At 62.9% G+C, this 115343-nt stretch carries 100 protein-coding genes and 1 tRNA gene (2 of these 101 cut by a window edge); 57 read left to right on the top strand and 44 right to left on the bottom strand.

Features of this window, described 5'->3' with window-relative positions; translation table 11 throughout:
• From fabG to gmk, 6 genes are all read left to right on the top strand, one after another.
• On the top strand, positions 1–603 hold the 3' portion of the coding sequence (gene fabG / locus NHAM_RS11990) for a 3-oxoacyl-[acyl-carrier-protein] reductase (RefSeq protein ID WP_011510820.1). 135 nt of this gene lie to the left of the window's left edge; the window shows 603 of its 738 coding nt (coding positions 136–738); the start codon falls outside the window, past its left edge; its stop codon occupies positions 601–603.
• Positions 604–876: 273 nt separating this feature from the next.
• Positions 877–1116, top strand: coding sequence for an acyl carrier protein (locus NHAM_RS11985; RefSeq protein ID WP_006610957.1), 240 nt, complete (start codon positions 877–879; stop codon positions 1114–1116).
• A gap of 94 nt (positions 1117–1210) precedes the next feature.
• Positions 1211–2476 (top strand): beta-ketoacyl-ACP synthase II, encoded by a 1266-nt coding sequence (gene fabF, locus NHAM_RS11980; protein WP_011510819.1) that lies wholly within the window; start codon positions 1211–1213, stop codon positions 2474–2476.
• 128 nt (positions 2477–2604) lie between these two features.
• Complete coding sequence (gene mltG / locus NHAM_RS11975) at positions 2605–3855, top strand: endolytic transglycosylase MltG (protein ID WP_011510818.1); 1251 nt, start codon at positions 2605–2607, stop codon at positions 3853–3855.
• Positions 3856–4251: 396 nt separating this feature from the next.
• Positions 4252–5139: a YicC/YloC family endoribonuclease gene (locus NHAM_RS11970; protein ID WP_011510817.1), complete on the top strand. Its 888-nt coding sequence runs from the start codon at positions 4252–4254 to the stop codon at positions 5137–5139.
• A gap of 3 nt (positions 5140–5142) precedes the next feature.
• Positions 5143–5802 carry a guanylate kinase gene (gmk, locus tag NHAM_RS11965; protein ID WP_011510816.1) on the top strand — a complete coding sequence of 220 codons (660 nt, stop codon included), beginning with the start codon at positions 5143–5145 and terminating at the stop codon, positions 5800–5802.
• A gap of 8 nt (positions 5803–5810) precedes the next feature.
• On the opposite strand, the gene NHAM_RS11960 is transcribed toward gmk, so the two are convergent.
• The 8 genes from NHAM_RS11960 to lptF all read right to left on the bottom strand — a co-directional run bounded on the left by NHAM_RS11960 (position 5811) and on the right by lptF (position 15912).
• Positions 5811–6833 carry a hypothetical protein gene (locus NHAM_RS11960; protein ID WP_011510815.1) on the bottom strand — a complete coding sequence of 341 codons (1023 nt, stop codon included), beginning with the start codon at positions 6831–6833 and terminating at the stop codon, positions 5811–5813.
• A gap of 202 nt (positions 6834–7035) precedes the next feature.
• Positions 7036–8094, bottom strand: a complete 1059-nt coding sequence (locus tag NHAM_RS11955) for an alcohol dehydrogenase (protein WP_011510814.1) — start codon at positions 8092–8094, stop codon at positions 7036–7038.
• 13 nt (positions 8095–8107) lie between these two features.
• A complete protein-coding gene (gene rsmA, locus NHAM_RS11950; protein WP_011510813.1) occupies positions 8108–8971 on the bottom strand; it encodes a 16S rRNA (adenine(1518)-N(6)/adenine(1519)-N(6))-dimethyltransferase RsmA in 864 nt (287 codons plus the stop codon).
• Positions 8968–9975, bottom strand: coding sequence for a 4-hydroxythreonine-4-phosphate dehydrogenase PdxA (pdxA, locus tag NHAM_RS11945; RefSeq protein WP_011510812.1), 1008 nt, complete (start codon positions 9973–9975; stop codon positions 8968–8970). The genes rsmA and pdxA overlap by 4 nt, the downstream gene beginning before the upstream one ends.
• Before the next feature lie 115 nt (positions 9976–10090).
• Entirely contained in the window at positions 10091–11050 is a 960-nt protein-coding gene (locus tag NHAM_RS11940) for a SurA N-terminal domain-containing protein (protein WP_011510811.1), read from the bottom strand.
• A gap of 103 nt (positions 11051–11153) precedes the next feature.
• Positions 11154–13649, bottom strand: coding sequence for an LPS-assembly protein LptD (locus NHAM_RS11935; RefSeq protein WP_011510810.1), 2496 nt, complete (start codon positions 13647–13649; stop codon positions 11154–11156).
• Positions 13649–14746, bottom strand: coding sequence for an LPS export ABC transporter permease LptG (lptG, locus tag NHAM_RS11930; protein ID WP_011510809.1), 1098 nt, complete (start codon positions 14744–14746; stop codon positions 13649–13651). Before lptG ends, NHAM_RS11935 begins: the two co-directional genes overlap by 1 nt.
• Positions 14743–15912 (bottom strand): LPS export ABC transporter permease LptF, encoded by a 1170-nt coding sequence (gene lptF / locus NHAM_RS11925; RefSeq protein WP_011510808.1) that lies wholly within the window; start codon positions 15910–15912, stop codon positions 14743–14745. Before lptF ends, lptG begins: the two co-directional genes overlap by 4 nt.
• Before the next feature lie 371 nt (positions 15913–16283).
• Here lptF and NHAM_RS11920 point away from each other — a divergent pair, with 371 nt between their 5' ends.
• From NHAM_RS11920 to NHAM_RS11910, 3 genes are all read left to right on the top strand, one after another.
• Entirely contained in the window at positions 16284–17786 is a 1503-nt protein-coding gene (locus NHAM_RS11920; protein ID WP_011510807.1) for a leucyl aminopeptidase, read from the top strand.
• Positions 17783–18238 carry a DNA polymerase III subunit chi gene (locus NHAM_RS11915; RefSeq protein WP_011510806.1) on the top strand — a complete coding sequence of 152 codons (456 nt, stop codon included), beginning with the start codon at positions 17783–17785 and terminating at the stop codon, positions 18236–18238. The genes NHAM_RS11920 and NHAM_RS11915 overlap by 4 nt, the downstream gene beginning before the upstream one ends.
• 157 nt (positions 18239–18395) lie before the next feature.
• A complete protein-coding gene (locus tag NHAM_RS11910) occupies positions 18396–18944 on the top strand; it encodes a hypothetical protein (RefSeq protein ID WP_011510805.1) in 549 nt (182 codons plus the stop codon).
• 140 nt (positions 18945–19084) lie between these two features.
• On the opposite strand, the gene NHAM_RS11905 is transcribed toward NHAM_RS11910, so the two are convergent.
• The 4 genes from NHAM_RS11905 to NHAM_RS11890 all read right to left on the bottom strand — a co-directional run bounded on the left by NHAM_RS11905 (position 19085) and on the right by NHAM_RS11890 (position 23579).
• The gene (locus tag NHAM_RS11905; protein ID WP_011510804.1) at positions 19085–20962 is read right to left on the bottom strand and encodes an ABC-F family ATP-binding cassette domain-containing protein; all 1878 of its coding nucleotides are present in this window, start codon (positions 20960–20962) and stop codon (positions 19085–19087) included.
• A gap of 138 nt (positions 20963–21100) precedes the next feature.
• On the bottom strand, positions 21101–21274 hold the full coding sequence (locus NHAM_RS11900; protein ID WP_198136924.1) for a hypothetical protein: 174 nt from the start codon (positions 21272–21274) through the stop codon (positions 21101–21103).
• A gap of 202 nt (positions 21275–21476) precedes the next feature.
• Entirely contained in the window at positions 21477–22844 is a 1368-nt protein-coding gene (locus tag NHAM_RS11895; RefSeq protein ID WP_011510803.1) for a peptidoglycan DD-metalloendopeptidase family protein, read from the bottom strand.
• Between the two features lie 99 nt (positions 22845–22943).
• Complete coding sequence (locus tag NHAM_RS11890; RefSeq protein ID WP_011510802.1) at positions 22944–23579, bottom strand: peroxiredoxin; 636 nt, start codon at positions 23577–23579, stop codon at positions 22944–22946.
• A gap of 185 nt (positions 23580–23764) precedes the next feature.
• Here NHAM_RS11890 and NHAM_RS11885 point away from each other — a divergent pair, with 185 nt between their 5' ends.
• Complete coding sequence (locus NHAM_RS11885; RefSeq protein ID WP_430707684.1) at positions 23765–27520, top strand: DUF3971 domain-containing protein; 3756 nt, start codon at positions 23765–23767, stop codon at positions 27518–27520.
• A gap of 98 nt (positions 27521–27618) precedes the next feature.
• Here the strand turns inward: NHAM_RS11885 and tyrS are convergent, their stop codons facing one another.
• Positions 27619–28875, bottom strand: a complete 1257-nt coding sequence (gene tyrS, locus NHAM_RS11880; protein WP_011510800.1) for a tyrosine--tRNA ligase — start codon at positions 28873–28875, stop codon at positions 27619–27621.
• A 159-nt stretch (positions 28876–29034) separates the two neighbouring features.
• Here tyrS and NHAM_RS11875 point away from each other — a divergent pair, with 159 nt between their 5' ends.
• Positions 29035–30135, top strand: coding sequence for an anhydro-N-acetylmuramic acid kinase (locus NHAM_RS11875; RefSeq protein ID WP_011510799.1), 1101 nt, complete (start codon positions 29035–29037; stop codon positions 30133–30135).
• A 129-nt stretch (positions 30136–30264) separates the two neighbouring features.
• On the opposite strand, the gene NHAM_RS11870 is transcribed toward NHAM_RS11875, so the two are convergent.
• Positions 30265–30912: an alpha/beta hydrolase gene (locus NHAM_RS11870; protein WP_011510798.1), complete on the bottom strand. Its 648-nt coding sequence runs from the start codon at positions 30910–30912 to the stop codon at positions 30265–30267.
• A gap of 215 nt (positions 30913–31127) precedes the next feature.
• Here NHAM_RS11870 and NHAM_RS11865 point away from each other — a divergent pair, with 215 nt between their 5' ends.
• The 7 genes from NHAM_RS11865 to NHAM_RS11835 all read left to right on the top strand — a co-directional run bounded on the left by NHAM_RS11865 (position 31128) and on the right by NHAM_RS11835 (position 38371).
• Positions 31128–32285, top strand: a complete 1158-nt coding sequence (locus NHAM_RS11865; RefSeq protein ID WP_245269875.1) for a cysteine desulfurase family protein — start codon at positions 31128–31130, stop codon at positions 32283–32285.
• An 80-nt stretch (positions 32286–32365) separates the two neighbouring features.
• Entirely contained in the window at positions 32366–33847 is a 1482-nt protein-coding gene (gene sufB, locus NHAM_RS11860) for a Fe-S cluster assembly protein SufB (protein ID WP_011510796.1), read from the top strand.
• Between the two features lie 143 nt (positions 33848–33990).
• A complete protein-coding gene (gene sufC / locus NHAM_RS11855; protein ID WP_011510795.1) occupies positions 33991–34740 on the top strand; it encodes a Fe-S cluster assembly ATPase SufC in 750 nt (249 codons plus the stop codon).
• A gap of 68 nt (positions 34741–34808) precedes the next feature.
• Complete coding sequence (gene sufD, locus NHAM_RS11850) at positions 34809–36131, top strand: Fe-S cluster assembly protein SufD (protein WP_041358031.1); 1323 nt, start codon at positions 34809–34811, stop codon at positions 36129–36131.
• A gap of 155 nt (positions 36132–36286) precedes the next feature.
• Positions 36287–37531 carry a cysteine desulfurase gene (locus NHAM_RS11845; protein WP_011510793.1) on the top strand — a complete coding sequence of 415 codons (1245 nt, stop codon included), beginning with the start codon at positions 36287–36289 and terminating at the stop codon, positions 37529–37531.
• Positions 37528–37908, top strand: coding sequence for an SUF system Fe-S cluster assembly protein (locus NHAM_RS11840; protein WP_011510792.1), 381 nt, complete (start codon positions 37528–37530; stop codon positions 37906–37908). The genes NHAM_RS11845 and NHAM_RS11840 overlap by 4 nt, the downstream gene beginning before the upstream one ends.
• Positions 37909–37966: 58 nt before the next feature.
• Positions 37967–38371, top strand: coding sequence for a HesB/IscA family protein (locus NHAM_RS11835; protein WP_011510791.1), 405 nt, complete (start codon positions 37967–37969; stop codon positions 38369–38371).
• 251 nt (positions 38372–38622) lie between these two features.
• On the opposite strand, the gene NHAM_RS11830 is transcribed toward NHAM_RS11835, so the two are convergent.
• A complete protein-coding gene (locus NHAM_RS11830; protein ID WP_041358962.1) occupies positions 38623–39657 on the bottom strand; it encodes a GGDEF domain-containing protein in 1035 nt (344 codons plus the stop codon).
• Positions 39658–39916: 259 nt separating this feature from the next.
• Positions 39917–41380 carry a DEAD/DEAH box helicase gene (locus tag NHAM_RS11825; protein WP_011510789.1) on the bottom strand — a complete coding sequence of 488 codons (1464 nt, stop codon included), beginning with the start codon at positions 41378–41380 and terminating at the stop codon, positions 39917–39919.
• 344 nt (positions 41381–41724) lie between these two features.
• On the opposite strand from NHAM_RS11825, the gene NHAM_RS11820 reads away from it, so the two are divergent.
• Positions 41725–42990 (top strand): FAD-dependent oxidoreductase, encoded by a 1266-nt coding sequence (locus tag NHAM_RS11820; RefSeq protein WP_011510788.1) that lies wholly within the window; start codon positions 41725–41727, stop codon positions 42988–42990.
• A 140-nt stretch (positions 42991–43130) separates the two neighbouring features.
• Here NHAM_RS11820 and NHAM_RS11815 read toward each other — a convergent pair whose 3' ends face one another.
• From NHAM_RS11815 to NHAM_RS11800, 4 genes are all read right to left on the bottom strand, one after another.
• Positions 43131–43316: a hypothetical protein gene (locus NHAM_RS11815; RefSeq protein ID WP_011510787.1), complete on the bottom strand. Its 186-nt coding sequence runs from the start codon at positions 43314–43316 to the stop codon at positions 43131–43133.
• Between the two features lie 32 nt (positions 43317–43348).
• Positions 43349–45163 (bottom strand): DUF4153 domain-containing protein, encoded by a 1815-nt coding sequence (locus NHAM_RS11810; protein WP_011510786.1) that lies wholly within the window; start codon positions 45161–45163, stop codon positions 43349–43351.
• A gap of 19 nt (positions 45164–45182) precedes the next feature.
• Complete coding sequence (gene parE / locus NHAM_RS11805; protein WP_011510785.1) at positions 45183–47234, bottom strand: DNA topoisomerase IV subunit B; 2052 nt, start codon at positions 47232–47234, stop codon at positions 45183–45185.
• A 115-nt stretch (positions 47235–47349) separates the two neighbouring features.
• Positions 47350–47718 carry a hypothetical protein gene (locus NHAM_RS11800; RefSeq protein ID WP_011510784.1) on the bottom strand — a complete coding sequence of 123 codons (369 nt, stop codon included), beginning with the start codon at positions 47716–47718 and terminating at the stop codon, positions 47350–47352.
• 282 nt (positions 47719–48000) lie between these two features.
• Between NHAM_RS11800 and NHAM_RS11795 the strand changes: the two genes are divergently transcribed.
• Both NHAM_RS11795 and argC read left to right on the top strand, forming a co-directional pair.
• Positions 48001–48531, top strand: a complete 531-nt coding sequence (locus NHAM_RS11795) for a DedA family protein (RefSeq protein ID WP_011510783.1) — start codon at positions 48001–48003, stop codon at positions 48529–48531.
• A 114-nt stretch (positions 48532–48645) separates the two neighbouring features.
• A complete protein-coding gene (gene argC, locus NHAM_RS11790; RefSeq protein WP_011510782.1) occupies positions 48646–49644 on the top strand; it encodes an N-acetyl-gamma-glutamyl-phosphate reductase in 999 nt (332 codons plus the stop codon).
• Positions 49645–49727: 83 nt separating this feature from the next.
• Here argC and NHAM_RS11785 read toward each other — a convergent pair whose 3' ends face one another.
• Together NHAM_RS11785 and NHAM_RS11780 are read right to left on the bottom strand one after the other, a co-directional pair.
• Positions 49728–50126: an MAPEG family protein gene (locus NHAM_RS11785; RefSeq protein ID WP_011510781.1), complete on the bottom strand. Its 399-nt coding sequence runs from the start codon at positions 50124–50126 to the stop codon at positions 49728–49730.
• Positions 50127–50338: 212 nt separating this feature from the next.
• Positions 50339–52144 (bottom strand): PHA/PHB synthase family protein, encoded by a 1806-nt coding sequence (locus NHAM_RS11780; protein ID WP_011510780.1) that lies wholly within the window; start codon positions 52142–52144, stop codon positions 50339–50341.
• 273 nt (positions 52145–52417) lie between these two features.
• On the opposite strand from NHAM_RS11780, the gene NHAM_RS11775 reads away from it, so the two are divergent.
• The 7 genes from NHAM_RS11775 (at position 52418) to NHAM_RS11745 (ending at position 60458) form a co-directional block, all read left to right on the top strand.
• Positions 52418–52732 (top strand): hypothetical protein, encoded by a 315-nt coding sequence (locus NHAM_RS11775; protein ID WP_011510779.1) that lies wholly within the window; start codon positions 52418–52420, stop codon positions 52730–52732.
• Between the two features lie 255 nt (positions 52733–52987).
• Positions 52988–54205, top strand: coding sequence for an LL-diaminopimelate aminotransferase (locus NHAM_RS11770; RefSeq protein ID WP_011510778.1), 1218 nt, complete (start codon positions 52988–52990; stop codon positions 54203–54205).
• 81 nt (positions 54206–54286) lie between these two features.
• Entirely contained in the window at positions 54287–55609 is a 1323-nt protein-coding gene (locus NHAM_RS11765) for a homoserine dehydrogenase (RefSeq protein WP_011510777.1), read from the top strand.
• Positions 55610–55655: 46 nt separating this feature from the next.
• Positions 55656–56651 carry a class II fructose-bisphosphatase gene (gene glpX / locus NHAM_RS11760; RefSeq protein WP_011510776.1) on the top strand — a complete coding sequence of 332 codons (996 nt, stop codon included), beginning with the start codon at positions 55656–55658 and terminating at the stop codon, positions 56649–56651.
• Between the two features lie 67 nt (positions 56652–56718).
• On the top strand, positions 56719–58560 hold the full coding sequence (gene recJ, locus NHAM_RS11755; protein WP_011510775.1) for a single-stranded-DNA-specific exonuclease RecJ: 1842 nt from the start codon (positions 56719–56721) through the stop codon (positions 58558–58560).
• 98 nt (positions 58561–58658) lie between these two features.
• Positions 58659–59690, top strand: a complete 1032-nt coding sequence (locus NHAM_RS11750; protein WP_011508717.1) for an IS110 family transposase — start codon at positions 58659–58661, stop codon at positions 59688–59690.
• A gap of 345 nt (positions 59691–60035) precedes the next feature.
• Entirely contained in the window at positions 60036–60458 is a 423-nt protein-coding gene (locus NHAM_RS11745) for a RidA family protein (RefSeq protein WP_011510774.1), read from the top strand.
• A 166-nt stretch (positions 60459–60624) separates the two neighbouring features.
• Here NHAM_RS11745 and NHAM_RS11740 read toward each other — a convergent pair whose 3' ends face one another.
• From NHAM_RS11740 to efp, 3 genes are all read right to left on the bottom strand, one after another.
• Entirely contained in the window at positions 60625–61848 is a 1224-nt protein-coding gene (locus NHAM_RS11740) for a lytic murein transglycosylase (RefSeq protein WP_011510773.1), read from the bottom strand.
• Between the two features lie 69 nt (positions 61849–61917).
• Positions 61918–63615 (bottom strand): peptidoglycan DD-metalloendopeptidase family protein, encoded by a 1698-nt coding sequence (locus tag NHAM_RS11735; protein WP_011510772.1) that lies wholly within the window; start codon positions 63613–63615, stop codon positions 61918–61920.
• A gap of 134 nt (positions 63616–63749) precedes the next feature.
• A complete protein-coding gene (efp, locus tag NHAM_RS11730) occupies positions 63750–64316 on the bottom strand; it encodes an elongation factor P (RefSeq protein ID WP_011510771.1) in 567 nt (188 codons plus the stop codon).
• A gap of 143 nt (positions 64317–64459) precedes the next feature.
• On the opposite strand from efp, the gene epmA reads away from it, so the two are divergent.
• The 3 genes from epmA to NHAM_RS11715 all read left to right on the top strand — a co-directional run bounded on the left by epmA (position 64460) and on the right by NHAM_RS11715 (position 66960).
• Positions 64460–65497, top strand: a complete 1038-nt coding sequence (epmA, locus tag NHAM_RS11725; protein WP_011510770.1) for an EF-P lysine aminoacylase EpmA — start codon at positions 64460–64462, stop codon at positions 65495–65497.
• Positions 65494–66594, top strand: a complete 1101-nt coding sequence (locus NHAM_RS11720) for a lysine-2,3-aminomutase-like protein (protein ID WP_011510769.1) — start codon at positions 65494–65496, stop codon at positions 66592–66594. Before epmA ends, NHAM_RS11720 begins: the two co-directional genes overlap by 4 nt.
• 99 nt (positions 66595–66693) lie before the next feature.
• Positions 66694–66960, top strand: a complete 267-nt coding sequence (locus NHAM_RS11715; protein WP_011510768.1) for a hypothetical protein — start codon at positions 66694–66696, stop codon at positions 66958–66960.
• 128 nt (positions 66961–67088) lie between these two features.
• Here the strand turns inward: NHAM_RS11715 and NHAM_RS11710 are convergent, their stop codons facing one another.
• From NHAM_RS11710 to NHAM_RS11700, 3 genes are all read right to left on the bottom strand, one after another.
• Positions 67089–67670, bottom strand: a complete 582-nt coding sequence (locus NHAM_RS11710; protein WP_011510767.1) for an HdeD family acid-resistance protein — start codon at positions 67668–67670, stop codon at positions 67089–67091.
• Positions 67671–67748: 78 nt separating this feature from the next.
• Entirely contained in the window at positions 67749–68816 is a 1068-nt protein-coding gene (locus NHAM_RS11705; protein WP_011510766.1) for a PrsW family glutamic-type intramembrane protease, read from the bottom strand.
• A 286-nt stretch (positions 68817–69102) separates the two neighbouring features.
• Positions 69103–69405, bottom strand: coding sequence for a hypothetical protein (locus NHAM_RS11700; RefSeq protein ID WP_011510765.1), 303 nt, complete (start codon positions 69403–69405; stop codon positions 69103–69105).
• Between the two features lie 711 nt (positions 69406–70116).
• Between NHAM_RS11700 and NHAM_RS11695 the strand changes: the two genes are divergently transcribed.
• Positions 70117–70503 (top strand): hypothetical protein, encoded by a 387-nt coding sequence (locus tag NHAM_RS11695; RefSeq protein ID WP_245269874.1) that lies wholly within the window; start codon positions 70117–70119, stop codon positions 70501–70503.
• 242 nt (positions 70504–70745) lie between these two features.
• Entirely contained in the window at positions 70746–71234 is a 489-nt protein-coding gene (locus tag NHAM_RS11690) for a GNAT family N-acetyltransferase (RefSeq protein WP_041358955.1), read from the top strand.
• A 42-nt stretch (positions 71235–71276) separates the two neighbouring features.
• On the opposite strand, the gene purF is transcribed toward NHAM_RS11690, so the two are convergent.
• The 5 genes from purF to NHAM_RS11665 all read right to left on the bottom strand — a co-directional run bounded on the left by purF (position 71277) and on the right by NHAM_RS11665 (position 77925).
• Positions 71277–72791, bottom strand: a complete 1515-nt coding sequence (purF, locus tag NHAM_RS11685) for an amidophosphoribosyltransferase (protein ID WP_011510762.1) — start codon at positions 72789–72791, stop codon at positions 71277–71279.
• An 82-nt stretch (positions 72792–72873) separates the two neighbouring features.
• On the bottom strand, positions 72874–73509 hold the full coding sequence (locus NHAM_RS11680; protein WP_041358954.1) for a CvpA family protein: 636 nt from the start codon (positions 73507–73509) through the stop codon (positions 72874–72876).
• Between the two features lie 169 nt (positions 73510–73678).
• Positions 73679–75127: a DNA repair protein RadA gene (gene radA / locus NHAM_RS11675; protein ID WP_011510760.1), complete on the bottom strand. Its 1449-nt coding sequence runs from the start codon at positions 75125–75127 to the stop codon at positions 73679–73681.
• A 29-nt stretch (positions 75128–75156) separates the two neighbouring features.
• A complete protein-coding gene (gene alr, locus NHAM_RS11670) occupies positions 75157–76353 on the bottom strand; it encodes an alanine racemase (RefSeq protein ID WP_011510759.1) in 1197 nt (398 codons plus the stop codon).
• A gap of 81 nt (positions 76354–76434) precedes the next feature.
• A complete protein-coding gene (locus tag NHAM_RS11665) occupies positions 76435–77925 on the bottom strand; it encodes a replicative DNA helicase (protein ID WP_011510758.1) in 1491 nt (496 codons plus the stop codon).
• Positions 77926–78267: 342 nt separating this feature from the next.
• On the opposite strand from NHAM_RS11665, the gene NHAM_RS11660 reads away from it, so the two are divergent.
• Positions 78268–78522: a hypothetical protein gene (locus tag NHAM_RS11660; protein WP_041358028.1), complete on the top strand. Its 255-nt coding sequence runs from the start codon at positions 78268–78270 to the stop codon at positions 78520–78522.
• Positions 78523–78627: 105 nt separating this feature from the next.
• Here NHAM_RS11660 and NHAM_RS11655 read toward each other — a convergent pair whose 3' ends face one another.
• Positions 78628–79878, bottom strand: a complete 1251-nt coding sequence (locus tag NHAM_RS11655) for a class I SAM-dependent methyltransferase (protein WP_011510756.1) — start codon at positions 79876–79878, stop codon at positions 78628–78630.
• Positions 79879–80140: 262 nt separating this feature from the next.
• Between NHAM_RS11655 and NHAM_RS24010 the strand changes: the two genes are divergently transcribed.
• Positions 80141–81511: a hypothetical protein gene (locus tag NHAM_RS24010; RefSeq protein WP_011510755.1), complete on the top strand. Its 1371-nt coding sequence runs from the start codon at positions 80141–80143 to the stop codon at positions 81509–81511.
• 111 nt (positions 81512–81622) lie between these two features.
• Here NHAM_RS24010 and dprA read toward each other — a convergent pair whose 3' ends face one another.
• The 4 genes from dprA to NHAM_RS11625 form a co-directional block, all read right to left on the bottom strand.
• The gene (gene dprA / locus NHAM_RS11640; RefSeq protein ID WP_011510754.1) at positions 81623–82741 is read right to left on the bottom strand and encodes a DNA-processing protein DprA; all 1119 of its coding nucleotides are present in this window, start codon (positions 82739–82741) and stop codon (positions 81623–81625) included.
• Between the two features lie 158 nt (positions 82742–82899).
• The gene (gene plsY, locus NHAM_RS11635) at positions 82900–83496 is read right to left on the bottom strand and encodes a glycerol-3-phosphate 1-O-acyltransferase PlsY (protein WP_011510753.1); all 597 of its coding nucleotides are present in this window, start codon (positions 83494–83496) and stop codon (positions 82900–82902) included.
• Between the two features lie 166 nt (positions 83497–83662).
• A complete protein-coding gene (locus tag NHAM_RS11630; protein ID WP_011510752.1) occupies positions 83663–84964 on the bottom strand; it encodes a dihydroorotase in 1302 nt (433 codons plus the stop codon).
• 72 nt (positions 84965–85036) lie between these two features.
• Positions 85037–85990, bottom strand: coding sequence for an aspartate carbamoyltransferase catalytic subunit (locus NHAM_RS11625; protein WP_011510751.1), 954 nt, complete (start codon positions 85988–85990; stop codon positions 85037–85039).
• A gap of 207 nt (positions 85991–86197) precedes the next feature.
• Between NHAM_RS11625 and NHAM_RS11620 the strand changes: the two genes are divergently transcribed.
• Together NHAM_RS11620 and NHAM_RS11615 are read left to right on the top strand one after the other, a co-directional pair.
• Positions 86198–87841: an isovaleryl-CoA dehydrogenase gene (locus tag NHAM_RS11620; RefSeq protein WP_011510750.1), complete on the top strand. Its 1644-nt coding sequence runs from the start codon at positions 86198–86200 to the stop codon at positions 87839–87841.
• A 40-nt stretch (positions 87842–87881) separates the two neighbouring features.
• Entirely contained in the window at positions 87882–88661 is a 780-nt protein-coding gene (locus tag NHAM_RS11615) for a CPBP family intramembrane glutamic endopeptidase (protein ID WP_041358026.1), read from the top strand.
• Positions 88662–88695: 34 nt separating this feature from the next.
• Here NHAM_RS11615 and ruvX read toward each other — a convergent pair whose 3' ends face one another.
• Positions 88696–89187 carry a Holliday junction resolvase RuvX gene (gene ruvX, locus NHAM_RS11610; RefSeq protein WP_041358951.1) on the bottom strand — a complete coding sequence of 164 codons (492 nt, stop codon included), beginning with the start codon at positions 89185–89187 and terminating at the stop codon, positions 88696–88698.
• A 126-nt stretch (positions 89188–89313) separates the two neighbouring features.
• Here ruvX and NHAM_RS11605 point away from each other — a divergent pair, with 126 nt between their 5' ends.
• From NHAM_RS11605 to NHAM_RS11560, 10 genes are all read left to right on the top strand, one after another.
• Entirely contained in the window at positions 89314–90384 is a 1071-nt protein-coding gene (locus NHAM_RS11605; RefSeq protein WP_011510747.1) for an NAD(P)H-dependent flavin oxidoreductase, read from the top strand.
• 168 nt (positions 90385–90552) lie between these two features.
• On the top strand, positions 90553–90840 hold the full coding sequence (gatC, locus tag NHAM_RS11600; protein WP_011510746.1) for an Asp-tRNA(Asn)/Glu-tRNA(Gln) amidotransferase subunit GatC: 288 nt from the start codon (positions 90553–90555) through the stop codon (positions 90838–90840).
• A 14-nt stretch (positions 90841–90854) separates the two neighbouring features.
• Positions 90855–91061, top strand: a complete 207-nt coding sequence (locus tag NHAM_RS11595; protein WP_011510745.1) for a hypothetical protein — start codon at positions 90855–90857, stop codon at positions 91059–91061.
• Positions 91058–92533 (top strand): Asp-tRNA(Asn)/Glu-tRNA(Gln) amidotransferase subunit GatA, encoded by a 1476-nt coding sequence (gene gatA / locus NHAM_RS11590; protein ID WP_011510744.1) that lies wholly within the window; start codon positions 91058–91060, stop codon positions 92531–92533. The genes NHAM_RS11595 and gatA overlap by 4 nt, the downstream gene beginning before the upstream one ends.
• Entirely contained in the window at positions 92524–92823 is a 300-nt protein-coding gene (locus NHAM_RS11585) for a hypothetical protein (RefSeq protein ID WP_041358950.1), read from the top strand. The genes gatA and NHAM_RS11585 overlap by 10 nt, the downstream gene beginning before the upstream one ends.
• Complete coding sequence (locus tag NHAM_RS11580) at positions 92820–94235, top strand: patatin-like phospholipase family protein (RefSeq protein WP_011510742.1); 1416 nt, start codon at positions 92820–92822, stop codon at positions 94233–94235. Before NHAM_RS11585 ends, NHAM_RS11580 begins: the two co-directional genes overlap by 4 nt.
• 102 nt (positions 94236–94337) lie before the next feature.
• A complete protein-coding gene (locus tag NHAM_RS11575) occupies positions 94338–95453 on the top strand; it encodes an IS110 family transposase (protein WP_011510741.1) in 1116 nt (371 codons plus the stop codon).
• A gap of 355 nt (positions 95454–95808) precedes the next feature.
• Positions 95809–97293: an Asp-tRNA(Asn)/Glu-tRNA(Gln) amidotransferase subunit GatB gene (gene gatB, locus NHAM_RS11565; protein WP_011510740.1), complete on the top strand. Its 1485-nt coding sequence runs from the start codon at positions 95809–95811 to the stop codon at positions 97291–97293.
• 1011 nt (positions 97294–98304) lie between these two features.
• Positions 98305–98472, top strand: coding sequence for a hypothetical protein (locus NHAM_RS26710; RefSeq protein WP_157043608.1), 168 nt, complete (start codon positions 98305–98307; stop codon positions 98470–98472).
• 373 nt (positions 98473–98845) lie between these two features.
• Positions 98846–99112 (top strand): hypothetical protein, encoded by a 267-nt coding sequence (locus NHAM_RS11560; RefSeq protein ID WP_011510737.1) that lies wholly within the window; start codon positions 98846–98848, stop codon positions 99110–99112.
• A 54-nt stretch (positions 99113–99166) separates the two neighbouring features.
• Here the strand turns inward: NHAM_RS11560 and NHAM_RS11555 are convergent, their stop codons facing one another.
• Both NHAM_RS11555 and NHAM_RS11550 read right to left on the bottom strand, forming a co-directional pair.
• Positions 99167–100024: a hypothetical protein gene (locus tag NHAM_RS11555; RefSeq protein WP_011510736.1), complete on the bottom strand. Its 858-nt coding sequence runs from the start codon at positions 100022–100024 to the stop codon at positions 99167–99169.
• Between the two features lie 93 nt (positions 100025–100117).
• Positions 100118–100211 (bottom strand) — tRNA-Ser (locus NHAM_RS11550).
• A 649-nt stretch (positions 100212–100860) separates the two neighbouring features.
• On the opposite strand from NHAM_RS11550, the gene NHAM_RS11545 reads away from it, so the two are divergent.
• The 3 genes from NHAM_RS11545 to NHAM_RS11535 all read left to right on the top strand — a co-directional run bounded on the left by NHAM_RS11545 (position 100861) and on the right by NHAM_RS11535 (position 105013).
• Positions 100861–102369, top strand: a complete 1509-nt coding sequence (locus NHAM_RS11545) for a porin (RefSeq protein WP_011510735.1) — start codon at positions 100861–100863, stop codon at positions 102367–102369.
• 585 nt (positions 102370–102954) lie between these two features.
• Complete coding sequence (locus NHAM_RS11540) at positions 102955–104475, top strand: porin (RefSeq protein WP_011510734.1); 1521 nt, start codon at positions 102955–102957, stop codon at positions 104473–104475.
• A gap of 220 nt (positions 104476–104695) precedes the next feature.
• The gene (locus tag NHAM_RS11535) at positions 104696–105013 is read left to right on the top strand and encodes a DUF3551 domain-containing protein (RefSeq protein ID WP_245269873.1); all 318 of its coding nucleotides are present in this window, start codon (positions 104696–104698) and stop codon (positions 105011–105013) included.
• A gap of 120 nt (positions 105014–105133) precedes the next feature.
• Here NHAM_RS11535 and NHAM_RS11530 read toward each other — a convergent pair whose 3' ends face one another.
• Entirely contained in the window at positions 105134–107383 is a 2250-nt protein-coding gene (locus tag NHAM_RS11530; protein ID WP_011510732.1) for a lytic transglycosylase domain-containing protein, read from the bottom strand.
• 231 nt (positions 107384–107614) lie between these two features.
• Between NHAM_RS11530 and dapA the strand changes: the two genes are divergently transcribed.
• From dapA to NHAM_RS28210, 4 genes are all read left to right on the top strand, one after another.
• The gene (gene dapA / locus NHAM_RS11525) at positions 107615–108505 is read left to right on the top strand and encodes a 4-hydroxy-tetrahydrodipicolinate synthase (protein WP_011510731.1); all 891 of its coding nucleotides are present in this window, start codon (positions 107615–107617) and stop codon (positions 108503–108505) included.
• A gap of 71 nt (positions 108506–108576) precedes the next feature.
• Positions 108577–108996 carry a large conductance mechanosensitive channel protein MscL gene (gene mscL / locus NHAM_RS11520; protein ID WP_011510730.1) on the top strand — a complete coding sequence of 140 codons (420 nt, stop codon included), beginning with the start codon at positions 108577–108579 and terminating at the stop codon, positions 108994–108996.
• A 64-nt stretch (positions 108997–109060) separates the two neighbouring features.
• On the top strand, positions 109061–109534 hold the full coding sequence (smpB, locus tag NHAM_RS11515; RefSeq protein ID WP_011510729.1) for an SsrA-binding protein SmpB: 474 nt from the start codon (positions 109061–109063) through the stop codon (positions 109532–109534).
• A 269-nt stretch (positions 109535–109803) separates the two neighbouring features.
• Complete coding sequence (locus NHAM_RS28210; RefSeq protein ID WP_245269872.1) at positions 109804–109968, top strand: hypothetical protein; 165 nt, start codon at positions 109804–109806, stop codon at positions 109966–109968.
• A gap of 77 nt (positions 109969–110045) precedes the next feature.
• Here NHAM_RS28210 and NHAM_RS11505 read toward each other — a convergent pair whose 3' ends face one another.
• Both NHAM_RS11505 and NHAM_RS11500 read right to left on the bottom strand, forming a co-directional pair.
• Complete coding sequence (locus NHAM_RS11505) at positions 110046–110774, bottom strand: uracil-DNA glycosylase (RefSeq protein ID WP_011510727.1); 729 nt, start codon at positions 110772–110774, stop codon at positions 110046–110048.
• Entirely contained in the window at positions 110752–111372 is a 621-nt protein-coding gene (locus NHAM_RS11500) for an NYN domain-containing protein (RefSeq protein WP_011510726.1), read from the bottom strand. Before NHAM_RS11500 ends, NHAM_RS11505 begins: the two co-directional genes overlap by 23 nt.
• A 330-nt stretch (positions 111373–111702) precedes the next feature.
• Between NHAM_RS11500 and rpoZ the strand changes: the two genes are divergently transcribed.
• The 3 genes from rpoZ to NHAM_RS11485 all read left to right on the top strand — a co-directional run.
• Entirely contained in the window at positions 111703–112095 is a 393-nt protein-coding gene (rpoZ, locus tag NHAM_RS11495; RefSeq protein ID WP_011510725.1) for a DNA-directed RNA polymerase subunit omega, read from the top strand.
• A gap of 278 nt (positions 112096–112373) precedes the next feature.
• Positions 112374–114635, top strand: coding sequence for a RelA/SpoT family protein (locus NHAM_RS11490; RefSeq protein ID WP_041358018.1), 2262 nt, complete (start codon positions 112374–112376; stop codon positions 114633–114635).
• Between the two features lie 86 nt (positions 114636–114721).
• Positions 114722–115343 carry the 5' portion of a pyridoxine 5'-phosphate synthase gene (locus NHAM_RS11485; RefSeq protein ID WP_011510723.1) on the top strand. The gene runs 149 nt beyond the window's last position, so only the first 622 of its 771 coding nucleotides appear in the window; the start codon lies at positions 114722–114724; the stop codon falls past the right edge of the window.

Genomic DNA, 115343 nt, shown 5'->3' with positions numbered 1-115343 from the left:
CTGGCAAGCACGCTTGGCGAGCGCGTCCATGTGCTGCCCTGCAACCTGTCCGATGCGGTAGAGGTCGAGGCGTTGGTACCCGATGCCGAGAAGGCGATGGGGCAAGTCGATATCCTCGTCGCCAATGCCGGCGTCACCCGGGACAATCTGTTCGTGCAACTGCGCGATGAGGATTGGGACGATGTCATCCGGATCAACCTGACCGCGACGTTCCGCCTGGCGCGCGCCGCGACCAAATTGATGATGCGCAAGCGCTTCGGCCGAATCATCGCGATCACCTCGGTGGTCGGCGTGACCGGCAATCCGGGCCAGGGGAATTACACTGCATCGAAGGCGGGGCTGATCGGCATGATCAAGACGCTGGGCGCGGAATATGCGAAGCGCGGTGTGACGGCCAACTGCATTGCACCCGGATTTATCGCAACGCCGATGACCGACGCGCTGAACGACAAGCAGCGGGAGGCGATTTTGACGAAAGTCCCGGCGGCGCGCCTCGGGACGCCGGCGGATATCGCGGCGGCGGCGGTTTATCTGAGCTCGAACGAAGCGGCTTACGTGACAGGACAAACGATTCACGTCAATGGCGGAATGGCAATGATTTGAGGGGTTTTGGGCCCATCCGCCAGGCCTTGTAGTCAAGGCTTTCGATGTGTGATAACCGAACGAACAACGGGTGGGCGAAGAACGCCATTGCAGGAATTTGAAACCCTGTATATTGGCGGTGCGGAGGCTGCCGTCGTTTGCCGGTCCGCACCCGCTCAAAGCGGAACAGACCGATTCTACACGACTGCTATAGCGACAGGAACTTAGCGAGTTAGTGCTCCACGCTGGCTCGTTTTGCGGTCGGGTCCAATTGAACAAACGCGAGGTTTAATGATGAGCGAGATTGGCGAGCGGGTAAAGAAGATCGTGGTCGAGCACCTTGGCGTAGAGCCCGAGAAAGTTGTCGATAATGCCAGCTTCATCGACGATCTTGGCGCCGACAGTCTCGACACCGTCGAACTCGTGATGGCCTTCGAGGAAGAGTTCGGCTGCGAAATTCCCGACGACGCGGCGGAGACGATTCTGACCGTTGGCGATGCCACCAAGTTTCTCGAGAAGAACGCGAAAAGCTGACGCTCTCGCGCGATCTTGATGAAGCCGGACGGGCCGTGAGCGAACGGTCCACCGGCTTTTCCTTATGGCTCGCAAGGAGGCTGGAGTTTTTCATATGAGGCGCGTCGTCGTCACAGGTATCGGCATGGTGTCGCCGCTTGGCTGCGGCGTCGAGCCGACCTGGAAACGCATCCTCGCCGGCGAGAGCGGCGCGAAGCAGATCGAGACGTTCGACGTTGCCGATTTGCCGAGCCGAATCGCCTGCGTCGTTCCGCGCGGCGACGGGACCGACGGAACCTTCAATCCCGACCAGTGGATGGAGCCGAAGGACCAGCGCAAGGTCGACGATTTCATCATCTTCGCGATGTGCGCCGCCACGCAGGCGCTCGACGATGCGAACTGGCATCCGGCAACCGAGGAGGATCGTTGCGCGACCGGGACCATGATCGGTTCCGGCATCGGCGGCCTGTCGGGAATCGCAGACACCGCGGTTCTTATGAAGGAGCGGGGAGCGCGCAAGGTGTCGCCGTTCTTCATTCCGGGACGCCTGATTAATCTCGCTTCGGGTTACGTGTCGATCGAGCACGGATTGAAGGGGCCGAACCATGCCGTGGTCACGGCCTGTTCGACCGGTGCTCATGCCATCGGCGATGCCAGCCGCCTGATCGCGCTCGGCGACGCCGATGTGATGGTGGCGGGCGGCGCGGAGTCGCCGATCTGCCGTATCGGCATGGCGGGCTTCTGCGCGGCGCGCGCGCTGTCCACCGGATTCAACGACACGCCGCAGAAAGCCTCGCGTCCCTACGACAAGAGTCGCGACGGCTTCGTGATGGGAGAGGGCGCGGGTATCGTTGTGCTTGAGGAGTACGAGCATGCACGCCAGCGCGGCGCGAGAATCTACGCCGAGGTGACAGGCTATGGCCTGTCGGGGGATGCCTATCACATCACCTCGCCGTCGCCGGACGGCGATGGCGCATTTCGAAGCATGACCGCGGCGATGAAGCGCGCAGGCGTATCGCCGTCGGACCTCGACTATATCAACGCCCACGGCACATCCACTCAGGTCGGCGATGAAATCGAACTGGGCGCAGTCGAGCGCCTGCTTGGTAACGCCGCATCGAGGACGTCGATGTCGTCAACCAAATCGTCGATCGGCCATCTGCTGGGCGCCGCCGGCGCTGTCGAAGCGATTTTCAGTATCCTTGCGATTCGCGACAACATCGCGCCGCCGACGATCAACCTTGATGATCCCTCCGTGGAAACCGCGATCGATCTCGTCCCGCACAAGGCACGGAACCGGGAGATCAATGTGGTGCTGTCGAATTCGTTCGGTTTCGGCGGCACCAACGCGTCCGTTGTCATGCGGCGTGTGGCCGATTAACGCGTGACGGGAGCAAATCCACCGTTTCGCCGCATTCGATGATAAATCCTAGTAACGGGCGTAAGCTGGTGGCCGGGGCAAAGACATTCGCCGGCCGCGATTGAACCGACAGGATTCAGGTTACATCGATGACTGAGAGGCCGCCCATTTCTCCGCGCAGCCCGCGCGCTGCACTTGAACCCGAACAGGTGCCGCCGCCGCCGAAGCGCTCCGCGCGCGTCCGCAGCCCGCTGGTGATCGCCGGCAACGCGATCATCACCATCGTGCTGATCGGGATGCTTGGCGTTGGCGGAATCTATGTTTACGGCAAGCAGAAGATCGAGGCGCCTGGACCGCTGCGGGAAGACAAGATCGTCAACATTCCGGCCCGGGCCGGAATGGGCGATATCGCAGACATTCTCCAGCGCGAAGGCGTGATCGACAGCAATCGCCTGGCGTTTATCGGAAGCGTATTGGCGCTAAAGGCACGCGCCGGCCTCAAGCCGGGCGAATATGAATTCCAGAAGAATGCCAGTCTGCGCGATGTCATCGGCACCATTGTCGAGGGCAAGGTGGTGCAGCATTCCGTGACTATACCGGAGGGCTTGACCTCCGAGCAGATCGTAGCACGTCTTTCGGAGAACGAGATTTTCTCGGGGACCATTCGCGAGATTCCACGCGAGGGCTCGTTGCTGCCCGAGACATACAAATTCCCGCGCGGAACCAGTCGGCAGCAGGTGATCCAGCGCATGCAACAGGCGCAGAAGCGCCTGCTTGCGGAAATCTGGGAGCGTCGCACCCCCGATGTGCCCGTCAAGACGCCCGAGCAGCTCGTTACACTCGCATCGATCATTGAAAAGGAAACGGGCAAGGCGGATGAACGCAGCCGGGTCGCGGCGGTGTTCGTCAACCGCCTGAAGCAGAAAATGAAGCTGCAATCCGATCCGACCATCATCTACGGGCTGGTCGGCGGCAAGGGAACGCTGGGGCGGCCGATCAAACGCAGCGAAATCACGCAACCGTCCCCGTACAACACCTACGTGATTGAAGGGTTGCCGCCCGGACCGATCGCGAACCCCGGCCGGGCCTCGCTCGAAGCCGCGGCAAATCCGGCGCGGACGCGCGATTTGTTCTTCGTCGCCGACGGGACCGGGGGACACAGTTTCACCGAGACCTACGAGCAGCACCAGAAGAACGTCGCCCGGCTTCGGACCATGGAAAAGCAGATCCAGAACGATACGGTCGAACCGGAGGACGATCCGCCGCCGCCGGTTGCGGCGCCCGCCGCAACGGATACCGATGCGACAGGAGAAACACCTGCCGCGAAGCCTGCGCCGCGGAAGCGACCCCGGCCGGCCCGGCAGGGCGCGGCAGAGCCTTCGCGGCACGTTGTCCAGTAGTGGACGTCGTATTCCAGCGCGCCGTTGGATTCCGCCGTCGGAAGCGGATTTCACTCGTCCGCAAAACTCTCTAGCCTAGTGGTCCGATTCTAATATTTGCATCCCGGAGCGGCAGGAGTTCCTGCTAATGTTAGAATCAAAGAACCATTAGCAACTAGAGCGTTTTCAAGCGAAGTGGATACCGGTTCGCGTGAAGAAAACGCGTCAAATCAAAATCATAGAGCCCGCTTCTGATTCCATCAGAAGCGAAAAGGCTCTAATAGGTTTCTAGTGGAATTTTGAATTTGACATCCGCTTGCCGGGTCTGCTGCAAAGTGGGTAGCTAATGTCGAGTTTCCACTAGGAACATCCGTTCCCGCGAATCTCATATCTGGACGCTTCGGAGAAAACCACGCGATGGCGTTGTCGAGCATGACTGGCTTTGCACGAAGCCACGGCGCCAGTGGGCCCTATGCGTTCGAATGGGAGTTGAAATCAGTGAACGCCAAGGGATTCGACCTTCGGACGCGGCTGCCGCCCGGCTGGGACGATATCGAATCAACGGTGCGCAGGCGGTCGGCCCAGGTGTTGTCGCGCGGCACAGTCTACGCCAACCTGACCGTGAAGCGCAGCACCGCCGCTTCCGTCGCTCGCATCAACGAGGAGGTGCTGGCGTCTATCCTGAAGGCCGCCGGAGATTTGTCCGGCAGGATTGAAGCGGTCGCCCCGAGCATTGACGGCTTGCTATCGATCAAGGGTGTTCTCGAAGTCGTTGAAGCGGACATCGACGAAGCGGAGGAGCAGGAATCGAAGGCCGCCGCCACTGGTGCTTTCGAACAGGCATTGCGCAGCCTGATCGATATGCGCGAGCGTGAGGGCGCCGCGCTCGGTCAGATCCTGTTGCAGCGGATGGATGAGATCGAACGTCTCGCGAGCAGGGCCGAGGCCGCGCCCGGCCGCCGGCCGGACGCAGTGAAGGCGCGGCTCGCCGAGCAGATCGCAGCGCTTCTCGAGGCATCCGACCGCTTCGATCAGGATCGGCTCCATCAGGAAGCGATCCTGATCGCCGCGAAGGCCGATATCCGCGAGGAGCTGGACCGCATTGCCTCGCATATTTCGCAGGCGCGCGAATTGATCGGCGGGGGTGGTCCAATCGGACGGCGGCTCGATTTCCTTGCGCAGGAATTCAACAGGGAAGTCAACACCTGCTGTTCGAAGTCGAACGATCTCGAATTGACCAATATCGGCCTCGAGATGAAAAACGTCGTCGAGCAGTTTCGCGAACAGGTTCAGAATCTGGAGTGATCGATGGCTGCTCACGGCCAGGGTTTCGATGGAGTTGAACGGCGCGGCCTGATGTTCGTGCTGTCGTCGCCTTCGGGGGCTGGCAAGACCACGCTGTCGCGGCTGCTGATCGAGCGGGTCGAAGGCTTGAGCCTGTCGGTCTCCGCCACCACGCGGCCGATGCGGCCCGGCGAGGTCGATGGTCGCGACTACAGGTTCGTCGATAAAGCGACGTTCGCGGTCATGGTCAAATGCGACGAACTGCTGGAATGGGCCACGGTGTTCGACAACCGCTATGGTACGCCGCGCGCTCCGGTGGAGGCGGCGCTGTCATCCGGCCGCGACGTGTTGTTCGATATCGATTGGCAGGGCACGCAGCAATTGCGGGAGAAAGCGCGGGCAGACGTGGTCAGCGTCTTTATTCTGCCGCCGTCCGCAACCGACCTCGAGAGACGTCTGCACACCCGCGCCCAGGATTCCGACGAGGTCATCCGCGGACGAATGGACCGCGCTGCGCATGAACTGAGCCATTGGGCTGAGTACGACTACATCGTCATCAACCAGGATATCGATGAAGCCTTTGCCGAAGTGCAGTCGATCCTGAAGGCCGAGCGGCTCAAGCGCGAACGCCGAACGGGATTGACGGCGTTCGTGCGCGAACTGCAGCGGCAACTTGAGAATTAGTCCATCTCTTAAGTCGTTGCTCCACGTGACGCCCGAGACAGGATTTCCATGATGTCGCGCGATTGGGCCTCGATCTCCCGGCGAGCGCGGAGCGGGTCGTTGGCGGACGTCGGCGCGATGTCAGTATCCCGCCGCTGCCATGGCGGAGGGTGACCGTTATCGACCACATCCCAGATCGACTCCGGACGACGACGGATGTGCCCGAGGCTGCTCAGATTTCCGAAACTGCTCAGGTTTCCGAACTTGATAGCCGCAAATCCGAGAAGACCTGCGAATGCCAACGCGCCGGCAAGTCCGCCCAGCAGCATCATGATCGAGTAGGACGATGCCTCGGACTCAGGAGCGTCGGCGATGCGGACAGCGGGGCCGGGCTCGCTGCGTTCGCCAAGCAACTGCGGAGCAGGCACGACTGCTGCCGCGGGTGCCGGCCGGTCGTTCTGCAACTGCGGGCTGGACGTGACTGGTGCCGCAGGTGCCGGCTGTTGTGCCGTATTGATCACCGGAGCCGCATTGATGGCCGGATCGGGCCAGCGCGTGGTTACGGCTGACTGCGAGGTATCCGCGGTCTCTGCGGCATCGTTTGAGGAAACCGTGTCGGACGGCGGGGGGGCGGCGCTTGCCTGGTCGCGCGCGTCTGAGGAAGCCGTGTCGGATGCCGGGGGACTGGCGGTCGCCTGATCACGCGCACCCGTCGTGCTGTCGAATTCCGCGAGGGCGTTGGCGACGGACGGCTGCAAAGGCGTTGCCGCAGACGTCTCGGCGGGCTTATCCGGTGCGAGGGCAGGCGATGAGGGCTTTGCCGCAGGCTTCTGCGCGATCTTGCCGCGTTCTGCGCCGAGGTACCAGCAGTGACGTTTCGTTCCCGGCTCGACGCGATAGTACCAGTGGCTTCCGCGCGGCGTTGTCGCTTTCGGTCCCGACAGGCAGGTGTCGTCTGCGCGTGCCGGACTGTGCGCGGCGATCGCGAGCACGCTGCCGGCCAACGAAGCGATCAAAAATGTTGAGAGCAGTTTCCCCAAACGGTTTGACATGAGCATCCCCGGTGATGACGAGATGAACGCGATGACGTCTTCGCCAAATTGTCGGGAGAGACTTGGGTCGCATTGCGCCGCAAATCCGGAATGGCTGGGGCTTAATTGAGGCCGGGCGCGCGCATTAAACGCACGTTTAGCGAGCAGCGTGTCGTGCGCCCGGTTCCCTTGGTGAGGTCAGGGTGCTCCGGCGAGATCCTCGTCAGTTCTTGAAGATGACGCGGCCGACCACCTTGCCGGCCCGCAATTGCTCCATCCATTTCTGGGCATCGGCCATGGGCTCCTCCCTCATGGGTGTCGGCTTGATCTTGCCGGCACGCGCCAGTGCCATCAACTCCTGCGCCTCCGCGAGCGTGCCGACCATGAAGCCTTCAATGGTCATGCGCTTATAGATCCACTGCACCATCGGCAGGTTGAAATGACCGCCCATCAGGCCCGAGACCACGATCTTGCCGCCGCGGGCAACGGCTGCAACCGCAAAGCTCATCGACTTCTCGTTGCCGGCGAAATCAATGACGGCGTTGAAGCCGCCGTCATTCTCCTTGATGACGCGCTTGACGATATCGCCTTCCGACGGGTCGTAGGCCACCGCAGCGCCGTTCCTGAGTGCGGTTTCGCGCGCCGCGGGGCTCAAGTCCGCGACTGAGATTCTCTGCTTGAACATGGCTTGCGCGAACGCGAGTCCCATCATGCCGACGCCGCCGAGGCCGATCAGCAGCAGGTTGCGCTGGCGCGGCCGGTCGACGAGGCGCTTCAGCGCACCATAGGCGGTGATGCCGGAACACATCAGCGTCGCCGCCATGTTGACGGGCAGGGGATCGTAATCGAGCAGGTATTTTGTGTCGGGCACCAGCACATGGCTGGCGAATCCGCCGTCGACCGAAACGCCGAGAAAGCGGTTTTTGGCGCAGAAATTCTCATCGCCGGCCAGGCAATCCCGGCATTGGCCGCAGCCGATCCAGGGAAATACCACCTTCTTCTGCCCGACGATATGTTTCGGAGCATCCGGGCCGACCTCGACGACGACGCCGGCGATCTCGTGACCGAGCGTGAGCGGCAGCGTCATGCCGCGGGTGATGTCGAGCCGTTCGCCATTGCCGCGATCCATATACCCGTCCTGTATATGCAGGTCGGAATGGCACAGTCCGCAGCGTTCAATGCGCACCAGCGCCTCGCGGCCCTGCGGCTTCGGCGTATCGACAACGGTTTGACACAGCGGCGCATCGAATTTGACGAGAGATTGGCGTTTCATCAGGGCCATAACGTTTCTCTCCTCAGGCCCGGTTCGTTCTATTCCGTATGTCCGCCAATTCGCGAGCCATGGCGGCAAATCCGGATATCGGAACCGTCTCGGCTCGCTGCGTCGGTTCGATGCCGGCCGCCGCGGTCAGCCGAGCCGGATCGGCGGGCAGTGATTTCAGGCTTTGCCGCAGCATCTTGCGGCGCTGTCCGAAGGCGGCGGCGGCAACCTGTTCGAGCAACCGGCGCTCGCAAGTCTCGGGTTTGTCGCGAGGCACCAGCCGAACGACAGAGGACGTTATCTTGGGTTGTGGGACGAACGCTGCGGGCGAAATGTCGAACAGGATTTTGGTTTCGGCGCGCCAGTTCGACAGTACGGCGAGGCGGCCATAAGCCTCCTCGTTTTCGCGGGCGACGATGCGTTCGGCGACCTCGCGCTGGAACATCAGCACCATGGTGTCATACCAGGGTGGCCAGGGTTCTACGCTGAGCCAGTCGATCAACAGTGCGGTCGCGATGTTATAGGGCAGGTTGGCGACGATTTTGGCGCGCGTCGTGCCGAGCAGCGGGCGGGAATCGAATTGCGTCGCGTCCGCGTTGACGATCGTGAGGCGGCCGGGGTAGCGACCCGATATTTCTTCCAGCGCGCCGAGCGCACGCGCGTCACGCTCGATGGCGATGACGCGCTGCGCGCCCATGGCAAGCAGCGCGCGGGTCAACCCGCCGGGACCGGGGCCGATCTCGATGACGGTCGCATCCTCAAGCGGGCCGGCGGCGCGCGCGATCCGTGCGGTGAGGTTCAGATCGAGCAGAAAATTCTGTCCGAGCGATTTGCGCGCCGATAGCGCATGACGTTTGATGACGTCGCGCAGCGGGGGGAGGTCGTCGATCGTGCTCATGCCAAATGCGTTGAGTCCGCCATCCGCGCGGCCAGGCGCAGCGCGGCGATCAGACTCGACGGATTGGCGCGTCCCGTACCGGCGATGTCGAATGCGGTGCCGTGATCGGGCGATGTCCGGATAAACGGCAGCCCCAGCGTGACGTTGACCGCTCGATCGAAGGCCAGCGTCTTGACCGGGATCAGGGCCTGATCGTGATACATGCAGATCGCGCAATCATAGGTCCGGCGCGCGGCCTCATGGAACATGGTGTCGGCGGGAAGCGGGCCTTTGACGTCGATCCCCTCAGCGCGCAGGGTTGCGATGGCCGGAGCGACGATTGTCTGATCCTCGGTTCCGAGCGATCCATCCTCTCCGGCATGAGGGTTCAATCCGGATACCGCTATACGGGGGCGGGGAATCCCGAAGCGCGTGCGCAGGCCGGCAACGACGATGCGCGTGGTGTCCACGATCATCCGGCTCGATAGCGTCGTGATCGCCTCGCGCAGGGGAAGATGGATCGTGACCGGCACCACCGCCAGATCGGACGACCACAGCAACATCACCGGTTGCGGCGGTTGGCCGTTTGTCGCCGCCAGTTCGGCGAGAAATTCGGTATGGCCGGGGTGAGCGAATCCGGCACGGTACAGCACGCTCTTTGCAATCGGATTGGTGACGAGCGCGGCCGCATGTCCGGCAACAACGTCGTTGACCGCCTGACGGATGGATCCGATCACTGCCGCAGCGCTGTTGTGATCGGGATGACCGGGACGCGCGGTTGTCGGATGGCCGGTGGGAACAATCGGAAGCGCTTCCGTGAATATCCCGGAGACATCGCCGGGGTCGGCGTCGGCCAGAGGAAGATCAACACCAAGCAGTTTGGCGCGGGCTGCGATAAAGGCGCGGTCGCCGAGGAGATAGAAAGGCGGCACGGCATCACTTTCGCGTCGCAGCCACGCCGCGATCGCGATATCCGGTCCGATGCCGGCCGGCTCACCCAGGGTCAGTGCAACAGGCCTCACCACGCGATCGCTCCAGCGCGACTTTCATTGATTCTAACATTTGCAAGAACTCCTGCCGCAACGGGATGCAATGTTAGAATCAAGCCACTAGCCGAAGCGAGGGGCACGAACGTCACTGTTATTCGCCTTTTTTCCCGGGGCCGCCCTGACGATATTCGATCATCGCGGATTTCCGGATATCTTCCAGATAGTCTTTGGATTTCTTCTCGTACTTTTCGGCGAACATCTTTTCGCGGATTTCCTTTTTCTTTGGGGTATCCACGCTGGTTGCCTTCTTTCCGCAGATAGCCACCATTTCCACACCCTGCCGCGTGATCTCCGGCGGGGTCAGATGGCCCACGGGCGTCTTGTCGAGCAAATCACGAATCGGCGGCGGTAGGTCGGCCGAAGTTTTGACGACCGTCTCGCGTATTGTGGCGTTGCGCATCGCTTTGAAAATGCGAGTCGCATCCGCGCACGACTGAACGCGTTCGCGCAATGCGTCCGCCTCCTTGCGCCGGGACTCCATCACAGAAGCTGCCGCGCCGCGCGGAACGACCAACACGACGGGGCGCATCTGGTATTCGAACCCCTCCGTTTTCGATTGATCCTCGCCGCTGTTCCTCAGCGCTTCGTTGACATCGCGGTCGCTGACAAGAAGGCTATCCTTGAAGCGGCCGCGCACGAGGCTTCCCCAGACAAGATCGGCTTTCAGGCGCGCCTTGATCGTGTCTGGACGAACACCCTGAGAGGCGAGCGACTTCGTCAACTGTTCCGGTGACATCCGCATCCGCGCACCCATGCTGGCGTACTGCTGATCGATATCCGCCGAGGTCGGGTTTACACCGAACTTCTTGGCTTCCTTGACCTTCACCTTTTCGTTGATCAATTCGTCGATCACCTGCTGCCGGGTCGGAGTTTTGTGCGTGGATATTTGAATCAGCCGGCTGCGCTGTTCGATATCGAAACTGGTGATCGGCTCGCCGTTGACCATGACCGCGACGGACTGCGCATGCAGCGGCGCGTTCAGGCAGGCGAACGAAAGAACTGCGAATAGGGCAAGGTGGCAAAACGCCCGGAGGAGCAAGGTCATTTTCATGTCAGTCGCGCTAGCAGGTCTCGTGTCAGCCAGGTCTGGGTCACATCAGGCGACGCAGCCTGCCATACGCAGCCTGCGATACAAAGTGCCGCCGCTCTGAAAATTACCGGATGCCGGCGCCGCTCGACCCTCCACGGGTCTGGCCCAGGGTCCGCAGGCCAAGCTGAAGCATGAAAGCATGATTTAGCGTGGGCGGCGTCGTTCCTGCAGAGTAGGTGTATGACGTCACGTAATTGAGGCCGAGAACGAAACAGTCGTCCACGTACCCTGCGCCGATTGTATACTGGTTGATCTGGTGGGCTTCCAGATCCCAGCGTGCCGCACCCTGCACGACCCAATTCGATGCAACCTTGATGGAGCCGGTACCCAGAATGCCCCGGCGGCGCGTAAGATATCCGAGGTCCGGCTGCGCGGCATAATCGCCGTACAGGACGCTCGCAGACCAGCGGTTGAAGCTGGCGCGGCCTTCGGCCTCGAAGCGCTGTACGTTCAAGGTCGCTTCATCGAAACGCGCGCGCGTGCTGAATGTGAAGATGCTGTTGGGTGAATAGTTGATGCTCGACACATAGTCAGATTGCGCGCGCTGCAAGCCGGAATCAACGCCCGTATTGGCGATATCAGCGACTGCGAACGAGTTCAGGCCGAACAGATGATAGGACTGGCCGAACAGGAAATTGATCGAGCCGCCGCGGTCGAATTGGGTCGTCGCCTGCACGCCGACATTGGCGCGGCCGCCGCCTTCGACGCGGTCGTATCCGGAGAATTTGTCGACGCTGAAGAGGTTGCTGGCGTCAAATACCAGGCTTTGCGCGTCCTCGTTCGGCAGCTTGCCCGCATAACTCTCGTTCGGGCGGATGATGACCTGCGCGATCGGTTCGATCGTCGTGGTGCCCCAGGGCTGAACGTTGATGAAGGGGTAGCGATACTCGAGGCCCACCGCCGGCATCAGGCGGACCGTGCTCGTGTTACCGGGCTGGATGAACTTGTCGACGCCCGGCTGGTTCGAGATGTCGGCCTTGATCGCGTCGGCACGGAGCGAGGCGAACGGCGTCCAGATCTGGCCGAAGGAATCGGTGAACGACTTGCGCCACTGTGCTTCGGCGGTCAGGCGCGTATACGTTCCCGGGATGCCTCGAAGCAGACAATTGGCCGGCACTCTCAAAGCTGAGTCTGCCGACGTTGGGGCGCACGCGAACGATGTGTTCCCCAGCGTCGAGATCGGGTCGAACTGCGCCTGATCGCGCGTAAGGTTGGTGAAGTTGAACTTATAGCTGAACTCGCCGCCGATGACCGAATGGTTGATGACGTTCGAATAGTCGATGACCGGCGCAACAACCGGAACCTGACTTTGGTTGCCTGAGAAGCTCAGATAGTGGATCGCGCGGGCATCGAAATAGCTACGGTTGCCGACGCCGGACAGATAGAGTTGCGAGATCGCTTCGGTCGGCAGGGTCAGGAACGATTGCAGGGGATCCCGGTACTGCTTTAACCGGTAGTCGGAGAAGAAATAGTAGTCGCTCACCAGGACGCCGTCCCAGCCCCAGACCCACTTGTCGTTCAACGCAAACTGGCCCTTGGTATCGACACCGCCGCGGAACGCGCGATCGCCGGGCTGCCCGGCAAAGGCGTTCTGATCGAGTTGGTTGATTCCATAAGCACGGATTTGATAGGCGCCGTCGATGAGACGTTGCCGGAACTCGCCCTGCATCAGCACGCCCTGCCGCGTGGTGAAACGCGGCGAGAGGGTCAGATCGTAGTCCGGCGCGAGCGCGAAATAATAGGGGACCTCGATCCCGACCCCAAAGGGGTTATACGAAGTTACAGACGGCATCAGGAAGCCGCTCTTGCGCTTCACGGTCGGATCCGGCGTGGAGAAGAAGGGCATATAGGCCATCGGCACGCCGAAGAATTCCAGCCGGGCGTCCTCGAAGTACAGCATCTTCTCGGTCTGATCGTGAATGATGCGGGCGCCCTTGACCTGCCAAAGCGGAGGCTTTTTCGGATCGTCCTTGCAAGGCGCGCAGGCGGTATAGACGCCGTTCTCGAAGACGGTGTAGTTGCCCTCGGTCCGATCGGCCCGGCTTGCCGCCATGCGCGTCGCGTCCGCGGTGTCGACCCTTAGCGAATCGACAAAGCCGTCCCGGTAGTCGTCGCTTAAATCCAGGATGTTGGCGTAGGTGATCTTGCCGTCCGCATCGGTCATGCGGATGTTGCCCTCGGCGTGGAGCCGCTTGGTTTTCTGGTCGTAGATGACCTTGTCCGCCTCGACGCCGGTTCCGTTGTAGAACAGCTGCACGTTGCCAACGGCCGAGACGCGCGAGTTGTTGTAATCGTAGTCGACCTCGTTGGCCTGAACGAGCATCTGCCCATCGTTGTGAGCCGGTGCCGGCTTGGGCTTTGCCGGGCGAGGGTTGTAGGTGAAGCTTTGGGCCGCGGCCGGCGTGATCGTGACGATGTCCAGCGCGACGGCGATGATCAGACCGAGAGCAGTGGTGGCCAGCATGGGCAGAATCGCGGACGTGCCGATTCGACGGCGGCGCAGGGAGGTGCGCCGCTCGCAAGCAGTCGAGCGTCTACGGAGGGCGGCGATTCCGGCCACTACCCGTCCTCCTGGTGCAGCAAGACCAAAAAGCCAGCGAGGCCGCCCACGCAAACGGGCAGCCACGCCGCAGCGATTGGATTCATCAACTCGGCCTTGCTCAAATCCTCGGTTACCTTGGACAGGACGTAGAGCAGAAAGCCTGACCCCACGCCACTCAAAACCATCTTCTGCACGCCGCCGAAGCGGAAGAACCTGAGGCTCACCGAGGCCGCCAGCATCACCATTGCAGCCAGCAAAAACGGCTGTGCGATGAGTTTGTGGTATTGCAGCCGGTAGCCTGCGGTAGCGAATCCTGAACTCTCGGACGACCTGATATACCCCGGTAGTTGCCAAAATGACACGGTTTCGGGGGTGGAGAAACTGTTTCGAACTTGCGCCGCCGTTAGACTGGTCGGGAGGACGAAGGTCTCCTGCTCGACCGGGGGGCTGTCGAGCGTAAAGCGGCGAACGCCTTTGAATAGCCAGCGGCCGTCCTCAAGGGTCGCCTCGCGTGCCTCGATACGCTCCCGGAACGTGGAGTCGGGATCGAACCTGAACACGGTGAGTCCGGTGAGGCGGACGCCTTGCTGCTCGCTGCGCGCGGCGTTGATGATGGCCTGGCCATCGTCCGTCACCTGATTGATCCAGAAGCCGGATGCCTCCTGCAGGCCCCCTCCCGAGACGCTACCGAACAGCTCGGCCTCCATTTTCTTGGATAATTCGCGCAGGTTGGCTGACATCGGATTGTAGGCCGTGGTCGCGAGGACGCCGAGCACGAGCGCGCATGCGAGTGCCGGCGAGATGAATTGCCATGCCGAGATGCCGGCGGCGCGCGCCACCACCAGTTCCAGCCGCCGCGACAAGGCCAGGTAGCAGGTCATGGCGCCGATCAGGACACAAAACGGGGTCAATTTCTCAAGCAGTTGCGGCACCCTGAAAAGCGATGTTTCCGCAACCATGATTGCCGATGCCGACGCAAGTCCGGACGTCCTCCGGACCATTTCGATGTAATCGACGAGAACGAGAAGCAGGAAGATGCTGGCGAACACGCCGAGCGCAGCCACCACAAAACGGCTGGCAAAATAACGGCCCAATGTGTTCGTCAACATGCTCATGCGACGGCTGGCCTCCCCAGCAGGCGGAGGAGCCGTGCGTTCGATCTGTTGATCGCTTCCATCAACGCGGCGGGCGGTTCGAGCACGGTTCCGGCAACGATCACCCGCAGGCTGACACCGATCGCAGCGAAAAGAAGCAGATATTGCAGGAGCGGCGCGGTCGGCGACTTCACGGCCATGACCGAAAGCGCAAAGCCTGCCATGCGCAGGCCGAAAACCGTCACAATCGCCGCTCCCATGGAGAAATTGCGGCTCTGACGCGTGGTGCGCGGTGTTCCAAGGAATGCGAAGGTCAGTGCGGCAAAGGCAAACGGATAGATCGGTGCCGTGAAGCGATCGTGAAGCTCGGCGCGGAACTGGCCGGGCAACTGCTGAACCAGCGGGTCCGTCGGCTCCGGGGCGATCAACTCCCAGAGGTAGCGCTCGCGGATGCCGTAAACGACGTCATGCCCCCGATTTGAGAATTTCGACATGTCGAACGCATTGCGGCGGAACGCCACCATGTTCGGTTCGCGCTTGCCGGCCTCGAGTCGCTCCAGGTGTCCGTCTTCGAGAATGAGGAACGATCCGTTGTCGTTCTTCATCACGGTTCCGTGGTCGGCGACGATGCTGAGGCGCTCGTTCGGATTGCGGCGGTCGTCAATGAAGATACCAACGAGCAGGCCGCCGGGCTGGCGTTCCCGAACACGAATCGTCAGATTTGGATCGAGTTGCGCGAACCGGCCGGGCTGCAGAACGTTCGCCAGAACGTCGGCGGTGATTTCAGCGTCCCATCGTTTCAGCCGGCGCATACCGTCGGGCGCAAGATAGGCCGCGATAAACGCCACCAGCAAGGCCACGACCACGGTGGCGTAGATGAACGGCCGGAACAGTCGAAACGGCGACAGCCCGGCCGCGTTCATCACGATGATTTCGGAATCGGTGGCAAGCTTGTGGAGGGTGTGCGAAATTGCGATCATCAGCGCAATCGGCGAGATGATCAGCACCAGCACCGGGATCGCGAGGCTGGTGATTCCCAGAAACGTCAGAATGGTCTGACCCTGGCTCGTCATCAGGTCGATGCCGCGCAACGCCTGCGTAATCCAGATCACCCCTGTCAGGCTGACCAGAACCACGACAAACGACGCCAGCGTCGTCCGGAAAATGTACTTATCGATCGACCCCATCGGTCTGAACGATCCCCCCGTTCTCGAGGTCAAAACACCCGGCAGCGCCAGATCCTGGCCGAGGCTTCCCCAATGCCCCGCCAATGTTTTTACCCGACTCGCCCCTCACTACCATCCCTTTGATCCGTCAACAAAATGGCCGAGCCCTGATGCCCATCGATTATGGTTAAATTCCGGGGAATGTGGCCTTGCAGCCACGACGTCCGAACCGTAATGCGCCTCCGAGCGGGTTTTTGAGCCAATACGGCCGCGGATGGCTGATCCGGGATCGCGGGACCTTGGCAGCGTTGCCTTTGACAGGTCATAGTCGCTGCTTCACACGCCAGCCCGATACCGACGCTGCGCCGCCCCTGATTCTGGAGGATTTGCTGATGATCGACGCCGTCAAGGTCGGCTTTGTTCCGTTTTCGACCGCTCCGCGCGGCACACTCGTGGTGTTCTGCGACGATGCGCTGAAATTCGGCCGGGCTGCGAGCAAGGCTCTCGGGGCGTCGGCCGGAGTCGTCAAACGAGCCACGACGACCAATCAGTTCAAGGGCAAAAGCGCGGCGACGCTCGATATCCTCGCACCGGAGGGCCTGAAGGCGGATCGCCTGATCGTCGTCGGCGCCGGCAAGGCGTCCGCCCTCAAAGGCAGCGACTTCCTCAAGTATGGCGGCGTCCTCGCCGGGAAGATTCGCGGCGATAACGGCGCCGTGACGGTGATTGCGGAACTGCCGTCGGCGGCGATGAGCCCCGATCAATCGGCGTCGCTGGCCTCCGGCATCCGGTTGCGCGCCTACAAATTCGATCGCTACAAGACCAGGAAGAAAGACGGCGACGATACGGCGCTGCACGCCAACGTGACGATCGCGGTCGCCGACGTTGCCGCCGCCAAGAAAGCGTTCGCGCCGGATAATCACGTTGTCGATGGCATCATTATCGCGCGCGATCTCGTAAACGAGCCGCCGAATGTGCTCTATCCGGAGGAGTTCGCGCGGCGCGCCAGCCGGTTGCGCAGGGTCGGGGTCGGCATCGACATCCTCGATGTCAAGGCGATGACGAAACTCGGCATGGGCGCGCTGCTAGGTGTCGGGCAGGGGTCGGCGCGACCCAGCCGGACGGTGATCATGCGCTGGAACGGCGGCAAAAAGGGCGAGCCGCCGGTCGCTTTCGTCGGCAAGGGCGTCTGCTTCGATACCGGCGGCATCTCGATCAAGTCCGCCGGCGGCATGGAGGAGATGAAGGGCGACATGGGCGGCGCGGCCTGCGTGGTCGGGTTGATGCATGCGCTTGCTGCGCGCAAGGCGAAGGTCAATGCCGTCGGCGCGATCGGTCTCGTCGAGAACATGCCCGACGGCAACGCGCAGCGGCCCGGCGATATCGTGACGTCGATGTCCGGCCAGACTATCGAGATCATCAACACCGATGCGGAAGGCCGGCTCGTTCTTGCCGACGTGCTCTGGTACGTCACCCGCAAGTTCAAGCCGAAGGTCATGGTCGATCTCGCGACGCTGACCGGTGCCATCATGGTCGCGCTCGGCACCGAGCACGCCGGCCTGTTCTCCAACAACGACCAGTTGTCGGAGCGTTTGACCAAGGTCGGCATCGAGACCGGCGAGCGGGTCTGGCGTATGCCGCTTGCGCCCGAATATGACAAGCTGATCGACTCGCAATTCGCCGACATGAAGAACACCGGCGGCCGCTATGGCGGCTCGATCACGGCTGCGCAACTTTTGCAACGGTTTGTCGACGACACGCCGTGGGCGCATCTCGACATCGCGGGAACGGCGATGGGCGCTCCGAAATCCGACATCAACCAAAGCTGGGGATCGGGGTTCGGCGTCCGCCTGCTGGACCGGCTGGTTGCGGAGTATTACGAAACGAAACGATGACCGAAGTCCTGTTCTATCACTTGCAGAACATGGCGCTTGAAAGCGTTCTGCCGCCGCTGCTTGAAAAAACCATTGAGCGCGGCTGGCGAGCCGTCGTGCACACAACCTCCGAGGAGCGCGCCGATGCGCTCGATGCGTATCTGTGGACCTATCGCGATGACGCATTTCTGCCGCATGCGACGTGGCGGATCGAGGACGCAAGCGAGCAGCCGATCTTGCTGACCATCGACGGCCACAATCCCAATCGGGCAACCGTCAGATTTCTGATCGACAGCGCCCCGCTTCCGGAAAACCCGGAAGCCTACGAACGGCTGGTGCTGGTGTTCGATGGCGACGACGGTATCGCGCTGGATGCCGCGCGGTCTGTCTGGACCGAATGCAAGGCGCGAGGGTTCGAGGTGACCTACTGGCAGGCCGACGAAAGGGGGCGCTGGCAGCGTCGCCACCAGTGACATACAGCGGTTGTAATTTAATTATATTTGAGGCTTTCTGATCCGAGTTCACGGCCAGCCATGGTCGTGCCTCAAATTGGTGTTGGGACAGGCTTTTTACGATCCATCGGGAACAGAGTTCATCGTGAGACAGCCCAGATTTCACCGAAGGGCCTTGATGTCGTTGCTTTTGATCGCGCCGCTTGTATCAGGTTGCGGCAGCGCATCGGACATGTTTTCGTCCGATCTGCTGTCCAAAGATGCGAACTGGTTTTCGCGATCGGGCAGGTTGTTCATCAAGAACGTTTCGATTGAAACGCCCCCCCTGACGCCCAGCAAGCCCGTGACCCCGGACGATCTCATCAGCGCGGACGGCCTTTGTCCGGGCATGGCGCCGCCGATCGGCGCAGGTGAATCCAGTGCGCTTTCCGATGGTGCTGCCGGGGGGCCGACAACGCCGGCGTCCGTGGCGCCTGCAACGGGCACGGTGGCATTGGGTCACACCGAATGCGACGTGACGCGCGGCATCGGCGCGCCGGACAATGTCAGCCTCTCCAACGATCCACACGGCGCGCGCGTTGCGGTGCTGACGTTCCTGAAGGGACCGCACGCCGGAATCTACACCTTTTCGGCGGGACGTCTGTCCTCGATCGAAAGAGCGCCCGAACCGGTTGCGCCGCCGAAGCCGGAGCGGCGGGTGAAAAAGAAGCATCGCGCGGCAAGCTGAATTCGCGGCGACTCAGAGCCTTTCCGCTTCTGATGGAATCAGAAGCGGGGCTTTATGACTTTGATCTGACGCGTTTTCTTCACGCGAACCCTTACATGTCCTCGGGTCAAGCCCGAGGACATGCTTCGCTCGGAAAGGCTTTAGCCTGGTGCTTCTTCGTATGACGCGCTGGCCTCCAGCCATCTTTCTTCGGCGCTTTGCAGGGCGTTCGCGGCGCTGGCGCGCGCCTTGCTGAGTTGCGCGGCCTGTTTGGGATCGCGCTTGAACAGATCCGGCAAGGCGAGGGCGACATCGATTTTTGCGATGATACCCGTGATTCGCTCGATCTCCGCCTCGGCGTTCGCGATCTTCTGCTTCAGCGGCACACGCTTTTCCGTCTTGGTGCGTTGAGGCTTGTCGCGGCCGTTGTCGCGTTCACTGGATCCACGATCGCGGGCGCTTGTGCGCAGGCCGCGCGCCGACAGAACCGCGCGGCGATAATCGTCGAGGTCGCCATCGTAAGGTGTGACGGTCCGGTCCGCGACCACCCATAGCTGGTCGGCGCAGGCTTCGATCAGGTAGCGATCGTGCGAGACCATGATGACAGCGCCCGGAAATTCGTTGATGGCTTCGGCAAGCACGGCGCGGCTGTCGATATCGAGATGGTTGGTCGGCTCGTCGAGAATGATCATGTTCGGCGCGTAGAATGTCGCAAGCCCGAGCAGAAGACGCGCTTTTTCGCCGCCCGACAGGCTTCTCACGAGGGTGTCGCCCGCCTTGCCGGAAAAGCCGATGGCGCCGACGCGGGCGCGAATTTTCGTTTCCGGCGCACCCAGCATCAACCGGCGCACATGATCGTAGGGCGAGCCGTCGAGGTCCAGTTCATCGGTCTGATGCTGGGCGAAATAGCCGATCGACAATTTGTCGGCGCGCACCACCTTGCCCGCAAACGGTTGCAGCTTTCCGGCAAGCAGTTTGACGAGGGTGGACTTGCCGTTGCCGTTGGCACCGAGCAAGGCGATGCGGTCGTCTTCGTCGATCCGCAAGGTCACGCCTTTGAGCACCGGCAGGTCGGGGTCGTAACCCACGACCGCCTCGTCAACGGCGATGATCGGCGGCGACAGCAGCTTTTCAGGCACGGGGAAAGAAATCTCACGCACGTCCTGCGTGACCAGCGCGGTCACGGGCTTCATGCGTTCGAGCATCTTCACGCGTGACTGCGCCTGGCGCGCCTTCGAGGCCTTGGCCTTGAAGCGATCGACGAAGTCCTGGAGCCGCTTGCGTTCATCGGCCTGCCGCCTGGCGTGCTTGGCGTCGAGCATCTCGCGGGTGGCGCGCTGGTCTTCGAAGGAGGAATAGGCGCCCTTGTAGAGCGACAGCTTGCCGCGATCGAGGTGCAGAATCTGATCGACGGATGTGTCGAGCAGATCGCGGTCATGACTGATGACGATGACCGTGCGCGGATAGGTCGCGAGGTGATCCTCCAGCCAGAGCGTGCCTTCGAGGTCGAGGTAGTTGGTCGGCTCGTCGAGCAGCAGCAGATCGGGTGCGGCAAAGAGGGTCGCCGCGAGCGCAACGCGCATGCGCCAGCCGCCTGAGAATTCCGAACAGGGGCGGGCCTGATCTGCGGCCGAGAATCCGAGGCCGCTCAGGATCGACGCCGCACGCGCCGGAGCGGAATGGGCATCGATATCGACCAGACGCGTCTGGATTTCCGCGATGCGGTGCGGGTCGTGGGCCGTTTCGGCTTCGCATAGCAGCGCGTGGCGTTCGAGGTCGGCTTTGAGCACCACCTCGACCAGGCTCTCGGGGCCGTCGGGAGCTTCCTGTGCAAGGCTGCCGACGCGCCAGCGCGGCGGGATGGCGATGGTGCCCGTTTCCGTCGGGAGTTCACCGCGGATCGCATGGAACAGCGTCGATTTACCGACGCCGTTGCGGCCGACAAAGCCGACGCGCGCGCCGGGCACGATCTGTACGGAGCTATGGTCGATCAGTAGCCGTCCGGCGATGCGGATCGAAATATCGGTGATGGATAGCATGCTGGCTTTTCACCGCTGTGCCAGCGAAACGCAACCTGTTTGTGGTTGGATTGATGGTAGGAAAGCCTCCGACGAGGTCGGCGATCGGGCTCACGATCAGTTTGAAGTGCCGGAAACGGAAACTGTGCGTGAAAGCTCTCAGGTATCGTTATCCTGCGAACGCAGTTGATTCAGCAGAAGCTGGAGTTGGACGGGTAGCTTCGTCTCCTCGGGTCGGACATCGATTCGCAACCGCACGCCGATCGCCTCTGCGACCGCCTTGCTAATCTTTGCATCAATCCGTTCGGTGCATTCGGCGATTCGGTCGGACATGGTCAATTCCTTTTTCCGCGACGACAGATGACACCAGATCAAGTCATTATGCGGCAAATGGTTTCCGCGATAGGCACATCGCGCGTCGAATCTGCAAGCAAAAATGGTAACGGTTGGCGCGAATCAATCGCACGGTGCACAAAGGCTAAGTCGCAAGATCGCCCACGCCGGCTGCGCGGAAACGATTGTGGCTCAGGAACTTCTAGCCAGCGTTCAGACGTGTGCCGGCTCGAAGAAATTTCTGGGGATCGACGGCGTCCCCGTCGATCCGTGTTTCGTAGTGCAGATGAGGACCCGTCGAACGACCGGTCGAACCGACTTCGCCGACGACTTGCCCGATCTTGATGGATTGGCCGACCTTCACGTCGATCGCGGAGAGGTGCCCGTAGCGGGTCGACAGGCCGTTACCATGATCGATCTCGACCATCCGTCCGTAGCCGCCCGCCCAACCCGCGGAGACGACCTTTCCGTTCGCCGTCGCGCGTACGGGGTCGCCCATCGCCGCGCGGAAATCGAGGCCGGTGTGCATCGCCGGCCGCCCGACGAAAGGATCGACCCGCACGCCGAATCCGGAAGAGAATTCGACCTCGCCAACCACCGGTTTGCGATAGGGAACCTGGGCGAGCGCGTGATTCAGCCGGTCGATCTGCGCCCGGGTCAGATTGACGCGGTTGAGCTGGCGCTCGAACGGGCCGGCATCGGGCCGCAACTTGACCGGCACATAGGGGCCGCCCGTGCCGGGACGCGGCGTTCCGGCTTCCATCTTCGTCATCTTAAGTCCGAGATCGGAGAAGACTCCGCGCATCCGGCGCACGCGGGATTCCATGCGATCCTCGACCGAATTCAGCTCGGCGATCTGGCGGCTCTCGACCCGATTGAGCGACGACTCAAGCTGCGTCAGTTGATTGACCGGGCCTGCGGCTTTCGCGAACCGGGCAGGCCGCGGGTGGGCATTGGCCGGCTTATGGGGGGCAAGGCGGGCTTCGCGATCGGGCGGCGTCACCAAGACGGCGGTATCGTTGATCGGGGAGGGTTTTGCGGGTCCCGACGAGCTTGCATCGGCGGTGTTCCCGATCTTCCTGGCCGACCCGTTGATCGACCCGGTTACGGTAACGTCGGGCAGGGCCTTCAGGGCGGCTGCGTGGGATTCAAGCACCGTCTGACGGCGCACGATCTCTTCAAGCTTTCTGTCGAACTGTTCCTGATCGAGCAATTGTCGGCTGGTGGTGCGATCGACACGCGCGCGCAATTCGGCGATGCGGTCTTCATAGGCGTATTGCATGTCGGCCTGGCGCGAGATGAGCCGTGTCAGCACATCGTCGCGGAAGGCGAAGTAGGTCGCGGTCGCCGCGGACCAGACCCCGAGCAGCGTGACGGTTCCGACGGCGATCCAGAACACCACGGGGCCGAAACGGACCTGCCTGCCGGCATGGGCAATGGTGAAGCTTTGCCGGGTTTCCTTCACCCCTGATGACAGGGCGACCGAACTGGCCTGACGGGAAGGACGTCGACCGTGATCATGCGCCTGATGTTGCGGATACTCGGCATACTGACTGGAACGGTACGACATCGGCACTCCCGCGCCGGCCTGAAACGGGTTCCAGTCGGCTCAACTTCAATGCTGATTTGAACCGTTCATGGTTAATTTTCGGAAAATGGCGGTGCGTCGTTACAGATCGCGGGCCGCCGCAAGCACCTCTTCGGCGTGACCGTCGACCTTGACCCGGCGCCAGATGCGGGCGATCCGACCGTCCGCATTTACCAGTACGGTGGAACGAAGAATGCCGAGGAAGACCCTGCCGTACATGGATTTTTCGCCCCAGGCGCCATAGGCTTCCAGCATGTCGTGCTTTTCATCCGAGATAAGAGGAATGGACAGCTTGTGCTTGGTGCGGAATGAGTCCTGCGTCTTGACGGGATCGGCCGACACGCCGAGCACCGTCGTTCCGCAGGCAGCGAACTCTTTCGCCAGCCGAGTGAAATCCATCGCCTCCCTGGTGCAGCCTGGAGTACCGGCGCGCGGATAGAAAAAGATCACAAGCCTCCTTCCGGCGAAATCGGCGAGCGAAACGCGGGTGCCGTCTTCCCGGGGGAGGTTGAATGACGGTGCCCGGGAGCCCTCTGCAAGATCGGTCCCTTGAGACTCGGGCCGTGATTTCGCCGAACCCGATTTGGACTTTTCGCTCGCTGCCAACGAGGACGAAGGATCGGCGTTGCGGGCCGACTTTGCGCGGCCGGCCGTTGCCGTTCGGGCGGCTTCGGGGGCATCCGGTTTGGAGGAATTCTTGCGTATCTTCTTGGACATGCGCCTTCCTTTTGTCGTTTTCGAACGCTCAATATCCCGTCAGACTGCCGGGAATGCCGGGGCAATCGGCCAGGCCGTGGCCGCTGTGCATGACTGCTGATCACGGGTATCGTTACAAGGGATTCGACGAACTATCCGTCCCGTTTTCTGCTCGGTAAGCACCCGGGGGCCGGATGACGCGTAACATGATAGATCGCGAATCGGCGGAAGTGCCCTCACAGGTGCGTTCGTCCGGGATCGGCGTGCGGACCAATGACGGCAACTGCTCCGGTCCAGGCCGGCACCGAGAGGCGATGACAAGGAAGACGCCGATCCCAGCTCCGAATCCGCGCGGTGGCGAGCCGGTCTCGCAAGGGGTGGATATCGACTGGAATAATGAGGACCACGACGAGGTCCGAAGTCGTCGCATACGCCGGCTGCTGTCGCGGTCGGATTCCAGATTCCACAGGTTCGGCGACCGGCTCGGGAGGTTCAAAAACTGGCTGGCGGGCGAACGCTGGGTCAGGCGGCTCGCGATCACCGTCGGCGTCCTGACGGTTCTATTCGCCGGGGGCTTTGGCGCGCTGTGGTGGCGCCTCGGCGCCGGTCCCGTCAATCTCGATATGATGACGCCCTGGCTGGTCGCTGCGATCGAGGAAAACATCGGTCACGGCAACACAGTGGAAATTGGCGGCACGCAGATCGAGCGCGCCGGCAGAATTCGTATCGCGGTTCGTATCCGTGATATCGTCGTCCGTGACCGCGATCATGCGATTGTCGCGAGCGCGCCGAAAGCCGAGGTGAAACTGTCCGGCATGGCGCTGTTGACCGGGCGGCTCCGCGCCGAAAGTCTCAATCTGGTCGACGCCGAACTCGCGGTTCGGATTACGCCGGACGGCCAGGTTATCGTTTCGGCAGGCGATAATGCCAAGCCGCTTGCCACCGGTGTCGCATCGGCGGCGCGGCCATCCGTCCCGCCGTCACCCTCCGACATCGTCCCCTCCAGCATCGCGCCATCGGTTCAATCGACGCCGCAGTTGCGTGAACCCGCGGCTGGCGCAACGCCTGCAATCTCCCATGATCGTAACAACGCCAGCGCGCTGTTGGCGGGACTGGATTGGCTCGACAGTCTTAGCCTGACAGGGCTCGACGGGCAGAATCTCAATGAGATCGGCCTGAAAAACGGGAAACTGGTGGTTGATGACCAGCAGCGCGGCAACCGGTGGAGTTTCGGCAATATCAGCCTCAGTCTTCGTCGGCCGAGCGGAGGCGGGGTCGCATTGAGTGTCAGCGAAGGCGGCAGCAAGGCGTGGTCGCTTCACGTCACGGTCGGGACACCCGCCGACGGTGTGCGCCCCATCGATCTCCGCGCCGCCGGAATACCGGCGAAGAACATTCTGCTGGCCCTCCGCATCAAGGATCTCACTTATACTGCCGACATGCCGCTCAGTGGCGAACTGAAGGGCGAGATTGGCCGCGACGGTCTGCCGACCTATCTTCGCGGTAGTCTGTTCGCGGGCAAAGGCACGATCACCGACGCTGACACGCCGGACTATCCCATGGCGATCGATCAGATCGAGATGAACCTGGAGTGGGATGCGGGGCGCCGCGTTCTGGTCGCGCCGTTCAAGATCATCTCCGGCCAGAACCGCATCACGCTCCTCGCTCATCTCGAGCCGCCGAACGGCAGCATCCCGGACTGGCAGATGGGTTTAAGCGGCGGCACCATCGTCCTTGCCGGCTCCGATGGCGAGAAGCCCCTGATCTTCAATCGCATCGCGATCGGGGTGCGCTTCGACACCGAGCACAAGCAGGTGGTGTTGGCCCAGGCCGACATCAGCAACGGGGAGATCGGCGTAGCCGGAACCGGCAGCATAGACTATTCCGGCGAACCGCGCCTGAAACTGGGCTTCGCGGGAACGCCGATGTCCGCGGCATCACTGAAAAGTATGTGGCCGACCCTGATCGTGCCGGAACTACGCGAATGGGTCATCGACCGAGTCGAACGGGGTTCCCTCCAGCGCATTGAGATCGGCGTTAATTCGCCGATCCACAACCTGTCGCGGCGCGGCCCGCCGATCCCGGATGATGGCCTTTCGGTCAATATCGTTGCCAGCAATGTGACGCTGCATCCCGTCGATGAAATGCCCTCGGTTCGCGACGCGGATCTGAAGGCGCTGGTCACCGGCAGAACGGCAACGGTGACGATCGGGCAGGCCACTGCCGATACCCCGGCCGGCCGCAAACTCAACATTTCCGACGTCGTATTCGAGGTGCCGGACATGGCGCCCAAACCCGCACCGGCCAAGGTGAAGTTCAGGATCGACGGTCCGGTGCCCGCGGCCGCCGAAATTCTCGCCTCGGACCGCCTCAGCGAATTCACCGGTAATCTGATCGATCCCAATTCAAGCAAGGGAACGGTCACCGCGCAGGTCGCGCTCGGCTTGCCGATCAGGCGTAAAATCACCCAGGAAGACACGACCTATTCCATCACCGCCGATCTCGCGGGCTTTGCCGCCGACCACCTGGTCATGAATCAAAAGCTTGAGGCGAACGCGCTGAAGGTGGTCGCCAACAATCAGGGGTATCAGGTCAAGGGCGACGTCAAGATCAACGGGCAGCCGGCTTCGCTGGATTACCGTAAGCCGACGGTCGGCGACGCCGATATCAAATTGCAGGCCACGCTGGATGACGCGAGCCGGGCGAAGCTCGGCATTGATCTCGGTGCCGGGGCTACCGGTGCGATTCCCGTCAAGCTGGTCGGGAAGATCGGCACTGACAAGGACAGCAAAATCGGTATCGATGCCGACCTCACATCCTTGAAGCTCGACAACGTTCTGCCCGGCTGGGTCAAGCTGCCCGGAAAGTCGGGTCACGCGACGTTCAATGTGGTGCAGAAGGCGCAGTCGACGCGCCTGGAGGATATCGTCATCGACGGCGGCGGCGCCATGATCAAGGGGTCGCTGGAGATCGATCAGAACGGCGACCTGTTGAATGCGAATTTTCCGGTTTACGCGCCGTCAGAGGGTGACAAGGCTTCGCTGAAGGCCGAGCGCAACGCAGACGGCGTATTGAAGGTCGTCATGCGCGGCGACGTGTTCGATGGTCGCGGCTTTATCAAATCGGCGATCTCCGGCAAGCAGGCCGACACCAAAGGCAAGGCCAAGAGCATCGATTTCGACATCGACCTGAAGCTTGGAGCCGTAGCCGGATTTTACGGCGAAGCCGTGCGCAGCGCGGACGTGAAGATGGCCCGGCGCAACGGGTCGATCCGCAGCCTCACCATGAGCGGAAAGATCGGGCGCGATACTTCGCTGACCGGCGGTCTGCGCGGGCGCCCACAGGGTCGGGACATCATTCTGATCGAGACCGACGACGCGGGCGCGTTCTTCCGCTTTACCGATACATACGGAAAGATGTTTGGCGGTGAGCTCGCACTGGCCATGGATCCACCGACCGCTGAACCCCGCGCCAAGCAGGGGCTGATCAACGTTCGCGATTTCACGATCAAGGGTGAGACGGCTCTGGATCGCGCCGCGGCGGGTGGTCCGCAGGGCGCGCAGAATGGCATTTCATTTTCGCGTCTGCGCGCGGAATTCACCCGGCAGAACGGACAACTCACGGTGCGCGAGGGTGTCGTCAAGGGACCGACGATCGGTGCGACCATCGAAGGCCATATCGATTTTCCCGGTAATCAGGTTCGTATGAGCGGCACGTTCGTGCCGATGTACGGTCTCAACAATATCTTCGGACAGCTTCCGATCGTCGGGCTGTTCCTGGGCGGCGGTAGCAATGAGGGGCTGATCGGCGTGACCTACGAGGTGGTGGGTACTCCGGGGCAACCGCAACTGCGAGTCAACCCGATTTCGGCCATGGCGCCCGGCGTGCTGCGCAAGATCTTCGAATTCCAGACCGGCAAACCGGCCAACCAGATCGAATATCCGTCACAGAGCGGCAATTGATCGCTTGCCGGATGATAGCGCGAACGCAGGCGCGACGAAGACGGCGGTGACGAAGACGGGAGCATCGATCCGCACCGCCACGGATGCCGGGCGCACCGCTATGCAGGCCGCAGCAATACGTGGCGCTTCTTGCCCATCGAGAGCTTGATCACGCCTTCGGGCGTGAGATGGTCCGATGTCAGCATCATCTTCTCGTCGGTGACGGCGACATCGTTGACGCGAAGGCCGCCGCTCTTGATCTGGCGCCGCGCTTCGCCGTTCGAGGCGACGAGGCGTGCTCTCTCGGAAAAGGCGACAAGCACGCCGATTCCCTTTTTGAGCTCGCTGTGCGGAATGTCCACTGTCGGAAGACTCTCCGCGATCGCGCCTTGCTCGAAGGTCGTGCGAGCGGTGTCCGCGGCTTTCTCGGCCTCGTCGCGGCCATGCAGCAGCGCCGTCGCCTCGGTCGCCAGCACCTTCTTGGCCTCGTTGATCTCGGCGTCCCGCAACGCAGCTAACTTCGCGATTTCGTCCATCGGCAGGATCGTGAACAGCTTGAGGAATCTGACGACGTCGGCGTCCTCGACGTTACGCCAGTACTGCCAGAAATCGTAGGGGCTGAAGGCATCGGCATTGAGCCAGACCGCGCCTTGCGCGGTCTTGCCCATCTTCGCGCCCGACGCCGTCGTCAGCAACGGCGTGGTCAGGGCAAATAACTGAGGCGTTCCCATGCGGCGGCCGAGATCGACGCCGTTGACGATGTTGCCCCACTGATCCGAACCGCCCATCTGCAACCGGCAGCCGACCCGCCGCGACAGTTCGACGAAATCATAGGCCTGGCAGACCATGTAGTTGAATTCGATGAAGCTCATCTCCTGTTCGCGCTCGAGGCGGAGACGAACGGAATCCATCGTCAGCATCCGGTTGACCGAGAAATGCCGGCCGATGTCGCGCAGCATCTCGATCCAGTTGAGCTTGGTCAGCCATTCGGCGTTGTCCAGCATCACCGCATCGTTCGCGCCGGATCCGTAGTGCAGCACCTTGGCGAACACGCCGCGAATGCTGGCCTTGTTGGCCTCGATTTCCGCCACGCTGCGGATCGCGCGGGATTCATCCTTGCCGGAGGGGTCGCCGACCATGGTGGTGCCGCCGCCCATCAGCGTGATCGGCTTGTTGCCGCTCTGCTGGAGCCAGTAGAGCATCATCATGGTCAGGTAGTTGCCGATGTGCAGCGACGGCGCGGTGCAGTCGTAGCCGACGTAGGCCGTCGCCTGGCCCTTCGCGGCCAACGCATCGAGACCCTCGACATCGGAGCACTGATGGATGAAACCCCGTTCCTGAAGAATGTTGAGAAAATCGGACTTGAAGGCGGCCATGGCTAGGTGACTCTGATAATTCTTGTTCGGCTCTATCGCAAACTCGGTTCCGGCGCATCATGGCCGGACACTGCCGCCAGGCTCCGCTGTGTGCCATTATAAGAAGTGCGCGTTTGGCACAAGCTGAGCGGCGCATGGTAGCCAGCAGGGGTCCTCACGATGATGACGGCGATCGGCCTGATGAGCGGCACCTCTCTGGATGGCGTCGATATCGCCTTGATCGAAACCGACGGCAACCAGGTGGCGGCGTTTGGGCCGACCGGCTACCGCCCTTACACGGAACACGAACGCGGCCTGCTGCGCGAAGCCCTCGCGGAGGCCGTCAATCTGCCGCGGCGCGACGCGCGGCCAGGCGTGATCGGCGAGGCCGAGCGTGCCGTGACTCTGGCTCACGCCGAAGCCGTAGCGGCGTTCACCGCGCAAAATCGCATCGTCCGTGAGGCCATCGATATCGTCGGCTTCCATGGTCAGACCGTGCTGCATCGGCCGGCGCAGCGGTTGACCGTGCAGATCGGCGACGGGACGGCTTTGGCAAAAGCGATCCGCGTTCCGGTGATGCATGATTTCCGCGCGGCCGACGTGGCCGCCGGCGGGCAGGGCGCGCCATTTGTCCCCGTCTATCATCGCGCACTGGCGCAATCGCTCGGCCGCGAGGGACCGATCTGCGTGGTCAATATCGGCGGCGTCTCCAACATCACCTATATCGACGGCGCCGATACGCTGATCGCTTGCGACACCGGACCCGGCAATGCGCTGCTCGATGATTTCATGGTCCGCGTGATGGGCCAGCCGTTCGACCGCGAGGGCCGGCTGGCGGCGCAGGGCCGTCCCGACGCGGACTGGATCGCGCACGCCTTGCAACACCCGTTCTTCGCGCTGCCGCCGCCCAAGTCTCTCGACCGCAACGATTTCGCTTCGTTCGCACCGCACGACATGGCGCCGGCCGATGGCGCGGCAACCCTGACGGCCTTCACCGCGGCGGCCATTACGCGGATCGTTCCGCTGTTGCCCAAATCGCCAGCGAACTGGATCGTGGCTGGCGGGGGAGCCCGCAACCTGACCATGCTCGGGATGCTGCGGGAGAGGCTTGCTCCGGCGACGGTCGAGCCGGCCGATGCGCTGGGCTGGTCGGTCGATGCCATGGAGGCGCAAGCCTTCGGCTATCTCGCGGTGAGGGGCCTGAAAGGCTTGCCCTTGAGCTATCCGGCGACCACCGGCGTGCCGATGCCGATGACCGGCGGAATGATCGCGCGACCGTAAGCGTAGGAACTCGAGGGCGGCGCGCAGCGGCGTGCCGACAGCGACGAAGCAATCCATACTTATCGCAAATTCTCTCGATTGCTTCGCTTCGATCGCAATGACGGAGCCGGCTAAAAAGGTCGCCGCTCCTCAGCGGATGTTGGCGAGCCTCATATCGAGATAGTCGGTCACCGTTTCCATCAACGGCTCCATCCTGTCTTCGAAGAAATGGTTGGCGCCCGGAATGGTATGTTGATCGATGACGATGCCCTTCTGGGTCTTCAGCTTTTCCACCAGCGTCGTGACATCCTTGGCGGGCGCGACGATATCCTTTTCGCCGTGAACGATCAGGCCCGACGACGGGCATGGCGCCAGAAACGAGAAATCGTAGCGGTTCGGCTCCGGCGCGATCGAAATGAAGCCCTCCACTTCCGGCCGGCGCATCAGCAACTGCATGCCGATCCAGGCGCCAAAGGAAAACCCGGCTACCCAGCAGGCGCGCGCCTCCGGATTGATGGTCTGCGCCCAGTCGAGCGCGGCTGCCGCGTCCGACAATTCACCGGTGCCGTGGTCGAACGAACCCTGGCTGCGGCCGACGCCGCGGAAATTGAAGCGCAACACCGAAAAGCCGCGCGCCACGAAAGCGTAGTAGACCTGATAGACGATCGGGTGGTTCATGCTGCCGCGAAACTGCGGGTGCGGATGCAGGACCATAGCGATCGGTGCATTTTTCTGCTTCGCCGGGTGATAACGGCCTTCGAGACGGCCGGCGGGACCGGTAAAAATGACTTCAGGCATCGGAATCCTTGGTAAATCGGCCGCTCATAGAACAGGCTTTCTGTTCGCAACCTGAGGGGCGAAGAGCGATCAGGCCACCGCACGGCGGTACAGGGGTGGTGCCGGTGAACGACTGCCGCGTTCTAACATAGGGCAAGGGGCAAAAAGCAAGCATCTTGCGCGGCTTTGTCCGCGTGCGCAGAGAATGTCGTATAGTTACAACATATAGTTTCAACATGATGCAGGAACGGATTTATCTCGACTGGAATGCGACCACGCCGCTGCGCCGCGAGGCGCGGGAGGCGATGGCTGCCGCGTGGGACATTGTCGGCAACCCCTCGTCCATTCATGCCGAGGGCAGGCGCGCGCGCGGGCTGGTGGAAGATGCCCGGGACGCGGTGGCGACGGCTGTCGGTGGCGAGCCCCGCAATGTGGTCTTCACATCCGGTGGAACGGAAGCCAACGCCCTGGCGCTGACCCCCGGCGGCCACAAGCAAGCTATTGATAAACTTATTGTTTCAGCCGTCGAACATGCTTCGGTGCTGGCCGGCGGGCAGTTCGCGCCGGATCGGATCGCGCGCCTGCCGGTGCATCGCTCCGGACTGGTGGACCTCGACGCCTTGCGAATGATGCTCGCGGGAGGATCGCCGGCATTGGTGTCGGTTATGCTCGCGAACAATGAAACCGGCGCCATTCAGCCGGTTGCGGAAGTCGCCGAACTGGTCCACGAGGCGGGTGGTCTTTTGCATGTCGATGCGGTCCAGGCTTTTGGAAAAATATCTTTTGACATCATTGAGTTAAATGCAGATTTTCTAGCGGTTTCAGCGCACAAGATCGGCGGCCCGAAAGGGATAGGAGCATTGATGTTTGCGCCGAACCAGATCGGTCCGAGTGCGTTGATACGGGGAGGCGGTCAGGAGCGGGGTCGCCGCGCCGGCACCGAGAATGTACCCGCCATTGCGGGCTTTGGAGCGGCGGCAAAGGTGGCGGTCGCAGCCCGCCACAGTGACATGGCCCGCGTCGAAACCCTGCGAAACCGGCTTGAGGAAGGCTTGAGGCAAACCCGAGGCAGCGTGATTTTCTCGCAAGACGTCGCGCGCCTGCCGAATACGGCGCTTTTCGGTGTTTCCGGATTGAAGGCCGAGACCGCGGTCGTCGGATTCGACCTTGAAGGGGTCGCGGTATCTTCGGGCTCCGCGTGTTCTTCGGGAAAGGTGCAACCATCGCATGTGCTGGAGGCGATGGGATACGGTCCGGAACTGGCCAAAAGTGCAATACGATTTTCGCTGGGCTGGGAGACCACGGACGCGGACGTCGATCGGGCTATTAAGGCTTGGCGAAAGCTCTCGAGTGCATTACTAAGGAGGGACGAAACAGTGCTTGAACCGTTCTAAGACGATTTCTTCCTTGGAACAGGACGAACACTGAGACTTCAAATCCACCGTGGTCCTTGAAACCGCGAGCGGAGGTAGAAATGGCAGCCGTACAAGAGACGGTCGATCGGGTTCGCCAGATCGACGTCGATCAATACCGGTATGGGTTCGAGACTCTCATCGAGTCCGAGAAGGCTCCCAAGGGACTTTCCGAAGACACCGTCCGGTTTATTTCCGCAAAGAAAAACGAACCGGCCTGGATGCTGGAGTGGAGGCTTGAGGCCTACCGCCGCTGGCTGACCATGCAGGAGCCGAGCTGGGCGCGGGTGAACTATCCGAAGATCGACTACCAGGATCTTTATTACTACTCCGCGCCGAAGCCGAAGAAGGAGGTCGCCTCGCTGGACGAGATCGACCCCGAAATCCTGAAGACCTACGAGAAGCTCGGCATTCCCTTGCGCGAGGTCGAAGTGCTCGAAGGCGTCGTTCGCCCCGAGGGCGAACGGAGAGTCGCGGTCGATGCCGTGTTCGACTCGGTATCCGTGGCGACCACGTTCCAGGAGGAGCTGAAGAAGGCCGGCGTGATCTTCATGCCGATCTCACACGCCATCCAGCAGCATCCGGAACTGGTGAAGCAGTATCTCGGCAGCGTGGTGCCGACTTCCGACAACTTTTTCGCGACGCTGAATTCGGCGGTGTTCTCCGACGGCTCCTTTGTCTATCTGCCGCCGGGCGTCCGGTGTCCGATGGAGCTGTCGACCTACTTCCGCATCAACGAGCGCAACACCGGCCAGTTCGAGCGCACGCTCATCATCGCCGACAAGGGCGCCTACGTCAGTTATCTCGAGGGCTGCACTGCTCCGCAGCGCGACGAGAACCAGTTGCACGCCGCGGTCGTCGAACTCGTTGCGCTCGACGACGCAGAGATAAAATATTCGACGGTGCAGAACTGGTACCCCGGCAATTCCGAGGGCAAGGGCGGCATCTTCAATTTCGTCACCAAGCGTGGCGATTGTCGCGGCGCGCGTTCGAAAATTTCGTGGACGCAGGTCGAGACCGGCTCCGCCATCACCTGGAAGTATCCGAGCTGTATTCTGCGCGGCGACAATTCGCGCGGCGAGTTCTACTCGATCGCGATCTCTAACGGCTACCAGCAGGTCGACAGCGGCACCAAGATGCTGCATCTCGGCAAGAACACCACGAGCCGGATCATCTCCAAGGGCATCGCGGCGGGCAAGTCGCAGAACACCTATCGCGGCCTCGTCACCGCCCACCGCAAGGCGTCCAATGCGCGCAACTTCACCGCGTGCGACTCGCTTCTGATCGGCGACCAGTGCGGCGCGCACACCGTGCCGTACATCGAGGCGAAGAACACCTCGGCGCTGTTCGAACACGAGGCGACCACATCGAAGATCTCGGAAGACGTGCTGTTCTATTGCGTGCAGCGCGGACTGTCGCAGGAGGAGGCCGTTGGCCTGGTCGTCAACGGCTTCGTGAGAGACGTGCTGCAGCAGTTGCCGATGGAGTTCGCGGTCGAGGCCCAGAAGCTGATCTCGATCTCGCTGGAAGGAAGTGTGGGTTAGCCCCCGTCACTGCGAGCTCGCGACAAAACCGGCTTGCCGGTTTTGCGCCGGGCGAAGCGATCCACCGATGGTTGGAAACGCCGGATTGCTTCGTCGCACGAGCGCGCCCCTCGCAATGACGTAACGGTAGCGAAGGATGTACGATGCCATTGCTTGAAGTCAAAGACCTGCACGTCCGTGTCGAGGAGCGTGAGATTCTTCACGGCCTGTCACTGATCGTCAACAGGGGCGAAGTCCATGCCATCATGGGACCGAACGGTTCCGGCAAATCGACGCTGAGCCACGTGATCGCCGGCAAGCCGGGCTATGAGGTCACCGAGGGCGAAATCCTGCTCGGGGGCGAGGACCTGCTGGCGATGGAGCCCGACCAGCGCGCCGCAAAGGGCGTGTTCCTCGCTTTCCAGTATCCGGTTGAAATTCCGGGTGTCGCCACCATGACGTTCTTGCGGACCGCGCTGAACGCGCAGCGCAAGGCGCGCGGCGAGAGCGAGTATTCGACACCGAATTTCCTGAAAAAAGTGCGTGAGGTCGCGGCCTCGCTGAACATTCCGCAGGATATGCTGCGTCGTGGCATCAACGTCGGCTTTTCCGGCGGCGAGAAGAAGCGCAACGAGGTGCTGCAAATGGGGCTGTTCGAGCCGAGCCTGTGCATCCTCGACGAAATGGACTCCGGTCTGGACATCGACGCGCTGCGCGTTGCGGCCGATGGCGTCAATGCGTTGCGCTCGAAGGATCGCGCCATGGTCGTCATCACGCACTATCAGCGGCTGCTCAATTACATCGTGCCTGATTTCGTGCACGTGATGTCGAAAGGCCGGGTCGTGAAAAGCGGAGACAAGGATCTGGCGCTGGAGCTCGAGGCCTCCGGATACGCGCAGTTCGAGGAAGCATGACCCCGGGAGCGGCCTTCCGGTTTTCGGATGAGATCATGCCGGGAAATACGATCTGAACGGATTTGATGATGGATGTTGCATTGGCAAAGACTGACACTGGCCGCGCGGCGAGCGAGGCTTTCGCCGTCGCGTGCTCGCGTTTGCCGGGTGCCGGGAAAGTAGCTGCCGCGCGCCAGAAGGCGTTCGAGGCCTATGAAAGTCTTGGTCTGCCGCACCGGCGGGTCGAGGACTGGAAATATACCGATCTGCGCGTGCTGATGCGCGAGGTATTGCCGCTGGCGGCTGCGCCGGATCAGGCGGCGCTGGCGAAGGCCGGCGAGATTCTGAAAGCCCAATCCCTCGGTGATGCCTACAGGTTCGTGCTGGTCGATGGCGTGTTCGTGCCGCAACTGTCGGACGTCGGCGGGCTGGAGGACGGACTCCGCGCCAGGTCGTTTCACGAGGTGCTGGGCACGGGGACGGACCAGTCGGCCGATCTGTTCACGACGTCGGCAACAACGGATGTCATGGTGTCGCTTAACGCGGCGATGACGACCGACGGCGTCATCATCGAAGTCGGCGATCGGATTTCGCTGACCAAGCCGATCCACGTGGTCCATGTGACGACCGTTTCGTCGGCGTCGGCGTTCACGCGCTCCCGCCTGACGATCGGCAAGGCGGCGCGCGTCACGCTGATCGAGAGCTTTGTCGCTGCCGATGACGCGAAATCCTATCAGGCTCATGACGCGCTCATCGTGGCCGTCGGAGACGGGGCGGACGTTGCGCATATCCGTCTCATGGCCGATGCCGACGATGCCACGAATATCTCGTCCGCGATCGTCACGGTCGGCGGCGAGGCGAAGCTGAATCTCTTCAGCCTGACGAGCGGCGGCCGGCTCAGCCGTTATCAGGTGTTCGCAACGCTCGAAGGCGAGGGCAGCGATGTCTTCTTCAATGGCGTCAGCCTGCTCAAGGATACCCAGCATGCGGACATGACGCTGGTGGTCGATCACGCCGTGCCGCACTGTACCAGCCGGGAGGTTTTCCGCGCGGTGGTGGACGATCGCGCGCATTCCGTCTTCCAGGGCAAGATCATCGTTCGGCCCGACGCGCAGAAGACCGACGGCAAGATGATGACGCGGGCATTGCTGCTGTCCGACGGCGCGGAAGCCGACAGCAAGCCCGAGCTTGAGATTTTTGCTGATGACGTCACCTGCGGTCACGGGGCGACGATCGGCGCGCTCGACGACAGCCTGCTGTTCTATCTGCGCGCGCGCGGTCTTTCGGAAAAGGAGGCGCAGGCACTCCTGATTCAGGCGTTCGTCGGCGAGGCGATCGAATCCATCGCCGACGACGGCTTGCGCGATGTCGCCATCGGGGCCGCCGAGCGGTGGCTCGCGGCGCGGGAATGATAAAACCGGCGTCATGGTCGGGCTAAAGCGCGAAGCGGGTTTTCGCGAAGATGATGCGGCCGTCCACGTCTTCAGGCCGCGCAGTTGGCAGAGAATGATAGGACGTGGATATCCGGCACGAGGCCGGGCATGACGACAAGAGGGACGAAAAGAAAATGACCCATCCGGCGGTCGCCAACGGTTCCTATGACGTGATGCGGGTGCGGGAAGATTTTCCGGCGCTGGCGATGAAGGTCTACGGCAAGCCGCTCGTCTATCTCGACAACGCCGCCTCGGCGCAGAAGCCAAACGCCGTGCTCGACCGCATGGCGGAGGCCTACCGATCCGAATACGCCAACGTCCATCGCGGGCTGCACTACCTCGCCAACGCCGCTACCGAAGCCTATGAAGGCGGCCGCAACCGGGTCGCGCAATTCCTCAACGCGAAGCGGACCGAGGAGATCATCTTCACCCGCAACGCCACCGAGGCGATCAACCTGGTGGCGTCGTCCTGGGGCGAGCCGAACATCAAGGCCGGCGACGAGATCGTGCTCTCGATCATGGAGCATCACTCCAACATCGTGCCCTGGCATTTCCTGCGCGAACGCCACGGCGCGGTCATCAAGTGGGCGCCGGTCGACGACGACGGCAATTTCCTGATCGACGAATTCGAGAAGCTGCTGACGCCGAAGACGAAGCTCGTGGCGATCACGCAGATGTCGAACGCGCTCGGTACCGTCGTTCCGGTCAAGGACGTGGTGAAGCTCGCTCATGCGCGCGGCATTCCGGTTCTGGTCGACGGCAGCCAGGCGGCGGTGCATCTCACCGCCGACGTGCAGGACATCGATTGCGACTTCTACGTCTTCACCGGCCACAAGCTCTACGGTCCGACCGGGATCGGCGTGCTGTATGCGAAATACGCGCTGCTGGAATCGATGCGGCCGTATAACGGCGGCGGCGAGATGATCCGTGAGGTCGCGCAGGACTGGGTCACCTATGGCGATCCGCCGCACAAGTTCGAGGCCGGTACGCCGGCGATCGTCGAGTCGATCGGGCTTGGCGCCGCGATCGATTATGTGAACTCGATCGGCAAGGCGCGGATCGCCGCGCACGAGCACGATCTCCTGGCCTATGCCCAGGAGCGTCTGCGCGAGATCAACTCGCTGCGCATCATTGGCACCGCCCGCGACAAGGGACCGGTGATCTCGTTCGAAATGAAGGGTGCGCATCCCCACGATGTCGCGACCGTGATCGACCGCGCCGGCATCGCGGTTCGCGCCGGGACCCATTGCGTGATGCCGCTTTTAGAGCGGTTCAACGTCACGGCGACCTGCCGGGCCTCGTTCGGCATGTATAATACGCGCGAGGAAGTCGATCATCTGGCGCGGGCGCTGATCAAGGCACGGGAGTTGTTCTCATGAGCGACACTGCCGAAATTGTCGTAAACAAGGCCTGCCACGTACAGACCAGTTCGGCGCTGGCGCCGGAGGAAACCGAGCGCGTGGGCTCGGGGATCGTGGCCGCGCTGAAAACCGTGTTCGACCCCGAAATTCCGGCGGATATTTATGAACTCGGCCTGATCTACAAGGTCGACATCAAGGACGACCGCGCCGTCGATGTCGAGATGACGCTGACAACGCCGAATTGCCCGTCGGCGGCCGAACTCCCGATCATGGTTGAAAACGCGGTCGCGAGCGTTCCTGGCGTCGGGGTGGTCAATGTCAACGTCGTCTGGGAGCCGCCGTGGATGCCCGAGCGAATGACCGATGAGGCTCGCCTCGTCCTGAATATGTGGTGACGTTTTTACGCTCAGCCCATGCTATGATTGGGCTTGATTTGCCACCAGGATTGACCAGATGACAGAGATGACGCCAAACACACCAGCAGCCAAGCCGAAGCCGCGACCTCGTCCGCAGGTCATGCGGCTCACTGACGCCGCGGCGGCACGGGTCAAGGAACTCGCGGCGCGCGCTGACTCGGAGATTGTCGGCCTGCGGGTCGGCATCAAGAAAGGCGGCTGCGCCGGCCAATCCTACACGGTGGAATACGCCCACGACATCAAGTCTACGGACGAAGTGGTCGAGGACAAGGGCGTCAAGGTTCTGGTCGACCCCAAAGCCGTGCTGTACCTGCTCGGCACCGAGATGGACTACAAGGCCGAAAAAATGCAGGCCCAGTTCATCTTCAATAATCCGAACCAGGTTTCGGCCTGCGGGTGCGGCGAATCCGTGCAACTCACGCCGGCCAAGATCGACGGCTGAGGTTTTTGGTCGTCTCTGCAAACGCGGGGACCCATCGCCACGGGCGCGAATTGTCGCCAAGGCCCTCAACCACATTGCCAAAACGAGACGCGGCGTATGTGTCCCGGCGTTTGCCGGGACGACAAGATGTGAGCGGATTCATCAACCGCCGAAGAAGCGGAAATCTGCGAACCATTCCGGCTCGCTCGTCCAGCGATGACAAGTCAATTGATCCGGAATGACGGTGGTCGTCGCTGGCAGGCGAGAGGGCGTCAGGCCACGCGCGTCTGGAAGTCGGTGGAACATTCCGGATCGGCTTCGCAAATGACCCGATTGCGACCGTTGCGCTTGGCGGCATAGAGACAGGAATCGGCGCGCTCGATCAGCGAGTCCGGGGTATCGCCGTGGCGAAGCAACGAGACGCCGACCGAGATGGTGACGCGGCCGAGGATTTCACCGGTCGACTTTTTCTTCAGTTCCTTGGCCATCACGGCGCGGCGGATGTGGTCGGCGACCGTCAGCGCCTGGCTTAGCGCGGTATTGGGCAGCACGACCGCGAATTCTTCGCCGCCGTAGCGCGCGGTGATGTCCTGGCCCTTGATGGTCTGCTTCAGCGACATCGCCACCAGCCGCAGCACCTGATCGCCGGTCAAATGGCCGTAGTTGTCGTTGAACGACTTGAAGTGGTCGATGTCGAACAACAGAAGCGACAGCGGCCCGCCTTCGCCGATCGCCAGCGCCACGGCATCCTCGACGGCGCGGTCGAAATATTTGCGATTGCCGAGGCCGGTGAGCGGATCGGTCATGCTCTCGGCCCTGATCGCCTCAAGGCTATGCTGCAGATTGTTGATCTCGACTTTCGAGATCGCCAGCCGATCCTCCAGCGCCTTGTTGGTCTCCTGCATCTCGCGGGTCGATGTCATCAGCGCCCCGACGACCGCCTTGACCTGTTCGCGGTTATCGGCCGCGCTGAGGTTCTCCGTTGCTCCCTTCAGGCTGTCGCCGAAACTGGCCGTCATGCCGAGCAGATCGGTGATGAGGGTCATCACGTCGTCGATCTCGTTGATGACGCGCGCGCCGAGTTTGTCGATGCGGTCGGTGGTCCTGATCGGGGAGAGGTAGGTTTCGTAGATCTGTTCGAGATCGGATTCGGTCAGCTTGCCGTTGCGCGCCAGGGTCTCGTTGATAGCCCTGTTGAGGGAGCAGTTGTATCCGGCGGCGTAGACGTACCAGATCTCGTAGTTGCGCGGAATCGCGGTCTGCCGCAGCGATCGGATCTGGCCGAGCGCCACCTCCGCGAACGCCATTGTGCGTTCATGTTCGTCCAACTCAACCACTTTGCGCCCCGCCGACGATTTGTGCAAATCGTCGCCCCAACCGGCATAATATCAACGTAGAGTATGGGCGAAAGCTAGCGGCAGAGAGTTTACGCGCGGTAAACGATGTTTCACCGAGAGTAGGTACCGGCTCGCGTAAAGAAAAGGCGTCAAAACAAAACAGCGGTCCGGTCCGATTCTTGCGAATTTAGAATCGAAGGACCACTGGAGGCCGCGCAGCCGGCAATGGTCAGCCGCGGGCGCGGATCGGACGAAGCAGAAACGCCGGCAGGTGAGAATGGTCTCCCGGCTCCGAGACAGCCTCGTGGCGCGGCGAGGGCGCGCGCCCGATTGATGGCGGCTGCGGCGCGGCCATGGACGCGGCGGCCGTCGCAGCAGGAGCCTCGTGCCTCTGGTGGTCGCTGCCGGAGCGCCGTGACTCACGGCGCGGTTTGCGGCCTTCGCGCGTGCCGCCGCGTGCGTGGGTCTCGCCGCCCTTGTCGCGTGCGTGGCGGGATCGCGCCGGCCGGCCTGCGTGTGCCGCATCGGCGCCGGAGTCTGCGGCGGTTTCGTCTGCGTGAGCGTCATAGCCGGGAAGGTCGGCCTTCGGGATAGCCTGACCGGTCAACTTCTCGATTGCTGCGACTGATTTAAAATCGGCGGAACAGACAATCGTGATTGCGGTGCCGGTACGGCCGGCGCGGCCGGTGCGGCCGATGCGATGCACGTAGTCGTCGGGATGGTGCGGCACGTCGAAGTTGAGGACGTGGCTGACTTCGGGAATGTCGAGGCCGCGAGCGGCTACGTCGGAGGCGACCAGCAGCGGCAGCTCGCCCTTGCGGAATTGATCCAGCGAGGCGGTTCGCGCCGACTGGTCCATATCGCCATGCAGGGCGCCGACGCTGAAGCCGTGCTTCTGGAGCGATTTATAGACGATGGCGACGTCGCGCTTGCGGTTACAGAAGATGATTGCGTTCTTGAGATCCTTGGCGTCGCGCAGGAGGCGGCGCAGCAACTCACGCTTCTCGTGCGCTTCGCGGCCGCAACTGACCTGCGATTGCGCCACCGTCGCCGCCGCGGTTGCGGGTCTCGAGACCTCGATCTTTTCCGGATTGTGCAGGAAGGCGTCGGTGACGCGCCGGATTTCGTTCGGCATCGTCGCCGTGAAGAACAGGGTCTGGCGCGTGAACGGCACCAGCTTGCAGATGCGTTCGATGTCCGGAATAAATCCCATGTCCAGCATACGGTCGGCTTCGTCGATCACCAGCAGTTCCACGCCGGTGAGCAGCAGGCCGCCCCGTTCGGTGTGGTCGAGCAGGCGGCCCGGGGTCGCGATCAGCACATCGACGCCGCGCGTCAGCTTCATGTCCTGGTCGCCGAACGAGACGCCACCGATCAGGAGCGCCACGTTGAGCTTCTGGCCGACGCCGTACTTGTCGAAGCTTTCCTTGACCTGGGCGGCGAGTTCGCGTGTCGGTTCGAGGATCAGCGTGCGGGGCATTCGCGCCCGGGCGCGGCCCTTCTCCAGCAACGTGAGCATGGGCAGGACGAAGGCGGCGGTCTTGCCGGTGCCGGTCTGGGCGATGCCGAGAACATCCCGATGCGCCAGAACGTGGGGGATAGCCTGATCCTGAATGGGGGTGGGGGCGGTGTAACCTGCCGCCGCAACCGCGGCGAGCACCTTGTCGGACAAACCGAGATGGGAAAAAGACATCGAGCCTCTGATCGAAACCGCCGTTCGGAATCGAAGGTAAAAGGCTGTCGCGCTCAACCCCTGAACGGCGTGCTTTTAAAAGCGAAGGGGGCTCTGGCTTACGCTGACGGGCGGCTCAACCGGGGAATCGTGTTTCGAGTCCGGGCCGCGTTAAGGGGAAACATACGGTCGAAATGCGTAAAGTCAATGTAAGAAACGGCAGGAATGTCGAAAAACACGACGTTTTTGCTTGAATCCGGCGGGCGCGGCATAGCGAATCCAGCGCGCGGCCGCCGGTGGGCAGGAGTTTCCTGGATGAACCGCAGCCTTTGGCGTTAGACTCTCGATCGAGGAGGAATTCAGCTATGGTTTCAGGGAGTTCCCGCGAACCGCAGCGGCAGCCGCGCGTGCTGTCGACGCGCTGCTGCATCGTCGGCGGCGGCCCCGCCGGCATGATGCTCGGCTACCTGCTCGGGCGCGCCGGCGTCGATGCCATCGTTCTGGAAAAGCACGCCGATTTCTTTCGCGATTTCCGCGGCGACACCGTGCATCCCTCGACCTTGCAGGTGATGGACGAACTTGGCCTGATCGATGACTTCCTGAAAGTCCCGCACGACAAATTGCAAAAGCTCAAAGGCTATTTCGGAAAGACGCTACTGCAGATAGCCGACATCAGCCGTACCCGCGCCAAATATCCGTTTATCGCCTTCATGCCGCAGTGGGATTTCCTCAATTTCCTGCGCGACAAGGGGCGTCGTTTCCCAGGCCTGAAGGTGATGATGAGCACCGAGGCTAAGGGGCTTATTCATGATGGCGACAAGGTGATTGGCGTCCATGCGACGGACGCCGACGGTCCGATCGAAATCAGGGCCGATCTGACCGTCGCGTGCGACGGCCGCCATTCCGTGGTGCGGCCGAGCGCGGGCCTTGAGGTCGAAGAGATCGGCGCGCCGATGGACGTGCTATGGTTCCGCGCCGGAAAATCCACCGAAACGGAGAGCATTCTCGCACGCATCGAGGCGGGGAAGATGATGGTGACACTCGATCGCGGCACCTACTGGCAGTGTGCCTATGTCATCACCAAAGGACAGTATGATGCGGTCAGGGCGAAAGGCCTTGAATCATTCCGCTCTGACGTCGTCTCGCTTGCGCCGATCCTGAAGTCGGGCATCGCGGACGTCAAAAGCTGGGACGACGTCAAGCTGCTCACCGTTGCCGTCAATCGTCTTAAGCGTTGGACGCGACCGGGATTGCTCTGCATCGGGGACGCCGCGCACGCGATGTCGCCGGTCGGCGGCGTCGGGGTCAACATCGCGGTGCAGGACGCCGTCGCGGCGGCCAATATCTTGGCGGCGAAGCTCGCGCGCGGTGCCGTGAGTGAGAGCGACCTCACCGAGGTTCAACGCCGTCGCGAATTCCCGATGCGGATGACGCAGGCCATGCAGGTGATCGTCCAGAACAATATTGTCAGTGCGGCACTGAAGCCCGGCAACGGCCCGTTCAAGCCGCCGCTGTTTGCGCGTGTCGTCAACGCGGTGCCATGGTTGCAGGGCCTGACCGCGCGCTTCATCGCCGTCGGCGTGCGGCCGGAGCATGTGCATTCGCCGGAGGTTAGCCCTTCCACGAACTGAGCGTCATGCCCGGCATTCATCTCTTTTGAGGGACGATGGATTGCCGGATCAAGTCCGGCAATGACATGCTGGTTTGGTGGCTGTTACCCGCCAGTGAACGGGGATTGTCGCCGCGCGTCATGCCAAGCCCGATGCCGCCATTAGCGAACGCCGCGCCAGATCAGCACAAGCCCGGCGACAGCAAGCGCGCCGCCGTACCAGGCCCACTGGATCTGACGGATCATGAAGCTCGACTGAGGCCAGTTCACATAACCGGTGCCCTGACCGATCCAGAGCAGGCCGATCAGGAGGGCGAGGACGCCGAGGATCAGGAGCGGGAACCGCATGATGCTGTCGTTTCTGTCCGTGAATGAAGGCGCTACGGTGACTTGATCGTAACTGTACCCTCGGAGCACCCCGCGGGCCACGTCATTCTCAATCGCTGTCCGCCAACGTCCAGCTCCTTAGCGACGGGCGGGACAATCTTGAATTGTCCGGCGATCAGGGCGTCGCGGACGCCCCGACAGCCGACATTGACAAGGGTGCTAAAGAAGTCCCACGAATTCCCGCCAGTCTTGCGGAACACGGCTGCGCTCGACATGCCCGCTGGCAGAAGAATGATGTCATCAGCGCCATTGCCCTCAAGATCGGCGATGACGGCGTCGCACTTGGCCCGCGCTTTCAGGCAGGCCGGAATGAGGTAGGAGCGTTTGTTGTTGATCCAGTCCGTTGCAAGGAACTCGCGCGGAAGGGTTTGTCCTACAGGCTGCGCGACGGTGATGTTCGCAGCAATGTCGTCGGGCGTCAAAGCGGGCATCAGTCTGCGCGCCTCGTAGCGCGATTGCCTGCGCAACATGCTGGCCGATTGCTCGGCGGCAACGGCAAGGGTCTTTTGCCCGGCCAGTTCATGCAACGCGTCCGTTCCGAAGCGCCCGGCATCGAATCGGAGGAATGCATAGTCGAATCGTTCCGGCGCGACCCGACCATCCTCAAGCCGGCGCAGTTGATCGGCCACCGAAATCCGCGCCGGGTCGGCGATCGGACTGAACAAAGCTAACAGAGTCGCCAGAATGACGAAGGCGGTGGCGATGTTTGCGGGTTCGACCCACGCGAACCGAGTGTTCGGGCGTGCAGCCGCGACGACATAGCCCACTGCATAACATACCGCGACGATCGTGCAGGCCGTTGCGAAGATACGTTCGGGGGTCCAGCCATATTGCCTGACGCGCAACGCAATCCCGTAAGCGGCAAGCAGGACGAACGGCACCAGCGCGGCCGAGGCCGCCATCATCGAGATACGCTGAAATCGCGACATGGGGCGCGCAAGATCCGTGTCGATATTGCGCCCGTCCTGATAGGTGGCGTTGATCAGGAAGATCAGGCTTGCAGCAGCGGCGAGCAAAATCGTTGACGCACGGCGGGTTTGCCAGAGCGGGTCCATGCCGGTGAAGACAAGGGCCACGATGAACGCCAGCGCGATCACGGTCATTAGCGGCAGCAGCCATGACAGCAAATTGCAACTCAGCGTTCGCACGCCACGGACGATACTGACGCGAACGTCGGTGATATGGAAAGCGCAGTTGAGCGCCAGCGTTGTTGCGGGAATCCAGAACCAGTTCTTTTGAATGATGGTGGCGATGAAATCGATTTTGATCAGCCGAAAAAGTTCAGCGCCCAGCCACAGCAGCAGCCAGAATATACCAGCGAACAGCGCGGCAAGCAGGAGCTGCAGGCCATATTTCCAGGAGACGTCGAAATAGGTTGCGTATCGCGCGAAGAATTTACGATCTCCAGCCCCGGCCACGAGCAGGCTCTGGGCGATGAACAGCCCGGCCGCAAGCGCCAGCCAGAGCTGCAGCGAGGGTACGATGCGCGGCGTTGCGGGCAGCACGCCTGGATTGCGGACGATATCGTACCATCCGAGGCCCGCGCAGATTACGGTCACGGCAAGTGTCCATCCGCACAGGAGCCGGAGCCGAAGGCTGCCGAGGCCGGAGACGAGTATTGCCGGGACGAAAACGAAGACCGCGGATAGCGTCGCAAACAGAGGCCCGTTGGTCGCGGGCCAGCCCTTTGATTGGGCCGCATTGAACAGCGCGTAGAGCGCGATACCTTGCGCAAGGCCGATAGCGACCCGCACGCCGCCCAGCGGGTTTGATTGATCAATGGTTGTTCCGTCGGCTTCGGTTACCATCAGGCCTCCGATGGGTTATTTACACGTCCAGCAAGTCCTCGCTGGCGAATTCGGCCTTTTCGGAGATGAAGGCGAAGCGCGCCTCCGCCTTGGTGCCCATCAGACGCTCGACCGAATCCGCGGTGCCGTCGCGATCCTCCGCCAGCAGCACCACGCGCAGCATGGTGCGCCTCGCCGGGTCCATGGTGGTTTCCTTGAGCTGCGCCGGCATCATCTCGCCGAGGCCCTTGAACCGGCCGACATCGACCTTGGCGTTGGCGTTGAACTCGCTCTTGAGCAGCGCGTCCTTGTGGGCGTCGTCGCGGGCGTAGACCGTCTTGCTGCCGTGGGTGAGGCGATAGAGCGGAGGCACCGCGAGATAGAGATGCCCCTCGTCGATCAGAGGCCGCATCTGCCGGTAGAAGAACGTAATCAGCAGCGAGGCGATGTGGGCGCCGTCGACGTCGGCGTCGGTCATGATGATGACGCGCGAATAGCGCAGATCCTCCTCGCGATAGTTGGTGCCGGTGCCGCAGCCGAGCGCCTGGATCAGGTCGGAGAGCTGGGCGTTGGCGGTCACCTTGTCCCTGGTCGCCGATGCCACGTTGAGGATTTTGCCGCGCAACGGCAGCACGGCTTGCGTCTTGCGGTCGCGCGCCTGCTTTGCGCTGCCGCCGGCCGAGTCGCCCTCGACGATGAACAGTTCGGAACCGTCTGTCGCGGTGTTGGTGCAATCGGCGAGCTTGCCGGGCAGGCGCAGCTTCTTCACCGCGCTCTTGCGTGAGGTTTCCTTCTCGGCGCGGCGGCGCAGCCGCTCGTCGGCGCGCTCGATCACGAAATCGAGCAGCTTGTTGGCCTGCACCGGATTGCCGGACAGCCAGTGGTCGAACGGGTCCTTGATCGCCTGCTCGACGATCCGCGAGGCCTCAGAGGTGGCGAGGCGGTCCTTGGTCTGGCCCTGGAATTCGGGCTCTCGCACGAACACCGAGAGCATCGCGGCGGCCCCGACCATCAGGTCCTCGGACGTGACGGAGGCGGCGTGCTTGCCCTGGCCGACGCGTTCGGCGTGATCCTTCAGCCCGCGCAGCAGCGCGCTGCGCAGACCCGACTCGTGGGTGCCGCCATCGGGCGTCGGCACCGTGTTGCAGTAGGACGACAGGAATCCGTCGGCGTCCGCCGTCCACGCCACCGCCCATTCGCAGGCGCCGTGCGCGCCGTTGCGGCCGGACTTGCCGGAGAAGATGTCCGGATGCACGAGCGTGTCCTTGTGGATCGCTGCGGCGAGATAGTCTTTCAGGCCGCCGGGGAAGTGGAAGGTCGCTTCCGCCGGAATGTCGTCGAGGCCCTTGAGCAGGTCAGGCGCGCAACGCCAGCGGATTTCGACGCCGCCGAACAGATACGCTTTCGAGCGCGTCATCTTGAACAGGCGCTGCGGCTTGAACGCGGCCTTGGGCCCAAAGATGTCGGTGTCCGGCTTGAAGCGGATGGTGGTGCCGCGGCGGTTACTGATCCTGCCGAGGTCGTCGAGGCTGCCCCTGGGGTGACCGCGTTCGAAGGTCATCTTGTAGAGATTCTGGCTGCGCGCCACTTCAACTTCGAGGCGAGAGGAGAGGGCGTTGACCACGGAGACGCCGACGCCGTGCAGCCCGCCCGAGGTCTCGTAGACCTTGGAGTCGAACTTGCCGCCCGAATGCAGCGTGCACATGATGACTTCGAGCGCCGACTTCTTCGGGAATTTCGGGTGCGGATCGACCGGGATACCGCGCCCGTTGTCGGTGACGGTGAGGAAGCCGTCGGCGGCCAGTTCGACCACGATGAAGGTCGCGTGCCCCGCCAGCGCCTCGTCCATGGCGTTGTCGATCACCTCGGCGAACAGGTGGTGCAGCGCCTTCTCGTCGGTGCCGCCGATGTACATGCCGGGGCGGCGGCGGACCGGCTCAAGCCCCTCCAGCACCTCGATGTCAGCGGCGGTGTAGTCGGCCTCGGCTCCCGATGCGCGGCTCGAGTCGCGGGCAGTGGGACGGCCCTTGGCCTCCGAGGCGTCGAACAGATCCTTAGACGGTTTTGTTTTTTGTTTCAGTGGTTTGGACATAAAACATCAAGCGTTGCGCGCGGTGCGGGCGAGCGAATCGATTGCCCTGACTATGCCATGGATGGGGTTGGAAATGTGACCACCGCCCCCCTTCCGGTGCCGTCACGTCGCGGAATCAGGCCGCCCGGGTGCGGAACACCACGACCGCAAACAGCGTCATTGCCGTCACCAGAATCAACGAACCGATGATAGGTGCTGCGATATAGGCGTGGCCGCCCACCAGCACGAGGGCGATTCCGGCCGGAAACAGAATGCTGCCGAGAATGTGTAGCCAGCCCTGAATCCGCGCCAGCGTGGTTCGGCCCGCGGCCGGAATCACCCGGTAATACAGGCCGAACAGAAACAGCAGCACGCCGCCGACCAGATTGAGGTGGGCATGAGCCGGCGCAAGGGCAAAATTCTCCTGAACTCCCATGGCGATGCCGGCGATCATGCCCGCCAGCAGGATCACCACACTCACGCACATCATCAATGATCCGATCATCTATTGTCCTCTTAATGTCTGACTGAATGGCAAGCCGGGGAGGAGACTTAGAGCGCTTACCGCTCTGATGGAATCAGAGCGGCGCTCTAAACTATTGAATGGTCGCATTCCCTTACGGTGAACCGGTTTCCACTTCACCGGGAAATGCTCTAGCACAGCCCGCGTCTTTGTGACTTGAAGTCGTGGGACGGGCTGGCCTACCTGTGGCGCGGGTCTCCGGGGCGGCGGATCTGATTCAAACGCACCCGCCGCTTGAGAGGATCCGGCGAGAGGCGCTCAAGAATGGAAGACGTCGCACGCGGCCTGGTCGACTTCGTGCGCGATCACCAGATTTGGGCCGCCCCTGTCGTACTGGTGCTTGCCTTCGGCGAGTCGCTCGCCTTCATCTCGCTGCTGATCCCGGCCTGGGGCGCGCTGGTTGCGATCGGCGCGATGATGGGCCCGGGGCAGATCAATTTCTGGCCGGTGTGGGTGGCTGGAGGGCTCGGCGCGGCGCTCGGCGACTGGCTGTCCTACTGGATTGGCTTCACCTTCAAGGACCGGGTCGCTTCGATCTGGCCGCTGTCGCGGCATCCCGGCCTTTTGCCTCGCGGCGTGGCTTTTGTGGAGAAATGGGGCATCCCCTCCATATATATCGGGCGGTTTTTCGGACCGCTGCGCGCCACGGTGCCGCTCGCCGCAGGAATTTTTGAGATGCCGTACTGGCGTTTCCAGCTCGCCAACTGGATTTCGGCGCTGATCTGGTCGGCCGTGTTGCTGATGTTCGGCGATGTGATCTCGCGGGTCGTCGAATGGGTGTGGCGTACGGTTTGAGTCCGAGCGACCTCTGCGCCGACGATCGGACAACTGGCGGTCGCGCAGTCACCGCAACTGGGTTACAAGTCCGAAAAAGACCGCGAGCGTGCTCGCGGATGCAAGGATGACGTCATGACTCTCGCAGACACCAGGCCGAAAAGTCGCGCTTCGAGCGGCCAGACCGCCGCCACGCCGGCGGTGTTCGTCGACGGTGCGTCGGGAACCACCGGCCTCGAAATCCGCCAACGGCTCGACCGGCAGGGCGATGTCACCGTCGAAAGCCTCGCCGACGACAAGCGGAAGGACCCGGCCGCCAAGCGCGCGCTGATGGCGGAGGTCGATCTCGTGATCCTCTGCCTGCCCGACGACGCGGCGAAGGAGACCGTCGCATTGATCGACGGCATGGGCGCGAGCGCGCCGAAAGTGCTGGACGCCTCGACCGCGTTTCGTGTTGCGCCGGACTGGATCTACGGCTTTCCGGAACTGACGCCGGACCAGGCGGACAGGATCAAGGCGGCGCGCAAGGTCGCGAACCCCGGCTGCTACCCGACCGGATCGATTGCGTTGCTGCGGCCGCTGATCGATGCCGGTTTGATCCCGCCGGATTATCCCGTCACCATCAATGCGGTGAGCGGCTATTCCGGCGGCGGCAAGTCCATGATCGAGAGCTTCGAGAAGGGAACGGCGCCCGCGTTCGAGCTTTATGGTCTCGGCTTCGAGCACAAGCATCTGCCGGAAACGCAGAAGTACGCGAACCTGACGCGGCGGCCGATTTTCGCGCCATCGGTCGGCGACTACCGGCAGGGTATGCTGGTGTCGATACCGCTGCATCTCGATACGTTGCCTGGAAAGCCCGACGGCGCCGCGCTTCATGCGGCGCTGGAGAAACGTTATGCGGGCAGCACCTATGTTTCGGTAATGCCGCTGGACAACACTGCTGCGAAAAGCGGACGGATCGAGCCGGAGGCGCTGAACGGCAGCAACAGGCTCGAGCTTCATGTCTTCGCCAGCGACAAGCACCGGCAGGCCGTTCTGGTCGCGCGGCTCGACAATCTGGGCAAGGGCGCATCCGGCGCGGCGGTGCAGAACATGCGGCTGATGCTGGGTCTGCCGGATACGGGGCTGGACTGATTGCGCTCGCTGCTTCGGGGCTGCGTGCGATGCGCCGTCGCGCAGCGCCGGATGATGCGGGGTCCCGTCAGTGTAGCGGGGTCTCAAAACACCTTGAAGATTGCCAGCGCCAGCACGGCCTGCGCGAGGAAGCCGACGGTGAAGGCGAGCGTGCGGAATACCGGCAGGCCCATGGTATAGACGATGAGATGCGCGAGGCGCGCCCAGAAATAGACCGCGCAGGCGAGCACCGTCCATTTGCTGGAATAGTCGATCGCGTTGAGGATCAGCACCAGCGGCGCGAAGATCACGAGATTTTCGATCGCGTTGTCGTGTGCGAACATCAGGCGGTTGGCCCATTCGGCATGGGGCTTGTCGTTGCGCGAAGGATTTGCCATCGCGCCACGGAGGCCGCGGACCTGGCAGCGGTTGAGCACGTAGGGAACCCACAGCAACCCGGTCAGGATAACCGTGCATGTCAGCCAGAACAATTCACGAGTCATGGAGTCTCTCCGTCCAGATCGACTAGAGCCTTTCCGCTTCTGATGGTATCAGAAGCAGGGCTCTATGATTTTGGTCTGACGCGTTTTCTTCATGCGAACCGGTATCCACTTGCTCTAATGCCGTCCCGGCAGGGACGCGCGGCATGGTCGAAGCATAGACCGTCGCCATGATCGCGCCAATCCGCGACGCGGGTGGTTTCGACGGAGTGATCTCAGGCGCGCACGCGGACATAGCTGCCCGGCGCGTCCTCGATCGGCGGCAGCGCGACGCTGCCGACCTCGCGGGCAGCGACTTCCTCGGCGTCGATGTTTCGCAGCCATGCGTGCCAGTCCGGCCACCACGAACCCTTATGTTCCTGCGCGCCCTTCATCCACTCGGCAAGCGTGGTGTCGCCGATGGCGTCGTTGGTCCAGTACTGGTATTTGCCGAGTGGCGGCGGATTGATCACGCCGGCGATGTGCCCGGATCCGGACAGCACGTAGCGTACCGGGCCACCGAAGAACCGCGAGCCGTACAGCACCGATTCCGCCGGCGCGATGTGATCATCGCGGGTGGCGAGATTGTAGATCGGCACCTTGACCTTCGAGAGGTCGAGCAGGGTGTTGTCGAGTACCATCGAGCCGGTGGAGAGGCGGTTCTCGAGGTAGCAGTTGCGCAGGTAATAGGAATGGTTGGCCGCGGGCATCCGCGTCGCATCCGAATTCCAGTGCAAAAGATCGAAGGCGGGCGGCGTCTTGCCCTTGAGATAGTTGCTGACGACATAGGACCATATCAGGTCGTTGGAGCGCAGCATGTTGAAGGCCATCGCCATCTTGCTGCCTTCCAGCACGCCGGACTGCTGCATGTCGCGTTCGAGCGCGGAAATCTGGTCCTCGTCCACGAAGACCAGCAGATCGCCGGCGTGGGTGAAATCGACCTGCGCGGCGAAGAACGTCGCCGATGTCACGCGCGCCCGCCGCTTGTCAGCAAGCCATGCCAGCGTGGTCGCGAGCAGGGTGCCGCCGACGCAATAGCCGGCGGTATGCACCTTGGTCTCGCCGGTCGCCTTCTCGATCGCGTCGATCGCGGCCAGCGGACCTTCCTTCATGTAGTCCTCGAAGGTTTTTTCCCCGAGCCGCCCGTCGGGATTGACCCAGGAGATCACAAACACCGTGATGCCCTGATCGACGCACCACTTGATGTAGGATTTCTCCGGCCTGAGATCGAGGATGTAGAACTTGTTGATCCACGGCGGCACGATCAGCAGCGGCGTCCGCAGCACCGTCCCGGTGGCCGGCGAATACTGGATCAGTTGCATCAGCTCGTTCTGGTAGATCACCTTGCCGGGCGTCGTCGCCATGTTGACGCCGACCACGAGATTGCCGGAGTCGGACTGGCGGATGCGCAGCACGCCGTTGCCGGCCTCGATGTCCTCCGCCAGCATCTTCATGCCGCGCGCGAGATTGTCGGCGTTCTGGGCGAAGGTTTCGCGCAGCACCTCCGGATTGGTCATCACGAAATTCGACGGCGCCATCGCGTTGGTGAGTTGCGCGACATAGAACTCGGCCTTCTTGCGGGTGTGCGGATCGAGGCCGTCGGCGTCGCGCACCAGCTCGTTCGCCCATTTGGTCGTCAGCAGATACGCCTGCATCACAAAATCGAAGAACTGGTTCGACCGCCATTCCGGATCGGTGAAACGTTTGTCGCGGGGGGCCGGTTCAATGGCGGGCTCGATCTCCTCGCCGGAGAGGCGACGCGCGGCGTAGCCCCAGAGGTCGAGGTAGGCCTTGCCGAGCTTCGTTTGCAATTCGACTGCGCGGGTCTGGTCCGACAGCCAGTATTCGGCGACCGTGCTGACGGTCTTGATCAACTCGGCGAACTCGTTCGGCGGGTTGTCGCGCGCCTCGTCGTTCTCACGCGCTTTGAGGTAGGCGGCCAGCGCCCTGCCGCCGCTCTCCATCGCGTTCGCGAGATTCATCGCGAAGGTATCGGGATCGAACCGGGCCGCGCGCTTGGTCCCGACGGGTAACTCACTCATGGCCATACACCTGAGAGGGTTTGTTCAAAATTCCGTCACGCACGTTGCCGGGCATCGATCATGGCATAATCTGGGGAGGGTTGCCGGTTTCCATGTGTTGCGGTGCGACAAAACATCTTGATCCGGCCATATATGAGCCCCGATGAGCCGGTTGTAGTGGCGCTGTTGCGGCGCCATAGCAGCTTAATGTTCTGGAGCGATAATGGTTCTATCCTTGCGATATGATCGGGTGAAGAAGGCGCATCATGATGCCGCAAGCCGGGGCGGGGCGGCGTGAGCGTATCCGGGGCGGTAGCATCGAAGAAACAAGCGCGGACGCGTATAGGCCGCGCGACGGTCTGCGCCGCCACGTTGGTGCTGCTGTCGCTGTCGCTCGGCGGCTGCTCGACGTCGATTGCGGATTTGCCTTTCGAAGGCCCGTCGGACGCGCCGGAACGGGCGCACGACGTGTCGGCCTATCCCGCGGTGCATGACCTTCCCGCGCCGAGAGATCAGACGGCGATGGATCCCGCCGAACAGGCCAGGATCGAAAAGGAACTGATCGCCGCACGCGACCACCAGTCCCAGGTCTCCCCGGACGCCAAATAGTCCGTGCGCGCGATTCTCGTCCGCGCAAGACACGCGAAGTGCTGGCAGAGCAGGGCGTCCGTGCTAAAAAGGCATGATTCAAGCACGAGGTAATCAAGCACGAGTTTGCGCGAAACCGTCAAACATCGACCGCCGGCGAAATCGTGTTTGAATATGCCAAGCCGTTGAATACACACATTTTTGGAGAAGTCCCGCCGACTTCGTCGGGGCAATGTGCCGATCGCCTCGTCAAATCCGGCCCCGGAGCCAGGACCCATGGAAGAGTTTTATCGTATCCGCCGTCTGCCGCCTTACGTGTTCGAACAGGTCAACCGCGCCAAGGCGGCCGCACGGAACGCCGGAGCCGATATCATCGACCTCGGCATGGGCAACCCGGATCTGCCGACGCCGCCCCATGTCATCAAGAAGCTCAAGGAGACCCTGGGCAAGCCCAAGACCGACCGCTATTCGGCCTCGCGCGGCATTACCGGCCTGCGCAAGGCGCAAGCGGGCTACTATGCCCGCCGTTTCGGGGTGAAACTCAATCCCGACACGCAGATCGTGGCCACGCTCGGCTCCAAGGAAGGCTTTGCCAACGTCGCTCAGGCGATCACCGCGCCGGGCGATGTCGTGCTGTGTCCGAATCCGAGCTACCCGATTCACGCATTCGGCTTTTTGATGGCGGGCGGCGTGATCCGCTCGGTGCCTTCAGCACCGACGCCGGATTTCTTCGCCGCCTGCGAGCGCGCGATCATCCATTCCATTCCGAAACCGATCGCGCTGATCGTCTGCTACCCGTCGAATCCGACGGCGCAGATCGCAAGCCTCGATTTCTACAAGGACCTCGTGGCATTCGCGAAGAAGCACGAGATTTTCATCCTGTCCGACCTCGCATATTCCGAAGTCTATTTCGACGACAACCCGCCGCCATCGGTGCTGCAGGTGCCCGGCGCGATCGACGTCACCGTGGAGTTCACCTCGATGTCGAAGACGTTCTCGATGGCCGGCTGGCGCATCGGCTTCGCCGTCGGCAACGAACGCATCATCGCGGCGCTCGCACGGGTCAAATCCTATCTCGATTATGGCGCTTTCACGCCCGTGCAGGTGGCGGCCACGGCGGCGCTGAACGGCTCCGATGCCTGCATCCGCGAGATGCGCGAGACCTACCGCAAGCGCCGCGACACGCTGGTGGAATCCTTCGGTCGCGCGGGATGGGTGATCCCGCCGCCTCAGGCCTCGATGTTCGCATGGGCGCCGCTGCCGGAGAAGTTCCGCGATCTCGGCAGCATGCAGTTCGCCACCCTGATGGTCGAAAAATCCGGGGTCGTGGTCTCGCCCGGCGTCGCCTTCGGCGAGCACGGCGAGGGCTATGTCCGCATCGCCATGGTGGAAAACGAGCAGAGAATCCGCCAGGCCGCCCGCGGCGTACGCCACTTCCTTGAAAGCGGCATCGAAACATTGCACAACGTGGTTCCTCTCGCCAACCGGCGATAGGCGCCAGTCCAGAGAACCGCCTTTCGGTCTCCGGGCCGGTTCGTGCCTTGCAACACCGGTTTTTCCAGCAGGTTTCCTGACATGGTCGCACCCCTGAAAGTGGGCATCGCGGGGCTCGGCACTGTGGGGTCCGCGGTCGTCCGTCTCATCGAGCAGCAGGGCCGGGCGCTGTCGGCGCGCTGCGGTCGCGGCGTTCGCGTGGTCGCCGTCGCCGCGCGCTCGAAGACCCGGAAGCGCGACCTCGACCTGCGCGGCATTGCGTGGGCCAAGGATGCGCTGGCGCTGGCGAACGATCCCGACATCGACTGTTTCGTCGAACTGATGGGCGGTTCGGACGACCCGGCGCGATCGGCTATCGAGGCGGCCCTGAAATCCGGCAAGCCGGTGGTGACGGCCAACAAGGCGCTGATCGCCAAGCACGGCCTGCGGCTCGCCGCTCTCGCCGAACAACACGGCGGCGCGTTGAACTACGAGGCAGCGGTCGGCGCCGCCATTCCCGTCATCAAGACGCTGCGGGAAGGATTGACGGGCACTACGATCAATCGCGTCTACGGCATCCTCAACGGGACCTGCAACTACATCCTGACGCGGATGGAGCGGGAGGGACTGTCGTTCGCCGAATGCCTGAAGGAGGCCCAGCGTCTCGGCTATGCCGAAGCCGATCCGTCGTTCGACATCGACGGTCACGACACCGCGCAGAAGCTGTCGATCCTGGCGAGCCTCGCCTTCGGCACGCGCGTCGCGCAGAGCTCCGTTTATGTCGAAGGCATTTCGTCGATCGCGCCGGAGGATCTTCGCGCGGCGGAAGAACTCGGCTACCGCGTCAAGCTGCTCGGGGTTGCGGTACGAACCGCCAAGGGCATCGAGCAGCGGGTGCATCCGACCATGGTGCCGAAGGCCTCATCCATCGCGCAGGTCATGGGCGTCACCAATGCGGTGACCATCGACGGCGAGGGCATCCCGCCGATCACGCTTGTCGGCCCCGGCGCCGGCGGCGCAGCGACGGCGTCCGCCGTGGTCGCCGATATCGCCGATGTCGCGTGCGGCATCCGCGCTTTGCCGTTCGGACGGCCCGCGGAGCAATTGCTCGCGACGACGAAGGCGCCGATGGAGCGCCACGAGGGCGGCTATTACATCCGGCTGATGGCGCGCGACTTCGCCGGCACTGCCGCGACCATCGCCACCCGGCTGGCGGAGCAGAAGATCTCGATCGAATCGATCGTCCAGCGCCATCCTAACGGCAAGCTGGATATGACGGAGTCCAGCAAGCCGGCCGCGCCGGTTCCGGTGATTTTGATAACGTATGCGACCAGCGAGGACGCGGTGCATCGCGCGCTCCAGGCGGTGCGGGCGGACAAGGTCATCACCGGCCGCCCGCAGGTCATACGCATCGAGAAGAACTGAAGGAAAGCAGACCAGCCTGCCGCGACGCCTGAGGGAGAGTTGAGCAATGCCGACACAAACGTCCGTCCCGCCGCAGCAGGTGCGGGAGCGCCTCCTGACGCTCGAGATCGTGCGCGTGACGGAGCGGGCGGCGGTGGCGGCGGCGCGTCTGCGCGGGCGCGGCATGGAAAAGGCGTCCGATCAGGCCGCGGTCGATGCGATGCGGCGCGAACTCAACAAATTGCCGATCGACGGCACGGTCGTGATCGGCGAGGGCGAGATCGACGAGGCGCCGATGCTGTTCATCGGCGAGAAGGTCGGTAACACACACGGCCCGCAGCTCGATATCGCCGTCGATCCGCTCGAGGGCACCGTGCTGTGCGCCAAGAACATGCCGGGCGCGATCGCCACTATCGCGATGGCCGAACGCGGTACGCTGCTTCACGCACCGGACTGCTACATGGACAAGATCGGGATCGGTCCCGGCTATCCGAAGGGCACCGTGGATCTCGACGCGCCGGTAGAAGAGAACATCATCAATCTGGCCAAGGCCAAGGGGGTCAAGCCGACCGAGATCACCGCCATCCTGCTCGACCGGCCCCGCCACGCCGCGAAGATCGCCGCACTCCGCAAGCTCGGCGCCGCGGTGACCCTCATCAGCGACGGCGACGTCGCCGGCGTCATCCACACCGCGGAGCCGCGAACGGGAATCGACATCTATCTCGGCAGCGGCGGCGCGCCGGAAGGCGTGCTGTCGGCGGCGGCGTTGCGCTGCATCGGCGGCCAGATGCAGACCCGTCTCATCATCGACAGCGAGGCGTTGCGCGAGCGGACCCTGCAAATGGGTATCATGGATGCCAAGAAGAAATACGAGATCTGCGACATGGTGAAAGGCGATTGCCTGTTCGCCGCCACGGGAGTGACGTCGGGCTCGCTGCTGTCCGGCGTCCGGTTTCGCAAGGGCGTGATCGAGACCGATACGGTGGTGATGCGCTCGGTGTCCGGAACCGTGCGCCGCATCAAGGCCGCGCATCGGCAACTGGACAAGTTCGACCTGGATTGAGCCAATCCAGGCAAGGCTGTCGCCGACGCGGTTGCTTCAGGGCATATCGCAAGGTACGGACGACACCATGACCTTGCCCGCCTCCGCATTGCCGGTCGAAGCGCCTGACGCCTTTCTCGGCGTGTCGCATTCGGCGACCGGGCGTCTGTGGCGCGATCGCCTCGATGCGCGGGGCGCGGCGCGCGCGTTGGCGATCGCCCAGCGCCACCAGTTGCCGGAGATGCTGGCGCGGGTGATTGCCGGGCGGGGCGTCGAGGTCGATGCGGTCGCGGATTTTCTCGATCCGACCATCCGCCGGCTGATGCCCGATCCCTTCACCGTGACGCAGATGGAGGCGGCAGCCAAGCGGTTGGCGGACGCCGCGATGCGCGGTGAGACGGTCGCGATCTTCGGCGATTACGATGTCGACGGCGCAACCTCGGCGGCGCTGCTCGCCTGGCATCTGCGCCATTGCGGGCTGGATCCGCTGATCCATATTCCTGATCGGATTTTTGAGGGCTACGGCCCGAATGTCGAAGCCATCAACGCGCTTGCAGCCAGGGGCGCAACGCTGCTGGTGACGGTCGACTGCGGGACCACGAGCATCGAGCCGCTGGCGGTTGCCAAACAGCAGGGCATGTCGGTCGTGGTGATCGATCATCACCAGTGCGGCGACGATCTGCCCGAGGTCGAGGCGCTGGTGAATCCGAACCGGCCGGACGATCTCTCCGGGCTCGGACATCTCGCCGCCGTCGGTCTCGTATTGGTGACGCTGGTCGCGTTGAACCGCGAACTGCGTCAGCGCGGCTTCTGGACCGACGAACGGCCGGAGCCGGATCTCCTGAACATGCTGCATCACGTCGCGCTCGGAACGGTCGCCGATGTCGCGCCGCTGACCGGCCTCAACCGTGCCTTCGTCGCGAAGGGGTTGATCGCGCTACGCCGCCGCGATCATGTCGGCCACACCGCACTGATGGATGTCGCACGGCTGAACGGCCCGCCGGAAGCCTGGCATCTCGGTTTCATGCTGGGACCGCGCATCAATGCAGGCGGCCGTATCGGACGCGCCGATCTCGGCGTGCGGTTGCTGCTGGAAGGCGATGTCTCGGAGGCCGCGCGGATCGCGGCCGAACTCGATCGCCTCAACGTCGAGCGCCGCGTGATCGAGCAGGCCGCCGAGGCGCAGGCCGAAGCCGAAGCGCTGGCCTCGCTCGGTCTCGAGGACAAAGGGGCCGTCATCGTCACGGCGTCCGAGGGTTGGCATCCCGGCGTGGTCGGTCTCGTCGCGTCGCGGTTGAAGGACAAGTTTTCCCGGCCCGCCTTCGTTGTGGCGCTGGAGCCGGGTGGTATCGGCACCGGATCGGGCCGCTCCATCGGCGGCGTCGATCTCGGCAAGGCGGTGCGGCAGGCCGTGACCGACGGCGTGCTGCTCAAGGGCGGCGGTCACGCCATGGCGGCGGGCGTTACGCTGCGCAAGGAGCGGCTGGCGGAATTCCGCGCCTACATGGAAAAGGCACTCGCCGCCGATGTCGCGCGGTCGCGTCATGTCCGCGAACTCTTCATCGATGGCGCAGTCAGCGCGCGGGCGGTGACGCCCGAGTTCGTGGCGACGCTCAATCGCGCCGGGCCGTTCGGCGCGGGCAATCCGGAGCCGGTGGTGGCTCTGCCGTCGCACCAGTTGATCTATGCCGACGAGGTCGGGCAGGCGCATCTTCGGCTGCGATTCAAATCCGGTGACGGCGCTATCGTGAACGGCATCGCGTTCCGCGCGATCGGCCAACCGCTCGGCAACGTCCTGACGCAGATGCGCGGCCAGCCGCTGCATGTGGCGGGATCGCTGGCGGTGGACCGCTGGCAGGGCGCGGAGCGCGTGCAGTTGCGCGTCAGCGATGTGGCCTTGCCGACGGTCCAGCCGGAGATCATTCGCTGACACCCGTTATTTGATGGTGTGGAACGGCCCTTCGAAGCGGCACCGAAGGTGCTTATCGTGGTGATGCGAACCGCCACGAAACAAAAGGAACCGTTCCCATGGAGAAGATTATCACGATCGGCTTAGACTTGGCCAAGTCGGTATTTCAGGTCCACGGCATTGCCGACGACGGGAGTATCGTCGTCCGCCGAGCCTTGCGGCGATCGCAGGTGCTGGACTTCTTCCGCGCTATCGACCCGTGCCTTGTCGGGATCGAGGCGTGTGCAAGCTCGCACTACTGGGCGAATGCCATTGGGCAACTCGGGCATACGGTCAGGATGATGCCGCCGACCTACGTGAAGGCCTACGTCAAGCGAAGCAAGACCGACGCTGCTGATGCCGAGGCGATTTGCGAAGCAGTATCGCGGCCCACCATGCGCTTCGTGCCCATCAAGACCCCCGCCGAACAGGCAGCCTGCATGGTGCTGAGGACCCGTGAACTATTCGTCCGTCAGCGGAGCCAGACGGCGAATGCAATGCGTGCTCATATGGCTGAGCTCGGCATCATCGCCGCCGCGGGCATGACCAGTATCGCGAAGCTCATCCTGGTCCTGCGGGACGCAGAGGACACGCGTCTCCCAGTCGCGGCTCGGGCAGCGCTCCTCGAGATGGCCGAGCAAATCGAGATGCTGACGGCACGTATCGAGAAACTCGATACGAAGATCATCGCGACAGTGAAGGCAGATGAGACCGCCTGGCGACTGACCAGCATCCCAGGCGTCGGACCGATCATCGCCGCGACAGTCCGAGCCACAATTCAGGATCCCACGGTATTCAAAACGGGCCGCGATCTTGCTGCCTGGATCGGAATTACTCCGCGAGCTAACTCCAGCGGCGGCAAGGAGCGGCTTGGCCGAATATCAAAACAGGGAAATAAACAGTTGCGCACGCTGCTGATCGTTGGCGCGACATCGATCCTGAAGCAAGCTCGCAGAGGCGTAAAGCTGCCCTCGTGGATCATCTCGCTGATGGCACGGCGACCATATAAGGTCGTAGCCGTCGCGCTGGCCAACAAGATCGCCCGCACGATTTGGGCGCTTCTCGTCAAAGGCGGCACGTACCAAGCACCCGCGATCATGACGAGGGCATAGAACAAAAGGAATTCCGGCGTCTCGCGCTGGGATCAAGCGGCAAGGTGCCAAAGCATGATGAACCTGAGGGACGATACCTCGATGCCGACCAGACCGTCTGACGCACTGCGCCTTCGAGCGCGTGAATTTGATTAGGCGATCGGTATCGCGGATCTCATCGTGGCCAGCGGTTAAGGACCGCGCCAATTAGGCCGGACATATGACTGCACCGTCCGACGGCGATTTATGCGACGAATACCTTGCTAACCGGGCCGTTCCACATATGAGTCAAAGCCGATTTGCATCGGTGTGACGCATTGTGGCAACGAGGGTCACCGTCAACACCACGGCAAAAGGAGCCCGACGATGCCCGGCAAGCTGGAAAAGCAGCACTTTCAATATGCGGGATGGTCGAAGACCTCGTTTTCCGAGGTCGTCAGCGTCAAGGGGCCGGGGAGACTGCTGTTCCTGTCGGGAATCGGCGCCGAGGACACGGGCGACGCGCCGGGTGTGATCCACCATCCCGGCGACGTCTACCAGCAAACGCGGCTGGCTTACGAGAAAGCGGCGGCGGTGCTTGCCAGGCACGGCGCGACGCTTGCCGATGTCGTCAAGATCAGCGCCTACCTGCTCGACGTGCGCGAGGCGCCAAACTATCACCGCGCCCGCGCCGAGGCGTTTAAGGATGCGCCCGGCCTGCCGGCGCACACTTTTTTGTTCATCAACAATCTGGCGTGGCCCGGCATGTTGGTCGAGGTCGATCTCACTGCTGTGGTGGCCGAGAGCTAAGACTGGATTATCTTCGTCATTGCGAGGAGCGAAGCGACGAAGCAATCCAGCCTTCCGTTGTAGCCTTATGGATTGCTTCGCTCAGCGCAAAATTGGCAAAAACCAATTTTGTCGCGAACTCGCAATGACGGGCAGGCTGATTCATCCTGAATCCATTGTGCTCTATTCAGCCGCCGCGCCGAAGCCGCGCCAAAACCTCGAGTCCGGCGTAGCCGTCGGCAGGCAATCCGACGCGGGTCTGGAAATCCTTCACCGCCTTCATGGTGTCGTTGCCGACGCGGCCGTCGGTGCCGCCGGTATCGAAGCCGGCGCTGGTCAGACGTGTCTGCACTTCCTGCACTTCCGCGAGCGTGAGCGTGCGTTCCGAACCGGGGAAAGGCTGGATGAAAGGCGGTGCCCCGAGAATACGATCGCCGAGATGGCAGATCGCCAGCGTATAATTCATCGACGGATTGTAGCTGCGCACGGCGAAGAAATTGGGGCCCAGCAGGAATGCCGGACCGTCCGATTCCGGGACCCAGAGTTTGGCCGACGCATTCGGCTGCGGAAACGGCTTGCCGTCGGCGCGATGCACGCCGGCGGTGGCCCACGCGGCATAGGTGCGGCTGGCGCTTGCGCCGGCGGATGCGCGCACTTCATACCCCCAATGCTCGCCGCGATGATATCGTCCACGCTTGATAAGGTATCGCGCGGTCGATCCCAGTGCGTCGTCGGGTTTTCCAAACGGCGAGACCCGGCCGTCGCGATCATAGTCCATGCCGACGTTGAGCCAGACCTCGGGCATCCATTGGGTGTGTCCCATCGCGCCGGCCCAGGAGCCACGCATCTCCTCGGGCGTGCTCCAGCCCTTGTCCACGATCCGCAGCGCGTTGATCAGTTCGGTTTCCCAATAGCGGCGGCGGCGCGGTTCGTTCCAGGCAAGCGCCGCCAGCGAAGGGAACACCGGGCGCATGTGGTTCTTCTGCACCAGCGGATCGCCGAACGCGGATTCGACGCCCCACAACGCCAGCAGCGTGCCGCGCTCGACACCGAAATCGTGCTCGATCCGCGCGAACAGCGCCTCGTTCTTCCGCAGCGCCTCCTTGCCGGCGGTAATGCGCCAGTCCGAGACGCGGCGGTTGATGTACTGCCAGGTCTTTTCGTGAAACTCCGGCTGTTTGCGCATCTGCTTGAAGACGCTCATGTCCGGCTCGATCCGGCCCACGCAGCGGGCCCATGTCGCGTCTGAGATGCCCTTGGACAGCGCGCGGGCGCGGAATTTGTCGCGCCACTGCTCGAAGCCCTGAGGCATGGCTGCGAGAGCCGGGAAGGGCGCGAGCGCCGCCGCCGCACCGAGACATTGCAGCGCGCTGCGCCGGCTGAACTGGATTCGAGAATCGAAGATCATCATGGGGCCAGCTTAACGGAGGGGAGCGCCCGGCGGCAAAGTTTCATTGCGTTGCGGGAACTTAAGTCTTCCTCAGTCGTCCTCGCCCTCGGCGGGTTTCTCGGGATGGGTGGGATCCTGCGGCTTCGCGGTCGGCGGGCCCGCCGCGGGTTCGGCGGCGACCTCGCGGCCACGTCCGCCGATCAGGCGCTCATAGGCCGAAATGAGCGTGACATAGGGGTTGACCCAGAGCCAGCCGTCGCGCGTGAAGACCTGCACGTCGAAATGCAGGTGGGTCGTGGTGCCCCCGGAGTGATCCATGTAATTCGACACCAGACCGATCTTTTCGCCTTCGCTCACGCGACGATCATTGATGATGCCGTCCTCATCGAGTTGCGCCGGGTTCATGTGCATGTAACGAAAGCGCACGTGCTCGTTGCGCGTGTCGATCAGCAACGTCGCCGCCTGTTGTTTCGGCGAGCGGATGATGACGCCGTCACGTACGGCCACGACCGCATAGCGGTTCGGAATGCAGCGGTCGGCGCCCTTGTTGCGGAGCGTGCATGTTGCCGGGCGAAGGTCCTGACCCTGATGTCCGGACCCTGCGGGGCATTGTCCGACGTCGAAATCGCGGGCCTCGCAGAAATTGTCCTGCCAGGGGTAGGAATAGTTCTCGGTGGCGGATTCGTCGAACACCAGCGGTTTGTTGCTCGACTTGCAATGATAGGCGTCGCCTTTGGCGTGGGGCGGCGGAATGCGGCCGCGGTGGAAGCAGTCGCCCCAGTTCAGAAACGATTGCGAGTTCGCGTAAGCCGGCGCCTGTTCGATCGGAAACCGGATCTGCGAGTAGACGGTCGGATCGGCGCGGCCGCCCTGGCCGCGATAGCCGCTGTTCGTGATGATGTCGCCCGGAGGCCGGTAGGTAAAATCGGGCGAGGGGGCCGCAGGGCGCGGCATGACGCCGGGCGCGATATTCCTGCGGGATTGCGACGGCCGCCCGCCGGCGATGCGCAACGCTTTCAGAAACCGCTCGGCCACCACCGACGCCTCGCGGCAAGCCAGCCGGTTTGTGCGCGGCGCGCTGTCGAGACAAGGGATCGAAACCACGTAGGGAGCGCCGAACCGCGTGAAAGCGTAGCGCACGTAACCTTCGCGAATGACGCGCCGGAGATCCGGAAACTGCGCCGCGAGCGCGCTCACGGGCTCGCCTTTTCCTCCCGACGGATCGTCGATGTCGTAGGTCAGGATCGACCCGGTGATCTGGACTTCGACGGGCCTGGTGAAGTTCAGTTGCGGCATGCCCTCACCGGCGCCGGGCGCCAGCGCGAACTTCGCATCATAGCCGGCCAGACCGGCGTCGAACATTTGCCGCTGAAATCCCGCCTGATAATGTGCGAGCGGCAGGCTCGCCGGTGCGCCGGTCGCGCGCGCGTTGAGATACATGCCGGCATCGAACGGCAGCAGCACCGGCACCGGACTCTGGTTGATGCGCGCAAAAAGCGGCAGCGTTACCGCATTGAGCTGCATCAGCGCCGGCATGATGCGCGGATCGGACGGCGGCAGGTGGCGCAATGCATTGACGGTGAAGCGGTCGTCGATAGCAGGCCAGGCCTCGATCTCGGACTTGAACTGGTCGAGAACGGTGCGCCATTCTACCCGGGCGATCGAAATGCCGGGGGTCTTGAAGTCGTCGGCGGCGGCACCGCCGGTGGCGGCCGCGAGCAGCAGCCACGCCGCGGCCGCGCGTCTTAAGAACCGGAGAGGACTGTTGCCGCGAACCGTCAGTCTCACATCCGTGGCCCTGCTTCCCGTCGGCGTTTCTGTTAGAGCGTTTTCGAGCGAAGTGGGTACCGGTTCGCGGGAAGAAAACGCGTCAAATCAAAATCATAGAGCCCGCTTCTGATTCTATCAGAAGCGAAAAGGCTCTAGTCCTTGGCGCGTTCGACGTAGGAGCCGTCTTCCGTCATCACCACGATCCGCGTGCCGACGGCGACATGGGGCGGCACGCCGGTGCGGACGCCGTTCGACAACATGGCGGGCTTGTAGGACGAGGACGCGGTCTGCCCCTTGGTGACCGGCTCGGTTTCGACCACTTCGAGCGTCACCCGCTGCGGTAGCGTGATCGCCACCGGCACCATCTCGTGCAGGGACAGTTTCACCACCATGTTTTCCTGCAGGTAGGGCGCGACGTTGCCCACGACATCCTTGGGCACCTGGACCTGATCGTAGTTCTCGGCATTCATGAAGTGGAAGCCGTCGGCATCTTCATAGAGGAAGGTGAAGTTGTGGTCCTCGATGGTGGCGCGCTCGACCTGGTCGGTGGTCTTGTAGCGCTCGGAAATCTTCACGCCGTCGCTGATCCGCCGCATCTCGATCTGGCTGACCGGGGTTCCCTTGCCGGGGTGGATGTTTTCCGCGGTCAGGACCACGTAGAGCTTGCCGTCTTGCTCGATGACGTTGCCCTTGCGAATAGAACTGGCGATGACTCTCAAGGCTGGATTTCCTAAGGTTCGGGCTCGAGACCGGTCCGGACGGGGCGTCCTGCGGCTGTTGAGGCGGTTTCGGGCCGAACATACTGATTTGGCCCGTCGGCGCCAGTGGTTTGGGACCGATTCCGGTCGATTGCTGAGGATGGATGAATCGAATTTCACCCTGGTGGGACCGGGCCAGGCACGCGGACCGGCGGGCGTTTCTGCAGGCGCGCGTCGCCGTGACCCGTGCGCTGCGGGCATGGTTCGACGCGCAGGGCTTCGTCGAGGTCGAAACCGGCGTTTTGCAGGCGTCGCCGGGCAACGAAACCCACCTTCACGCGCCCCGCACCACGCTGACATCGCCGGCCGGCGATCAGGTTACGCGCTACTTGCGCACCTCCCCGGAATTCGCCTGCAAGAAGCTGCTGGCGGCCGGTGAGCAGAAGGTCGTGGAGTTCGCGCGGGTGTTTCGGGACCGCGAGCGCGGCGATCTGCACCTCGCTGAATTCACCATGCTGGAGTGGTATCGCGCAGGCAGGTCCTACGACGTCATCATGGCCGACTGCATCGCCGTGATTGCCCGCGCGGCGAAGGCGACAGGTATAGGCGCGTTCTCGTTTCGCGGCCGGCACGCCGATCCGTTTGCGGAGCCGGAATTACTGACAGTCGCCGCCGCGTTCGATCGCTTCGCCGGGATCGACCTCTTGAAAACCGTGGTCGGCGGCGAGGGCGATCGCGCCGCGCTGGCGGCGCAGGCGCGAGTGCGGATCGCGGACGACGACACCTGGTCGGATATTTTCAGCAAGGTGCTGGTCGAGCATGTCGAGCCCCGTCTCGGGCAGGGGAGGTTGACGATACTGTCCAAATATCCAGCGCCGGAAGCCGCATTGGCGCGCATCGATCCGGCCGACAGCCGCGTTGCCGAGCGTTTCGAGATCTATGCCTGCGGCGTCGAGCTTGCGAACGGGTTTGGTGAATTGACCGACGCCGCCGAACAGCGCATCCGTTTCAACCGGGCGATGGACGACAAGCAAAGCCGCTACGGCGAGCGCTATCCGCTGGATGAGGATTTTCTTGCGGCGGTCGCGCAAATGCCGGAAGCGAGCGGGGTGGCGCTGGGCTTCGACCGGCTGGTGATGCTGGCAAGCGGCGCATTGCGGATCGATCAGGTGGTGTGGACGCCGCCTGCGGAGGATGCATGAGCGTCAGGACCAACAGAAGCGTCGTTTCGACATTGCGCCAGCCGGAGGACCTGATTGCCCATGGCCTCGCGCCGGCCGCGGCTCTGCCCGATCTCGCCAGGGTTGCCGCGCGCTATGCGATCGCGGTCACGCCGGAGGTGGCCAGCCTGATCGATCCCGACGATCCCGACGATCCGATCGCGCGACAATATCTCCCGAGTGTCGATGAGCTGGCGGCGCAGCCCGGCGAGCGCGCCGATCCGATCGGCGATCGCGCGCATTCACCGGTGGACGGAATCGTCCACCGTTATCCCGACCGGGTTCTGCTCAAGCTCGTTCATGTCTGCGCGGTCTATTGCCGGTTTTGCTTCCGTCGTGAGATGGTAGGGCCCGCCAAGGAAACCGCGCTGTCGAAATCCGCGGCCACGGCCGCGCTCGATTACATCCGCTCGCATCCGGAAGTCTGGGAAGTGATCCTGACCGGCGGCGACCCGCTGATGCTGTCGCCGCGGCGGCTGGCCGAGATCATGGCCGAGCTTGCCGGGATCGGTCACGTCAAGATCGTCCGCATCCATAGCCGCGTGCCGGTCGCCGATCCCACGCGAGTCAGCGACGAGATGGTGGCGGCCTTGAAAGCGGCGGGCGCCACCACCTGGCTGGCGCTGCACGCCAATCATCCCCGCGAACTGACCGCCGCGGCGCGCTCGGCCTGCGCGCGGATCGTCGATGCCGGTATTCCCATGGTCAGCCAGTCGGTGCTGCTGCGCGGCGTCAACGATGACGCGGCGACGCTGGAAGCGCTGATGCGCGCCTTCGTCGAATGCCGCATCAAGCCGTACTATCTGCACCACGGCGACCTCGCGCCGGGCACGGCGCATCTGCGGACCACGCTGGAGCAGGGCCGGGCGCTGATGCGCGCACTGCGAGGCCGTGTGTCCGGACTGTGCCAGCCGGATTATGTTCTCGATATTCCGGGCGGATACGGCAAGTCGCCGGTGGGGCCGGACTATCTGTCGCAGTCAGATTTAACCTTCGGAGAAGGTGAACATCGGCCGGAATCGCGTTATCGTATCGTCGACTATTGCGGCGGCGTTCACCTCTATCCGCCGAAGCTCTAGACGGATCGGTGCGGTCGGGGAGGCGGCAGGCGCAATCGCGGAACGTTGCAGATTCCGGAACGTTCTCGACAATACCATTTGCGGAGTTGGAGCAGCGAAATGAGCAAGACCATTGCGATCGCGGTTTCTATGGCTTTGATCGGCGTGCCCGCGGCGCTGGCGCAGCATAAAACAACGACAGGCGGATCATACGATCCGGGTGCTGCCAAATCCTCGCCTTACATCACCGAAGCGCCGGTCGGTCACCGCCAGCCGCGCCTGAGCGACGTTCCAGCGGAAAGCACCAAGGCCGGGAATCCGGATCAGATTGATCCGGCGGATGCCGCTCTCGACCGCAAGATCAAGAGCATCTGCCGGGGCTGCTGACCAGAGCCATTCCGCTTCTGACGGAATCAGAAGCGGGGGCTCCATGATTTTGATTTGACGCGTTTCTTCATGCGAACCGGAATTCATCCCCGGGTCAGGCCCGGGGACATGCTTTGCTCGAAAACTCTCTAATCTGCGTTGTTGCGCGCCGCCAGCGCCATCACGATCAAGGCGGTGCCGCCAAACAGCAGGTTGATGCCGACCAGAAGGCCGATGGCCCAGACCGCCGATCCCGGCAGCCCGGCGACGATGATGCCGGCGATGATGATGTCCATGAATCCCGCTGTCAGCATCCAGCCCCACCGCTGAGTGAGCTCGCGGCGGTGCTCCAGAGCGTACATGATGCTGACGACGCCCTCGGCGAGGAAGTAGGCGCTGACCACGATGGTCAGCGTCAGCGTGGCTTGGGCCGGCCGCATCAGCAGCACGATGCCGAGGATCAGCGCGAGCGCGGCCGAGAGCAGCGACCACCAGAAGCCGGGCGTCTGGCGCGCCCAGAAGGTGCCGATGAGCCCGGCGCCGCCGCCGACGAGAAACAGCCAGCCGAGGAAGATCGTGACGGCAAAGCTTGCCAGCGGCGGCACGATCATCGCGGCAAGACCGAGGATGACCAGCACGATACCTTCGAACAGGAAAGCCTTCCAATGCTTGCGGACTTCGGTGCTCACTTTCAACTGAAGGCGGTCGAGATCTTGTGAAGGGGTTGTCATTGGCCGGGCTCCATAAAGCGTGAACTGCGGGTCTCGCTCGCAGGAGCCTAACGCGCGACGCCGCCAAAAGTGGCAGGACTAATGTCGTTTTTCGGAACCCGTGGGGGGACCGTCCTGATCGGGATCGAAGACGGGGCTCGTCCCGGTCATTTGCAGGCGGTTGCGCCCGAGCACGTAGACGGCTGACGTCATCACCAGGAGCCAGATCCCGATCACGATCGCGACAATTCCGACCGGGACGAGATAGGTCGCGATGTGTTTGTCGGCATCGGTGATCCAGCGATCGATCGAGGACAGAATGAAGGCCGCGCCGAGGAAACTCGCGCCGCCGCCGGCGAGCAGCAGCGCCCACATGCCGCGCAGGTTGCGGAGGCGCTCGCGCGAGGTCTCGCTGCGAGGGGCGTGGTGTGCACCGACACGGCGAACCAGATAGGCCGCGAACAGGATGGCGCCGAATCCGACCAGCATGGCGGCCGCTTCCAGCAGGAAGGCGCTGGACCCGTTCAGATCTGGATGCTGTTGCAGCGCGAGCAGAGGCGCGTCGAAACTCGCATGGAGCGCGATGGGAACGGCGAAGATCGCCACGCGATTGCGGATGCGCGCCCAGTCACGGGCATGGCGGTGCGCGCCGAGCGCGGTGCCCGAACGCGCGATCGCGATGTAGGCGCCGGCGATAACGCCCAGCGCGCCATGGAAAGGAACGGTGAGCACGCTGCGCAGCACCGCGAGCGAACGCCAGATGTCGGCATGCTGCACCAGGTAGGCGAGGTTTTCATAAGCCGCGAAGCCGAGCCCGGCGGCGGCGCCGTACACCACGGCATCCATGGGGTCGGAGGACTTGCGGCGCATTGCGGTGACCGCGGCGATGGCGGCGATCTTCACCAGTTCCTCGGGCGCGGCGATGCCGAAAACCGACTGCAACATCAACGCAAGCCACGGCGGCTCCGGCACGTTCAGCATCGGCGCGAACGGCGCGCGGGCAAATCCGAGCAGCGATATGCTGACGGCGCCGAGCACGAATGCCGCCCAGACCATCGCAGGTGGTCCTGGCCGTTCGTTCGCAGCGATCACTAGCCAAAGCAGCAGCAGCGCAGGCGCGATGGCCGCGGCGCCGATGACGGTCGGGAAAGTTTCGAGCAGATGCATATCGGCGGAAAACTGGTAGTTATCAATTAGTTATACGTAATTTCGTAACAAATGTCGCCGCTGCGGATACGCCGTTTCGTCAGGCTTGCCGCGGTACCGACCAGAGCAGGTCCTTCACAGCGCTGTTCCAAACACCTCGCCGTAAGCGCATGATCCTGAAAAGTGGAAACCGGTTTTCGGATAAGATCATGCTCAATCAAAAGGATAAGACCAGAGTCTGATGCAACGCAGTTGAATCAGACTCTGGCGAGCCGTCTCAGAATCAGCAGGTCGTGCCGCTGGCCGGTCAGTCTCCCGCCGGCTCCCCGTTGCAGGGTGCGCTGTTCCAGTTGCCCCAATGAACGCTGGCGAGGCTGCGGACGTCCGTCGTCAGCGGACGCCGGGTGCGCTTCTCGTAAGCGCCGATGACGCGCTCGGAGGCGGTGATCTTGCGCCGCAGATCGGCCACCACCCGTTGCTTCTCGGCGCGCGCTTGCGGCTCCGCCGTCTCGCCGAAACGGAAACGGCGAACCTCCATGTCGCGCAGGACGTCGCGATGCTTTTTCAGCCGGGCACGGTGCCAGGCGATGGTGCTGTCGCTGTCCGCCATCGAAATACCTCCTCACCCCTGCGGCGGCTGCTTTTGAGCCGCGATAAAGAACGAGAGAGCCGGAACGCCGCTCATCCACTGACACCGGCGCAGCAGCGGAGGAACGAGGCTTCAGGCCGAGAGAGAAAGCGTCGCCGGATTCTGGTTAATTGAAGGTTAACCGTGCGGCGCAGGTCTCGGGTTCGCCTCCGATAATCGAGCCCGGCGCGACGCCATATGCTCTCAGGCTGCTCGGCGGTTGGCTCGGGATGTCCCTAATCGTGCAAAATCGGCTATGCTAACTTCTGGTATTGCGATATATATGTGCATATATTACGACCGAAATTCGGCCTCACAGGCCGTCCGTAACCGGCGAATGCCGGTAAGAGCCGGACTTCGGTCCGGCCTTGTTCCCCAGGACTCGCCGCGCTGTTCACTCCGGTGAAGAGCGCGGCTTTTTGCGGGAGGGGCTCAACTTTCCTTATCATTCCAGGCGATGAGCGACCCTTTTTGCTGCTTCCGGTCGGCGCCTGCTATCTGCTGCTGGAGCCGTGGAAGCGATGTACTGCCGTTCGCGCGTCTATGGTGGCGCATCGGCGGGCCCCGGGAGCGATCATGCGCCGGTGTAAATTCGGCCTCGACGCAGAAGATGAGATCATTCGGCTGCCGCGCCGCCGATCACCGGCCCGGACCCCTTGTGTGGCGAGTCTCTCGACGATACGATTCCGGCCAATGGAGCAGCTGGAGGCGCAGGCGATGCTGGCGGATATCAAGGAGCAGATTTTTTCCATAATGAGCCTCAGGCTGGCGGCGGTGTTGGCGCCGGCAGTGGCCCTGTCGATACTGGCAGGAATGGTGATGTACGCGCTGGGATACCCGGCGATGGTGTACGTGGAAGTGCTCCTCATCCTGAAGACGCTTATGCACTTGGTGCTGGTAGTCTGGTCGGCGCTGAAGGCGATCCTTTACGGGATCGTGGTCTTCGGACTTCTTCTCGCCCTTTTTCTGCCGGTCCTGATAATTCTATGGCAGATCCGAAAGAAACGGAACGAGCCCTCAGCCGTTTCAGGTCCGACACCTCAGCCCGCGTCCAATATGGCGGACGCGATGCGGCAATAGACGCGGGCTACATCTTCACGCACGCCGCCCGCCGACCATTAGAGCGTTTTCGAGCGAAGCATGTCCTCGGGCTTGACCCGAGGACGGGTACCGGTTCGCGTCAAGAAAATGCGTCAAATCAAAATCATAGAGCCTTTGCTTCTGATTCCATCAGAAGCAAAGGCTCTATGATTAGGAAAGGAATGGAGTCTCAGGGCCTTATGGCCGAGTTTTCTCGCGAAGCCAAAGGACGATGGCGGGCGATGTCGACCGCCGACCTGCCGCCGGTACTGGCAATCGCGGAGAAAGCCCATCCAGCTTTTCCCGAGGATGCGGAGGTGTTCGCCGAGCGGCTCCGGCTCTATGCGGCCGGCTGCCTCGTCTTCCACGCGGGTGAGACTATTGGCGGCTATGTCGTCAGCCATCCGTGGCGGGCCATGGATCCTCCGGCGTTGAATTCACGGCTCGGCATGTTGCCCGGCGATCCGGAAACTTACTACATCCACGACATTGCATTGCTGCCCGAATTGCGCGGCAGCGGCACGGCGGCGCTGGCGGTCGCGCTGGTGCGGGCGCGAGCGAGCAAGGAAAAGCTCGCGACCGTTTCGCTGGTGGCAGTCAATGACTCCGTGGATTTCTGGATGCGACACGGCTTCCGCAAGATTACGTTCGACGAGATCATCGACGCTCCGCTCGCACGGAAGCTGCGCGGCTACAGCAACGCGGCGGCTTTCATGATCCGGCAGCTCTGACCGGCTAGTCCCGGCCTTCGACCGCTTTCCGGCGCGGTTCGGTCAGCTCGCTTCCGCGAGCAGCGACAACTGATGCGGCTGCGGTTCGACGTCGGTATGGTCGGTAAGGGTGGTCGGATAGGCGCCGGTGAAGCAGTGGTCGGAATATTTCGGGTTCGCGGCGTCGCGTCCGGGCTCGCCCATGGCGCGGTACATGCCGTCGATCGAGAGGAAGGCCAGTGAATCCGCGCCGATGATGTCGCGCATCTGCTCCAGGCTATGGGTCGCGGCCAATAGCCCGCTGCGGTCCGGCAGGTCGATGCCGTAGTAATCGGGATGGATGATCGGCGGCGAGGCGAGGCGGAAGTGCACCTCCGTGGCGCCGGCGTCGCGCATCATGCGCACGATCTTCTTCGAGGTGGTGCCGCGTACCAGCGAGTCGTCGATCAGGACGATGCGTTTGCCCGCAATCGCGGCGCGGTTGGCCGAATGCTTCATGCGCACGCCGAGTTCGCGGACGCTTTGGGCCGGCTGGATGAAGGTGCGGCCGACATAGTGGTTTCTGATGATCCCGAGTTCGTACGGCACGCCGGAAAACTGGCTGTAGCCGAGGGCGGCAGGCACGCCGGAATCAGGCACCGGTACCACGACATCGACCTCGGCGTGACTCTCGCGGGCCAGTTGCGCGCCGAACGCCTTGCGGACTTCGTAGACCGAGCGGCCGCCGACGATCGAATCCGGCCGGGAGAAATAGATGTATTCGAAGATGCAGGGCCGCGGCGGCATCGGCGGAAAGGGCTTGTGGATTTCGGTCTGGATGGCCTCGTCCTTGCGATTGAACACGATGACTTCGCCGGGTTCAATGTCGCGGACGTACTTCGCGCCGATGATGTCGAGCGCGCAGGTTTCCGACGCGAGAATCGGGCAGCCGTCGAGTTCGCCAAGAACGAGGGGGCGAATGCCGCGCGGATCGCGCGCGCCGACCAGCTTCTTGTTGGTCAGCGATACCAGTGCGTAGGCGCCCTCGAGGGCCCGGAGCGCCTCGATATAGCGCTCGATGAAACGGCCGCGCCTGGACTGCGCAACCAGATGCAGGATCGCCTCGGTGTCGGTGGTCGATTGCATCAAGGCGCCGTTGCGCACCAGTTCGCGGCGCAACGTCAGCCCGTTGGTGAGGTTGCCGTTGTGGGCGACGGCGAAGCCGCCGGCATTGAGTTCGGCGAACAGCGGCTGCACGTTGCGAAGGATGGTGCCCCCGGTGGTGGAGTAGCGGGTGTGGCCGATGGCCGCTCTGCCGGGGAGACGTTCGATCACCTCGCGGCGGGAGAAGGTGTCGCCGACGAGGCCGAGGCGGCGTTCGGAGTGGAAGCGGTGGCCGTCGAAGGTCACGATGCCGGCAGCTTCCTGGCCGCGATGCTGGAGAGCGTGAAGGCCGAGCGCGGTGATGGCGGCGGCGTCGGGATGACCGAAGATGCCGAACACGCCGCATTCCTCGCGAAGCGTGTCGCCGTCGAGACCGAAATCCGGGTCGGGTTCCGACTCGGGCGTGTCGCTGGAAGGGCTCTGCGGACAGTCCATAGCGCCTCGCTTTTCGGCCGGACCCAGGCAAGTTGCGAACGTCAAGTCGCCCCCCACTCGTGCTTCGACCCGGAAGTTCGCCTCATTTCGCTGCGCCTTCCGGTTTGCCGTCGATCAGCTTTTTCAGGCTGTCTCGGGCAGGTTTGGAATAGCCGTCGGAGCCAGGGGACGCAGGTTCCGTGTCCGATTGCTCCTCGTCGGGCTTATTCTTCTTGAGTTTGTTTAAGATGGTGTTTTCAGGATCGTCCGGCAAGAGCGACTGCAACCAGGCGCCGGTGGAATTGAGCACCGTGAGCGACTTCGCACCCGTGACCCAGTCCGGCCGTTGCTTGTCCGGAACCAGCCAGGTGAAGAACAGGAAGGCAACGACGACGATCAACAGGCCCCGCGCCAGCCCGAACAGGAAACCCAGGGTGCGGTCGAGCGCGCCGATCCGGGAATCGAGCACCATGTCGGAAATGCGCGTCGTGAGGATCGAAATCACGATCAGCGTGCCGATGAATACGCCGCCGATCACGGCCGCAGCGGCGAGGGTTTCGCTGTTGATATAGGTCTTGGCGAACGGCAGAAGCTTCTGGAACGAGTAGAGCGTGGCCAGTGCGGCTATGCCCCATGAGGCGATCGACAGAACTTCGCGCATGAAGCCGCGGATCATCGCGAGCAGGCCCGAAATCAGCATCACGGCGAGCAGAACGAGGTCGAGGATGGTTATCGGCATCGGCTGGTCAGGTCCGCTCGTAAATCCCAGAAACCGCGAATCGGCGTTTCGCCGCCGGTCCAGCTGACGGTCATATGACACGTTCCGCAAGGACCTTTCGCGCAGCATATCGTCGACTTTGCGGCCGCGCCGAATGTATAGCGGCGGCCGGCGCGGAGGTCACGCCGCTTTAACCGTCCCGACGACGGAATCGGGCCGGTGTGGCATTTTTCTCCGCATCGGCGGCCTTGCCGGATCGGCCTTGTCCGCGCGCGGCGATATCCGCCACCAGCGTAGTCAATCCGGCGACGGTATTGAGCGACAGGCCGGCATCGCCGCCGATGTCGCCACGGGCTGATTCCGGCAGCACGGCGCGTCCGAATCCGAGCTTGGCGGCTTCTTTCAGCCGCGCCGAGGTCTGCGCCACCGGCCTGACCGCGCCGGACAGCGAAATCTCGCCGAAATAGACCGCGTCGGTGGGCAGTTGGGCATTTGTCAGCGAGGACACCAGCGCCGCCGCGGCGGCAAGATCGGCAGCCGGCTCGTTGATGCGCAGGCCGCCCGCGACATTGAAATAAACGTCGTACCCCGACAGCTTGACCCCGCAATGGGCTTCGAGAACCGCCAGCACCATGGACAGCCGGTTCGAATCCCAGCCGACAACGGCGCGCCGCGGCGTGCCGAGCGCGGTCGGGGCCACCAGCGCCTGCAACTCCACCAGCACCGGCCGGGTGCCCTCGATGCCCGCGAAAACTGCTGTACCCGGGCTGCCGAGATCGCGTTCCGACAGGAACAGTTCGGATGGATTGGAGACTTCGCGCAGGCCGAGCCCGGTCATCTCGAAGACGCCGATCTCGTCGGTGGGACCGAAGCGGTTCTTCACCGCGCGCAGAATGCGGAACTGCTGCGAGCCTTCGCCTTCGAACGACAGCACGGCGTCGACCATGTGCTCGACCACGCGGGGGCCGGCGATCTGGCCGTCCTTGGTGACGTGACCGACCAAGATCAGCGCCGCCCCGGACTTCTTGGCGAAGCGAATCAGCGCCTGCGCCGAGGCGCGCACCTGCGTCACGGTTCCCGGCGCGGATTCCACGGTGTCGGTCCACATGGTCTGGATCGAGTCGATCACCACCAGCCGCGGCACCGTCCCCTCGGACAAGGTGGCGACGATATCCTCGACCGAGGTTTGGGCCGCCAGTTGCACCGGCGCATCGGCAAGCCCGAGGCGTTCGGCGCGCAACCGCACCTGCGCGACCGCTTCCTCACCGGAGATATAGACCGCGCGATGGCCGGCGCGGGCGAGCAGGCTGGTTGCTTGCGTGAGCAGTGTCGATTTGCCGATGCCGGGATCGCCGCCGACCAGAAGCACCGAGCCGCGCACAAAACCACCGCCGGTGACGCGATCGAGCTCAGTCATGCCGGAGGAGAGGCGCGGCGCATCCTGCGTCTTGCCCGTCAGCGTTTCCAGTGCGAACGGTCGGCCCTTGCGCCTGGAGCGGATGCTGGCCGGCATCGTCGTCGCACCCGTGTCCTCCTCGGCCAGTGTATTCCATTCGCCGCAGGACTCGCACTTGCCCTGCCAGCGGTTATACGCCGCGCCGCAGTTCTGGCAGACGAAGGAGAGGGCGGATTTGGCCATTTTCAGCGATCACGTTCGGCAGAAGGGGTTCACGACTCGGCTGTCGCGCCCTTGTAGATGCGCCTGTAGCGGCCGCCGAGGCTGGTCAGCACTTCGTAACCGATGGTGCCGAAATGGTGCGCAAGTTCGTCCACGGTGATGCCGTCGCCGATCAGCGTCGCCAGATGGCCGCGCCGTACCCCCGCATTGGGCGGCAGATCGGTGATGTCGATCGCCAACAGGTCCATGGAAATGCGGCCCGCCACCGGGCATCGCGTTCCGGCCACAACGACATCGGCGCCGCGGGTACCGTCATTGCTGCCGCCGGCGCGGAAATAGCCGTCGGCGTATCCGGTCGCGACGATGGCAAGCCGGGTCGTCCGCCGCGCCGTCCAGGTCGCGCCGTAGCCGACGCTTTCGCCCTTGTCGATCGTTCGGGTCTGCACGATCCGCGCTTTCAACTCGACCACCGGCTGCATCGGGTTGTCGGCTTCCGGCGTGGGGTTGACGCCATAGAGCGCGACGCCCGGACGCACCAGGTCGAACTGATATTGCGGCCCGAGGAAAATGCCGGACGAGTTCGCCAGCGAGGCCGGAACGCCGGAAAACAGCCTGGCGATCTCGCGGAAAGCCGCGACCTGTCTGGCATTGAGCGGGTGATTGAGGGTTTCGGCGCAGGCGAGGTGACTCATCACCAGCGTGATGCCGTGATCGCCGGCGTCGATCCTTGGAAGGATGGCTTGCGCCTCGTCGAGGGTGAAGCCGAGGCGGTTCATGCCGGTGTCGATGTGGATGGCTGCGCCGCCCGCCCAGCCGGTGCGGCGGCAGAACACGTCCCATTCCGCGAGCTCGTTGAGATCGCCGATCACGGGCCGGCAATTGATCGCGGCGAAGGCGTCAGCGCAATTCTGGAAGATGCCGTCCAGCACATAGATATCGGCGGAGGGGGCGGCCGCGCGGGCGACGCGCGCCTCGTCGAGCGTGGCAACGAAAAACGTCCTGCATCCGGCTGCGCTCAGTGCGCGCACCACGGGCCGGGCCCCGCAGCCGTAGGCATCGGCCTTGACCACGCCGGCGCATTCGGCGGGCACGGCGGTCTTTTCGAGCTTGCGCCAGTTGGCAACGATGGCATCGAGATCGACGGTGAGGGTGCCGATTGCCGCAGCCGCCGTAAAAGCCGCATCGGCACCGGTTTCTGGCAACAGGATGCCGCTGGACGTCGTCTTGGAATCGGGGAGCAGATTCATGCCGCATGGTACGCTCGGCCGCACGGCGGTTCAACCGCGCGAGCGGTGAGGGCGCAGCGAGGCGAACTTCGAATTTGGTTGCTAGATACGGTCGGGCAGGTGACCGTCGTGCGCGAGGTCGCTGAAGCGGGTGAATTGTCCCTCGAATTGCAGTTCGACGGTGCCGGTCGGCCCATGGCGCTGCTTGCCGATGATGACTTCGGCCTTGCCGTGCACCAGCGACATGTCGAGTTGCCACTTCTCGTATTCCGGCGTACCCGGCCGCGGCTCCTTGTTCTGGAGGTAGTATTCCTCGCGGAATACAAACATCACGACATCGGCATCCTGTTCGATCGAACCGGATTCGCGAAGGTCTGAGAGCTGCGGGCGTTTGTCGTCGCGGTTTTCGACCTGACGGGACAGTTGCGACAGCGCGACGATCGGAACATTCAGCTCCTTCGCCAGCGCTTTCAGGCTGGTGGTGATTTCGGTGACTTCCTGCACCCGGTTGTCGGAGCGCTTGCCGCTGCCCAGCAGAAGCTGGATGTAGTCGATGACCAGTACGTCCAGCCCTCTCTGGCGCTTCAGGCGGCGGGCGCGCGCCGTTAGTTGTGAAATCGAGAGGCCGCCGGTTTCATCGACGAAGAGCGGCAGGTGCTCCAGCTCGATGGTGTGATCGCGGATCTTCTCGAAATCGCTTTCGGTGATGCCGCCGCGCCGGATATTGCTGGAGGGGATGCAGGTCTGCTCGGCGAGAATACGCGTCGCCAGTTGCTCCGCCGACATTTCGCAGGAGAAGAAGCCCACGATGCCGCCATTGACGGTCTTCATCGTGCCATCGGGCTGAAGCTCCGACTGATGGGCCTTGGCGATGTTGTAGGCGATGTTGGTCGCGAGCGCGGTCTTGCCCATGCCCGGCCTGCCGGCGACGATGATCAGGTCGGACTGCTGCAATCCGCCCATTTTCGAGTCGAGATCGCGCAGTCCCGTGGCGATGCCGGACAGCTTCCCATCGCGGCGGTAGGCGTTGGCCGCCATGTCGAGCGCGATCTTCATCGCCTGCGAGAATTTCTGGAAGCCGCCTTCATAGCGGCCTGATTCGGCCAGTTCGTAGAGTCGACGCTCGGCGTCCTCGATCTGCGCCCGCGGCGCGAAATCGACCGGCGCGTCGTAGGCGACGTTGACCATATCCTCGCCGATGTGAATCAGGTCGCGGCGCAGTGCCTGCTCATAGATGGTGCGCCCATAATGGAGTGCGTTGATGATCGTGGTGGCTTCCGCCGCCAGACGGGCGAGGTACTGGCTTACGGTCATTCCGCCGATGTCGGTCTCGGCGGGGACGAAGGTCTTGACCGTGACGGGCGTCGCGATCTTGCCGGCGCGAATCAGGCTGCCCGCGGTCTCGAAGATGGTCCGATGGATCGGCTCGAAGAAGTGCTTCGGTTCGAGGAAATCCGAAACCCTGTAAAACGCGTCGTTGTTGACCAGAATGGCGCCGAGAACACCCCGCTCCGCTTCGATGTTGTGCGGCGCGGTGCGGTAGGCTGGCGTTGCCGCGTCAGGCGCAAGCTTCAGGATGTTCGAATCAGCCATGGCTCTCGGATGTTGACGGATTTTTCGGATATGGGGCACGCATAAAGCGCCACTTCGGACGACGAAAGCATGCCACACCCCTTATGCCCGATTCCCACATGACCTTGGATGAAACTTGAGTCGAAAGTGCATCGAACTTGACGGCGACCGGCGCTCAAAGGCCTGCGGCCAGAAAAACCTTGCCGGTCATGAGGCGTCGGCGCGGCTTGGCCGACAGGCGACGAGGTCGCGCGTCGTCCCATGAGGATAATCGCTCTCGCGGGCAATTGTCTCATTCAATCCGGAACAAAACCGCGGATGCCCGATTGATCATGCGTGAATCCAGCACGGGAAACTCGCAGAATGGCCCAGTCCCGGCAGTGGCGTTACGAAAACGGCGAATCCGCATGGCTGTCGATGCTGGTGGAGACGCTCGAAAGACTGTCTGATCCCGAGGTGCGCGCCGTGCCATGTGATCCGGGGGACCTGACGGCCGCCAAGGCTCATCTCGCGGCTCATCTCCCGCATCCGCACTGTCCCCTCGGCCTCTATGGATCGCACCTCAGAGATTTTCCGGCTTCGATGGAATCAAAGCCGGGCTCCAGTTTCTTGTTTTAGCGCGTTTTCTTGACGCGAACCGGCAGCCATCCTCGGGTCAAGCCCGAGGACATACTTCGTTCGAAAACGCTATAGCCTGCCGAAGTTCTCTCGACCCGAATCAACTCACTCGCCGGCGATCTGAAGCCGCGGACGCTGTTTTCGCTCGATGCCGCGCAGCCTGGCTTCGCCGCGCGGGATATAGTCGCGTGTCATCGGCACGATGCCCTGGCGCTTGGTGAGCTGGATCTGGATATTCATCAGGTTCTGCTTGCGGAACGACATTTCCGACGACGCCAGATAAAACTGCCACATTCGTGCGAATCGCTCGTCGTAAAGCCGCACGGCCTCCTCGCGTCGCGCCATGAAGCGCTCGCGCCATGCCTTCAGCGTCTCCGCGTAGTGCAGACGCAGGATTTCGATGTCGCAGACCAAAAGTCCGGCGCGCTCGATCGCAGGCAAGACTTCCGACAGCGCGGGAATGTATCCGCCCGGGAAGATGTACTTCGCGATCCAGGGGTTGGTGATGCCCGGACCCTCGGAACGGCCGATCGAATGCAGCAGCATCACGCCGTCGGCGTCGAGCAGTTCGGCGCAGTGTTTGAAAAAGGTATCGTAGTGATCGACGCCGACATGCTCGAACATGCCGACCGACACGATGCGGTCGAACGGTCCGGGAATGTCGCGATAATCCTGGAGCAGGAACTTCGCCGACTGCGTCAGGTTTTTTTCGCCGGCGCGGGCGTTCGATACCTGAAGCTGTTCGGTCGATAGCGTGACGCCGGTAATGTCGGCGCCGGTCATTTCGGCAAGATACAGGCCGAGGCCGCCCCAGCCAGAGCCGATATCGAGGACGGTTTGGCCGGGCTCGACCAGAAGCTTGGCGGTGACATGCCGCTTCTTTGCGAGCTGGGCATCGTCCAGCGTCGTGTCCGGAGTTTCGAAATATGCGCAACTGTATTGTTTGTCGGCATCGAGAAACAGCGAGTAGAGGCGACCGTCGAGGTCGTAATGGCGCGCGACGTTGTTTCTGGAACGCCCGCGAGGATTGAATTGCTGGATGTTGCGAACGAGATAGCGGAGCCACCATTGCAGCTTTGCCCAGCGCGGCATGATGTCGGGTTGGTCGAGGATGATCGACAGGACGTCGGCGATCGATCCCTGTTCGACCAGCATTGTACCGTCGGTGTAGGCCTCGCCGAACGACATTTCAGGATCCAGCAGAAGCTGGCGTTCGGCTTCTTTCGTGGTCAGCCGCACCCGCACCGCCTTTCCTGTGCCGTCGCCGCAGGTGAAGGTCGATCCGCTCGCAGTCACAAATGTGATCGAGCCGCGCCGAACAAACCGGTCCAGAAAAAACCGCAACAAACGGTCCATCGAAAACCACCATGTACAATCGCGTTTAGGCAGATTCCTGCTACCGTCCGCCGTACTTCAGGTAAGTCCGGAACTGTCCGATGCGAGATGATAATGCTGGAGAAACGCCGTTCCAGTGCATTGGTTGCATCGCGGATATCCCAAATTGTTCCGATCACGCGCTTGCGTCATCTGTGCGCTTCCATTCGCACCATAATGGGCTAAAAGGTGGCCACCGCGGTCGCGGCAATTTCCGCACCAATTTCCGTACCTGGAGGATGGAATGTTGAGCCGAGCGCTCAGTCTAGCGACGGTGATGCTTGCGATCGTCGGTTTCGCGGCAGATAGCGCGCGGGCGCAAAATCTCGATGCAGGAAAGTCGGCTGCGCAGATCTTTTCGGGGAGTTGCACCGCCTGCCACAAAGGCGTCCGCGGTTTGCTCAGGACGGTGGCGCCGGGATCGCTGCCGGGTTTTCTGCGCCAGCATTATACCACCGGCCCCGACATGGCGAAGATGCTCAGCGCCTATCTGATTTCCAACGGTGCGACCGATGAGCGCTACCGTGCGGAGACGCCCAGACGGCAGGCGCCGAGGCAGGCTGAAGACAGGAAGCCGCCGTCCCGGGAGGCGGCACAGCCAGATGCGTCCGCGCAGAATGAGCCGCAGGGCCGCAAGGACCGGCATCGCAGGCGCGCGCGACCGGGCATCGAGAATCCGGAAGCCGCGCGGTCGGCTTCGGAGGAGGCCGCCAGCGAGCACGATCGGCGGAAGCCCGCAGACAAGAAAAAGCTAAGCAAGCAGGGCAAGCACGGCCCGGAAGAATCGCCGAAAGCCGACGCAGCCAAGCAGGAATCGTCCAAGGATAACGCCATAACGCAGCCGGAAACGGCGAAGAGCGAACCATCCGGCGCGGCGTCCGCCAAGGGAGAAACAGCCAAGGGCGAGACGGCTAAGGGAGAGGCGGCCAAGGGCGAGACGCCCAAGGCGGAATCCTCCAAAGCGGAAGCTCCCAAGGCGGAAACCTCCAACGAACAAGCAGCCGAGAAACAGGCTGGCCACGAGCAAGCTGGCAAGCAGCAAGCTGACAAGGAGCAAGGCATCAAGGCCGACGCGGCCAAGCCGGACGCGCCGAATCCTGATCCGACCAAATCCGAGAGTGGCAAGGCTGCAACTGACAAGGCTGCGACCGACAAGGCCGAGGCCGGCAAAGCCGAAACGAGCAAACCTGACGCTGACAAATCTGAAACCAAATCTGAAGCGGATAAGTCCGAGACGGGCAAATCTGAAACAGACACGTCCGAAAGCAGCAAGCCGGACAGCGGTCCGTCCGAGGCTGCGACCTCCGGCGAGCCGAAGGCGGTGCCGCTGCGCGCCGACCCTGTTCCCGCGGTGACGCCGGCTCCGAAGGTCGGCGAGGGTGACGCGAAGCCGCCGTCCGAAGCCGCGAGCCCCGCGCCGGCGCCGGCTCCCACTGACTCTGTGGCGGCGCCGTCGCCGTCGACCTCCGCAGAGCCGGCAAAACCGGCAGCGTCTCCGGCGGAGACAGCCTCGCCGTCGGCCAAACCTGTCTCGCCGCCGGAGGAGGGGGCTGCTGCCTCATCCGCCCCGCCGCCCGCTCCTGACGGATCGCCGATTGCGCCGGTTTCGCAATAGAGCATTTCCCGGTGAAGTGGATACCGGTTCACCGTAAGGAAATGCGACCACTCAATAGCTTAGAGCGCCCGTTCTGATTCCATCAGAACGGTAAGCGTTCTATAGCCGCCGTCAGATCATCGACACCAGCCCGCCGCCATGGCGCTCCAGCCGCCCGGCCAGTTCCAGCTCGAGCAGAACCGTGCGCACGATTGCCGGCGAGGCGTCCGCCATCCGGATCAGATCGTCGAGCCCGATCGGCACCGGGCCAAGCAAACCGACGATGCGTGAACGGTCGCTCGCGTCCGGCTCTTCGGTCTCCGGTCCGGCGTGACCCGGTTCTTCGGCGGGCAGCTCGATCGGTCGTCGCATGATCGGACGCACGGCATTGATGACATCGGACGCCCCGGTGATCAGTGCCGCGCCCTGCTTGATGAGATCGTTGGTGCCGGCGGCGCGAGGGTCGAGCGGCGAACCCGGCACTGCGAAGACCTCGCGGCCTTGCTCGGCGGCGATACGTGCCGTGATCAGCGAGCCCGAGCGATACGCGGCCTCGACCACGACGACGCCGAGTGCGACGCCCGAAATCAGGCGGTTGCGCCGTGGGAAATCGCGGGCGCGCGGCACATGCCCCATCGGCATTTCGGAGATCGCGCCGCCGTCTTCCAATATTGCCGCAAGCAGATCCTCATGCTCGGGCGGATAGATGCGGTCGTGGCCGCCGGCAAGCACTGCGACAGTGCCGCTCGCCATGCTTGCACGATGCGCCGCCTGATCGATGCCGCGCGCCAGTCCCGACACGATGACGAAACCGGCGTCGCCGAGATCGTGCGCCAGCGCCTGCGCGAACTTGTGACCGGCAGCGGACGCATTGCGGGAGCCGACGATCGCAATCGTCGGACGCTCCATGACATCGAGGTTGCCGCGCACGCCGAGCATCGGCGGTGCGTCGTCGATGGTTGCGAGGTGTGGCGGATAGCCGGTTTCGCCCGACGCCAGCAAACTGACGCCGATCCGCCGGGCGGCAGCCAACTCGTCCCTGGCCGCCGCTTCGTCGCAAAGCCGGCCCGGGCGCGAAGCGCCGCCGCGTCGTGCCAGGTCGGGCAGGCGGGCCAGCGCTTCGCCGGCGCTGCCGAAATGATTCACAAGCGAACGAAAGGTCCGCGGCCCGACGTTTTCGGACCGGATCAGCCGCAACCAGTCGATCCGCTGGCTGTCGGTCAGCCGTCTATCTGGATTCCGGATATCCACGCCTACCCCCCATGCAAGGGGAAGCTTTGCCCAAGTCGGCGCAGGGGACAACCTCTGATGCGGCCGGTCAGCATGTTCACGCAAAACGCGCGCAGCGGCGCGAAGGCCGTCGGTCTGGAAATGTGACGTCCATCACGGTCTGTTCCAGATGGAGCGGCTTACGCCTTCGCGCCGATCCGGCCTTCGCTGCCCGAGGCAAGCCGCCGGATGTTCTCGCGGTGCTTGAACCACAACAGCAGCGTCAGCACTGCGAGCAGCAGCGCAAGCTGCGGGTGTCCGAGCCACCACAACAGCAGCGGCGTGGCGAAACTCGCGATCAGCGCCGACAGCGACGAGTAGCGTGTCGTAAACGCGACGAGCAGCCAGATCGCGCAAAAGGCCAGCGCTGCCGGCCAGAACAGACCGAGCAGCACGCCGATATAAGTCGCGACACCCTTGCCGCCGCGGAATTTCAGCCACACCGGAAAGAGGTGGCCGAGAAACGCGCCGAGTGCCGCGGCTATCGCGGCCGCAGATCCCCATAACAGTCCTGCGACCAGCACGGCGGCGGTGCCCTTCAGCATGTCGCCAACGAGTGTTGCCGCGGCGAGGCCCTTGCGTCCGGTCCGCAGCACGTTGGTTGCGCCGATATTGCCCGAACCGATCGAGCGCAGGTCCTGCGTTCCGGCTATCCGCGTCAAAATCATGCCAAAAGGGATGGAGCCGAACAGATAGCCGATGGCGAAGGCAATCACGGCAATGGCGGAAGACAACATCGTGAGGGGCTCCGGGCGTCACTCCGCAGGTTTAAACCATAAATCGGCACCGTCGCGCCACGGCAGATATTGTCAGGTAAAGAATGAAGGTTCGCATCTATCTGCCTGCCCGAGCGGGGTGATCCTTCGTTTTCGGATATCTTCGCCGGGTGCGGCCATTGCGGCGTCAGACGTGTTCGAAGACCGTGCGTCCGCCGACAATGGTACGGACGACGCGGCCCGAGAAGCGGGATTCGTCGAACGGCGTATTCTTGCATTGCGATTTGAGATCGGCGGGATCGAGGATCCACGGCGTGTCCGGATCGATCACGATCACATCGGCGGGCGCGCCCGGACGTAACGATCCGCCCGGCAGACCCAGCAACTCCGCGGGCCGGGTCGACATCGCCCGGATCAGCGTCTTGAAATCCAGTTCCGCGTTGTGCACGAGCCGCAGCGCCGCCGTCAGCATGGTTTCGAGCCCGATCGCGCCGGCCGCGGCTTCCGCGAACGGCAGGCGCTTGGTTTCCACGTCCTGCGGATTGTGATCGGACATCACGACATCGATCAGGCCCGACGCCAGCGCCACGACCAGCGCGCGGCGATCGTCCTCGCTGCGCAGCGGCGGCGACAGCTTCAGGAACGTGCGGTACGGACCGATATCGTTTTCATTCAGTGTCAGATGGTTGATCGATGCGGACGCGGTGACCCGGAGTCCGGCGTCGCGCGCGCGCTTGAGGATATCGAGCGATTCCGCACAGGTCAGCGACGCCGCGTGGTAGCGGCCGCCGGTCAGTGCCACGAGCCGCATGTCGCGCTCCAGCACCATTGCCTCCGCGGCCGCCGGAATACCCATCAGTCCGAGGCGGGCGGACAACTCGCCTTCATTCATGACGCCTTCGCCGACCAGATGGGCATCTTCGGTGTGATGGACGATCAAGGCGTCGAAGTCGCGGGCATAGGTCAGGGCGCGGCGCATCACGCGGGCGTTCATTACGCTGCGTGCGCCATCGGTGAAGGCGACCGCGCCCGCCGCCTTCAGCAGGCCGATCTCGGTCATTTCCTTGCCGGCAAGACCCTTGGTCAGCGCCGCCATCGGATGAATGTTGACGATTGCGGTATCCCGCGCGCGGCGCAGCACGAAATCGACGGTCGCGGAATTGTCGATCACCGGCGAGGTATCGGGCTGGCAGACAATGGTGGTGATGCCGCCGGCGGCGGCGGCGCGGCTCGCGGACGCAAAGGTTTCGCGATGGCCGGCACCCGGCTCGCCGACGAAAGCGCGGATGTCGATCAGGCCGGGCGCGACGATCTTGCCGGCGCAGTTGATGATGTCGGTGCCTTCGGGCACGCCGGCGGCGGCGATGTCGCGCCGCGCATCGCGGACAACTCCGTCGGCGATCAGGACGTCGCCGGGGCCGTCGAGATCGCGCGCGGGATCGACGATGCGGGCGTTGGCGAGCAGGATCGGGCGGTTGCCGCTCAGCATCGCTGTAATCCCGCGCTGTCATTCCGGGTTCGCGCTATAGGCCGTCCCCGGCATGACGGAAAAGTTGCGGCCTTACGCATTCGGCAGATTCCTTGCCAGCGCTTCCAGCACCGCCATCCGCACCGCCACTCCCATTTCCACCTGCTCGCGGATCAGCGACTGGGCGCCGTCCGCGACGATGGAGTCGATCTCGACGCCGCGATTCATCGGTCCCGGATGCATGACCAGCGCGTCGGGTTTGGCATAAGCGAGCTTTTTCTGGTCGAGGCCGAAATAGTGGAAATACTCGGAAACCGACGGCACGAACGAGCCGCTCATCCGTTCGCGTTGCAGCCGGAGCATCATCACGATATCGGCGCCGTCCAGTCCCTCGCGCATGTCGCGGGCGACCTCGACGCCCATGCGCTCGATGCCCGGCGGCAGTAGCGTGGAAGGCGCGACGACACGCACGCGCGCGCCCATGGCGTTGAGCAGGATGATGTTGGAGCGCGCGACGCGCGAATGCAGCACGTCGCCGCAGATCGCGACCAGAAGTCCATCGAGCCGTCCCTTGTTGCGGCGGATGGTCAGAGCGTCGAGCAGCGCCTGGGTCGGATGTTCGTGCGCGCCGTCGCCAGCATTGATGACGGAGCCGTCGACCTTGCGCGCCAGAAGTTCCACCGCGCCGGAGGCGGAATGGCGCATCACAAGAATGTCCGGATGCATGGCGTTGAGCGTCATCGCGGTATCGACCAGCGTTTCGCCCTTGCGGGTCGACATCGACGACACCGACATGTTCATCACGTCGGCCCCGAGCCGCTTGCCGGCGATCTCGAATGACGACTGGGTTCGGGTCGAAGCCTCGAAGAACAGGTTGATCTGCGTGCGCCCGCGCAACGAGGTGCGCTTCTTGTCCACCTGGCGGTTCAGTTCGACGTATTCTTCGGAAAGGTCGAGGAGGCCGGTGATGTCGGCGACGGAAAGGCCCTCGATCCCCAGCAGGTGCCGGTGTCCGAGGACAAAGCTCGATTTCGTGGACGATGTCATTAAAGCCAGAGCTATAGGCAGAGTACCCCCGTGGAGCAAGGCGGATTCGACAGCGGATGAGTTTTCCCCCGCTGAAGCCGGGTCAGGGTAAACGGAAAGTGAGACCGGCTGCCATCCGATACGCCGGCAAGGCGGCGGCGATGCGCTCGGCCGGCGTGATCTCGCTGCGGTTCCGGCGTACAGTCGGACGCTGTCAAGAGGTGGTTCATGACGCAACCCGCGTTTAAGACGCACGAGGTGTTCAACCAGTCGCCGCCGTTAGAGGACGTCGATCTGTTCGCGCTGGACGCTCCGCTGGCGGAGGCGGTGGCTGCGAACGGCGGCAAGGCTGCGTCGGGCGAACTGTCTGAATTCGGCAGGCACTGGGGATCGGCGGCGATGGCGTCGCGCGGCCGTCTCGCCAACGAAAATCCGCCAAAGCTGCGGTTGTTCGATGCGTGCGGCAACCGGCGCGACGAGGTCGAATTCCATCCGGCCTATCATGAACTGATGGCGCATAGCGCCCATGCTGGCCTCCACAATTCCACATGGACCGCCGACGGCAAACCCGCGGGCGGTGCGGCGGAGGTCGTTCGCGCGGCAAGATTCTACATGGCCGCGCAGGTCGAGACCGGACACCTCTGTCCCATCACCATGACACGCGCGTCGGTGGCGGCACTTGCCACCGGGCCGCAGGTGCTTGCGAAGGCGATGCCGCTCATCGCGACCCGCAGCTACGATCCGTCGTTCGCGCCGTGGTCGACCAAGCGCGGCATGACGCTCGGCATGGGCATGACCGAGAAGCAGGGCGGCACCGATGTGCGCGCCAACCAGACCCGCGCCGAGCGCGACGGCGGCGCGTATCGCATCACAGGCCACAAATGGTTCATGTCGGCGCCGATGTGCGATGCGTTTCTCGTGCTGGCGCAGGCCGACGGTGGCCTGACGTGCTTCTTCATGCCGCGTTTCCAGCCGGACGGGTCGGTGAATGAAATCCATTTCCAGCGCCTGAAGGACAAGCTCGGCAATCGTTCCAACGCGTCGTCCGAGGTGGAGTTCACCGGCGCTTATGCCGAACGCGTCGGCGAGGAAGGCAAGGGCATCCGCACTATCATCCAGATGGTGCAGTTGACACGTCAGGACTGCGCTATCGCCTCGGTCGGCCTGATGCGCTCGGGGCTGGCGCACGCGCTGCATCACACGCGTTACCGCAGCGTGTTCCAGAAACATCTCGCCGACCAGCCGCTGATGCAGGCGGTGCTTGCCGACATGGCGCTGCATGTCGAGGCCTCCGTCGCGCTGGTGATGCGGCTGTGTCGCGCTTTCGACGAAGCATCGACGGATGCGAAGGCGGCAGCGTGGATGCGGCTTTTGACGCCGGCGGTGAAATACTGGACCTGCAAGAGCGCGCCGGGCTTCTTGTATGAAGCGATGGAGTGCCTCGGCGGCAACGGCTATGTCGAGGAGAGCATTCTGGCGCGGCATTATCGCGAGGCGCCGGTCAACGCGATCTGGGAAGGCTCGGGCAACGTGATGTGCCTCGATGTATTGCGCGCGCTGGCGCACGAGGCGGAGGCGGCCGTGGCCGTGCTCGAGGATTTGGTGGCGGACACCAGAGGCTTGCCCGGTGCGGCGGAATCGGTGGCGTTTCTCGCCAGGACCTTCCGCCGGCCCGACGGCGAGCACGTGGCGCGGCAGGCGGTGGAGACGCTGGCGCAACTGGCCGCCGCCGCGGCGCTCAACCGGACCGCGCCGGATCAGGCGGCGCTGTTTGCGGCGACGCGGCTCGGCGGCACGCACGGGCGCATGTACGGCACAGCCGAACTGTCTCTCGATGACAGCCGGCGGCTGCTTGAGCGGGCGCTGCCGTGAATCCCACGGTTTGGTAAGGAATGCCGGCCAGAGTGCCGCCATGAGCACACCTGAAAGTCATCCTTTGGGGCCGCTGCCGCTGCCTCCTTCACCGCGCCCGCCGCAGGTCTGGAAATTCATCGGCACCAGCCTGTGGGGCATCGCGGTATTTGCCGCGATGTTTGCAGGGCAACTTTCGGTTCTCGTCTATTTACTGATCACCGATCGCGCGCCGTTCAGTTTCGATTCTGTCAGGGAATTGGCCGGAGGCGGCCTGACGATCTCGCTGTCGGTGGTCATGGGACTGCCGGCGGCCTTGCTCGCGCTCTGGATCGCGATCTGGCTGTCGCGGGTGCCGTTCGCCGATTATCTCGCGCTGCGCCGGACCTCGTGGCGGCATCTGCTGCTCGGCATCGTCGCTCTGGTCGTGCTCGTCATGGGATGGGAAGGCGTATCCTTTACGTTAGGGCACGAAAGCTCGGCGGGGTTCATGGTGGACGTGCTAAAGTCGGCGCGGGCCGAGGGCGCGCTGTGGCTGCTGGTCATCTCGTTCTGCGTGGTGGCGCCGATCACCGAGGAATTCCTGACGCGCGGCTTCCTGTATCGCGGGTGGTCGGAGTCGTTCCTGCGGCCCGCCGGCGCGATCGTGCTGTCGTCGCTGGTGTGGACCGCGATGCACCTGCAATACGACTGGTTCTTCTTCGGCGAGATATTCTCGATCGGACTGCTGTTCGGCTACCTGCGCTACCGCAGCGGCTCTATCTGGCTGACCGTGATCCTGCACGGCCTCAACAATCTCGCGGCGACGCTGCAAACACTGTGGCTTGCCGGCCAGTCATGAGCCCGCACCGGCGCGATGAACACCCGCAGCGTGTTCAGTTCGCCTTTGAGGTCCGCCGCAGCACCGCAAGCCGGTCGAGTGCGCCCTGCAGGATGAAGATCGCGGCGTGCTCGTCGATGACCTTGGCGCGCTTTGCGCGGCTCATGTCCATGCCGATCAGCTCGCGCTCGACGGCGACCGTCGATAGCCGCTCGTCCCACAGCCCGATGGCGAGATCGGTGAGTCTTGCCAGATTGCGAGCAAAGGCACGGGTCGATTGCGCGCGCGGTCCTTCGCTGCCGTCCATGTTGATCGGCAGTCCAAGAACGAAACCTGCCGCATTGCGTTCGCCCGCGATGGCGAGCAGCCGCGCGGCATCTGCCGTAAACGTCTTGCGCTGAAGCGTCTCGACGCCGGTGGCGAGGCGGCGATCCGGATCGGACACCGCGACACCGATGGTCTTGGTGCCGAGATCGAGTCCGACGAGGGCGCCGCGTTCAGGCCAGTGCGCGGCGGCTTCGATCAACGGGAGGACTGATGCGGGCATGGCTTCGCATATCATGCGCGGGACGGGGGTGGCAAAATGGTGCTACGGAATACTGGGCTATGGACCGATAGCCCCCGTGCATTCTGGTGAGGCGCGAGCCAATAACCCATCGCGAATGAGAAAACCATGTGGCCCGATCGCAGACTCATTGATCTCTTTGGCATCGAATTTCCCATCGTTCAGGCGCCGATGGCCGGGATCATGGATGCAGAGCTGGTCATCGGTGCAGCCGAAGGCGGCGCCTTGGGGTCGCTGCCGTGCGCGATGCTGTCGCCGGACAAGGCTAGAGAGCAGGTCGGCATCATCCGGCAGCGGGTCAAGGCGCCGATCAACATGAACTTCTTCTCCCATCGCCCGGTCGCGGCCGATCCGCAGCGTGAGGCCGGGTGGCGGACCCGGCTTGCCGCTTATTATAAAGAGTTGGGCCTCGATCCGAACGCGCCGCTCAATGCCGCTAACCGCGCCCCGTTTGATGCCGCGATGTGCGAAGTTGTCGAGGACCTTAAGCCCGAGGTGGTCAGCTTCCACTTTGGGCTGCCCGACAAGGCGTTGCTCGATCGGGTCAAGACGACCGGTGCGGTCGTGGTCGGCTGCGCCACCATCGTGCGCGAGGCGGTTTGGCTCGAGGAAAACGGCGTCGATGCCATCATCGCGCAGGGTGCGGAGGCGGGTGGTCACCGCAGCATGTTCCTGACCGACAATATCGCCGCGCAGCCGGGTCTGTTCGCACTCGTGCCGCAAATGGCGGACGCGGTACGCGTGCCGATCATCGCGGCGGGGGGTGTCGGCGATGGCCGCGGCATCGCGGCTGCGTTCGCACTCGGCGCGGCCGGCGTGCAGATCGGCACTGCCTATCTGCGGTGTCCCGAATCGAAAGCATCGGTGCTGGGTCGTGCCGCGCTCGCCGGCGCGGGCGACGAGTCGACCGTTATCACCAATGTCATGACCGGGCGCGCGGCGCGCGGAATTGCCAACCGGGCGATGCGCGAAGTGGGGCCGGTCTCGCCGGATGCACCGGCATTTCCGCACGCGGCCAGCGCCTTCGCGCCGCTCAAGGCGGCTGCCGAGAAACAGGGCAAGGTCGATTTCACCAACCTCTGGGCTGGGCAGGCGGTCCGGCTCGGCCGCGAGATGCCGGCGGCGGACCTGACCCGCGCGCTGGCGGGAGACGCGTTGAAACGGCTGAGCGCGCTGTAGTCGTCATTGCGAGCGTAGCGAAGCAATCCAGGGGCCGAAAAGACTGGATTGCTTCGTCGCTTCGCTCCTCGCAATGACGAGCTGTTGCGGCGCGAAAGGCGGGTCTGCTATAGGCGTAATGTGTTGTAAGTTACATAAGATTACACGCCCCTGCGAGGCTGCAATATAATGACTGTCGATGCCGCTACTGTCCGCCGCATCGCGCATCTCGCGCGCATTGCGGTCGATGACGCCGAGGTTCCCCATCTGCAGGGCGAACTGAATGCGATCCTTGCATTCGTCGAGCAGTTGCAGGAAGTGAACGTCGATGGTGTCGAACCGATGACATCGGTGATGCCGATGGAGATGAAAAAGCGGGCCGACGTGGTCAATGACGGCGGCATCGCCGATAAGATCGTCGGCAACGCGCCGGTGACGGATGACCATTTCTTTCTGGTGCCGAAGGTCGTCGAATAACAGGTTTTGAGCCCATGTGTCTGCTCTGCGGTAATGAAAAGGCCTATCAGGCCTATATGGATTACCTCGACGCCATGGAGCGCCGGGGTGAGACTGCCGATCCCGACAAGGCGATGAATGCCGTTCTCGACAGGCTTCAGGCGGCCGACAGCGCCCGTGCCGATGATCCCGGGAACGACAGGACGCTATCGCCATTTTTTTGCAGCGCGGTTGTTAAATGACGGACCTGACCTCGCTTACGCTGGCCGAGGCCCGTGACGGTCTTGCGAACAAATCGTTCACGGCGCTTGAACTGACCGACGCTCATCTCGAGGCGATCGAGCGGGCGCGTGTGTTGAACGCCTATGTGCTGGAGACGCCGGCGCAGGCGAGGGCGATGGCGCGCGAGGCCGACGTGCGGATTGCCAAAGGCGAGGGCGGGCCGCTCAACGGTCTTCCGCTCGGCGTCAAGGATCTGTTTGCGACGGAAGGCACGCGGACCACGGCGTGTTCGCAAATTCTCGACGATTTCAAGCCGCCGTATGAATCCACCGTGACGTCGCAGCTCTGGCGCGACGGCGCCGTGATGCTCGGCAAGCTCAACAACGACGAATTCGCGATGGGCTCTTCGAACGAGACCTCACGTTTCGGTCCGGTGGTCAATCCGTGGCGGCGGCAGGGCTCCGACGCGAAGCTGGTCCCCGGTGGTTCGTCGGGCGGGTCGGCCTCGGCGGTGGCGGCCGGACTGTGTCTCGGCGCAACCGCGACCGACACCGGCGGCTCGATCCGCCAGCCCGCAGCCTTCACCGGCACGGTCGGCATCAAGCCGACCTACGGACGCTGCTCGCGCTGGGGCATCGTCGCGTTTGCGTCGTCGCTCGATCAGGCCGGGCCGATCGCGCGCACCGTGCGCGACGCCGCGATCCTGATGCACTCGATGGCCGGCCACGACCCGAAGGATACGACTTCGGTCGATCGCCCGGTGCCCGATTATGAAGCCGCGGTCGGCAAATCCGTGAAGGGAATGAAGATCGGAATCCCGAAGGAATATCGGCTCGACGGGATGCCTGCTGAAATCGAGAAGCTGTGGACCCAGGGCGCCGGCTGGCTGAAGTCCGCCGGCGCCGAACTGGTCGAGGTGTCGCTGCCGCACACGAAATACGCGCTGCCTGCTTACTACATCGTCGCGCCGGCCGAGGCGTCGTCCAACCTCGCGCGTTACGACGGCGTCCGTTACGGCGCCCGCGTCGAAGGCCGTAACATTGTCGAAATGTATGAGAATACGCGTGCGAAGGGCTTTGGCGCGGAAGTCCGCCGTCGTATCATGATCGGCACCTATGTTTTGTCCGCAGGCTACTACGACGCCTATTATCTTCGTGCGCAAAAGGTTCGCACCTTGATCAAGAAGGATTTCGAGGATTGCTATGCGGCGGGTATCGACGCGATCCTGACCCCCGCGACGCCGTCCGCCGCCTTCGGCATCGGCGAGAAAGCCGGCGCCGATCCGATCGAGATGTATCTCAACGACATCTTCACGGTGACCGCGAACATGGCGGGCCTGCCGGGCATCGCCGTGCCCGCGGGCAGGGATGCGCAAGGGTTGCCGCTTGGATTGCAACTGGTCGGCCGCCCGTTCGACGAGGAGACGCTGCTTTCGCTCGGGGAGGTGATCGAGCAGGCCGCGGGACGCTTTACGCCGGAGCGCTGGTGGTGACCCCGGCCGCATTCAAAACCAGTCTGACGGAGGCGGAGCCGCCGCAGGGGGTTTCAACGCCGCTCGTGGCGTTATGGTGGGCCGCCAAGGGCGACTGGAACAAGGCGCACGTGACCGTGCAGCCTCAGGTGGGCGCGGACGCCTCCTGGGTGCACGCCTATCTGCATCGGCGCGAAGGCGAGATGGGTAACGCCGCCTATTGGTATCGCCGCGCCGACAAGCCGTATGCGAAAGGGTCGTCGGAAGCGGAGTGGGAGCAGATCGTCGCTGAACTGTTGGGCGGCGAGTGAGGGACACCTCGATTCGGACGCTGCGACGCCACGCACGTTCGGCATTTCCCATCATCGGATTGTGCGCGCTGCTGCTTGGCTGCGCGTCGATCCAGAACGCGCCGGTCAACCAGCCGGGCAGCAGTGCCGATCTCGCGGGCCAGCTTCACGAGTCCTCCGAGGAGCGGGCTGCTACCGACGACGATCTGGTCGGGTTGTCGTTCTCGGGCGGCGGCACGCGGGCCGCGGCCTTTTCCTTCGGCGTGTTGGAAGAAATGGCGCAGACGTCGGTGCGCGGCGGCGGCGCGTCGATGCTCGATCGGATCGATTTCATTTCCGGAGTGTCCGGAGGATCGGTGACGGCCGCGTATTACGGGTTGCGCAGGCGCGCGGCGCTGACCGACTTCCGCGAGAAATTCCTGCTGCGCAATGCCGAGGAGGGACTTCAGACCGACCTCAACCTCGCGACGCTCGGCAAGGCGTTCGCCGGCGGCATCAATGATTCCACCGGCCTGCCGCGCTGGCTCGACGCCAACCTGTTTCATGGCGCAACCTTCGCCGATCTTCGGATGACGGCGCGCCCGCGGGTGTGGATCAACGCCTCCGACATCTACAATCGCACGCCCTTTGTTTTCGGTGTGACCGCGTTCGGCGCGATGTGCAGCGACCTCGCCTCCTATCCGCTGGCGAATGCGGTAGCGGCGTCGGCGGCGGTGCCCGTTGCGTTTGCGCCAGTGGTGATCCAGACCTTTCCGGGCCGGTGCAAGGATCCGCTGCCGGCCTGGATCGTGAAGGCGCGCGACAATCGCAATGCGCCGCCGATGCTGAGCGCGTTTGCGAAAGCGGTCAGCCGCTATCACGACGGCGAAATCCCCTACATCAAACTGCTCGACGGCGGCCTGGTCGACAACTACGGCTTGTCCGGGTTCACCATCGCGCTGCTGTCGGCGAGCAAGCCCTATGAGCCGCTGTCGCCGCAGCGTGCCGTCAAACTACGGCGCGGACTGTTTCTGGTGGTCGATGCCAAGACCGGCGTTGCGGGCAACTGGATCAATGCCGTGGAAGGCCCAAGTGGCGTCGATCTGGTCAAGGCGGCGGCAAATACCGCGATCGATGCCAGCGTCGGCGCAGGCTACACCGCGTTCGAGCGTACTATGAACGATTGGCAGGCTACGCTGATCCGCTGGCGCTGCGGCCTGTCGGCGGCGGACCGCGCCCGTTACGGCGCGCGTCCGGGTTGGAATTGCCGCGATCTGAAACTGCTGGTGGGGAGGATCGGTTTCGATCAGCTCGATCCCGCGCGCGCCGCCAGATTGGAGGCGGTTCCGACCCGCTTCCATCTGCCGCCGCAGCAGGTGGACGACGTGATCGCCGCCGGGCGCGATGCATTGCGGGCGAGCCCTGCGTTCCGCGCGTTCACCGGCAGCATGTAAGACCGTATGTCCGTCTTCGATGGTGAGGTGGCTCGCCCTACACTGCGCGTCCGAGGGTTGCTCGGGCAGGCCGAGCCGATCCTCACCACAGGAGGACGAGCCGTGCAGGATTATAGAGAAGCTTTTGTCGGGATCGATGTTGCCAAACTGAAGAATGCGGTCGCGGTTGCAGACGGCGGCCGAAACGGAGAGATCCGTTATTTCGGTGAAGTCGAGTCATCGGACGCGAGTATGCGCCGGGCGATCCAGCGAATCGCCTCAAGATTTGACCACGTATATTTTTGTTATGAGGCTGGTCCCACCGGTTATGGCCTATATCGGTTGATCCGTTCGCTCGGTTACGACTGCTTAGTGGTCGCCCCGTCGTTAATCCCAAGGAAGCCGGGCGATCGGGTGAAGACAAACCGGCGGGACTCGCTATCGCTCGCCCGGCTGTTGAGGGCCGGCGAGCTGACGGCGGTATGGGTTCCGGACGAGGGTCATGAGGCCATGCGGGATCTTGTGCGCGCTCGTGCGGCCGCCGTCGAGACATTACGCGTGCATCGGCAGCAGATCAGCGCTTTCATGCTCAAGCATGGCCGTATCTATCCCCGCAAGAAGGGCTGGACGATGCGCTACCTGCGCTGGCTGCAGGAACAGAAGTTTGAACATCCCGCCCATCAGATCGCTCTCCAGGAAATGGTTGAGGCGGTCCGCATCTCGAAAGAACGAGTGGAAAGACTGGAAAGGGTGATCGAGGAGTTTGTGCCCGAGTGGTCTCTCGCGCCGGTCGTCCGGGCGTTGCAGACATTGCGCGGCGTAGATCTGATCGTCGCCGTGACATTCACCACCGAAGTCGGCGATGTACGTCGGTTTGAGAGCCCTCGTCAATTAATGGGCTATCTCGGTCTCGTTCCCGGAGAACGATCAACCGGAGAGACAGTCAGACAGAGCGGCATTACCAAGGCCGGAAACGGCCGCGTTCGGCACATGCTTGTCGAAAGTGCATGGACCTATCGGCATCCGCCCCGCGTCGGCAAGGTGAAACTTTACCGGCTTGAGCAAGCGCCGCAAGCGGTGCGCGAGATCGCATGGAAAGCGCAGAGCCGATTGACCGCACGTTACCGGATGTTGATCGGACGGGGCAAGCGGACGACGGTAGTCTGCACGGCGATCGCTCGCGAATTGGTCGGCTTCATGTGGGCCGTTGCAAGGGAGGCGCAGCCGAGGTTGCAATAGATCGTCATGAAGAACAAGATCATCTCGCGTATGGGCGGGGGCGGAACGACGGCAGGGGAATGCCCGTCAGACGCTTTGTGGCCGGCAATGACCGACGCCCGCAGTAAGATAGGAACAGCCCCGGACGCATAATCGGGAATGCGGTATCCAACCCGCGCATCAGAGCTTGATCACCGACGTCCTACAGTTCCGCCCCCACCCATGCGCGACCATCAGATTGAACTGCCATTCCTCGTAAGGGACGAAGGGGCGATATTGCACGCTTGGTGTATTGACAGCGGACATCAGAGCGAGCGTGGATGGCCACGCAAAGACGGGGGTTTTCCCGTCGCAATCCGCAGGGTAAAAGCCGCGCATGAACGCACCTGTCAAACCGTCGAACCTGATCAAGGGCGCCACCGGCGACTGGGAAATGGTGATCGGGCTTGAAGTCCACGCCCAGGTCACGTCCAACGCAAAGCTGTTTTCGGGCGCCTCGACCGCCTTCGGCGGCGAGCCCAACAGCCACGTCTCGCTGGTCGATGCGGCGATGCCCGGCATGCTGCCGGTCATCAACGAGGAATGCGTCCGACAGGCGGTGCGCACCGGACTGGGGCTGAACGCGCAAATCAACCTGCGCTCGGTGTTCGACCGCAAGAACTATTTCTATCCCGACCTGCCGCAGGGCTATCAGATCAGCCAGTACAAGTCGCCGATCGTCGGCGAGGGCGAGATCGTGGTCGATCTGGCCGACGGCGCGAGCATCGCGGTCGGGATCGAGCGGCTGCACCTCGAACAGGACGCTGGCAAATCGCTGCACGACCAGCACGCCGACATGAGCGCGATCGATCTGAACCGCTCCGGCGTGGCGCTGATGGAAATCGTCTCCAAGCCCGATCTGCGATCGTCGGAACAGGCCAAGGCCTACGTGACGAAACTGCGGACGATCCTGCGTTATCTCGGCACCTGCGACGGCGACATGGAGAAGGGCAGCCTGCGCGCCGACGTCAACGTTTCGGTGCGCCGGCCCGGCGCGGCTCTCGGTACCCGCTGCGAGATCAAGAACGTCAATTCCATCCGCTTCATCGGTCAGGCGATCGAACATGAGGCGCGGCGTCAGATCGGCATTCTCGAGGACGGCGGCAGCATCGATCAGGAAACCCGCTTGTTCGATCCGGACAAAGGCGAGACCCGCGCGATGCGCTCCAAGGAAGAGGCGCACGACTACCGCTATTTTCCAGACCCCGACCTGCTGCCGCTGGAATTCTCGCAAGGTTTCGTCGAGGCGCTGAAGGCCGACCTGCCGGAATTGCCTGACCAGAAGAAGACTCGCTTTATCGGTGACTTCGGCCTGACGCCATATGATGCGGCCGTGCTGGTCGGCGAGCATGAGAGCGCCAACTTCTACGAGGCGGTGCTGGCAGGGCTTGCGAACGGGCGCCGCGACGGAAAGCTCGCCGCCAACTGGGTGATCAACGAACTGTTCGGACGGCTCAACAAGGAGAGCCGGGGCATCGCTGCGTCGCCGGTATCGGCGTCCCAGCTCGCCGCGATCGTCGACCTGATCGGCGAGGAAACCATCTCCGGCAAGATCGCCAAGGATCTGTTCGAGATCGTCTGGACCGAGGGCGGCGACCCGCGAACGTTGGTCGAAGCGCGCGGAATGAAGCAGGTCACCGACATGGGCGCGATCGAGAAGGCGGTCGACGACATCGTCGCCGCCAACCCGGACAAGGCCGCGCAGGTCCGCGCCAAGCCGCAGATGATCGGCTGGTTCGTTGGTCAGGTGATGAAGGCGTCCGGCGGCAAGGCCAACCCGCAAGCCGTGAACGATCTGCTCAAGACCAAGCTCGGTCTGTAACCGTCTTCGGCGATCTCCAACCAGCGCTTCAACTCCGCGTGCGTTTGCATTCGGCTCATGCTGTCGGCATCGGCGCGACTAAGCGCTTGCATGGCTGGCATGGCGCGTGGCCCGAGTTGTCCGAAGGATGCTGCGCGGAAGCGCGGACTAGACATCGGCCGACGCCACGGTCTGTCTGCTTGTTGAAATTGCGGTCGCGTGTGAGTGCGCCGGGCGCGCCGGCGACACTCGGCAACAGGGTCGCGATCGCTGGATCAATTTTGCGAATCGGATTTTACGATTCGCAAAAGGCGCACCCTCGCGAGCGCCGAACGGCAACTTCCAAGGTTATCGTGAAAATATTTTTATTGCCAAAAGCTTCGACTCGGAGTCCGCGCCGTAACGGTTTTCACCGACACGGCGACTCGGTGCGATGCGTGCCGCGCGTCTGTCACCGATTTACGAAATGCAGGATACCTCTGCGGCACAGGCACTTTCTAAAACCTTGACAATCGTCGGTGCAGAATTTCCGCATGTTACTCGCATCGCCCATCAACGCATCCGCGCATTATCGCGAAACGCGCGGCCGTCGCACCGGTATCTTTGCATCAACACTTCCTTAAGCGGGACACTGTTTTTTTCAATATGTTGGTGTATTCGAAGAACGTGCATTTCGATTCCCGAGTGCACGCAGCGACTAAGCCATCTCACTAACCCCTGGAGGGCAACATGGCCAAGAAGGCGAAGAAGGCGAAGGCGAAGACAAAGAAGGTGAAGAAGGCGAAGAGCGCAGTGAAGAAGACTGCGAAGAAGACCCGCAAGGTTGCCAAGAAGAAGAAGTAAGCTCGCCTTGGAATCGCCGGCAGCTCGATGCCGGCGACGTCGCGGGAGCTGAAGAGAGTTTGTTTCCCAAGAGCAGACTTTCAATCCAGGCTCCGGTCGACGAGAGAGGGTGTCGGCGAGACATCAGGTCAAACGGTCGGATCGTCGGTTTCGGAATCCCCGCGACCACCGGTTCGGCAGAAGAACGCAGTGAGTTTCATCGGCGGTCTTCGTTCGATGCGGATTATCAATGTCCGCGATCCACCAGCGGCCTCGGCTGCGGTGAGAGTTGGTCCTGACGTGTTCACCGACGCCCTCGTCCTGCCGCCGGCGTGGCTTAGCCCCGGCGTGTTGTCGTTCCCTCATCAATGCGTCTGAGTTTTCGCAGAACGTGGGTCCTCGCAGAGACGCTGCGTGCGTTCACGGCATTGCCCGCTGTGCGATTCTGCGGCCGCGCGGCCCGATGCCGGCTGTGGCGATGGTTACCGGTTTGCCAAGCGTGACGGTAAATCGAATCGCGTGAAACCACGAAAGTCCCCGTCGAATAAGGACTTATTGAATCCGTGCCGATACCCCGCGCATGGGCCGTTCACGTTCGATTCATCGCGATGCTTAAACTGCTCTTCAAATTTTACCGCCATGGTCTGCGCGTCAGGACGGCACGCCGGCGAACGGCGGTCGGAACCGGCGGGGCGACAGCAGGTGGATGGGGCACGCTCGGAGCAGGGCGGCAGTAAAAAGGAACGCACAGATGTTTCAGGGGCAAGTCGACTTCGATACCGTGGTGCCGGTGGATGCCAACGCCATTCAGGATATTCTGTTCGAACGCGGCCTGTACTGGGCGAGCGGTCGGGCCGGCCTAGTCGATCTGGTGGCCGCGCATAAATGGTTCAATCTCGCGGCGCTCAAGGGCCACGGTGATGCGATCGCGATGCGCCGCGAGATTGCGGAACTGATGTCCGAGGCCGATATTGTCACGGCGCAACGCGATGCGCGGGCCTGGATGACAGTGCATTGATGCGGAGACGGATCGCACCGGTCAATCGCCTGGCGACTGAAACGCGGTGGCGCGTCATCTTTCCTTATTTGCCCTGAGCCAGGCCAGCGCGCCGTCCGCTGCGGCCCAACCGGCGGCGGCGCCGTGAACGTAGGCGACGGCCTCGTCTTTTCCGCCCCAACTGATGTATGCGGGAAGGCGGCGCGGCATCTTCCTGTCCCCGAGGAGCAGCGGTGCGACATGTTCATTGTCGCTCATTGCCTGCGACAGCGCCGCACGAGATTTCGCGGCATCGCCGTTTCGTCGAAATTCCAGCAATGCACGGGACCAACTCCAGGCGGCCGACCCGTCCTCGCTATAGCGCTCGATAAGCCCGGCAGCTTCGTGATCGCGCCCGAGCGTCAGCAGGCAATCGAGCAGCACATAGCGGATTCCCTGGTTGTCGTTCGGATTGAGATCGAGCATCGCCTGGAAGTGTATCACGGCTTCGTCCCGATGGCTCTTGTCCCATAACGCCTGGGCGAGACCGCGGCGCGCCCGCATGTAAGGCCGCGTTTCCAGAAGCCCCCAGAACTGGCCGACGTCCTCCTGAAAGGATGCCTTCCCCAGCACCTTCTCACCAGCCTCCACGCCCTGGCGGTAAAGATCGATCGCTTCGTCGGGGTTTTGCGCCGCTTCCTGAGCCAGCAGCACATAGGCGTCGGCGCACAGCGGCGATGTCTTCAGCGCCTTCTTCGCCAACGCGATTCGTCGCCGCCGGTCGCTGGCTTCCCACGCATCGTACATGATGTCCTGAGCGGCATCGACGGCATCGTCTTGCTGCGTGCCGCCGAGCATGGCCGCGAGAGCTTCGACGGATCGAAGGTCGAGCGCAGATCCTTGAGGAGACGACGGGTCGGTCTGTTGTCTGGTGCGTTTCTTCGGCTTTTGCATGAGACGCCCCGTGAATGGTGCAATTCAAGCCATGCCGGCAAACGACGAGCGTATCAAAGCAAAGTGATGAATTGCAGGCGCGACGCTGCGGAATGGCGGAGCCGGAGGGATTCGAACCCTCGATAGGGCTTTACAACCCTATAACGGTTTAGCAAACCGCCGCCTTCAGCCACTCGGCCACAGCTCCGTTGCTGCCCGATATGCCCGACACGCTCGCCAGCCGCAAGCGCCTGATCGCGAGATACAGGGGTCGCGCGCCAAAATCGTCGGCGCCACCTGATGCGGGCTGGTTATATGTCGATGACTTTCGACGATGTCCGCATCGGTTTGGAGCTTGGTACGGCGTCAAAAGCAGGGCCGAACGCCTGTCGAATCAGGCTGTGCGATGCTCTCGATGATTCGCCACGATGGAGCGTCCTCACATGCGCTCATCCTTTGAGACGGCGGGGCGGTCATTTGTAGAGCGACGAAGGGTTGTTCTAAAAATCATTATAAAACAATAGCTTGATCGATGATTTGTGGCGGCGAACGCGTGCCATTTGTGCAACACACGGCTGAAAACGGCTAGACCCGTTCTATTCTGAGACGTTCCTTCATTGCGTGTGCACAACGGTTCGGTAATTGTGATCGCACGACGGAGGGGGGGCATCCCGAGGTCGTCCCGTTTTAGGTGGTTCGCTGTTTTTGGGTGGTTCGCTTGAGTCCCTCGCGTTGAGCGGGAGTGTCCGACAGGCGCGAACGGCTGAGCGGTTAGTCAGGGACTGAGGGAACGTTTCTTCGAGTGCTTGTGCACAGCGGATCCGGAACCTGCCCTACAGAGCAACTTGGAGGTTGAAATGAACTTGATGAAGAGCCTTTTCCTCGGCTCGGCGGCGGGTTTGGTCGCGATGACCGGGGCGCAGGCTGCCGATCTTCCGTTGAAGGCCAAGGCGGTCGAATACGTGAAGGTCTGCTCCCTGTACGGCGCGGGCTTCTATTACATCCCCGGCACCGACACCTGCCTTAAGCTCGGCGGCTATATGCGTGCCGACATGGGCATCAATACGAACTCGGTCTTCAGCGGCAACACCTCGGGTCTGGGCGGCGCGCGGAACCGTCTCAGCAACGATTTCACCTGGCGGGCGCGCGCGAACCTGAACCTCGATACCCGCACGGCCACCGAATACGGCGTGGTCCGCACCTATTTCGATGCGAACTACACGTGGACCTCGGGCGGTTACGGCGGTGCGGGCGGTGGTGCGACTGCGTATGACTCAGCTGTGAACGGTGGCGTCTCCAACGGCCAGCTTGGCCTGAACTTCGCCTTCATCCAGTTCGCCGGCTTCACGATGGGTAAAGCCGTCTCGCTGTTTAGTACGCCTTGGGGAGCCTATCCGGGCAACATCTACGACGGTCTCGTCGGTGGCGGCGGTACGACCTCGCAGGGCGTGAACCAGTTCGCCTATACCGCAGAGTTCGGCAATGGCGTGTCGGCCTCGGTCGGCGTGCAGGATCCGAGCGCATATTACCAGACTGGCATTTTCAACCTCGGGGCACCGATCACCAACACCTTCGGCACTGCCAACTTTGGCTACGGCGCCAGCGCCTACGGTGGAACCCGCGCTCCGGACGTCGTCGGCCAGATCCGCGTCGATCAGGCCTGGGGCCTGTTCCAGGTGTCGGCTGCGGCCCACAACAACAATCCCGCTTACTACGGTGCCACCCAAGATACTCGCGGTCCCGGAGACAAGTGGGGTTGGGCCGGTCAGGTCGGACTCCAGATCAAGAACATCCCGACCGGACCGGGTGACACGATCAACGTGTCGGGCGTCTACACCAAGGGCGCGAGCGGTTACAACTTCCAGGAACTGGCCAGCCCGGCGGCCGGTGCGACGATCTATTCCGGTGTGAACAGCGTTGGATACGGCTTCGCGCCGGATTCGGTGTATGGTGCCAGCCCGGGCCAGCTTCAATTGGTCCAGACTTGGGGCGTGCGCGGCGCTTTCAACCACAATTGGAACGCGTACTGGAGCAGTTCGGTTTTCGGGGCTTACGCAGCGGTTAGCTACACCGGCGCGGCGAAGACTGCGATGTGTGCCGGGATGACTGCTTCTCCTTTTGGTGTAGGCATCACAACCTGCAACCCGGACTACAACATCGGGCAGGTTGGTGCGAACCTCCGCTGGACGCCGGTCAGGAACCTGACCTTCACGGCGGAAGGTCTCTACACCATGCTGGATCAGAAGTACGCCGGTACGGCGCATTTTGCTAACAACAACACCGCCGCTGCCAAGCTGGCGGGTGACTATGCCCTGAAGGACCAGAATACCTGGACCGTCATGCTCCGCGCGCAGCGCACCTGGTAATACAGGTCGTCTGACGATCTGAACGAACCCCCGGCGGGAAACTGCCGGGGGTTTTGTTTTGCCGGCGAGGCAGAGATTGTGACGCAATCCCGGTAACTCGCGCCCGGCGGTGATACCAAACGACGACCGCGACTAGGCATTTCAGGTTTTGACAGAAACGCATTCATTCAAGCGTCATTGCGAGCGGCGCGAAGCAATCCAGTTCTTTCTTCGGAACTTTCTGGATTGCTTCGGCGCGAGACGCCTCGCAATGACGGCAATCTGATTCCGTTTAAGTATGAATGGCTCTAGATACGTTAATGGGTCGGGATTTGGCGAGCAGTTGGGCGGCTGTCCCCAACTCGCGTAGCCCGGAATCCCCTTTGTTCAACCCGAGTCTTGAGGCGTGTGAAGATCGCCGTTCAACCGCGAGCTCGGCATCGGGAGTTAGGTCATGGCTCCGCCGACGAACGTGTCCGATGAACTGCCGCGGGGCGTCTTGTCGGGCCGCAAGAGTACTCTGTTAACCATCTTCTGAGATTCTTCGAGTGCTTGCGTAGAGCGAATCCGCAGCCTGCGCGCTACAGAGCAACTTGGAAGTCTAAGATGAAACCGATGAAGAGCCTTTTCCTCGGCGCGGCGGCGGGTCTCGTCGTCATGAGCGGGGCACAGGCTGCCGATCTGCCGTTGAAAGCCAAGGCGGTCGAATATGTGAAGGTTTGCTCCCTGTACGGCGCGGGCTTCTATTACATCCCCGGCACCGACACCTGCATCAAGCTGGGCGGCTATGTCCGTGCCGACATGGGCGTTAACGCCAACCTGATGTTCGCCGGTAACACTGCGGGTGTTGCCGGTGCGCAGAACCGTTTAGGCAACGATTTCACCTGGCGGTCGCGTGCGGACCTAAACGTCGACACCCGCACTGCCACCGAATACGGCGTGGTCCGCACCTATTTCGAGACGGTCTTCAGCTGGACCTCGGGCGGTTACGTCAGCAACGGTGCCGGTTCGACTGTGTATGATGCGGCTTCGCCCGGAGCGACCGGCAGCGGCGCCGTCTCCGGCGGCCAGCTTGGCGTGTACTACGCCTTCATCCAGTTCGCCGGCTTCACGATGGGTAAGGCTGTCTCTCAGTTCAGCACTCCGTGGGGAAACTATCTGGGCAACAACATCTTCGACGGTCTGGTCGGCGGCGGCGGAGCGCTCACGGGCGTGAACCAGTTCACCTATACGGCAGAGTTCGGCAACGGCGTGTCGGGCTCGATCGCCGTTCAGGATCCGATCCAGTACTACCAGGCCGGTATTTTAAACCTCGGGGTAGCGCCGACCGCCACCTTCGGCACTGCCAACCTTGGTTACGGCTCGAATGATTACGGTGGGACCACCGTTCCTGATGTCGTGGCTCGACTCCGCGTCGATCAGGCCTGGGGCATGTTCCAGGCCTCGGTTGCGGCGCATAACAACAACCCGGCCTATTACGGTGCCACTCAAGATACCGGCGGTCCCGCAGACAAGTGGGGTTGGGCCGGTCAGCTCGCTTTGTCGATCAGGAACATCCCGACCGGATCGGGTGACACGATCGACATCCAGGGCGTCTACACCAATGGTGCGACCCGTTACAACATCCAGGACCTGGCCGGCGCAGCGGGTGTCAACACGATCTATACCGGCGTAACCGGCATTGGATATGGCTTTGCGCCGGATGCCGTGTTTGGCCCTGACGGCCAGCTTCAGCTGGTCTCGACCTGGGGTATGCGCGGCGCTTTCAACCACAACTGGAACCCGTACTGGGCCACTTCGGTTTTCGGCGCCTACGCATCGGTCAGGTATACCGGTGCGGCCAAGAGCCTGATGTGCGGCGTGGGCGGTACGGTACCTGCTATTCTTGGTGCGGGCGTCATCACCTGCAACCCGGACTACAACATTGGGCAGGTTGGCGCGAACCTCCGCTGGACTCCGGTCAAGAACCTGACCTTCACGACGGAAGCGCTCTATACCATGCTGGATCAGAAGTACGCCGGCGTGGCGACTCTTCCCGCCAACAACTTTGGCAAGCCGGCGGGTAATTATACCCTGAAGGATCAGGACACCTGGACCGTCATGGTCCGCGCGCAACGCACCTGGTAATACCCGTTTCGCCTGATGACATCCCAAGAGAACCCCGGCAGGAAATTGCCGGGGTTTTGTTCTGCCGGGAGGGGAGGGCTTCTCGTCGGTCGTCGTCTTTGTCTCGGCCCTGCCGGAAGCAACGACGGGATTTTTTTTAGCAAATTGCCGTGATACCGAAGGCGACGGTGGTCGATTCCGTGCTTTCACAATATAAGTGCGAAGACAAAGCGAGGTCTCAATGGATAGCAACGAAATGCGGATGGTCAAACAGAGGGCGGCCCGCAGGGTTTTGCTGGCGGCCGCGTGCACCGGTTTTGTGGTCTCGTCGTTCCTTGTTCTGGCTCCGTCAGCCGCGCAGGCTTGGGATTATCCGTATTGCATCAAGGGCGACTACTACCAAAGTGGTACCGGGGATTGCAGTTTCGATACCTACCAGCAATGCCTCGCGACAGCCTCTGGCCGCCGCGCGTATTGCGACGCGAATCCGTTCTATCGTTTCGAGGAAGACGATTCCGGCGCATACCCCGATGTTCACCGAAGGAAGCGTCGCCGATAGGAACTTGTTTTTAGCTTCCTGTCGTCCTTGCGAACGCAGGGACCCAACACCCCTGGTACCCATCCTCGGGTCAAGCCTGAGGACATGCTTCGCTCGAGAACGCTCTGTGCACTTCCTGCGCTATTGGATGGAGCCGCGGTGCAGGTCCGCCTCGATCTGCAACTTCGAGCCGCCGCCGAAGCGGGCGCGATAGACCTGCAGGTTCTCCATGATGCGCTGTACGTAGTTGCGCGTCTCCGAGAACGGGATCAGCTCGACCCAATCCACCGCATCGACCCCGGGATCGCGCGGATCGCCGTAGCGCGCGATCCATTTCCTGACGCTGCCGCGTCCGGCATTGTAGGCGGCGAAGGTCATGATGTAGGAGCCGCGATAGTCTTCGAGCAGACCTCCGAGCTCCGCTGCGCCGAGCGCGGCGTTATAGGCGGGCTCGTTTTTCAGGCGATGAAGGTCGAAGCTGGCGCCGTATTTTTTGCAGACATATTTTCCAGCATCCGGCGTCACCTGCATCAGCCCGTAGGCGTGGGCCGGCGACACCACAGACGGATTGAACGCGCTTTCCTGCCGCGCGATCGCATAGACGACGCTGCGCTCGACATCCGGCCCGATCGAACGGAAAGGAGGAATTCCGCTGACCGGATAGGCATAGAAATCGAACGGCAGTCCGCGATTGAGCGCGGCCTTGCCGGCTAGCAGCATACCCCGTGCGTCGCCGTGACGCGCGGCGAGTTCGCCCAGACCCAGCACCGCATCGGGGTCGCCGTTTTCGCCTATATCGGCAAAGATCGGGATCGCGAAGTCGCCTTTGCCGATCGCATAAAGAAGCTGGACGGCGCGCACGATCTCCAGCCGTTCGACGCCGCGCGACCGGCTGCCGGGGATGCTGCGCAATTCGATCTGCGGCAGTCCGAGCTTCGCGCGCGCGAGCTGGCCGTAATAGCTGGTGGACTGTTCGGCGGCCGCGGCATAGGCGTGACGGGCCTCCTGAACGCGGCCTGCCGCCTCGGCGGCGCGACCTTGCCAGTAGCCGGCCCGCGCCAGAGCGGTCGGGTTGACGCTGCCGACGCCGATGCGGGCGAAATGCCGGGTGGCGGTGTTGGGGTCCTTCAGGAAACGCAGGGCGATCCAGCCGGCGGTGAACTCCTGCTCGGTCTTGTAGATATCCCGCGCGGGGAGCGCCGCATCGCGCGCGATGAGATACGCGGTGCGGTACTCGCCGATGTCGATCATCTTGCGCGCAAGCAGCCGTCGCTCGATCCACCATTCATCCACATTGTAAAGCCGGTTGGGATCCCGCGGCGCGTTCAGCATCAGCCGCGCGGCTTCCGCGAACTTCTCCTCGCGGCGCAAAAGCTGAATGCGGGCGAAGATATAGCCGGGGTCGCCGTGCAGCTCGCGCGGTACCTTGTCGAGCAGCGAGTGCAGGCTGGAGGATTTGCGGTCGGCGGCAATCCGTGCCCTGGCGAGGGCGACCTCGGCGTTTCCGAGCCGCTTCGCCGCGCGTAGCGCCGCATCGCGCTCGTTGCCGTAAAGCAGATAATCCATCCGGGCTTTCTGATCGCCCGGCGCCAGCAGCGCCCCGAACTCCTCCAGCGCCATCCTCTCGACCGCTTCCGACATGGAGTCGGTCCGCCAGGCCTCGCGGACCAGATGTGCGGCCCTGGCGCGGTCGCCGCGCGCGAGCAGCGCGCGCGCCAGTGCGAACCGTCCCTTCGCCGACAGCGGCCGTTCGTTTTCGAACCAGGCCAGCACGGCGGCATCGTCGCGATGGTCGTCCCATAGTGCAGCCTCCGCGCGTTTGCGCAGGAACGTCTGCGAGGGCCAGCTCGGATTGGCGGCGATGAAGGCGCGGTAGCGCTCGGTCGGCGCGCCATTGTCGTTGCTGCGCAGGATGATCCACTCGGCGAGCTTGCGCGCTACCGGATCTGTCATGCTGGCTTCGACCTGCGTGGCATCGGACTGCCTGTTCTTGCGGGTCAGGTCGATGACGTTCGCAAGCGCATCGAGATCGGCGCGCGACGTCGATGACGTCGCGGCCATCGCGGCTCTCGGAACGGGCTGGCGTTTCGACGGCGGCGGGAGCACGGCGTGCTGGCGTGTGGCCGGTTGAATTGCCGGAGCTACGGTGGCCTTGGCTTTGTTTTTGTCCGGGGCTGAGATCTTGCGGTGCGCCGGGGTCGGGATCTTGCCATGCGTATGGCCGGTGACCGTCTTCGGAACGACGTGACGTGAAATCGGTCGCGGCTTCGGTGCTGGAGCCTTGGCGGCTTTCTCGGCATCCGCGGCTCCGGCCCAGAGTCCGGCCGCCAGCACTAGGCTCGCTCCCAAAGCCGTCGTTCGCAACCTTGATGCGTGGGCAAGCAATGTCACGGCAATCCCTCTCGGCGAATTAGGCAGACCCCCAAAATCCCCTTACTATTTCATTAAATATGTGGACAAAGCACTAAAATCCGGGCGCCGGGATTGTGTGCGCTCCGACCACGGCAAAATCGCGGCTGCCGCTCCGGGCGCAGACCTTTCGTAGCAGCGTCAGACCCGATATGACTGATACGGCATCGAATTCGGCAGACGGCGATGCCGCGCAACGTGTTGGAGCGGATCATGGCAAGCAAGACGAAGTTCCGGGGATCGTACACCGCCCTGGTGACGCCGTTCAAGAACGGCTCCGTCGATGAGGCCGCCTTCCGCAGCCTCGTGAGTTGGCAGATCGGCGAGGGCGTCCACGGACTGGTGCCGGTCGGAACAACCGGCGAGAGCCCGACGCTGAGCCACGACGAGCACCGCAAGGTGGTGGAATGGTGCATCGATGAGGCGAGGGGCCGGGTCCCGGTGATTGCGGGCGCGGGCTCGAATTCGACCCGCGAGGCGGTCGATCTGGCCGTTCATGCCGAGAAAGCGGGCGCGGACGCGGTGCTGGTAGTGACGCCGTACTACAACAAGCCGACGCAGGAAGGCATGTACCATCACTTCAAGACGGTGAACGACGCGATCGGCATCCCGATCATCATCTATAACATTCCGTCGCGCTCGGTCGTCGATCTCTCCGTGGAAACGATGGCGCGGCTATTCGAGTTGAAGAACATCGCCGGCGTCAAGGATGCCACCGCCAATGTGGCGCGGGTCTCTCTGCAGCGCCATGCGATGGGGCCGGACTTCATCCAGTTGTCGGGCGAGGACATGACGGCGCTCGCTTTTATGGCGGCTGGCGGACACGGCTGCGTCTCGGTGGTCGCCAATGTGGCGCCAAAACTGTGCGCGAGCCTGATGTCCGCGGTGCTGAAGGGCGACTATGCCACCGGACTCGCGATTCAGGATCGGCTGGTGCCGCTGCACGCCGCCATTTTCAAGGAGCCGGGCCTCGCCGGCGCCAAGCACGGTCTCAAGCTGCTCGGCCGGCTTGATGAGGTCGTGCGCCTGCCGCTGCTGCCGGTGACGCCGCCGACCGGAAAGGTCATTCGCGACGCCATGGTGCATGCGGGTTTGCTTAACTGAACTCCGGTCCCGCATCGGGACTGGATTGCCGTCGCCGCGCGCAAAAGTGAAAGACCGAGGGAGAAATTACGATGCTCAAGGAATTTCGTGAATTTGCGATGAAGGGCAATGTCGTCGATCTCGCGGTCGCCGTCATCATCGGCGCCGCGTTCGGGGCCATCGTCTCCTCGATGGTGGCCGACGTCATTATGCCGATCATTGGCGCTGTCACCGGCGGCCTCGACTTTTCCAACTATTTCACCGGTCTTTCGAAGACCGTTACCGCGACCAACCTTGCGGACGCGAAAAAGCAGGGCGCGGTGCTGGCGTGGGGCAATTTCCTGACGCTGACGCTGAACTTCCTGATCGTGGCCTTCGTGCTGTTCATGGTGGTTCGCTTCATGAGCAAGCTGAAGCGCAAGGATGAGGCAGCACCCGCGGCGCCGCCGAAGCCGACCCGCGAGGAAGAACTGCTGACAGAAATCCGCGATCTCCTGAAAACGAAGAAATAGGCGCAACGCCGCCGGATCGGGCGTCGTCGCCTTCCTCGAAAGGCGCCGCCCGGAGGTTTCAGATATGGCCGAGAAGAACGAGCGCGCGATCAAGGTCGTCGCTGAAAACCGCAAGGCGCGGTTCAACTATGCGATCGAGGATACCGTCGAGGCCGGCATTGCGCTGACCGGAACCGAGGTCAAGTCGGTCCGCAACGGCAAGACCACGATTGCCGAATCCTACGCCGATTCGAAAAACGGCGAGATCTGGCTGATCAATGCCAACATCCCCGAATACCTGCAAGCCAACCGCTTCAATCACGAGCCGAAGCGGCCGCGCAAGCTGCTGCTGCACAGGAAGCAGATCAACAAGCTGCTGGGCGCGGTCGATCGCGAGGGCATGACGCTGATTCCGCTCAAGCTCTATTTCAACGAACGCGGACGGGCCAAGCTGCTGCTGGCGGTCGCCAAGGGCAAGAAGCTGCACGACAAGCGCGAGAGCGAGAAGAAGCGCGACTGGGGCCGCGAGAAAGGCCGGTTGCTGCGGGCGAGGGGATGAGAGAGCCCGTTATTGCTGCGATCCGGTTGTTGGCACCGTCGACACTCCCGGGTTGCTTTCGTGGATAACCGTTGGGCGACGTCGCCCGCCACGGCCGGTTCGGCTCCGGCCGTTAAACTTTGAACGATCGGTTCAAGGCAATTTCAGGTTTGAGGTGGTTTGCTCCGGCCATGCGGATCAAACAGAAGCGCGCCATTCGGCGCATGCGCCGCCGGTATCAACGGGCGTGGCTCGTGCTCGACTCCGTCGAGGGCAGATCGGAGTGCCAGGTGATGGACATCTCCAACGATGGCGCGCGCCTGGTGATCGCTTCCGGCCTGACCCTGCCAAAGCGTTTCGGTATCGCGCTGGTTCCGAATTCTCCACCGAGGGAATGCGAACGAATCTGGCGATACGGCGAGATGATGGGTATCCGCTTCACGGCAGCGAGGTAGATTTCAGCGTTGCGCTAGAGTCTGGTTCGACTGCGTTAAATCAGACTCTAGCGCTATCCTTTTGATTGAGCATGATCTTATCCGAAAACCGGTTTCCATTTTTCGGGATCATGCTCCAGGTCGGCGCGCACCTGCGCGAACACACTCTCGAACATTTCGGGCGTCAGGACGCGGGTGTTGGTGTTGTAGCGGGAGCAGTGATAGCTGTCGTAGAGCCTGACCGCACCGGCACGATGCACGGCACCGTGCGCGAAGGGGGCGGCTTTGGCGCGCAGGCCGAGTGCCTTCACCACGGAATCGTGAGCGATGCGGCCGAGCGCGACAATCGCCCGCAGCTTTGGCATCGCCGCCAGCGTGGCGCTCAGAAACGCGCGGCAGGTGTTGATCTCGGCCGGCAGCGGCTTGTTTTGCGGCGGCACACAGCGCACCGCATTGCTGATGCGGCAATCGACCAGGGTGAGGCCGTCATCCACGCGAGCCTGGTAATGTCCTGCGGCAAAGCCGTACTTGAGCAGCGTGGCGTAAAGCAGGTCGCCTGCGTAATCGCCGGTAAACGGCCGACCGGTGCGGTTGGCCCCTTGCACGCCCGGCGCCAGGCCGACGATCAGCAAGGCCGCATCGGGGTCGCCGAAAGAGGGGACGGGGGCGTTGAACCAGTCCGGTTCGCGTGCCCGCACCGACAGGCGATAATCGACCAGCCGCGGACAAAGCGGGCAATCGCGGCCGGGTTCTGTGCTGGCGGTGTTTGCGCCGGACAGAGCGGGCTCGGCGCGCGACTGCGTATCAGTCCTCGAAGTCGTCGTCATCGTGCCGAGGCGCCACGGTGGTAGCCCGCTGCAGGAACTGCGGCGCATGGTGGCGCGGCGCCGAACGCTCCGACGGGTCGCGGCCGAGTTTCGGTTGCAACTCGACGAGATCGGTGAAGACGTCTGCCTGGCGGCGCAGTTCATCGGCGATCATCGGCGGTTGGCTTGAGATCGTGGAAACAACGGTCACGCGAACGCCGCGGCGCTGCACCGCTTCGACCAGGGAGCGGAAATCGCCGTCGCCCGAGAACAGCACGATCTGGTCGACGTGTTCGGCAAGCTCCATGGCATCGACCGCGAGTTCGATGTCCATGTTGCCCTTGACCTTGCGGCGGCCGCTGGCGTCGACGAATTCCTTGGTGGCCTTGGTGACGACCGTGTAGCCGTTGTAGTCGAGCCAGTCGATCAGTGGCCGGATCGACGAGTATTCCTGATCCTCGATGATCGCGGTGTAATAGAAGGCACGGACAAGCGTGCCCCGCGACTGAAATTCCTTCAGGAGGCGCTTGTAGTCGATGTCGAAGCCGAGCGTCTTGGCGGTTGCGTAGAGATTGGCGCCATCGATAAAGAGCGCGATCTTGTTGGAGGCAGATGACATCAAGCGTTCTCGTGATTGTTGTTGGCGCTATTGTCGGGCCATCCACGCGTTCAAATGATGCAAATCGCGTCTTGCGGATCGAACTGAAGCAAACAATAGCGCAATGAGGTGAGGCAGAAGCAGCGTAGGGGATAAGGATGCAATGAAGCGAATTCTTGTCCGACTGGGACTTATTCAGCTTCTCTGAACGCCGGCCTTCTGGCTCCTGTATTGGGTACCAGAGACTGGCCTTTGCGCCAAATACTAAATTCCCTGTTGCGAAACCCGCAAACCCACTATACCTAGCGGACACATCTAACAGTTTCGGCCCCCTTAACGGAGCGACAGGCAATGGCGCGCGTCACCGTGGAAGATTGCATTGACAAGGTCGACAACCGGTTTGACCTGGTTCTTTTGGCCGCGCATCGTGCGCGGATGATTTCGTCGGGTTCGCAACTTACGATTGATCGCGATAACGACAAAAACCCGGTGGTTTCGCTCCGCGAGATTGCCGAGCAAACCATCTCCCCCGAAGATATGCGCGAAGAGCTGGTTCATTCCTTGCAGAAGTTTGTCGAGGTCGACGAGCCCGAGCCCGACACGGTGCCCTTGATCGGCTCGGCCGGGGCGAGCGTCGATGCTGACGACACCGAGGTCGCCGTTGAGCGTATGACAGAGGAAGAGTTGCTGAAGGGTCTGGAGGGGCTCGCACCTCGCGAGGAGCAGCCCGAAGAGGACGAATGAACGCTCGCTGCCACCGTGACGTTTGCAAGCCCGGGCCCTGGTCCGGGCTTTTGCGTTCAAGGAGCGGTAAGGAGTAGAAGCAGAACGAGTGATTGCGAGGGCGGCGCTGGCCGTTCGGCTGGGCCTCTTGCTCCGGTAACCAAAATCTCGTGCGCCTGAAGATCGAATTCGACTTTCGGCCGGAACAATCTAGGATAGATATTGGGGGGTGAGCGGACGGTTTCCGTGCGATGAAGGCACTGAGTTCTATAGCGAGTTGGCCTCGCAGAAGGCAGCAGATGCAGACCGCGACCAATTCGGTCGGGGAGGCTCCGACGCCGGCCGCCCCGGCCCCGGCCAGGCCGCCGCGCCCGCGCATGATGCGCCAGTACGATCTGGTCGAGCGCGTTCGCTCCTACAACCCGGACACCAACGAGGATTTGCTGAATCGGGCCTACGTCTATGCCATGAAGGCCCACGGCGAGCAGATACGGGCGTCGGGCGATCCCTATTTTTCCCATCCGCTCGAGGTCGCGGCCATCCTGACCGGCCTCAAGCTCGACGATGCCACCATCGTCGCGGCGCTGCTGCACGATACCATCGAGGATACCGAGGCCACCCGAGCCGAGATCGACAACATGTTCGGTCACGAGATCGGTACGTTGGTCGAGGGCCTGACCAAGCTCAAACGGCTGGAACTGGTCTCGCGCGAGGCCAAGCAGGCCGAAAACCTGCGCAAGCTGCTGCTGGCGATCGCCGAAGATGTCCGCGTGCTGCTGATCAAGCTTGCCGACCGGCTGCACAACATGCGCACCCTGGAATTCGTGCCGCCGGCGTCGCGCCAGCGCATCGCCGAGGAGACTCTCGACATTTATGCCCCGCTGGCTGGCCGCATGGGCATGCAGGAGATGCGCGAGGAGCTTGAGGATCTGGCGTTCCACACCCTCGATCCGGAAGCCCATGCGGTGGTTTCGCAGCGGCTCGACGCGTTGGCCGAGCGCAACCGAAACCTGATCGGCGAGATCGAGAACCAGCTCACGACCAGTCTCGCGAACAAGGGCATCACCGCGCACGTGAATGGCCGTCGCAAGCAGCCGTTTTCGATCTGGACCAAGATGGAACGAAAATCGGTCGGCTTCGAGCAGCTTTCGGATATTTTTGGATTTCGCGTCGTGATGCCCGATGTCGGAGCCTGCTATCGTGCGCTCGGCGTGGTCCACACGACGTGGCCGGTCGTGCCCGGGCGCTTCAAGGACTACATTTCGACGCCGAAGCAGAACGACTATCGCTCGATCCACACCACCGTGATCGGACCGGGCAACCAGCGTGTCGAACTGCAACTGCGCACCGGGGAGATGGACCGCATCGCCGAATTCGGCATCGCCGCACATGCTTTTTACAAGGATGGGGCGGGTTCGCCGACCGAACTGCTCAACCGCGAATCCAATGCCTTTGCGTGGCTGCGCCACACCATCGAAATGCTGTCGGAGAGCGTCAATCCGGAGGAATTCCTTGAGCACACCAAGCTCGAGTTGTTTCACGACCAGGTGTTCTGCTTCACTCCGAAGGGAAAGCTGATCGCGCTGCCGCGGCACGCCAATGTCATCGACTTTGCCTATGCGGTGCATACGGATGTCGGCAACAGTACGGTGGGTTGCAAGATCAACGGCAAGTTCGCGCCGCTGTCGTCGCAATTGCAGAACGGTGATGAGGTCGAGGTCCTGACGTCGCTCGCCCAGTCCGCGCCGCCATCGGCCTGGGAATCGCTTGCGGTCACGGGCAAGGCGCGGGCCGCGATCCGGCGCGCCACCCGGGCCGCCGTGCGCGGTCAGTATGTCAGCCTTGGCCGGCGGATCGTGGAGCGCCTGTTCACTCGCGTGAAAATCGAATACGCCGACGACAAGCTCACCGGCGCGTTGCCACGGCTGGCGCGCGCCACGATCGAGGATGTGATGGCTTCGGTGGGTCGCGGGGAAATGCGCGCCTCCGATGTCGCGCGCGCGATGTACCCGGACTACAAGGAGGAGCGGGTGGGCGGCGCCGGCGCCAAGAAGAGCCTGGCCGCGAAGCTCAAATTGAAATCGGCGCCGGATCCCGCTCGTGGCCCGTCGGTAATCCCGATCGGCGGCATCAATTCGAATTTGCCGATCAAGTTCGCGCCCAATGGCGGTGCGGTACCGGGCGACCGCATCGTCGGCATCATCACGCCGGGCGAGGGGATCACGATCTATCCGATCCAGTCGCCGGCGCTGACGGATTTCGAGGAAGAGCCGGAGCGCTGGCTCGACGTTCGCTGGGATGTCGACGACACCACGCCGCAGCGGTTTCCGGCGCGCATCGTTGTGGATAGCCTCAACGAGCCCGGCAGCCTCGCGCAGGTCGCGACCGTGATCGCCGAGCACGACGGCAATATCGACAATATCAGCATGACCAGGCGTTCGCCCGACTTCACCGAAATGACCATCGATCTCGAGGTCTACGATCTCAAGCATCTCAGTGCTATCATCGCCCAGTTGCGTGCCAAGGACGTCGTGGCGCGCGTCGAGCGGGTCAATGGCTAGACAATGAACATGAGAGAGATTGAGCGCGTTTTTACTGTCGCGATGCTAAGCTAAATGCGGGCTGAGCTAAATTAAGAGTCCCACCGATGTTGAATTCTCCTTCCATACGCCTCGGAGTTAATGTTGATCACGTCGCCACTGTGCGCAACGCGCGCGGCGGCGATCGGCCGGATGTGGTGCGGATCGCGCTAGCGGCGATCGCGGCCGGCGCCGACGGCATCACCGCGCATCTGCGCGAGGATCGGCGCCATATTCGCGATACCGACATGGCGCGGCTGAAGGCTGAAATTGCAAAACCTCTCAATTTCGAGATGGCGGCGACGGCCGAGATGCAACGGATCGCGCTGGCCACCAAACCGCATGCGGTTTGTCTGGTCCCGGAGCGGCGGGAGGAGCTCACCACCGAAGGCGGCCTCGATGTGGTCGGCCAATACAATGCGCTGGCGCCTTTCATCGCGAAACTGAACGATGCCGGTATCCGGGTCTCACTGTTCATTTCCGCCGATGCCCGCCAGATCGAGATGGCGACGAAACTGCGTGCGCCGGCGATCGAGATTCACACCGGCGGCTGGTGCGATGCCGTCGTCGATGGTCACAGGGAGAAGGCGGACCTCGAATGGCGCCGTATTGTCGAAGGCGTCGCGCTGGCCAGGTCGGCTGGCCTTGAGGTTCACGCCGGGCATGGACTCGATTATGACACGGCGGAAA

This window comes from Nitrobacter hamburgensis X14 (assembly GCF_000013885.1).
Classification (GTDB): domain Bacteria; phylum Pseudomonadota; class Alphaproteobacteria; order Rhizobiales; family Xanthobacteraceae; genus Nitrobacter; species Nitrobacter hamburgensis.
This window is presented reverse-complemented; position numbering and strand designations above follow the sequence as displayed.

Bases quoted from the DNA above. Each gene is read 5' to 3' on its own strand.
- NHAM_RS11885 (WP_430707684.1), top strand. From the start codon at position 23,765: ATGATAGATCGCGAATCGGCGGAAGTGCCCTCACAGGTGCGTTCGTCC.
- NHAM_RS11835 (WP_011510791.1), top strand. From the start codon at position 37,967: ATGACAGAGATGACGCCAAACACACCAGCAGCCAAGCCGAAGCCGCGA.
- gmk (WP_011510816.1), top strand. From the start codon at position 5,143: ATGGCTGCTCACGGCCAGGGTTTCGATGGAGTTGAACGGCGCGGCCTG.
- NHAM_RS11780 (WP_011510780.1), bottom strand. From the start codon at position 52,144: ATGAGTGAGTTACCCGTCGGGACCAAGCGCGCGGCCCGGTTCGATCCC.
- NHAM_RS11825 (WP_011510789.1), bottom strand. From the start codon at position 41,380: ATGTCTTTTTCCCATCTCGGTTTGTCCGACAAGGTGCTCGCCGCGGTT.
- epmA (WP_011510770.1), top strand. From the start codon at position 64,460: ATGAATCGAATTTCACCCTGGTGGGACCGGGCCAGGCACGCGGACCGG.
- NHAM_RS11490 (WP_041358018.1), top strand. From the start codon at position 112,374: ATGCAGACCGCGACCAATTCGGTCGGGGAGGCTCCGACGCCGGCCGCC.
- lptG (WP_011510809.1), bottom strand. From the start codon at position 14,746: ATGAGCATGTTGACGAACACATTGGGCCGTTATTTTGCCAGCCGTTTT.
- tyrS (WP_011510800.1), bottom strand. From the start codon at position 28,875: ATGGCCGCCTTCAAGTCCGATTTTCTCAACATTCTTCAGGAACGGGGT.
- NHAM_RS11985 (WP_006610957.1), top strand. From the start codon at position 877: ATGAGCGAGATTGGCGAGCGGGTAAAGAAGATCGTGGTCGAGCACCTT.
- NHAM_RS11690 (WP_041358955.1), top strand. From the start codon at position 70,746: ATGTCGACCGCCGACCTGCCGCCGGTACTGGCAATCGCGGAGAAAGCC.
- NHAM_RS11740 (WP_011510773.1), bottom strand. From the start codon at position 61,848: ATGATGATCTTCGATTCTCGAATCCAGTTCAGCCGGCGCAGCGCGCTG.
- gatB (WP_011510740.1), top strand. From the start codon at position 95,809: ATGAACGCACCTGTCAAACCGTCGAACCTGATCAAGGGCGCCACCGGC.
- NHAM_RS11865 (WP_245269875.1), top strand. From the start codon at position 31,128: ATGATGCAGGAACGGATTTATCTCGACTGGAATGCGACCACGCCGCTG.
- NHAM_RS11905 (WP_011510804.1), bottom strand. From the start codon at position 20,962: ATGCTATCCATCACCGATATTTCGATCCGCATCGCCGGACGGCTACTG.
- purF (WP_011510762.1), bottom strand. From the start codon at position 72,791: ATGGACTGTCCGCAGAGCCCTTCCAGCGACACGCCCGAGTCGGAACCC.
- NHAM_RS11560 (WP_011510737.1), top strand. From the start codon at position 98,846: ATGTTTCAGGGGCAAGTCGACTTCGATACCGTGGTGCCGGTGGATGCC.
- NHAM_RS11540 (WP_011510734.1), top strand. From the start codon at position 102,955: ATGAAACCGATGAAGAGCCTTTTCCTCGGCGCGGCGGCGGGTCTCGTC.
- NHAM_RS11765 (WP_011510777.1), top strand. From the start codon at position 54,287: ATGGTCGCACCCCTGAAAGTGGGCATCGCGGGGCTCGGCACTGTGGGG.
- NHAM_RS11875 (WP_011510799.1), top strand. From the start codon at position 29,035: ATGATGACGGCGATCGGCCTGATGAGCGGCACCTCTCTGGATGGCGTC.
- NHAM_RS11710 (WP_011510767.1), bottom strand. From the start codon at position 67,670: ATGACAACCCCTTCACAAGATCTCGACCGCCTTCAGTTGAAAGTGAGC.
- NHAM_RS11665 (WP_011510758.1), bottom strand. From the start codon at position 77,925: ATGGCTGATTCGAACATCCTGAAGCTTGCGCCTGACGCGGCAACGCCA.
- rsmA (WP_011510813.1), bottom strand. From the start codon at position 8,971: ATGAGCACGATCGACGACCTCCCCCCGCTGCGCGACGTCATCAAACGT.
- NHAM_RS11620 (WP_011510750.1), top strand. From the start codon at position 86,198: ATGACGCAACCCGCGTTTAAGACGCACGAGGTGTTCAACCAGTCGCCG.
- NHAM_RS11845 (WP_011510793.1), top strand. From the start codon at position 36,287: ATGACCCATCCGGCGGTCGCCAACGGTTCCTATGACGTGATGCGGGTG.
- NHAM_RS11750 (WP_011508717.1), top strand. From the start codon at position 58,659: ATGGAGAAGATTATCACGATCGGCTTAGACTTGGCCAAGTCGGTATTT.
- sufC (WP_011510795.1), top strand. From the start codon at position 33,991: ATGCCATTGCTTGAAGTCAAAGACCTGCACGTCCGTGTCGAGGAGCGT.
- NHAM_RS11785 (WP_011510781.1), bottom strand. From the start codon at position 50,126: ATGACTCGTGAATTGTTCTGGCTGACATGCACGGTTATCCTGACCGGG.
- parE (WP_011510785.1), bottom strand. From the start codon at position 47,234: ATGTCCAAACCACTGAAACAAAAAACAAAACCGTCTAAGGATCTGTTC.
- NHAM_RS11840 (WP_011510792.1), top strand. From the start codon at position 37,528: ATGAGCGACACTGCCGAAATTGTCGTAAACAAGGCCTGCCACGTACAG.
- radA (WP_011510760.1), bottom strand. From the start codon at position 75,127: ATGGCCAAATCCGCCCTCTCCTTCGTCTGCCAGAACTGCGGCGCGGCG.
- NHAM_RS11700 (WP_011510765.1), bottom strand. From the start codon at position 69,405: ATGGCGGACAGCGACAGCACCATCGCCTGGCACCGTGCCCGGCTGAAA.
- NHAM_RS11810 (WP_011510786.1), bottom strand. From the start codon at position 45,163: ATGGTAACCGAAGCCGACGGAACAACCATTGATCAATCAAACCCGCTG.
- NHAM_RS11915 (WP_011510806.1), top strand. From the start codon at position 17,783: ATGACCGAAGTCCTGTTCTATCACTTGCAGAACATGGCGCTTGAAAGC.
- NHAM_RS11795 (WP_011510783.1), top strand. From the start codon at position 48,001: ATGGAAGACGTCGCACGCGGCCTGGTCGACTTCGTGCGCGATCACCAG.
- smpB (WP_011510729.1), top strand. From the start codon at position 109,061: ATGGCCGAGAAGAACGAGCGCGCGATCAAGGTCGTCGCTGAAAACCGC.
- NHAM_RS11715 (WP_011510768.1), top strand. From the start codon at position 66,694: ATGAGCAAGACCATTGCGATCGCGGTTTCTATGGCTTTGATCGGCGTG.
- NHAM_RS11705 (WP_011510766.1), bottom strand. From the start codon at position 68,816: ATGCATCTGCTCGAAACTTTCCCGACCGTCATCGGCGCCGCGGCCATC.
- NHAM_RS11815 (WP_011510787.1), bottom strand. From the start codon at position 43,316: ATGCGGTTCCCGCTCCTGATCCTCGGCGTCCTCGCCCTCCTGATCGGC.
- NHAM_RS11910 (WP_011510805.1), top strand. From the start codon at position 18,396: ATGTCGTTGCTTTTGATCGCGCCGCTTGTATCAGGTTGCGGCAGCGCA.
- NHAM_RS11890 (WP_011510802.1), bottom strand. From the start codon at position 23,579: ATGTCCAAGAAGATACGCAAGAATTCCTCCAAACCGGATGCCCCCGAA.
- NHAM_RS11660 (WP_041358028.1), top strand. From the start codon at position 78,268: ATGGCCCAGTCCCGGCAGTGGCGTTACGAAAACGGCGAATCCGCATGG.
- mscL (WP_011510730.1), top strand. From the start codon at position 108,577: ATGCTCAAGGAATTTCGTGAATTTGCGATGAAGGGCAATGTCGTCGAT.
- argC (WP_011510782.1), top strand. From the start codon at position 48,646: ATGACTCTCGCAGACACCAGGCCGAAAAGTCGCGCTTCGAGCGGCCAG.
- NHAM_RS11695 (WP_245269874.1), top strand. From the start codon at position 70,117: ATGGAGCAGCTGGAGGCGCAGGCGATGCTGGCGGATATCAAGGAGCAG.
- recJ (WP_011510775.1), top strand. From the start codon at position 56,719: ATGACCTTGCCCGCCTCCGCATTGCCGGTCGAAGCGCCTGACGCCTTT.
- NHAM_RS11595 (WP_011510745.1), top strand. From the start codon at position 90,855: ATGTGTCTGCTCTGCGGTAATGAAAAGGCCTATCAGGCCTATATGGAT.
- plsY (WP_011510753.1), bottom strand. From the start codon at position 83,496: ATGTTGTCTTCCGCCATTGCCGTGATTGCCTTCGCCATCGGCTATCTG.
- NHAM_RS11720 (WP_011510769.1), top strand. From the start codon at position 65,494: ATGAGCGTCAGGACCAACAGAAGCGTCGTTTCGACATTGCGCCAGCCG.
- NHAM_RS11615 (WP_041358026.1), top strand. From the start codon at position 87,882: ATGAGCACACCTGAAAGTCATCCTTTGGGGCCGCTGCCGCTGCCTCCT.
- lptF (WP_011510808.1), bottom strand. From the start codon at position 15,912: ATGGGGTCGATCGATAAGTACATTTTCCGGACGACGCTGGCGTCGTTT.
- fabF (WP_011510819.1), top strand. From the start codon at position 1,211: ATGAGGCGCGTCGTCGTCACAGGTATCGGCATGGTGTCGCCGCTTGGC.
- NHAM_RS11830 (WP_041358962.1), bottom strand. From the start codon at position 39,657: ATGGCGTTCGCGGAGGTGGCGCTCGGCCAGATCCGATCGCTGCGGCAG.
- NHAM_RS11920 (WP_011510807.1), top strand. From the start codon at position 16,284: ATGATCGACGCCGTCAAGGTCGGCTTTGTTCCGTTTTCGACCGCTCCG.
- gatA (WP_011510744.1), top strand. From the start codon at position 91,058: ATGACGGACCTGACCTCGCTTACGCTGGCCGAGGCCCGTGACGGTCTT.
- dapA (WP_011510731.1), top strand. From the start codon at position 107,615: ATGGCAAGCAAGACGAAGTTCCGGGGATCGTACACCGCCCTGGTGACG.
- NHAM_RS11630 (WP_011510752.1), bottom strand. From the start codon at position 84,964: ATGCTGAGCGGCAACCGCCCGATCCTGCTCGCCAACGCCCGCATCGTC.
- alr (WP_011510759.1), bottom strand. From the start codon at position 76,353: ATGAATCTGCTCCCCGATTCCAAGACGACGTCCAGCGGCATCCTGTTG.
- NHAM_RS11655 (WP_011510756.1), bottom strand. From the start codon at position 79,878: ATGGACCGTTTGTTGCGGTTTTTTCTGGACCGGTTTGTTCGGCGCGGC.
- NHAM_RS11940 (WP_011510811.1), bottom strand. From the start codon at position 11,050: ATGAAAATGACCTTGCTCCTCCGGGCGTTTTGCCACCTTGCCCTATTC.
- NHAM_RS11680 (WP_041358954.1), bottom strand. From the start codon at position 73,509: ATGCCGATAACCATCCTCGACCTCGTTCTGCTCGCCGTGATGCTGATT.
- NHAM_RS11745 (WP_011510774.1), top strand. From the start codon at position 60,036: ATGCCCGGCAAGCTGGAAAAGCAGCACTTTCAATATGCGGGATGGTCG.
- NHAM_RS11770 (WP_011510778.1), top strand. From the start codon at position 52,988: ATGGAAGAGTTTTATCGTATCCGCCGTCTGCCGCCTTACGTGTTCGAA.
- rpoZ (WP_011510725.1), top strand. From the start codon at position 111,703: ATGGCGCGCGTCACCGTGGAAGATTGCATTGACAAGGTCGACAACCGG.
- NHAM_RS11960 (WP_011510815.1), bottom strand. From the start codon at position 6,833: ATGTCAAACCGTTTGGGGAAACTGCTCTCAACATTTTTGATCGCTTCG.
- NHAM_RS11500 (WP_011510726.1), bottom strand. From the start codon at position 111,372: ATGTCATCTGCCTCCAACAAGATCGCGCTCTTTATCGATGGCGCCAAT.
- NHAM_RS11625 (WP_011510751.1), bottom strand. From the start codon at position 85,990: ATGACATCGTCCACGAAATCGAGCTTTGTCCTCGGACACCGGCACCTG.
- NHAM_RS11535 (WP_245269873.1), top strand. From the start codon at position 104,696: ATGGATAGCAACGAAATGCGGATGGTCAAACAGAGGGCGGCCCGCAGG.
- glpX (WP_011510776.1), top strand. From the start codon at position 55,656: ATGCCGACACAAACGTCCGTCCCGCCGCAGCAGGTGCGGGAGCGCCTC.
- mltG (WP_011510818.1), top strand. From the start codon at position 2,605: ATGACTGAGAGGCCGCCCATTTCTCCGCGCAGCCCGCGCGCTGCACTT.
- gatC (WP_011510746.1), top strand. From the start codon at position 90,553: ATGACTGTCGATGCCGCTACTGTCCGCCGCATCGCGCATCTCGCGCGC.
- NHAM_RS11820 (WP_011510788.1), top strand. From the start codon at position 41,725: ATGGTTTCAGGGAGTTCCCGCGAACCGCAGCGGCAGCCGCGCGTGCTG.
- NHAM_RS11970 (WP_011510817.1), top strand. From the start codon at position 4,252: ATGGCGTTGTCGAGCATGACTGGCTTTGCACGAAGCCACGGCGCCAGT.
- NHAM_RS11870 (WP_011510798.1), bottom strand. From the start codon at position 30,912: ATGCCTGAAGTCATTTTTACCGGTCCCGCCGGCCGTCTCGAAGGCCGT.
- NHAM_RS11505 (WP_011510727.1), bottom strand. From the start codon at position 110,774: ATGACGACGACTTCGAGGACTGATACGCAGTCGCGCGCCGAGCCCGCT.
- NHAM_RS11555 (WP_011510736.1), bottom strand. From the start codon at position 100,024: ATGCAAAAGCCGAAGAAACGCACCAGACAACAGACCGACCCGTCGTCT.
- NHAM_RS11895 (WP_011510803.1), bottom strand. From the start codon at position 22,844: ATGTCGTACCGTTCCAGTCAGTATGCCGAGTATCCGCAACATCAGGCG.
- ruvX (WP_041358951.1), bottom strand. From the start codon at position 89,187: ATGCCCGCATCAGTCCTCCCGTTGATCGAAGCCGCCGCGCACTGGCCT.
- sufB (WP_011510796.1), top strand. From the start codon at position 32,366: ATGGCAGCCGTACAAGAGACGGTCGATCGGGTTCGCCAGATCGACGTC.
- NHAM_RS11900 (WP_198136924.1), bottom strand. From the start codon at position 21,274: ATGTCCGACCGAATCGCCGAATGCACCGAACGGATTGATGCAAAGATT.
- NHAM_RS11955 (WP_011510814.1), bottom strand. From the start codon at position 8,094: ATGGCCCTGATGAAACGCCAATCTCTCGTCAAATTCGATGCGCCGCTG.
- NHAM_RS11605 (WP_011510747.1), top strand. From the start codon at position 89,314: ATGTGGCCCGATCGCAGACTCATTGATCTCTTTGGCATCGAATTTCCC.
- NHAM_RS11800 (WP_011510784.1), bottom strand. From the start codon at position 47,718: ATGATCGGATCATTGATGATGTGCGTGAGTGTGGTGATCCTGCTGGCG.
- NHAM_RS24010 (WP_011510755.1), top strand. From the start codon at position 80,141: ATGTTGAGCCGAGCGCTCAGTCTAGCGACGGTGATGCTTGCGATCGTC.
- sufD (WP_041358031.1), top strand. From the start codon at position 34,809: ATGGATGTTGCATTGGCAAAGACTGACACTGGCCGCGCGGCGAGCGAG.
- NHAM_RS11545 (WP_011510735.1), top strand. From the start codon at position 100,861: ATGAACTTGATGAAGAGCCTTTTCCTCGGCTCGGCGGCGGGTTTGGTC.